This is a genomic window from Verrucomicrobiia bacterium, assembly GCA_035577545.1.
Lineage (GTDB): Bacteria > Verrucomicrobiota > Verrucomicrobiia > Palsa-1439 > Palsa-1439 > Palsa-1439.
Window position 1 is genome coordinate 1 of record DATLVI010000008.1, and the last position, 113,874, is coordinate 113,874.

General features: G+C 58.1%; 113 protein-coding genes and 1 pseudogene (1 of these 114 only partly in view). 74 read left to right on the plus strand and 40 right to left on the minus strand.

Annotated elements, in window-relative coordinates; genetic code table 11:
* A partial coding sequence (locus VNL17_01825; GenBank protein ID HXI82810.1) for a hypothetical protein occupies positions 1–214 on the minus strand: 214 nt, incomplete at its 3' end.
* A gap of 960 nt (positions 215–1,174) precedes the next feature.
* Here VNL17_01825 and VNL17_01830 point away from each other — a divergent pair.
* From VNL17_01830 to mazG, 5 genes are all read left to right on the plus strand, one after another.
* Positions 1,175–1,615, plus strand: a complete 441-nt coding sequence (locus tag VNL17_01830; GenBank protein HXI82811.1) for a PDZ domain-containing protein — start codon at positions 1,175–1,177, stop codon at positions 1,613–1,615.
* Between the two features lie 142 nt (positions 1,616–1,757).
* A complete protein-coding gene (locus VNL17_01835) occupies positions 1,758–2,225 on the plus strand; it encodes a phage regulatory CII family protein (GenBank protein ID HXI82812.1) in 468 nt (155 codons plus the stop codon).
* 1 nt (position 2,226) lies between these two features.
* Positions 2,227–2,730: an 8-oxo-dGTP diphosphatase gene (locus VNL17_01840; protein ID HXI82813.1), complete on the plus strand. Its 504-nt coding sequence runs from the start codon at positions 2,227–2,229 to the stop codon at positions 2,728–2,730.
* Positions 2,731–2,923: 193 nt separating this feature from the next.
* Positions 2,924–3,235, plus strand: coding sequence for a hypothetical protein (locus tag VNL17_01845; protein HXI82814.1), 312 nt, complete (start codon positions 2,924–2,926; stop codon positions 3,233–3,235).
* A gap of 117 nt (positions 3,236–3,352) precedes the next feature.
* A complete protein-coding gene (gene mazG / locus VNL17_01850) occupies positions 3,353–4,240 on the plus strand; it encodes a nucleoside triphosphate pyrophosphohydrolase (protein HXI82815.1) in 888 nt (295 codons plus the stop codon).
* Here the strand turns inward: mazG and alr are convergent.
* On the minus strand, positions 4,216–5,355 hold the full coding sequence (alr, locus tag VNL17_01855; protein ID HXI82816.1) for an alanine racemase: 1,140 nt from the start codon (positions 5,353–5,355) through the stop codon (positions 4,216–4,218). The two genes, mazG and alr, sit on opposite strands and share 25 nt — an antisense overlap.
* 63 nt (positions 5,356–5,418) lie before the next feature.
* Positions 5,419–6,009 carry a malonic semialdehyde reductase gene (locus tag VNL17_01860; protein ID HXI82817.1) on the minus strand — a complete coding sequence of 197 codons (591 nt, stop codon included), beginning with the start codon at positions 6,007–6,009 and terminating at the stop codon, positions 5,419–5,421.
* A 202-nt stretch (positions 6,010–6,211) separates the two neighbouring features.
* Between VNL17_01860 and VNL17_01865 the strand changes: the two genes are divergently transcribed.
* From VNL17_01865 to VNL17_01890, 6 genes are all read left to right on the plus strand, one after another.
* Positions 6,212–6,652: a cupin domain-containing protein gene (locus VNL17_01865; protein ID HXI82818.1), complete on the plus strand. Its 441-nt coding sequence runs from the start codon at positions 6,212–6,214 to the stop codon at positions 6,650–6,652.
* A gap of 135 nt (positions 6,653–6,787) precedes the next feature.
* Positions 6,788–7,102 (plus strand): DUF3303 family protein, encoded by a 315-nt coding sequence (locus VNL17_01870; protein ID HXI82819.1) that lies wholly within the window; start codon positions 6,788–6,790, stop codon positions 7,100–7,102.
* A 116-nt stretch (positions 7,103–7,218) separates the two neighbouring features.
* Positions 7,219–7,812 (plus strand): methyltransferase domain-containing protein, encoded by a 594-nt coding sequence (locus VNL17_01875; protein HXI82820.1) that lies wholly within the window; start codon positions 7,219–7,221, stop codon positions 7,810–7,812.
* A gap of 173 nt (positions 7,813–7,985) precedes the next feature.
* On the plus strand, positions 7,986–8,516 hold the full coding sequence (locus tag VNL17_01880; GenBank protein ID HXI82821.1) for a hypothetical protein: 531 nt from the start codon (positions 7,986–7,988) through the stop codon (positions 8,514–8,516).
* A 267-nt stretch (positions 8,517–8,783) separates the two neighbouring features.
* Complete coding sequence (locus tag VNL17_01885; protein HXI82822.1) at positions 8,784–10,277, plus strand: cytochrome P450; 1,494 nt, start codon at positions 8,784–8,786, stop codon at positions 10,275–10,277.
* Between the two features lie 21 nt (positions 10,278–10,298).
* A complete protein-coding gene (locus VNL17_01890; protein HXI82823.1) occupies positions 10,299–10,910 on the plus strand; it encodes a phosphatase PAP2 family protein in 612 nt (203 codons plus the stop codon).
* 39 nt (positions 10,911–10,949) lie between these two features.
* Here the strand turns inward: VNL17_01890 and VNL17_01895 are convergent, their stop codons facing one another.
* Positions 10,950–11,432 carry a hypothetical protein gene (locus tag VNL17_01895; protein HXI82824.1) on the minus strand — a complete coding sequence of 161 codons (483 nt, stop codon included), beginning with the start codon at positions 11,430–11,432 and terminating at the stop codon, positions 10,950–10,952.
* Positions 11,433–11,503: 71 nt separating this feature from the next.
* A complete protein-coding gene (locus VNL17_01900) occupies positions 11,504–12,805 on the minus strand; it encodes a C45 family peptidase (GenBank protein ID HXI82825.1) in 1,302 nt (433 codons plus the stop codon).
* Positions 12,806–13,500: 695 nt separating this feature from the next.
* Here VNL17_01900 and VNL17_01905 point away from each other — a divergent pair.
* Positions 13,501–16,032: an extracellular solute-binding protein gene (locus VNL17_01905; GenBank protein ID HXI82826.1), complete on the plus strand. Its 2,532-nt coding sequence runs from the start codon at positions 13,501–13,503 to the stop codon at positions 16,030–16,032.
* Entirely contained in the window at positions 16,029–17,708 is a 1,680-nt protein-coding gene (locus VNL17_01910; protein HXI82827.1) for an ABC transporter permease subunit, read from the plus strand. Before VNL17_01905 ends, VNL17_01910 begins: the two co-directional genes overlap by 4 nt.
* 29 nt (positions 17,709–17,737) lie before the next feature.
* Here VNL17_01910 and VNL17_01915 read toward each other — a convergent pair whose 3' ends face one another.
* Genes VNL17_01915 through VNL17_01935 form a run of 5 tightly spaced genes read right to left on the minus strand, consistent with a single transcriptional unit; the run spans position 17,738 to position 22,157 of the window.
* Positions 17,738–19,153, minus strand: coding sequence for a TonB-dependent receptor (locus tag VNL17_01915; protein HXI82828.1), 1,416 nt, complete (start codon positions 19,151–19,153; stop codon positions 17,738–17,740).
* Between the two features lie 41 nt (positions 19,154–19,194).
* A complete protein-coding gene (gene tsaB / locus VNL17_01920) occupies positions 19,195–19,866 on the minus strand; it encodes a tRNA (adenosine(37)-N6)-threonylcarbamoyltransferase complex dimerization subunit type 1 TsaB (protein ID HXI82829.1) in 672 nt (223 codons plus the stop codon).
* Positions 19,863–20,285 (minus strand): tRNA (adenosine(37)-N6)-threonylcarbamoyltransferase complex ATPase subunit type 1 TsaE, encoded by a 423-nt coding sequence (gene tsaE, locus VNL17_01925; protein HXI82830.1) that lies wholly within the window; start codon positions 20,283–20,285, stop codon positions 19,863–19,865. Before tsaE ends, tsaB begins: the two co-directional genes overlap by 4 nt.
* Positions 20,263–21,222 carry a thiamine-phosphate kinase gene (thiL, locus tag VNL17_01930; protein ID HXI82831.1) on the minus strand — a complete coding sequence of 320 codons (960 nt, stop codon included), beginning with the start codon at positions 21,220–21,222 and terminating at the stop codon, positions 20,263–20,265. The genes tsaE and thiL overlap by 23 nt, the downstream gene beginning before the upstream one ends.
* On the minus strand, positions 21,219–22,157 hold the full coding sequence (locus tag VNL17_01935; GenBank protein ID HXI82832.1) for a type II CAAX endopeptidase family protein: 939 nt from the start codon (positions 22,155–22,157) through the stop codon (positions 21,219–21,221). Before VNL17_01935 ends, thiL begins: the two co-directional genes overlap by 4 nt.
* Before the next feature lie 162 nt (positions 22,158–22,319).
* Between VNL17_01935 and VNL17_01940 the strand changes: the two genes are divergently transcribed.
* Genes VNL17_01940 through VNL17_01960 form a run of 5 tightly spaced genes read left to right on the plus strand, consistent with a single transcriptional unit; the run spans position 22,320 to position 25,324 of the window.
* A complete protein-coding gene (locus tag VNL17_01940) occupies positions 22,320–23,375 on the plus strand; it encodes a DUF1573 domain-containing protein (protein HXI82833.1) in 1,056 nt (351 codons plus the stop codon).
* 10 nt (positions 23,376–23,385) lie between these two features.
* Positions 23,386–23,850 carry a rhodanese-like domain-containing protein gene (locus tag VNL17_01945; protein ID HXI82834.1) on the plus strand — a complete coding sequence of 155 codons (465 nt, stop codon included), beginning with the start codon at positions 23,386–23,388 and terminating at the stop codon, positions 23,848–23,850.
* A complete protein-coding gene (locus VNL17_01950; GenBank protein HXI82835.1) occupies positions 23,847–24,329 on the plus strand; it encodes a MauE/DoxX family redox-associated membrane protein in 483 nt (160 codons plus the stop codon). The genes VNL17_01945 and VNL17_01950 overlap by 4 nt, the downstream gene beginning before the upstream one ends.
* Positions 24,326–24,706, plus strand: coding sequence for a RidA family protein (locus tag VNL17_01955; protein HXI82836.1), 381 nt, complete (start codon positions 24,326–24,328; stop codon positions 24,704–24,706). Before VNL17_01950 ends, VNL17_01955 begins: the two co-directional genes overlap by 4 nt.
* Before the next feature lie 21 nt (positions 24,707–24,727).
* A complete protein-coding gene (locus tag VNL17_01960; protein ID HXI82837.1) occupies positions 24,728–25,324 on the plus strand; it encodes a GNAT family N-acetyltransferase in 597 nt (198 codons plus the stop codon).
* Between the two features lie 18 nt (positions 25,325–25,342).
* Here the strand turns inward: VNL17_01960 and VNL17_01965 are convergent, their stop codons facing one another.
* Positions 25,343–25,504: a hypothetical protein gene (locus tag VNL17_01965; GenBank protein HXI82838.1), complete on the minus strand. Its 162-nt coding sequence runs from the start codon at positions 25,502–25,504 to the stop codon at positions 25,343–25,345.
* 248 nt (positions 25,505–25,752) lie between these two features.
* On the opposite strand from VNL17_01965, the gene lptD reads away from it, so the two are divergent.
* The 5 genes from lptD to VNL17_01990 are packed head-to-tail and all read left to right on the plus strand — an operon-like array spanning position 25,753 to position 32,549.
* Complete coding sequence (lptD, locus tag VNL17_01970) at positions 25,753–27,975, plus strand: LPS assembly protein LptD (GenBank protein ID HXI82839.1); 2,223 nt, start codon at positions 25,753–25,755, stop codon at positions 27,973–27,975.
* Between the two features lie 23 nt (positions 27,976–27,998).
* Positions 27,999–29,291, plus strand: coding sequence for a UDP-glucose/GDP-mannose dehydrogenase family protein (locus tag VNL17_01975; protein HXI82840.1), 1,293 nt, complete (start codon positions 27,999–28,001; stop codon positions 29,289–29,291).
* 1 nt (position 29,292) lies between these two features.
* Entirely contained in the window at positions 29,293–30,729 is a 1,437-nt protein-coding gene (locus VNL17_01980) for a PIG-L family deacetylase (GenBank protein ID HXI82841.1), read from the plus strand.
* A gap of 23 nt (positions 30,730–30,752) precedes the next feature.
* Positions 30,753–31,700, plus strand: coding sequence for an SDR family oxidoreductase (locus VNL17_01985; protein HXI82842.1), 948 nt, complete (start codon positions 30,753–30,755; stop codon positions 31,698–31,700).
* A gap of 3 nt (positions 31,701–31,703) precedes the next feature.
* Positions 31,704–32,549 (plus strand): hypothetical protein, encoded by an 846-nt coding sequence (locus VNL17_01990; GenBank protein HXI82843.1) that lies wholly within the window; start codon positions 31,704–31,706, stop codon positions 32,547–32,549.
* Between the two features lie 790 nt (positions 32,550–33,339).
* Here the strand turns inward: VNL17_01990 and VNL17_01995 are convergent.
* Positions 33,340–33,525 carry a hypothetical protein gene (locus tag VNL17_01995; GenBank protein ID HXI82844.1) on the minus strand — a complete coding sequence of 62 codons (186 nt, stop codon included), beginning with the start codon at positions 33,523–33,525 and terminating at the stop codon, positions 33,340–33,342.
* Positions 33,526–33,756: 231 nt separating this feature from the next.
* Here VNL17_01995 and VNL17_02000 point away from each other — a divergent pair, with 231 nt between their 5' ends.
* The 5 genes from VNL17_02000 to clpX all read left to right on the plus strand — a co-directional run bounded on the left by VNL17_02000 (position 33,757) and on the right by clpX (position 40,546).
* Positions 33,757–35,514: an ABC transporter permease subunit gene (locus VNL17_02000; protein HXI82845.1), complete on the plus strand. Its 1,758-nt coding sequence runs from the start codon at positions 33,757–33,759 to the stop codon at positions 35,512–35,514.
* A gap of 13 nt (positions 35,515–35,527) precedes the next feature.
* Positions 35,528–36,898 carry a nitrate/sulfonate/bicarbonate ABC transporter ATP-binding protein gene (locus VNL17_02005; GenBank protein ID HXI82846.1) on the plus strand — a complete coding sequence of 457 codons (1,371 nt, stop codon included), beginning with the start codon at positions 35,528–35,530 and terminating at the stop codon, positions 36,896–36,898.
* Between the two features lie 333 nt (positions 36,899–37,231).
* Positions 37,232–38,542, plus strand: coding sequence for a trigger factor (gene tig, locus VNL17_02010; protein HXI82847.1), 1,311 nt, complete (start codon positions 37,232–37,234; stop codon positions 38,540–38,542).
* A 76-nt stretch (positions 38,543–38,618) separates the two neighbouring features.
* Positions 38,619–39,245, plus strand: coding sequence for an ATP-dependent Clp endopeptidase proteolytic subunit ClpP (clpP, locus tag VNL17_02015; GenBank protein ID HXI82848.1), 627 nt, complete (start codon positions 38,619–38,621; stop codon positions 39,243–39,245).
* 8 nt (positions 39,246–39,253) lie between these two features.
* Complete coding sequence (clpX, locus tag VNL17_02020; protein HXI82849.1) at positions 39,254–40,546, plus strand: ATP-dependent Clp protease ATP-binding subunit ClpX; 1,293 nt, start codon at positions 39,254–39,256, stop codon at positions 40,544–40,546.
* Here the strand turns inward: clpX and VNL17_02025 are convergent.
* The 6 genes from VNL17_02025 to VNL17_02050 form a co-directional block, all read right to left on the minus strand.
* Positions 40,543–40,710 carry a hypothetical protein gene (locus VNL17_02025; protein ID HXI82850.1) on the minus strand — a complete coding sequence of 56 codons (168 nt, stop codon included), beginning with the start codon at positions 40,708–40,710 and terminating at the stop codon, positions 40,543–40,545. The two genes, clpX and VNL17_02025, sit on opposite strands and share 4 nt — an antisense overlap.
* Positions 40,707–41,168, minus strand: a complete 462-nt coding sequence (locus tag VNL17_02030) for a prepilin-type N-terminal cleavage/methylation domain-containing protein (GenBank protein ID HXI82851.1) — start codon at positions 41,166–41,168, stop codon at positions 40,707–40,709. Before VNL17_02030 ends, VNL17_02025 begins: the two co-directional genes overlap by 4 nt.
* Complete coding sequence (locus tag VNL17_02035) at positions 41,165–41,530, minus strand: hypothetical protein (protein ID HXI82852.1); 366 nt, start codon at positions 41,528–41,530, stop codon at positions 41,165–41,167. Before VNL17_02035 ends, VNL17_02030 begins: the two co-directional genes overlap by 4 nt.
* Positions 41,527–42,570, minus strand: a complete 1,044-nt coding sequence (locus tag VNL17_02040) for a type II secretion system F family protein (protein ID HXI82853.1) — start codon at positions 42,568–42,570, stop codon at positions 41,527–41,529. The genes VNL17_02035 and VNL17_02040 overlap by 4 nt, the downstream gene beginning before the upstream one ends.
* Positions 42,571–42,745: 175 nt before the next feature.
* Positions 42,746–43,768, minus strand: coding sequence for a type II secretion system F family protein (locus VNL17_02045; protein ID HXI82854.1), 1,023 nt, complete (start codon positions 43,766–43,768; stop codon positions 42,746–42,748).
* A complete protein-coding gene (locus tag VNL17_02050; GenBank protein ID HXI82855.1) occupies positions 43,765–44,829 on the minus strand; it encodes a GspE/PulE family protein in 1,065 nt (354 codons plus the stop codon). Before VNL17_02050 ends, VNL17_02045 begins: the two co-directional genes overlap by 4 nt.
* 165 nt (positions 44,830–44,994) lie before the next feature.
* Here VNL17_02050 and VNL17_02055 point away from each other — a divergent pair, with 165 nt between their 5' ends.
* The 3 genes from VNL17_02055 to hisA are packed head-to-tail and all read left to right on the plus strand — an operon-like array spanning position 44,995 to position 47,747.
* A complete protein-coding gene (locus VNL17_02055; protein ID HXI82856.1) occupies positions 44,995–46,350 on the plus strand; it encodes an MFS transporter in 1,356 nt (451 codons plus the stop codon).
* Between the two features lie 48 nt (positions 46,351–46,398).
* Complete coding sequence (gene hisH / locus VNL17_02060; GenBank protein ID HXI82857.1) at positions 46,399–47,019, plus strand: imidazole glycerol phosphate synthase subunit HisH; 621 nt, start codon at positions 46,399–46,401, stop codon at positions 47,017–47,019.
* A complete protein-coding gene (gene hisA, locus VNL17_02065; protein HXI82858.1) occupies positions 47,016–47,747 on the plus strand; it encodes a 1-(5-phosphoribosyl)-5-[(5-phosphoribosylamino)methylideneamino]imidazole-4-carboxamide isomerase in 732 nt (243 codons plus the stop codon). The genes hisH and hisA overlap by 4 nt, the downstream gene beginning before the upstream one ends.
* A 69-nt stretch (positions 47,748–47,816) precedes the next feature.
* Here the strand turns inward: hisA and VNL17_02070 are convergent, their stop codons facing one another.
* Complete coding sequence (locus VNL17_02070) at positions 47,817–48,857, minus strand: hypothetical protein (protein HXI82859.1); 1,041 nt, start codon at positions 48,855–48,857, stop codon at positions 47,817–47,819.
* Between the two features lie 157 nt (positions 48,858–49,014).
* Here VNL17_02070 and VNL17_02075 point away from each other — a divergent pair, with 157 nt between their 5' ends.
* From VNL17_02075 to VNL17_02185, 23 genes are all read left to right on the plus strand, one after another.
* The gene (locus VNL17_02075; GenBank protein HXI82860.1) at positions 49,015–49,329 is read left to right on the plus strand and encodes a TMEM14 family protein; all 315 of its coding nucleotides are present in this window, start codon (positions 49,015–49,017) and stop codon (positions 49,327–49,329) included.
* 3 nt (positions 49,330–49,332) lie between these two features.
* Complete coding sequence (locus VNL17_02080; protein ID HXI82861.1) at positions 49,333–51,348, plus strand: ATP-dependent helicase; 2,016 nt, start codon at positions 49,333–49,335, stop codon at positions 51,346–51,348.
* A 225-nt stretch (positions 51,349–51,573) separates the two neighbouring features.
* The gene (locus VNL17_02085) at positions 51,574–51,792 is read left to right on the plus strand and encodes a DUF2007 domain-containing protein (GenBank protein ID HXI82862.1); all 219 of its coding nucleotides are present in this window, start codon (positions 51,574–51,576) and stop codon (positions 51,790–51,792) included.
* A gap of 24 nt (positions 51,793–51,816) precedes the next feature.
* On the plus strand, positions 51,817–52,275 hold the full coding sequence (locus tag VNL17_02090) for a hypothetical protein (GenBank protein ID HXI82863.1): 459 nt from the start codon (positions 51,817–51,819) through the stop codon (positions 52,273–52,275).
* 94 nt (positions 52,276–52,369) lie between these two features.
* Positions 52,370–53,182: a GNAT family N-acetyltransferase gene (locus VNL17_02095; protein HXI82864.1), complete on the plus strand. Its 813-nt coding sequence runs from the start codon at positions 52,370–52,372 to the stop codon at positions 53,180–53,182.
* A 559-nt stretch (positions 53,183–53,741) separates the two neighbouring features.
* Entirely contained in the window at positions 53,742–55,466 is a 1,725-nt protein-coding gene (locus VNL17_02100; GenBank protein HXI82865.1) for a GspE/PulE family protein, read from the plus strand.
* A 90-nt stretch (positions 55,467–55,556) separates the two neighbouring features.
* Complete coding sequence (locus tag VNL17_02105) at positions 55,557–56,774, plus strand: type II secretion system F family protein (GenBank protein ID HXI82866.1); 1,218 nt, start codon at positions 55,557–55,559, stop codon at positions 56,772–56,774.
* Between the two features lie 15 nt (positions 56,775–56,789).
* Positions 56,790–57,221, plus strand: coding sequence for a type II secretion system major pseudopilin GspG (gene gspG / locus VNL17_02110; GenBank protein HXI82867.1), 432 nt, complete (start codon positions 56,790–56,792; stop codon positions 57,219–57,221).
* Positions 57,193–57,726: a GspH/FimT family pseudopilin gene (locus VNL17_02115; protein HXI82868.1), complete on the plus strand. Its 534-nt coding sequence runs from the start codon at positions 57,193–57,195 to the stop codon at positions 57,724–57,726. Before gspG ends, VNL17_02115 begins: the two co-directional genes overlap by 29 nt.
* On the plus strand, positions 57,723–58,130 hold the full coding sequence (locus tag VNL17_02120) for a hypothetical protein (GenBank protein ID HXI82869.1): 408 nt from the start codon (positions 57,723–57,725) through the stop codon (positions 58,128–58,130). Before VNL17_02115 ends, VNL17_02120 begins: the two co-directional genes overlap by 4 nt.
* 2 nt (positions 58,131–58,132) lie before the next feature.
* Complete coding sequence (locus VNL17_02125) at positions 58,133–58,927, plus strand: prepilin-type N-terminal cleavage/methylation domain-containing protein (GenBank protein ID HXI82870.1); 795 nt, start codon at positions 58,133–58,135, stop codon at positions 58,925–58,927.
* Entirely contained in the window at positions 58,927–59,946 is a 1,020-nt protein-coding gene (gene gspK / locus VNL17_02130) for a type II secretion system minor pseudopilin GspK (GenBank protein ID HXI82871.1), read from the plus strand. Before VNL17_02125 ends, gspK begins: the two co-directional genes overlap by 1 nt.
* Positions 59,943–61,370 (plus strand): pilus assembly protein PilM, encoded by a 1,428-nt coding sequence (gene pilM, locus VNL17_02135; protein HXI82872.1) that lies wholly within the window; start codon positions 59,943–59,945, stop codon positions 61,368–61,370. The genes gspK and pilM overlap by 4 nt, the downstream gene beginning before the upstream one ends.
* On the plus strand, positions 61,367–61,906 hold the full coding sequence (gene gspM, locus VNL17_02140; protein HXI82873.1) for a type II secretion system protein GspM: 540 nt from the start codon (positions 61,367–61,369) through the stop codon (positions 61,904–61,906). The genes pilM and gspM overlap by 4 nt, the downstream gene beginning before the upstream one ends.
* A complete protein-coding gene (locus VNL17_02145) occupies positions 61,903–62,424 on the plus strand; it encodes a hypothetical protein (GenBank protein HXI82874.1) in 522 nt (173 codons plus the stop codon). The genes gspM and VNL17_02145 overlap by 4 nt, the downstream gene beginning before the upstream one ends.
* A 9-nt stretch (positions 62,425–62,433) precedes the next feature.
* Positions 62,434–64,992: a type II secretion system secretin GspD gene (gspD, locus tag VNL17_02150; protein ID HXI82875.1), complete on the plus strand. Its 2,559-nt coding sequence runs from the start codon at positions 62,434–62,436 to the stop codon at positions 64,990–64,992.
* Between the two features lie 43 nt (positions 64,993–65,035).
* Entirely contained in the window at positions 65,036–65,374 is a 339-nt protein-coding gene (locus tag VNL17_02155) for a hypothetical protein (GenBank protein ID HXI82876.1), read from the plus strand.
* Complete coding sequence (locus tag VNL17_02160) at positions 65,375–66,289, plus strand: CPBP family intramembrane glutamic endopeptidase (protein HXI82877.1); 915 nt, start codon at positions 65,375–65,377, stop codon at positions 66,287–66,289. It begins immediately after the preceding gene.
* Positions 66,217–66,981 (plus strand): ComF family protein, encoded by a 765-nt coding sequence (locus VNL17_02165; GenBank protein ID HXI82878.1) that lies wholly within the window; start codon positions 66,217–66,219, stop codon positions 66,979–66,981. Before VNL17_02160 ends, VNL17_02165 begins: the two co-directional genes overlap by 73 nt.
* A gap of 18 nt (positions 66,982–66,999) precedes the next feature.
* Positions 67,000–67,866, plus strand: coding sequence for a CPBP family intramembrane glutamic endopeptidase (locus VNL17_02170; GenBank protein HXI82879.1), 867 nt, complete (start codon positions 67,000–67,002; stop codon positions 67,864–67,866).
* Between the two features lie 147 nt (positions 67,867–68,013).
* Positions 68,014–68,892 (plus strand): acetyl-CoA carboxylase, carboxyltransferase subunit beta, encoded by an 879-nt coding sequence (gene accD / locus VNL17_02175; protein ID HXI82880.1) that lies wholly within the window; start codon positions 68,014–68,016, stop codon positions 68,890–68,892.
* Between the two features lie 55 nt (positions 68,893–68,947).
* Positions 68,948–70,276, plus strand: a complete 1,329-nt coding sequence (locus VNL17_02180; protein ID HXI82881.1) for a folylpolyglutamate synthase/dihydrofolate synthase family protein — start codon at positions 68,948–68,950, stop codon at positions 70,274–70,276.
* 11 nt (positions 70,277–70,287) lie between these two features.
* On the plus strand, positions 70,288–70,935 hold the full coding sequence (locus tag VNL17_02185) for an HAD-IA family hydrolase (GenBank protein HXI82882.1): 648 nt from the start codon (positions 70,288–70,290) through the stop codon (positions 70,933–70,935).
* A gap of 9 nt (positions 70,936–70,944) precedes the next feature.
* Here VNL17_02185 and VNL17_02190 read toward each other — a convergent pair whose 3' ends face one another.
* Together VNL17_02190 and VNL17_02195 are read right to left on the minus strand one after the other, a co-directional pair.
* Positions 70,945–71,601 carry a carboxypeptidase regulatory-like domain-containing protein gene (locus tag VNL17_02190; GenBank protein HXI82883.1) on the minus strand — a complete coding sequence of 219 codons (657 nt, stop codon included), beginning with the start codon at positions 71,599–71,601 and terminating at the stop codon, positions 70,945–70,947.
* Between the two features lie 382 nt (positions 71,602–71,983).
* Complete coding sequence (locus VNL17_02195; protein ID HXI82884.1) at positions 71,984–73,387, minus strand: tetratricopeptide repeat protein; 1,404 nt, start codon at positions 73,385–73,387, stop codon at positions 71,984–71,986.
* Between the two features lie 203 nt (positions 73,388–73,590).
* Between VNL17_02195 and VNL17_02200 the strand changes: the two genes are divergently transcribed.
* Genes VNL17_02200 through uppP form a run of 3 tightly spaced genes read left to right on the plus strand, consistent with a single transcriptional unit; the run spans position 73,591 to position 77,232 of the window.
* Complete coding sequence (locus VNL17_02200) at positions 73,591–75,438, plus strand: 2-oxoacid:acceptor oxidoreductase subunit alpha (protein ID HXI82885.1); 1,848 nt, start codon at positions 73,591–73,593, stop codon at positions 75,436–75,438.
* A 17-nt stretch (positions 75,439–75,455) separates the two neighbouring features.
* Positions 75,456–76,376, plus strand: a complete 921-nt coding sequence (locus tag VNL17_02205; GenBank protein HXI82886.1) for a thiamine pyrophosphate-dependent enzyme — start codon at positions 75,456–75,458, stop codon at positions 76,374–76,376.
* Positions 76,377–76,380: 4 nt separating this feature from the next.
* Positions 76,381–77,232 (plus strand): undecaprenyl-diphosphatase UppP, encoded by an 852-nt coding sequence (gene uppP / locus VNL17_02210; GenBank protein ID HXI82887.1) that lies wholly within the window; start codon positions 76,381–76,383, stop codon positions 77,230–77,232.
* Here uppP and VNL17_02215 read toward each other — a convergent pair.
* Positions 77,200–77,955 carry a class I SAM-dependent methyltransferase gene (locus VNL17_02215; GenBank protein HXI82888.1) on the minus strand — a complete coding sequence of 252 codons (756 nt, stop codon included), beginning with the start codon at positions 77,953–77,955 and terminating at the stop codon, positions 77,200–77,202. The two genes, uppP and VNL17_02215, sit on opposite strands and share 33 nt — an antisense overlap.
* Positions 77,956–78,037: 82 nt before the next feature.
* Here VNL17_02215 and VNL17_02220 point away from each other — a divergent pair, with 82 nt between their 5' ends.
* The 7 genes from VNL17_02220 (at position 78,038) to VNL17_02250 (ending at position 85,935) form a co-directional block, all read left to right on the plus strand.
* The gene (locus VNL17_02220) at positions 78,038–79,441 is read left to right on the plus strand and encodes a phosphoglucomutase/phosphomannomutase family protein (protein HXI82889.1); all 1,404 of its coding nucleotides are present in this window, start codon (positions 78,038–78,040) and stop codon (positions 79,439–79,441) included.
* A gap of 14 nt (positions 79,442–79,455) precedes the next feature.
* Positions 79,456–80,154, plus strand: a complete 699-nt coding sequence (locus VNL17_02225; GenBank protein ID HXI82890.1) for a hypothetical protein — start codon at positions 79,456–79,458, stop codon at positions 80,152–80,154.
* Positions 80,155–80,275: 121 nt separating this feature from the next.
* On the plus strand, positions 80,276–81,607 hold the full coding sequence (locus VNL17_02230) for a S41 family peptidase (GenBank protein HXI82891.1): 1,332 nt from the start codon (positions 80,276–80,278) through the stop codon (positions 81,605–81,607).
* Between the two features lie 21 nt (positions 81,608–81,628).
* Positions 81,629–82,639, plus strand: coding sequence for a tRNA (adenosine(37)-N6)-threonylcarbamoyltransferase complex transferase subunit TsaD (gene tsaD / locus VNL17_02235; GenBank protein HXI82892.1), 1,011 nt, complete (start codon positions 81,629–81,631; stop codon positions 82,637–82,639).
* Positions 82,636–83,751, plus strand: a complete 1,116-nt coding sequence (locus tag VNL17_02240) for a Xaa-Pro peptidase family protein (protein ID HXI82893.1) — start codon at positions 82,636–82,638, stop codon at positions 83,749–83,751. The genes tsaD and VNL17_02240 overlap by 4 nt, the downstream gene beginning before the upstream one ends.
* A gap of 42 nt (positions 83,752–83,793) precedes the next feature.
* A complete protein-coding gene (locus tag VNL17_02245) occupies positions 83,794–84,462 on the plus strand; it encodes a zinc metallopeptidase (GenBank protein HXI82894.1) in 669 nt (222 codons plus the stop codon).
* 96 nt (positions 84,463–84,558) lie between these two features.
* A complete protein-coding gene (locus VNL17_02250; GenBank protein HXI82895.1) occupies positions 84,559–85,935 on the plus strand; it encodes an MFS transporter in 1,377 nt (458 codons plus the stop codon).
* A 3-nt stretch (positions 85,936–85,938) separates the two neighbouring features.
* Here VNL17_02250 and VNL17_02255 read toward each other — a convergent pair whose 3' ends face one another.
* From VNL17_02255 to VNL17_02270, 4 genes are all read right to left on the minus strand, one after another.
* Complete coding sequence (locus VNL17_02255; protein ID HXI82896.1) at positions 85,939–86,712, minus strand: succinate dehydrogenase/fumarate reductase iron-sulfur subunit; 774 nt, start codon at positions 86,710–86,712, stop codon at positions 85,939–85,941.
* Positions 86,712–88,628 (minus strand): fumarate reductase/succinate dehydrogenase flavoprotein subunit, encoded by a 1,917-nt coding sequence (locus VNL17_02260; GenBank protein ID HXI82897.1) that lies wholly within the window; start codon positions 88,626–88,628, stop codon positions 86,712–86,714. Before VNL17_02260 ends, VNL17_02255 begins: the two co-directional genes overlap by 1 nt.
* A 1-nt stretch (position 88,629) precedes the next feature.
* Entirely contained in the window at positions 88,630–89,307 is a 678-nt protein-coding gene (locus VNL17_02265) for a succinate dehydrogenase cytochrome b subunit (GenBank protein ID HXI82898.1), read from the minus strand.
* An 86-nt stretch (positions 89,308–89,393) separates the two neighbouring features.
* Positions 89,394–90,104: a hypothetical protein gene (locus VNL17_02270; GenBank protein ID HXI82899.1), complete on the minus strand. Its 711-nt coding sequence runs from the start codon at positions 90,102–90,104 to the stop codon at positions 89,394–89,396.
* A gap of 101 nt (positions 90,105–90,205) precedes the next feature.
* On the opposite strand from VNL17_02270, the gene VNL17_02275 reads away from it, so the two are divergent.
* The 3 genes from VNL17_02275 (at position 90,206) to VNL17_02285 (ending at position 92,385) form a co-directional block, all read left to right on the plus strand.
* Complete coding sequence (locus VNL17_02275; protein HXI82900.1) at positions 90,206–90,541, plus strand: glutaredoxin; 336 nt, start codon at positions 90,206–90,208, stop codon at positions 90,539–90,541.
* A gap of 137 nt (positions 90,542–90,678) precedes the next feature.
* A complete protein-coding gene (nagZ, locus tag VNL17_02280) occupies positions 90,679–91,686 on the plus strand; it encodes a beta-N-acetylhexosaminidase (protein HXI82901.1) in 1,008 nt (335 codons plus the stop codon).
* A gap of 6 nt (positions 91,687–91,692) precedes the next feature.
* Entirely contained in the window at positions 91,693–92,385 is a 693-nt protein-coding gene (locus VNL17_02285; GenBank protein ID HXI82902.1) for a uracil-DNA glycosylase, read from the plus strand.
* On the opposite strand, the gene VNL17_02290 is transcribed toward VNL17_02285, so the two are convergent.
* The 8 genes and pseudogenes from VNL17_02290 to VNL17_02325 all read right to left on the minus strand — a co-directional run bounded on the left by VNL17_02290 (position 92,382) and on the right by VNL17_02325 (position 98,507).
* Positions 92,382–92,771: an ACT domain-containing protein gene (locus VNL17_02290; GenBank protein ID HXI82903.1), complete on the minus strand. Its 390-nt coding sequence runs from the start codon at positions 92,769–92,771 to the stop codon at positions 92,382–92,384. The genes VNL17_02285 and VNL17_02290 overlap by 4 nt on opposite strands.
* Positions 92,772–92,789: 18 nt before the next feature.
* Positions 92,790–93,158: a CoA-binding protein gene (locus VNL17_02295; GenBank protein ID HXI82904.1), complete on the minus strand. Its 369-nt coding sequence runs from the start codon at positions 93,156–93,158 to the stop codon at positions 92,790–92,792.
* A gap of 5 nt (positions 93,159–93,163) precedes the next feature.
* Positions 93,164–93,868, minus strand: a complete 705-nt coding sequence (locus tag VNL17_02300; GenBank protein HXI82905.1) for an ABC transporter ATP-binding protein — start codon at positions 93,866–93,868, stop codon at positions 93,164–93,166.
* 5 nt (positions 93,869–93,873) lie between these two features.
* Positions 93,874–94,632 carry an ABC transporter ATP-binding protein gene (locus VNL17_02305; protein HXI82906.1) on the minus strand — a complete coding sequence of 253 codons (759 nt, stop codon included), beginning with the start codon at positions 94,630–94,632 and terminating at the stop codon, positions 93,874–93,876.
* A gap of 66 nt (positions 94,633–94,698) precedes the next feature.
* Positions 94,699–94,902: pseudogene (locus tag VNL17_02310) on the minus strand (ATP-binding cassette domain-containing protein).
* Positions 94,899–95,954: a branched-chain amino acid ABC transporter permease gene (locus VNL17_02315; GenBank protein ID HXI82907.1), complete on the minus strand. Its 1,056-nt coding sequence runs from the start codon at positions 95,952–95,954 to the stop codon at positions 94,899–94,901. The pseudogene VNL17_02310 and the gene VNL17_02315 overlap by 4 nt, the downstream one beginning before the upstream one ends.
* Positions 95,954–96,916, minus strand: a complete 963-nt coding sequence (locus VNL17_02320) for a branched-chain amino acid ABC transporter permease (protein HXI82908.1) — start codon at positions 96,914–96,916, stop codon at positions 95,954–95,956. The genes VNL17_02315 and VNL17_02320 overlap by 1 nt, the downstream gene beginning before the upstream one ends.
* A 394-nt stretch (positions 96,917–97,310) precedes the next feature.
* A complete protein-coding gene (locus tag VNL17_02325; protein HXI82909.1) occupies positions 97,311–98,507 on the minus strand; it encodes a branched-chain amino acid ABC transporter substrate-binding protein in 1,197 nt (398 codons plus the stop codon).
* A 95-nt stretch (positions 98,508–98,602) separates the two neighbouring features.
* Between VNL17_02325 and VNL17_02330 the strand changes: the two genes are divergently transcribed.
* The gene (locus VNL17_02330; GenBank protein HXI82910.1) at positions 98,603–99,928 is read left to right on the plus strand and encodes a bifunctional UDP-3-O-[3-hydroxymyristoyl] N-acetylglucosamine deacetylase/3-hydroxyacyl-ACP dehydratase; all 1,326 of its coding nucleotides are present in this window, start codon (positions 98,603–98,605) and stop codon (positions 99,926–99,928) included.
* A 46-nt stretch (positions 99,929–99,974) separates the two neighbouring features.
* Here VNL17_02330 and VNL17_02335 read toward each other — a convergent pair whose 3' ends face one another.
* Positions 99,975–102,467, minus strand: a complete 2,493-nt coding sequence (locus VNL17_02335) for a hypothetical protein (protein ID HXI82911.1) — start codon at positions 102,465–102,467, stop codon at positions 99,975–99,977.
* 184 nt (positions 102,468–102,651) lie between these two features.
* Between VNL17_02335 and VNL17_02340 the strand changes: the two genes are divergently transcribed.
* Entirely contained in the window at positions 102,652–103,047 is a 396-nt protein-coding gene (locus tag VNL17_02340) for a hypothetical protein (protein ID HXI82912.1), read from the plus strand.
* Between the two features lie 115 nt (positions 103,048–103,162).
* The gene (locus VNL17_02345) at positions 103,163–104,767 is read left to right on the plus strand and encodes a PKD domain-containing protein (protein ID HXI82913.1); all 1,605 of its coding nucleotides are present in this window, start codon (positions 103,163–103,165) and stop codon (positions 104,765–104,767) included.
* A gap of 60 nt (positions 104,768–104,827) precedes the next feature.
* On the opposite strand, the gene VNL17_02350 is transcribed toward VNL17_02345, so the two are convergent.
* The gene (locus tag VNL17_02350) at positions 104,828–105,586 is read right to left on the minus strand and encodes a hypothetical protein (protein ID HXI82914.1); all 759 of its coding nucleotides are present in this window, start codon (positions 105,584–105,586) and stop codon (positions 104,828–104,830) included.
* 213 nt (positions 105,587–105,799) lie between these two features.
* A complete protein-coding gene (locus tag VNL17_02355; protein HXI82915.1) occupies positions 105,800–106,210 on the minus strand; it encodes a hypothetical protein in 411 nt (136 codons plus the stop codon).
* Positions 106,211–106,555: 345 nt separating this feature from the next.
* Here VNL17_02355 and VNL17_02360 point away from each other — a divergent pair, with 345 nt between their 5' ends.
* Positions 106,556–107,068, plus strand: coding sequence for a GNAT family N-acetyltransferase (locus VNL17_02360; protein HXI82916.1), 513 nt, complete (start codon positions 106,556–106,558; stop codon positions 107,066–107,068).
* A gap of 115 nt (positions 107,069–107,183) precedes the next feature.
* A complete protein-coding gene (locus VNL17_02365; GenBank protein HXI82917.1) occupies positions 107,184–108,071 on the plus strand; it encodes an MBL fold metallo-hydrolase in 888 nt (295 codons plus the stop codon).
* Between the two features lie 12 nt (positions 108,072–108,083).
* Here VNL17_02365 and VNL17_02370 read toward each other — a convergent pair whose 3' ends face one another.
* The 3 genes from VNL17_02370 to VNL17_02380 form a co-directional block, all read right to left on the minus strand.
* Positions 108,084–109,538 (minus strand): choice-of-anchor tandem repeat GloVer-containing protein, encoded by a 1,455-nt coding sequence (locus VNL17_02370; protein HXI82918.1) that lies wholly within the window; start codon positions 109,536–109,538, stop codon positions 108,084–108,086.
* Between the two features lie 346 nt (positions 109,539–109,884).
* Positions 109,885–110,307 (minus strand): hypothetical protein, encoded by a 423-nt coding sequence (locus tag VNL17_02375; protein HXI82919.1) that lies wholly within the window; start codon positions 110,305–110,307, stop codon positions 109,885–109,887.
* Positions 110,308–110,502: 195 nt separating this feature from the next.
* Positions 110,503–111,537, minus strand: coding sequence for an aldo/keto reductase (locus VNL17_02380; GenBank protein HXI82920.1), 1,035 nt, complete (start codon positions 111,535–111,537; stop codon positions 110,503–110,505).
* A gap of 882 nt (positions 111,538–112,419) precedes the next feature.
* Between VNL17_02380 and lpxA the strand changes: the two genes are divergently transcribed.
* Complete coding sequence (lpxA, locus tag VNL17_02385; GenBank protein HXI82921.1) at positions 112,420–113,196, plus strand: acyl-ACP--UDP-N-acetylglucosamine O-acyltransferase; 777 nt, start codon at positions 112,420–112,422, stop codon at positions 113,194–113,196.
* Between the two features lie 21 nt (positions 113,197–113,217).
* A protein-coding gene (glpX, locus tag VNL17_02390) for a class II fructose-bisphosphatase (protein HXI82922.1) crosses the window boundary here: on the plus strand, positions 113,218–113,874 show its 5' portion. It continues 411 nt past the right edge of the window; only the first 657 of its 1,068 coding nucleotides appear in the window; its start codon is at positions 113,218–113,220; the stop codon falls past the right edge of the window.

A 113,874-nucleotide genomic window follows, 5' to 3' on the forward strand; every position in this document is an offset into this window, starting at 1 on the left:
ACGGTCTGCCGAAATCGCACGGGAACCAGGTCGTAAAATTGCCGGTGCCCCAGATTCGCCAGCTGCCACCGAAGAATGAGGGTTTTTTCGCCTCGATGCTGGCGATGTCGGAGAAGGGGACGCGTCGGTCTTGACCGAACGGGAAATAGTAGTGATGGAAGACGAGTTCTTCGTCGGTGACGTTGATGAAAGGGTCTTGGTAGATGGTTGTCATAGCGATCCACCGTCGCCTGGCTGCGGCGGACTGGCGAATTAAATCAAGGACGGGCGGCGGGGTCATCTACAAAGGAGGGAAATGTTTGTAATGGGAGGGAAGGGGCGGGAAGGGTGTGTTAATAGTGAGTATTCGCCTCACTAAGAGTGTAGCAAGTCGTTGGGTTTGTGTGCAAGCGCGGTGGTGATTGTCGGGACCGACGTCCCGTCAGGATGGGCGCGGCTGCAGCCGAAGCCGAATAAGACCCGAAACGACAGAGATCCTTCGACAAGCTCAGGATGACAAACACTAGTAGCATGGCCTGTGTTCTTATATCGCAAATCGATAAATGTTCTGGACACGGGCGGGGGAGAAGGGGTATGCTGAGCACATAAACTTTCAACATCCAACGTTTATCGCGCATTCGGAATTATGGAAATACCCCTCACCCTAACCGTTGCCGTATACGACGACGGCGTGTCGTCCGGCTCCGCTGTCCCCCAAGGGGAGAGGGGAACTGGAGATTGCCGCAAACGACAGCGGCGTGTCGTCAGACTCCGCTTTCGGTCGATGGCAAGTGCGCGGTCGGGAGACCGGCGCACAACCAAGCGGCGAGGACGGAAAGACGCAGAGGAACCGCGGTCAGCGCCCGCGGCTACAGGGAACAAAAGACCCCCCCCCTATATGTTTCTGCGAAACGAACCCATTTCAATTTCTATCAATTATCGATGGAAGGATTGTATTGGCAGGGACTTGTGGGTTTTGCAGAGGCGTTTGCAAATGGGTTCGTTCTGGAAAACGAAGCCGTTTCCGGCCTGTTTTGGAGGGGTGGGAAGCGCGGAATAGGACGAATGGGACGCTAACGCTATGGAGAGAATGCCAGTGGGATCACAGGGGACGCCGGCTTGCTTGAAAGGTTCCTGGTGTATTGGGAGATCCTTCGACAAGCTCAGGATGACAGAATAGAAAACGGAGGATTCGATGAAGATACAGTTGATTGTGGTGGTTGTTTTGGCGGTGACGAATCTTGGTGTTTTGGCGGAGTCGAATTCGGTTCCGGCGAGCCCGGGCGTTGTCATCAGCGGGAAGGAGATTACGGGGCAGGAGAAGGATGACATCCTGTCGAACCTGGGCGGGGTGGGGATTGCGATTAAGCCGGTTGCGGACGGAGTTGAGGTTAGGAAGGTGTTTCCGGAGACACCGGCCTGTGCGGCGGGGATGAAGGCGGGGGATATTGTGACGCAGATTGATTCGACACCCACCAAAGGACTGAAGTTGCAGGAGGTGGTGGATCGGATGCGTGGGGCGGTGGGGTCGGAGGTGGAGTTGGTTGTGTCGCGGCCGGGCCAGGCGGCGCCGATGACGTTGAAGTTGGTGCGGCGGACGCTTTCGGTTCCCAAGGCCGGCGCGAGTTGTGAATGAGTGGGAGGGAATGATGAGGGAAGCGAACACGCCGCGTGGGGGCACGCGGCCTACAACGGGGAGTCGGCGCGCCTCATAGAGGCGCGGCTACACCAAAGCGCCGTTTACAATGGCTTGGATTGTGAGTAATGATTAACCACTTATGAAATCACATGAGCTTTTGCGGGAGGTTTTTCAGACGCATAATCCGAAGGAGATCGCGGAGGCGATGGGGTTGTCGGTCTCGATGGTGTACAAGTGGGCGGAGGCGCCGGAGCAGGGGAGTGGGGCGACGAATCCGTTGGACCGGATGGCGGGGTTGGTGGAGTCGACGGGGGATGTGCGGATCGTGGAGTGGATCTGTACGCGGGTGGATGGGTTTTTCATCAAGAATCCGAAGGTGGGGCGGATGAAGTCGTATGCGGTGGTGCCGGCGACGAACCGGGTGGTGCAGGAGTTCGCGGAGATGCTGTCGGTGATCGCAAATGCGGCGGTGGATAACGATATTTCGCGGGATGAGGCGGAGCGGATTCGGTCGCGGTGGGAGGATTTGAAGTCGGTGACGGAGGGGTTTGTGCGGGGTTGTGAAGAGGGGAATTTCCAGGCGATTCATAACCATGGGAAGGCATGAGATGAGTGATCTTTTAGGGGAATTGCATGTGGATCGGATCGATTGGGCGGCGTGGAAGCCGACGGAGTATGCGAACCTGTGTTTCGTGATGCGGGATGGGCAGATTTTGTTGATTCGGAAGAAGCGGGGGTTGGGGGCGGGGAAGATTAATGGGCCGGGGGGGCGGTTGGAGAAGGGGGAGACGGCGCTTGATTCGGCGATCCGCGAGACGCAGGAGGAGGTGGGGGTGACGCCGACTGGGCTGGAACAGATCGGGGAGTTATTTTTTCAGTTTCTTGATGGCTATAAACTGCATGTCGCAGTTTTCGCTGCTAGTGGTTGCGAAGGCAGGCTTTGTGAGACTTCCGAGGCGACGCCGATTTGGACGGATGTGGGGAAGATTCCATATAATGAGATGTGGGAGGACGACGCGCACTGGTTACCGTTGTTGCTGAGGCGGAAGAAGTTTCGCGGGCATTTTGTGTTTGATGGCGAGAAATTATTGAATCATCGACTGACGGGCTAGATAGCATTGTGGCGTGGTAACCGATATGGCTACATGGGTTACCGCAGAGTTGAGACTGTATAACATGCTGATTATGTGTATGTTGCATGGATTGATATCGATAAACGCCATAAAATAGCTTGTTTTCAATTGAACAACTGCTATAAACGCGGTGTCTGAAGCACTAAATAAAATGAAAACCCGTCAAAAGACCATGAAAAAAACACGTCGGTCGTCTCCGTTGCGCCGTTTGGTGCGGGTGGCACGCCCCGTTAAGGAGCCTACGTTGCTGGAGAAAATCGCGCAAGTGACTGATGAACTGCAGATTCTGCGAAGCCGTCTTGCCAACGCTGGGGATGATTTCCCGACGGTTGGCACGCATCGTATTTCGGCCTTGGAGGCGGAATTGGAGCGCCTTTGGGATCTGCGACGAAAGGAACAGGCCGCCCCTCTTCGCGAAACTGCATTGACGGAAGAAGAGGAGAAGGTGTTGGCGTTCCCGAGCGGCAGCCGTTCGCGCGCTTAGAAGTCTGCAAACGTTTTCGATGAATTCGGACAAGCCGGGTGAGTACTCGCCCGGCTTGCCGCATTTTTAAACCGCAAGGGAGTCTCCGATGGACATAGTGTCCGAATTCTCTTTGCCATGACTGCCGCCCGTCCGTATCCTGAACCCTTCGTCATGGCGACCAAAACCAAAAACATCGCGCGACTTCTCCAGATCATGGCGCGCCTTCGCAGCCCTGGCGGCTGCCCGTGGGACCGCGAGCAGACGCACCAGTCGATCCGCCACAACCTGATTGAGGAATGCTACGAAGCACTCGATGCTTTGGATGCGGGGAATACCGACGCCTTTAAAGATGAACTTGGCGATCTCCTCTTACAGGTCGTCTTCCACGCGCAGATGGCCAGCGAAGATGGCAAGTTCGATTTTGATGCGGTGGCAAAATCCATCAACGATAAACTCGTGCGCCGCCATCCGCATGTCTTCGGCACCACGAAGGCGCGCAACAGCGCAGAGGTCCTCCAACAGTGGGAGACGATCAAGAAATCGGAGAAAAGCGCGACGAGCATCGTACACCTTGAAGACCTACCGAAACATCTGCCCGCTCTCTTGAAAGCCGACAAGGTGCAGCGCAAAGTCGCGCGCGTCGGTTTCGACTGGAAACACGTCAAGGACGTCATTGCCAAGGTTGAAGAGGAATTGCACGAAGTAAAGAACGCCCGCGCGTCAAAGAATCGTAAACACTTCGAAGAAGAAATCGGCGACTTGTTGTTTGCGGTCGTCAATCTCGCTCGTTTTGAGAATCTGCAAGCCGAGGAACTGTTGAACCGCAGCACCGCGAAATTCGTGAAGCGATTTCAGGCAATTGAAAAGGCCGTCCACGCCAGTGGCCGGCGACTGGAAGATTGTACTCTCATGGAACTCGACGCGCTTTGGGAATCGGCGAAAGACAAACGGCGTTCAAGGAAGTCGCGGCGTCCGATTCTTGCACCACGCAAACGTGTTCATGCCGCAGCCGTCCCACGGTAAACACGCGGGACGCGCGCGGTCTTCGTGATGCCGCAGAGCACTTCCCAAGGAATCGTATCTTCCCAGCCGGCCACTTCGCTGGCCGTAATACCCGCGCCGTTTTGCTCGCCGATGAAGACCACTTCATCACCGCACTGCACCTCCGACGTTTGCGTCACGTCCACCATGATCTGGTCCATCGTGACGCGCCCAATCACAGGACAACGCCTTCCGCCCACGAGCACTTCCCCCTTGTTCGATAAATGCCGGCTGAATCCATCCGCATATCCGGCAGTGACCGTGGCGATGCGCATCGATTTCTCAGCGGTGAACGTCTGCCCGTAGCTGATTGTGCGGCCGGCCGCCACGTCTTTCACATATGCAACCCGCGCCTTGAAGGAGAGGAGGGGACGGAATTCGCCCGCGTGCAGTTCCTTCGCGCAAATCCCGTAGAGCAAAAGCCCGGGTCGCACCATGGCCAGCCGGGTTTCGGGAAGCTCCAACGTCGCCGCGGTGTTCGCGGCGTGGAGCAGGGGAATCTCCAGCCCCTGCTTATTCAATTCCTCGACGACCCGGAGAAAAACAACGAGTTGGCGACGCGTTTCGTCCGGGTTCTCATCCGCCGACGGGAAATGCGTGTACAGCGCCTCGATGCGCAGTTGGCGTAGCGCGGCCACCTGCAAGATCTGCTTCGCGGCGTCTTCATGCCAGAAACCGACACGACCCATGCCCGTATCGATTTCGACGTGGACACCAACGTTCCCGCCCTGACGCTTCGCTTCCTCATCAAACAACCGCGCTTCCTCAACCGTCGAAATCGTCGGCGTGATGTCCCGCTCGACCATCGTCGCGACTTCAAATGGCAATGCCGACCCGAAGAACAGGATCGGCCATCCGTTCCCACCGATTTGTCGCAGCACCAACGCTTCGGAAAGATTGGCGACGCCAAACGCGTCCACGCCACATTGCATCAGCGTGCTGCCGATCTGGGCGAGACCATGACCATAGGCGTCGGCCTTGACCACCGCCATCAGTTTCACCTTCGGCCCGATACGCCGGCGGATCGCGGCGACGTTGTGACGCAACGCATCGAGGTCAACCTCCACCCAACACCGATAATACGATTGCGGAATCATTCGCAGCGAGTTTAGCAAAACCGGCTGCCGATGGTCAGCATCCGAATCGACGGACCTTTTAAATCACTCGATCTGACAGGCTTCTTCAAAGCTGAGACGCGGATTGCGCGGATGGAGCTTGCTCGCGTCGCCGTGACCGAGGTTGCAGAGGAAATTCGATTTGACCGTCGTCCCTGCGAAAAACGCCGCGTCCACCTTCGCGTTATCGAAACCGGACATCGGCCCGCAGTCCAGGCCGAGTGAACGTGCTGCCAGCATGAAGTAGGCGCCTTGCAGCGATCCATTGCGTAGCGCGGTGACCTCGAGAACGTTTTCCGGCAAGTCCTTGAACCACGCCTTGGCGTCCACATGCAGGTACAGTTCGGGCAGTTTCTCAAAGAAGTGGACGTCCATGGCGATGATGGCCGTGGCGGGCGCGGCCATGGTCTTGTCCACATTGGCTGGGGCCAGGGCCGGTTTCAACTTCTCCTTCGCCGCCTTCGACTTGACGAAGACCAGCCGCATCGGGCACATGTTGGCGGACGTCGGCCCCATCTTGGCCAGGTCATAGACCTGCGCCAGCAGCGCGTCATCAACCGGTTCGTCCAACCAGTTGCTGTGGGTCCTTGCATTACGGAAGATCAGGTTCAGGCCTTCGTCGTTTAATTTCAACATGTCGAATCTCCTTTGGATAGTTAACACAACCTCGTCACATGACAACACCTTTGATGCACCTCATCAGCCGAATGTTTCTCGCTTTGTCGATTGCGGTCAATCCCCGTCACCCCCACACGATCCGGCGGCGACAACAATTGATTTTGCCGTTGCCGAAATGTGGTATCATCTGGGCCCAAGCCGAAAGCTATAAAGCACTCTCATGATGAAAAGTGAAATTATTCGCATCGGGCAGATAGAAATCAATTTCCTGTTGGAGGCAGCCGATACGAACGGTTCCCTGGCCATGTTTGAATTTACGGTGCCGGTCGGCGCGAGGGTTCCGCTGCCGCATTCGCACACGCATTACGACGAAACCATTTACGGACTTGAAGGCGTGCTCACGTTTACCGTGGATGGAAAACAAATCCCCATTGGCCCGGGTGAATCGTATTTCATCCCACGCGGTGCCGTGCATGGCTTTAATAACCTGAAACAAACCGCTGCCAAAGCGTTGGCGGTAGTCACTCCCGCACTTCTCGGCCCGGAGTTCTTTCGGGAAACTGCGGCAATCGTGAATGCCGGCGGCCCTCCCGATATGGAGAAGCTAAAAGCGGTTATGTCAAAGCACGGGCTCGTTCCCGCTCTACCACCGAGGACGTAGCCTTGGCGGCCTGTCAGTTCATTGCAGGTATGCGCGTCAATCAGCCGTCTTTTTCCTCGCATGTTTTCGCAATGACGTGGCACATTGCCGCCCGTCAGCCGTTCCGATCACATCAACTCAACGAAGGAGACTCCCATGAAATACATGATCTGCTGGAACGAACGTCCCCAAGGCACGCCCATCGAATACGAGAACGCCCAGAAACGCATCCTCGAGGTTTTCCAGCAATGGAAGGCGCCCGCCAATTTCAAGATCGAGTTCTTCGTCGTGCGCGTCGGCGACTGGGGTGGCTACATGTTGGTGGACTGCGATGACCCGTTGACCGTTCACAAGTTCTGCTCAACCCTCCCGTCGTTTGTATTCGAAGCCCGCCCCGTGGTTCCCGTCATGGACGCCGTCCGGGTGGAACTCGAAGCGATCGCCTTCCGCGATGGCCTCAAAGGCAAGTGACCGTTGTAGCCGCGGGCGCTGACCGCGGGCCGTTGTAGGCCGCGTGCCCCCACGCGGCGGGGTCCCGCCTTAAATGTGGCGTGTCCGCCGCAGCCTTGGCGAAGGAGGAAGCGTTAATGTGTTCCATGACCGATTGGGATGAAAAATACCGGAAAGGCGAAGTGTACTGGGACAAGGGCGCGCCGTCGCCCGCAATGAAGCAGTACCTGGAGCGCCATCCGGTGCGGGGGCGGGCGCTGGTGCCGGGCTGCGGCCGCGGACACGAGGTGGCGCTGGCGGCGGAGCACGGGTTGGATGCGACGGGGCTGGACATCGCGCCGACCGCCGTGGCGGAAGCGCAGGAAAAATATCCGCAACTGGCGGAGCGCTTCGTGATGGGGAGTTTATTTGATCCGCCACAGGAAATGCGCGGCGCATTTGATGTGGTGCTGGAACATACCTGCATGAGCGCACTGCCTCCGACAATGCGGGCCGACTACCGACGCGGCATCGATCTGACGCTCCGGCCCGGGGGATTACTGATCGGCGTGTGGTACATCAATCCCGACCTCGATCCCGGTGAGGAAGGCCCTCCGTACCCCTTCAGCGTGCCCGACCTGACCACCCTCTTTGCCGACGGCTACGAAATCGTGGATGATTACGTGCCCGATGTGGCCTTCGCCGGGCGCGAAGGCCGTGAGCGCGTGCGCGTCCTGCGGCGTGTGGGGTGATGAGGCAGAGGGGGACGAATGTCAAAAGTCTGTGACTGACCCCTTCCACGGATGCCGGGAAAAGTGCGGAGAGTCATTGCGCCAGCAAGGAAAGTCATCCCTATGGTTCGGCGGCTGGTTGACAATGACCTCCGTGGTGATACGTTGCGCGAATGAATGACACCGCAGCATAGATGACGGTCGCCATGAATCCCGAACCGATGCACGCCGACCTTATGCCATCGTCTATCCTGTGGGGAGCAGCGAATGACTACTGCAAGACCGCGCGGCTTCTGTACGAGAACCGCGTCACCGCCTATTCCGGCGTGCTGTTCAACCTCATCTGCCAGTCTATCGAATCGGCGCTGAAAGGATTCCTTCGCGCCAAAGGGCGTCGTGTGGAGGATATGAAGCAGAATCTCGGTCACAATCTTGTGAAGGCACTGAAGGTGGCACGCGACGAAGGCATCGAGGACTTCGTCAAGATCGACGCCAATTTCGAGTACCACTTGACGCTCGCCAACGAGTACAACAGGGACAAGGAATTCGAGTATTACGTTGCTGGATTGAAGCCCGATATGCCGAGGGAGATCGTCTTGCTGGAAGGGACGGAACAGTTGGTCAACGGGATAAAAAAGTTCTGCATCAGCAACGTGAATTTGCACCACCACAAGCCGACTGCCTTCAACCCGTATTTGAAGCAGAAGCCAGCCGCTCGCAGTTAATCGGAACGCGCCGACAGGATCACCGGTCGCGCGGAACCGTTTAAGGGGTCAGTCGTTGACTTTTGACATTCAATACCGTGGCAAGCGCGCCGATGTAGTTTTTTGTGCAACTGATACGTCATGATGTGGTTGTCACGGCAACCGAGTTGGACGGAGCCGAGTCTGACGATCAGCCCTCGTTTTTGTTCGCATGTTCTCGCAACGGCGTGGCAGAATCCAGCCCATCAGACCGAAGTCTAACTTGGCGAGAACGAAGGAGGGCAGTTGATGTCCTCCCAAACATGGGCATCGCATTTCCTGCAACAGGTCAGAGGAGTGAACCCATTTGACGGCGACTGCCTGCCAACGCGGGTTTCCCTATTTGGGTTCGGACGACCGACGTTGCCATTTCCCCATCTGTGGAATTACAAGGATCCGATCAAGATTTTTCAGACGTTCTACTGGGACGCCGAGAAGGAAACTGGCTCTGGAAAACATAACCGTTACCTCTACGTAGCAGGCTTGCCGCCGGTATTGTTGACCCGCGAGCCGGCCGTTATCAAAGCCGTGCTCTCCGCCACCGGCGATAAGCCCGGCCAGTTCGACCGGGATACCAGCCCTACCGCGGGAATCGCTCGCGCGACCGGTGAGGATTCGCTGCTGTATTCAAATGGCGCCATCTGGCGGAGGCAGAAAAGGATGTCCGCCGAGCCATTCAGTCGCGCCAATCTGTTTCAACCGGAAAAGTTCCATGGCTTTGAGCAAACCTTCCGCAAGACGGTCGCGAAAAGACTCGAAGCCCTTCGTGCCCACCAGCAGGCCAGTGGCCAGAAAGTGGTCCGCATTGCGCTTGAACCCGAAATCAAGGTCGTGATGCTCGAGATGCTGGTGAACAACTTCTTCGGCAGCCATGTTTCCGACGAGGAGTTGCGCGATCGTTATGTTCCGGCCATCGTCCTCCTGATCGACCACATGATCAGCGACACGGTCGCTCCAACATCTCTGGCGCTCTATGACATGTTCACGGGTCGCAACGCGGTCCTCAAGCAGAAGAGAGCTGACTTCGAAGTCCTGACCGACATCGCGCTTTCCGGGCGCGCTCAAGGTCTCGGCTTATGGAACCAATTCAAGTCCGACGCCACGGATGACGCGCTCCGCAGCAACATCCGCGTATTCCTTGCCGGCGCCATGGAAGCCACGACCTCGTTCGCGGCTTGGACGCTATCGCATTTGGCGCACGCACCTGAGTTCCAAGAGCAGATCTATCAGGAAGTGAAAGACATGAACGTTTACGACCCCGATAATCTGGCCAGCGCCGCGACCCTCAACCGCGTGCTGGAGGAAACGCTGCGCCTGACCCCGGCACTCTATTTTCTCCCGCGCCGGGCCACGGTGGATACCTGGATCGAGACCGCTGACCACCGCAAGATGTTTATGCCAAAAGGAACCCAGCTCCGCCTCGATGTGTGGCATGCAAACCGGTGCGAGGAGTTTTGGGGAAAAACGGTGACTGGATATCCTGCTGAAACATTTGCCCCCGAGCGATGGGAGTTTCTTGCCAGGAAAGGAATCACCTCAAAGGAGATGCTTCACTTTGGATTCGGGCATGGACCGCGTTTCTGTCCGGGAAGATACCTGGGACTACTGGAGGTCGGGCTTGTCGTCGGTGCTGTTGTGAAGACGTTCAAATTCACGGCGGTTGGTGAACGAACGCAGGCGAAATCGGGTGTATCAACGAAACCTGCCGACGGTGTGTTAGTCGACTTGGAACTCAGGACGTGAAGGCTCCCGCCGCAAGTTATCGTGAGCAAGCCATCAAAAGTTTATGCGGCCACGACTTCAGCTGCATTGTCACTGCTATTCATGGTCGTCTATGGTGGTTGCAGTTGGATTACCGCCCACCGCTCTGACGTTGGAACTTGGTATTACTCATGGGAGAGCTTCATCCCGTTTGTGCCGCTGATGATTATTCCCTATATGTCCATTTTCTTTTTCTTTGTCGGCGGGCCGTTCTTGTGCCAAAGCCCGAACGAATTAGGCGTGTTGGCTCAGCGAATTACATTGGCAATCCTTGTTGCAGGCGCGTGCTTCTTGCTAATACCCCTGCGGTTATCGGCTGCGCGTCCACAACCCAGCGAATGGACCGGTGCAATTTTTAGATTTCTACACATCTTCGACCAGCCGTATAATTTGTTTCCTTCGCTGCACATTGCTTTTCGCACCATTCTCGCTGATCTCTACGCAAAACACACAAAAGGTGTCATCCGTTTGGCATCTCACGTGTGGTTTAGTTTGATCGGTTTTTCAACGTTGCTGACCTACCAACATCATTTCGTTGATATAGTCGGCGGATTTGTACTCGCCGCGATTTGTTTTTATTTCTTCCGTGAAGAAAACAGAGGGGTCAGGGTTTGACTCTTGACCCTTTTGCCGTACTTCGTGGAATTCGTGACGCTACTTCCACTCGGTCTTCGTCCCAGAGGATCCGAGTGGGGGAGCCGTGTTCCAATTCTGTGATGGCGGGGACTGCCACGGATCGGACGAAGCTTTCACGGCCGGAGTGAGGGCATTCGTGGTTGCTTCCCACGCGGAGGCGGGCGTCGCGTTTGACTTGTCCCAAGATGAAGATTGGACCGAGCTGATGGGCAAGGGCTGGTTGAGATTGGGCGTTTGGACAGTATTGGTTTCGACCGGCGCGGGCTGCGAGACACCGGGCTTGCTCGGCTGAGGCGTTGACAGTTCCCGCGGCGACACGGCAATCGCGTTCTGCGATGGGGTCTGCACGGTGGACGGTTCGACGACCGTCAGCGTAGGGGAGACAGCCGGCTTTTGCGGTGCCGGCGGGACAACCTTCCGCGGATCACCCTGTTGGGCAAACGTCGGGGATGCGAAGCCCAAGCTCGCAGCGGTGATGGCTAGTGTAACAATACGTTTCATTCGACACGTAGAACGGGCGTCCCGCCCTTTTTCCGATACCAAATGAACGGGCGAGACGCCCGTTCTACTTTTCAATTCGCGCTGGCGGTTTTCGGTGCCGCGTTCGTTGCCGCAAACGCCGCCGCTTTGCTCCATCCATCGGCCAGCGAGAACTCGACGTACGGGCGATCGGACGCACGCACATTTTCTTTGCGGTTCGCCACCCAAATCCTGTCGGCAGTCAGATCGTAAATCACGGTTTGCAGGTTGGACTTCATCGCAATCTGCTTGGCCAGCTCCTGAATACCGCTGACGTCAATCTTCCCCTGCATCTCACCGACGAGCTTCTCCTGTTTGTCCTGATAGTGCCCGCCGTACACGATGTCGTGGAACTGCGGCATGGTCTGGCCATCGACCTGCAACTCCTCGTGTTCGTTGGCGTGATTGACAAGACACCGCTGGGCCGAGGTCACCAAGCCAATCGGGTCGTTGTGCTTGTCGCCGAGGAAATACACATAAGAATTGGTCCGTCGCGTCGCGCGAATGATCGCGGCGCCATCTTCGGCCGTGTCCGCATAGCGCAGCACGTTTTTCAACATGAACGGCATCGGCGTGCCCGCGAGCGTTTCTCCCGGCGGATTGCCAAAACCCATCTCACTCAGCGCGACACCCTTCGCGTTCACGCCGGAAACCGCGCCGACGAAACCGATCCAGCCGATCGTGGCGTACGCGTTCGCGTTTTCGGTTGTCGGTTGATAGACCGTGATCAACGGGCGGCGCTGGAGATTGAAATTCGCGCCGTAATCGAGGATGCGCAGTTGATAAACGTGCCCGTCCTGCGTGGCGCCGCCTTTGGCCACGAGCCCGCTGCAACTCGTCTCGCCGACATCGGGAAGCGCGTGCATTCGATGGATGACGTCGATGGGAATGCCGCTTCCTGCCGCGAGCCCTTCCATCTCTTCGAGGTCTTCCTTCGGCGCATAACGCGCCATCATCTTCCAGGCGCGGTCGAGAAATTCATTAACAATCTGGTCCTTATCGCGCGGTGAGATTGCCTTCGAATTGCGCAGTATCTTCGGCAGCAATTTGCCCGCACCCACCTGCACGTCCTTGATCGTTTCACGGACCTGCGCGCCGAGCAGCAAGCCGTGTTCGTACCCCATCTCGTACGGCGTACCTGTGACGTACAACACCGTAATGCGGTTGTCGTCGTCCCCGACGTATTCAAGATGCCCCGTGTGGGTGACAGTGCGATCTACCGGCGGATCGGAGAGGATCTTTTCGACCTTGGGATTCTTCATCACCAGGGTCTTGGCAACCGACGCGCAGCCCAGCGCGAACAAGGCACACGCGCCCGTTGCCACCCAACAGCGAATCTTCCTTAGGTCGGACATTCTCTTAACCCGTCTAGACACAATTTACCCCATTTTTGCTGAATCGCCAGTGGACTTGGACGTTTGAGCTACCAGTGATAGTCAACACCGCCCAGAGACGGGGCGCTTCTTTGCCAGATATTTGACTGGTCGGCCGGCGAGTTCGTTGAGGATGAGATCGCAACGTCGGGGGTTGCCGCATTCGTGAGCGAAGCCCGTGACGGTGGAGGCGCGATAGAAGCCAGTCTCTCTTGCGGACCCGCAGGTCCAGACTGCATCGATCTTAAGAGCAAACCGTGCGTGGTTGGAGGTAACGTTGGCTGCGGACGCCAAGCCGGGGCCACCGGCCCGGATTGAACGTCGGTTGCCGACGGGATATTAATCTGGGCGGGTTTGGGAACCGTCACTTCCGGAAGAGCCGGCTCCGGCACCACCGTTGCCGTGGCCGCTGTTGGCGCATTTGTCAGCGCCGATGCCTCCCGAATTGTAAGGGGCGGGGAGGGGAAAGTGGGATCAGTCTCGTCCTGTCCTCCAAAAACAGAACCGGCGAAGTTGGCGACGAGCCAAGCTCCCGCAAGTAGTCGTGTCGGCGTCACTGGTTCTTGGCAACCTACTGGAGAAGACTGTTTTTGTCTAGTTTTGGGGCTACACTGGCTGCGCCGCTTGACTTGTGAAAGCGTTTCGATAAGAATCCGCATTGCGAACCCGACACCATAATGAGCATCTGGAAAGTCGCTCTTTTATCCGCACTGATCCTCACCGCCTTGTGGCTGCTGGCGCCATCCCGTTCCGCAAGGGCCCCCGAGCCAGGCGTCGTAGAAATCAGTTTTTCGGCCCGGGGCGGCGGTCCTGTCGCCGATGCGCTCGATGATGCCATCCGCGTGTTCGAGGAGGAAAGCGACCAGGCCCACGCGAAAGACCCTTCCAAGCCCCGTTACCGTCTCGTCAGCGGCCAGGGCGCTTCGCGGCCGCAGACCGAAGACCCGACTCGCTTCCTCGTGAGCGTCGCGGGTGGTATGCCGCCCGACGTGATCGTCTTCGACCGCTACGCCGTCACGGAATGGGCCGCGCGCGGCGCCTTTTACCCGTTGGATGAATTCGTGGCGAAAGACGCCGCCAGCGGACGGCCCGACGCGATTCGTGCCGAGGATTTTTACGACTCGTGCTGGGACGAAGTGGTCTACCACGACCCGCTCACGGGCCAGCGGGGTTTGTACGGTATTCCTGAGAAGGTGGACAACCGCACGCTGTTCTACAACAAGGACCTGCTCAAGCGAGCGGGTTACGTTGACGCGAAAGGGGAGGGACGTCCACCAAAAACGTGGGAAGAGCTTGAGCAAATGGCCATCAAGCTCACCGAACACGACGCGCAAGGCCACATCACGCGCCTGGGCTTTGCGCCAAACTACGGTAACTCCTGGCTTTACATCTACGCCTGGATGAACGGCGGGCGATTCATGAGTCCCGACGGCAAGCGGTGCACGTTGAACGATCCGAAGATCGTCGAGGCGCTCACCTGGATGAGCAGGCTCGACGATGACCTGGGCGGCGCGGAAAAAGTGAACGCCTTTCAATCGACGTTCCAAGCAGGCGACCTCGATCCATTCATCACCGGCAAGGTCGCCATGAAAATCGACGGCTTCTGGCAGATCACCGACAACGTCGCCCAGTTCGGGCGCAACTTGAATTACGGCATGGCGCGTCCGCCAATCCCCGCCAGTCAACTCGCCGCCGGCAGCAAAGTGTGTTCATGGGTCAGCGGCTGGTGCTATTCGATCCCTTCGACCGCAAAGAACAAAGAAGGCGCTTGGGAACTCATTCGTTTCCTCGTGAGCCAGCGAGCCCAGGAAATCATGGCCGAAAGCCAGCGGCTATCAATGGTCAGCCAGGGCCGCGTCTTCGTCCCGACCCAAAACGCGAACAGGAAGATCAACGCCTGGCTCTTCGACAAGTACGTCGTCAATGAGCGCGGGATGGACCCCAAAGTCGGGGCGGCGGTGCAGGTCTTTAACGATTTGCTGGAAGGCCAGCCATATCGACCGGTGACGCCCGTGGGCCAGTTGCTGTGGAACCAACAACGAGACCGCACCGAGGACGCGCTATACCATAAACTGACGCCGCAAGCGGCGTTGGACTACGGCACGCGCGTCGTGCAGCACGAACTTGACCGCGTCCTCAGCCCGCCACGCGGCGTCCTCATCAATTGGAATGTGTTTTTTATTTTGTACGGCGCGCTTCTAATCGGAGCGGCCGTCGGCATCTATTGCTGGGATACCAAGGCGGACTTTCGCCGGCGGATCGGGAACACCTTGCGGGTGGTGGGTGGAGGCGCACTGGCAAAGCGCAGCGGCGACGTCGAAGGCGTGCAAAGCGCTTATTTTCGTTCGCAGTGGAAGGGCGGGTGGCTCTGCGCCTTGCCGTGGATTGTTGGCTTCATCGTCTTCACCGGCGGGCCGATTCTGTTTTCGATTGTTATCAGCTTTTGTGATTACGACATTTTGCACCCGGCCCGGATGATCGGCTTCAATAATTACGGCTGGCTGCTCACGAAAGACCCGTTGTTTTGGAAGGCGATAGGGAACACTCTCTACATGTTCATCGGGATTCCGCTGGGCATGGCGTTGGGCTTGGGGATCGCCTTGTTGCTCAACCTGAAAGTGCGCGGGGTGGCCGTGTGGCGAACGTTCTTCTACCTGCCTTCGATTGTGCCGATTGTGGCGTCGAGCATTTTGTGGATTTGGATTTTCACGCCGAACGGTGGCTTGCTCAACAACGTGCTGTCCTCCGTCGGCATCCATGGCCCAAACTGGCTGCAGGACGAGAGTACCAGCAAGCCCGCGCTGATTTTGATGGGTTTGTGGGGCGCGGGCGGCGGCATGATCATCTGGCTTGCGGGACTGAAAAGCATTAGCGAGAGCTACTATGAAGCCGCATCGCTCGATGGAGCGAGTGTCTGGCAACAGTTTCTTCACATCACGCTGCCGCTGATGTCGCCGTACATTTTCTTCAATCTCATCATGGGCATGATTGGCACCATCCAGATTTTTGTGCAGGCCTACATCATGACCCAGGGCGGACCTGTGAACTCGACATTGTACTATACCTACCAGTTGTTCAATTGCGCATTTCGCTACCTGCAAATGGGCTACGCCGCTGCGATGGCCTGGGTGCTGTTCATCCTCGTGTTCGGGTTGACGCTCCTTCAGCTAAAGCTCCAGGACCGCTGGGTTTATTACGAGGAAGGATGAACGAGACCGTCGCGCAAACACGCAGTTCGGGTTACTACCGCTTCGTCGAGTTCTGCCGACGCGTTTGGGTCTACGTGCTGCTGGTCGTCGGAACGATCATTTTTGCGTGGCCGTTTCTTTGGATGGCCACCACCTCGGTCAAAGTGGATCGGGAGATGTTTGTTGAGCAAATGCACGTGTGGCCGCAACGACCGATCCCGCAGATCAAATCGCCTTACATTGACACGCGGTATTATGAGGATTTGGCAGGGAAGCACCTGGAAGAGTTGTTGCCCGTGCTGGAAACGCACCTGCAGAAGACGGACTACCCCTGGCCGCCAGAGATCGATCGCGCCGTGGCCATCAAGCAGGTGGCGCGCGGTGCATTCCAGAAGTTGCAGACCACGATGCCCGTGACGATCTGGGATTCTAACGCACTCGTCGCCGAGGCAACCCAGCGCGTCGATGCTGCCATGGTGACCGATGTTCTGGGGCAGATTCGCCGCGCGCTGCTGATCGGCCAGTTGCGCGCACGCTCATACGATCTGCAGGAGGACCAGCTCATCGCCCCTGACAAAGTTTCCGCCGGGTGGCAGGTCGGTGGGACCGGTGAAGCGAAGCTCGTGCAGGTAGAGGACAAGAACGAGCCGCATGCCGAACTCCGCTACGACTTCACACACGGCGACAAGGTGACGCTGTCGCAAACGTTCCAGACGAGTTACCCCATCGCCCGTCTTTATCGCCTGCAGTTGTACCTCCGCAACGACGACACTTGGCATCCCCTCACGGTGTACATCGAGAAGCTCGGGAAGAGATATCAGGCCGAACAGACCTACGACCTGGCCGATTTTACCAGTTGGAGCGTCGGCACGTGGCAGGAACCGGGCCCGGATGACAAGACGAACAAAATTCGCACGTGGAAGTTATTGCGAGAAATCGGCCCGAGCCCGGTGACCGGCCCAAACGAGATCAAGGTGACGATTGAAATTGACCGGAATACGCAAGCCGGTGCCTGGGGTTCGAAGATGCTCCGCAACTACAAGCTGGCCCTTCAGCATATGCCGTTCTGGCGCTACATGGCGACGAGCCTGTTCATTGTGATCCTCAATGTCTGCGGCACGCTGCTGAGTTCTTCGCTTGTGGCCTACAGTTTCGCGCGGTTGCAATGGCCGGGCCGCAACTTCTGTTTCGCGCTGATGCTGGGGACGATGATGGTGCCGATGCAGGTGACGATGATTCCTCTGTTCCTCATCGTCCGCGCTCTCGGTTGGTACAATACCCTGTATCCACTGTGGATCATCAGTTTTTTCGGCGGCGCGTTCAACGTCTTTTTGCTCCGTCAATTCCTGAGGGGCATCCCGCGCGACCTGGAAGATGCGTCCAAAATCGACGGCTGCGGCTTCTGGCGTGTGTACTGGCACATCATGCTGCCGCTGGTCAAGCCGACGCTCGCGGCGATTTCGATTTTCACGTTCATGGCCAGTTGGAACGAGTTTATGGCCCCGCTGATTTACCTCCAGGACCAGCGCCTCTATCCGCTCGCGTTGGGCCTATTCGCTTTCAACGTGGAAGCGGGCATAACCACCAGCATGCTCATGGCCGCTTCGCTCCTCATGATCCTCCCCGTCATCATCATCTTCTTCTTCGCCCAAAAATACTTCATCCAGGGTGTTACGCTTACCGGCATGAAAGGGTGAGCCGGCTCCGCGACCTCGTTGCGCCGGCGCTATTCCTCGTTTCCCCCGCCGTAACCGAAGAGTTTGCCGGATTTGATGAGTTGGGCGACTGAGGGAGGGACCATGGTTTCCCACGATGGGTCGCCGCTGCGGATGTTTTTCAACAAATCGCTGTAATGGATCTTCAGATAGTCCTTGTTGACGCCCTGCAGATCCTCGATGAGATGGTTGACCAATAAATAATCGTGCAGAGGCGCCAGGTCGGCGGGGACGGGCATGTTAGCGACCGTTATGAGTTTGCCGTTTTCCTCTTTCGGATACACGTAAAGCTTTACAGGTCCATTGTAAAGCCGGCCCAGGGCGGATAGGACCCCACCCGGCAGAGTCGCGTAATAGCGCGGGTCGATTAATTCCTGCACGGTCGGCATGCCGACGGCGATACCAATGGAGCTGCTCGTGGTGCGGCGCAGGTAATCGACCAAATGATAAAACTCCTGGTGGCTGGTGACCAGGACGGTGTGTCCGATGGTGCCCATGGCATCGACACGCGCCAGAAAGTCGATCGGCTGCACCTTCACGTTTTGCAGCAGGTTGCGCATCGTGATCTCCATCAGCACGACCGCGTTCTTGTTTTCGGGCGAATCGGCCATGAACTGGCGGCGGGAACATTCGAGCAGGTCAACGTGCAGGTTGTTCACCGGCCGGAACGTGCCGCGCTCGACCAGCACGGGCTTCTTGTAAAGTACTTCCGACGCCTGGACCACCTCGCCGTCGGTGGTGAACATCACCGCCTCCGTCAGTCCCTGCTCCACCAATTGCAGGCTCATGAGCCGATTGTCCACATTGGCGAAACCGGGTCCCGAAAACTTGATCATGTCAACATCGATACGACTCTTGCTGAGCTGGTCGAAGAGGGAAGTAATGAGCAGGCGGGGATTCTCATGCTGGAACAGCGCACCATAAATCAGGTTGACCCCGATAATGCCGAGCGCTTCCTGCTCGCGCACATTTTCCTCGTCGAGCAAACGGACGTGGATCAGGACTTCCGACGGCTCGGCGCGTGGCGCGGCCTGGAATTTGATGCCGAGCCAGCCGTTAGAATCATCGCGGTGCGTGAAGCTGCGGGCTGCGACCGTATCGGCGAACACGAAGAAATTGGTCTTGTCGCCACGGTCGGCGTTGAGACGCTCCAACAGCAGATTGTACTCATAATCGAGCATTTGCTGGAGTCGTTTCCGGCTGACGTAACGCTCGGCGGGACCGTAGATGGCGTCGCTGACCGTTTTGTCATAGGCGGAGATTGTCTTGGCGACCGTTCCCGCTGCGCCCCCGACACGAAAAAACCAGCGGCCCACCTCCTGGCCCGCGCCGATCTCGGCGAACGTGCCGTATTTCGTGGCGTCCAGATTGATATGGAGGGCCTTTTGGCCGGTTTCTTTTATTTCGTACTCGTCCATTCTCGGCATAAGCGTTTCTCGATAATTCGATTAAATCTTAACACAATTTCTCAAACTGTTTTATATTCTGTCGCGCGCAGGTAAATGGGTTCCAACTCTTCGTCGCCGCGATCTCCCTGGTCGTGAAACTGGTGGTACGCCAGCCACCCCACCGCCGCTGCGCTGGGGAAAACAGGCGTTTCGCAAATCGTCGCGAATCCGCCGAAGAGCGTCGTGATATCGTCCTTGTATCGCTCAATCTCGGAGCTGACAAACCAAATCGGATGGTGGATTTCATCGGCGACAGCCACGAGCGTGGCAATCTGGCATTGTTTCGCGCAACGACCCTGCTGATCGTACAACGCAAAATAGATCTCGTCCCGCCGCGCATCGCCCAGGACACAGAGTTGGGGACAATCCCGTGGCAGCTGCGGCAACGCGGTCAACGCCAGCGCGTCAAAACTGTTCGTGCCCTGGATCGGTAGTTTGCGAGGAAGGGCGAGCCCCTTGGTGGCAGCGATGCCGACCCGGATTCCGGTGAACGATCCAGGACCAAGTCCCACGGCGAGCAGGCCAATATCATCAACATTGAGTTGGTTCCCCGCCAGAAGTCGCCCGGCCGCGTCGAAAAGATTCTGGCCCGGCTGGGTGCGGTCAAAGGTTGCCTCTGCGAGCGGTGTGTCATCACGCAAGAGTGCGACCGCACCGCGCGGCGTCGAAGTATCAATAGCCAGGGTGATCATGCGACTTCAATGCGGCGCGTGGTTTCACCCAGCGATTCCATATGGATTCGGATTGTGTGCGGCGGCAACAACGGCGCAATCCTCTCCGCCCATTCGACCACCGTGACACCCGGGCCACCCAGGTAATCTTCAATGCCGACTGCCAGCGCCTGCAGGACGCTGTCGAGGCGATAGAGATCGATGTGAAATAGCGGCAACCGACCGTCGTTGTATTCATGGATCAGCGTGAACGTGGGGCTGGTTACGTCCACGGTGATGCCGAGCCCGCGCGCGATGCCTTTGACGAGCGCGGTCTTGCCGGCGCCGAGTTCACCGGACAAGGCGATGACGTCGCCTTGCTGAAGTTCCCGGGCCAGTCGCCCGCCAAACTCCAGGGTTTCTTCAAGGCTGCGCGTTTCAACTCGTTGCGAAGTGATCATAACCAACCGATTTCAAGGGTCTGCGAGATCCATCCATTGCAATCAATGTAACTGGCTGACGCGAGCGAACCACGCGGCCAATTTCCATCAACTCAAGGTCAAACTTGCGCGGCCATTTTTGGCGGAGCGTCGTAACCTGGCGCGGGTCGATGGTAAAGAGCAACTCGAAATCCTCGCCGTCATGGAGCGCCGCCGCCAGGCTTCCGCGGGCGGCACGAGCGATGGGGATTTCCGCCGCATGGATTTCAAATCCAATACCGGGCCGGCTCGCTTCGACCAGCCGTTGTAGGTCGCTGGACAGGCCATCGCTGAGATCGATCATGGCATGCACCGGGAAGTTGCCGACCAGCCAGCGCGCCTCGTTGATGCGCGGCGTAAATGTGAGGTGCTTACCGCGTCGCGAGCCGCCGAGCGCGCCGGTCACGAATATCGAATCGCCGACCTTGGCCCCGCTCCGCGGCGTCATTCGCGAGCGTTCGACTTCTCCGATGAGCGCTACCACCACGAACTGCTCGTGCTTCACGTGCGTTGTGTCGCCGCCGACGATTTGACAGCCGAACTTCCGGGCTGCGGCTTGCAGTCCCGCATACAACTCTTTCACCCAGTGCGCGCGCATATTCCGCCGCAAGCCGATGCTGACTACAGCCCAAACCGGGACTCCGCCCATCGCGGCGATGTCGCTGAGGTTGCGAGCCATAGCCTTCCAGCCGACCCGGCAGGGCGGATCGGTTCGTTGATAATGGACGCCTTCCACGACCGGGTCGCAGGTGTAGAGCAGATACTTGTCGGAGTGGCCACCCCGCAGCACCGCGCAGTCATCGCCAATCCCGACTACCACGGAACCTCGCGCCGGACCGATAACGCCTCGCAATTCGTGAATCAAACCGAATTCGCCGAGGTCATGAACGCGGGTTTTTTCTTTCGGTGTGGGCTTCATGAGTGAGAGCGAACGTACAAGAGCATTCCCACATTGGTGGCGTTGAACAGCGCGTGCATGGTGATCGGGGCCAGCAGGGAACCGGTGAATTCGTAAGACAACCCCAGCCCGACCGCCAGGGCAAAGAGCGGTCCCAACGACGGTACATGAAGATGAATCGCCGCGAACACAGCCGACACCAGCGTGAGGGCCCTCCAGGCTCCCCAACGTTGTTTGAGGGCGGGGTAGGCGAAGCCGCGAAAGATAAACTCCTCAAACACCGGTGCGATGGTGATGGCAAAGGCGACGATGACGGCGACCACGAGGGTGGAGTCGGAAGTGGCCAGCAGGTCGGCAACGTCCTGCGGCGTATCCTTGATGCCGAAGACGTGACAAAGCTTCGCACAAACTGGAAAGACGACGGCAAGTGGAGGGAGCACCGCCAGGAAGAAAATGGCACCAGAACCGATGGCGTGCAATGCCGGCTTGCGCCGCAGGCCGATGGCTTGCTGCCAATCCACGCCGCGCCGGCGAAAGAACGCGACGAAGCCAAACAAGAAGACCACACGCAATAACATGTCAAGTATCAGGAGCCACGGGATGGCATCCTCCTGGTCCATATGCGCGAGCTTGAATACCCCCAAAGCCGTCCCTTCCGCCGCGACCCACGCGATAACCAGCGCACCGGCGGCGAATAACAAGTCATGCACACCCCAGGGTTTTGGTTCGATTTTGAGGAACGTTTCGTCCCCAGCCGGCTCGCGAATGGCCAAGGATCGCGTGAGGCGAAACAACAAGTAGAGGTCGCAAATCAGCCCCAGGGAAAGCAGGACTGCGCCCGCGGTGACGACCACCGGATTGCTCCCGAGTATTTCCTTGTCCGGGAGGTCACCCAGGCCCACGGCAGTCGCGAGGATGCCCATGGATTGCGGGAAAAGATTGAGTAAAAAGGACATGTTCGCTGTCAATATGCGTGGAAATCTTCAACCGGAGGCTGGTCAAATGCAACTTCTTTTAAGGTAGGGAACACGCAGAGTAACGCTTGTCAGAAGGGGCGTGCTCGCGTAAGATGACCGCCGTACCTTGGTTCAACGAACAACGGAGAGATTGAAATCACCATGAAACGAGAATTCCTGGCAGCAGTGTTATGGGCAGTGGCGATGATCGGCGGCGCCCGCGCGGAAGGGACGAACGCCCCGGGGACCAATACCCCGTCAGCCGCCGCGACGGCGCCCGCGCCGAAACTTCAGTTCGAAAAAACTGTCTATGACTTCGGAACGACCTCCCTGGTCGACTCCATCACAGGAACCTTTACGTTCCAGAATACGGGCGCGGGAGACCTGAAGATTGAGAAGCCACAGCCATCCTGCGGCTGCACGGTTGCCAGCGTGAAGCCGGATTCCCTCAAGCCGGGGGAGAAGGGCGAGCTGGTCTTCACCGTCCGCGTCAGTGGCCAGCGGGGTGCGCTCGAGAAACACATTACCGTCCCCTCCAACGACCCACAGGCGCCGAAAACGAGTTTGTCGATCAAGGTCGAAATGAAACAGATTCTCGATATTACGCCCCAGAGTGTCCAACTGGGTAACCTTCGGCAGGGGACGATCACGAACGTGACCGTGCGGGTCCGTCGCACGGACGGCAAGAAGCTCGTCATCAGCAAAGCCGAGCCGAGCAATAAACTCTTGCGTGCCCGTATTGAGCCCGACTCAGGCACAAATGATCAGTCTGCGAATGTCATCATCGAAGTCGAGAACGAAGGGACTCCGCGGCAATTTAACGAGAACGTAAAGTTGTCCCTGGAGGGCATCCCCCTGCCAGCGGCGGTGATCGCCGTTAACGGGCGGCTCCTCGGTGACGTGCTCGTGGATCCGGCAATGTTGTATTGGCCAATCACAGACGCTTCCTCGACGAATTCCGAGGCGTTGCCGTCGCGGGAGATCAAGGTCTCGGGAGCCCGGCCCGATCAACCGCTGGAAATCAAGAATCTGTCGACCAACGTGAAGGACTTGAATCTCGAACTGGTTACGAAAGATGCGGGCAAGACGTACGCGGTCGTTGCCAAGTTCACGCAGATGCCGAAGCAGTCCATGCAGGGTGTCATCAACTTCGAGACAAACACATCGAGCCAACCGAAGGTGGCGGTACCCGTAACGGTCACCGTTCTGAAGAGGTAAGCGGGCAGGCATGCGGCGCACTTTCCAGCGGGCGCTGGCGATGGTGATCGCGGGCGCCGCGCTGGGTCTGGCCGCCAACGCAGTTTCCCCGCGTCGCATTCCGTTGCTCACGCCGCCGCCGGAGCCACCGAAGGCCCAGGACACAGTGTCGCTTAAGGAGGCCGAAGGTTTGTGGAAGAGTGGGGCGGGTTACTTTCTCGACGCCCGCTCCCCGGCCGACTACGGTGCCGGTCACATTGCCGGTGCCATCAGCCTGCCTGTGGAGGATTTTGACGATCACTTCCCGCAAATCGCGCCGATGCTGACGCCAGATGCGCAAATCATCACCTATTGTGACGGTGAAGAGTGCGAATTGAGCAACCGATTGATGGTCCGGCTTCGGGAACTCGGTTATCACAATGTGCGCCATCTCGTTAACGGCTGGACCGTCTGGCACACCGCGGGGCAACTCACGCACACAGGAGGCCAGCCATGAAGTGGATCAATTTGGTCCTGCGGCTCATCCTGGGCGGAATCTTCCTGGCTTCGGCCGTCGCGAAGATCTGGAATGTCCAGGTTAACCACTTCCAGGTAACCCAGTTTTCACACGTTCCGGACCTGAAGCAGTTCGCCGAGGATGTGACCAACTACCATGTGCCACCGCGGGCATTGGCCAATACCGTGGCCATTACGTTGCCATGGATCGAATTGGTTGCTGGCGGGATGCTGATCTGTGGGATCTGGAAACGCGCGAGCGCCCTTGTGATTGCGGCGCTGATGATTGTCTTTCTGGCTGCGATCGGCTGGGCGCTGGCCCACGGCTATGACATTCGTTGCGGCTGCTTCGGCACCGTTGACGCGAGGAAAGTAGGGACCACGGCATTGGCCGAGGACGCCGTGCTCCTCGCAATCGCGCTCTGGTTGGCGTGGCGCTTGGAAGATAAACCGCAACCAGCACCGGAGATTAATCCATGAAGCGACAAATCGTGGCGACAGACGCAGCGCCGAAAGCGGTCGGACCCTATTCCCAAGCTGTCTGGGCGGGAGACTTGCTCTTCTGCGCGGGCCAAATCCCGTTGGAGCCGTCGACTGGTAATATCGTCCCCGGCGGGATTGCCGAGCAAGCGACCCGCGTTCTCGAGAACATCCGTGGTCTCCTGCAATCGCAAGGTTTGGATTTCCGGAACGTGGTGAAGTCGACGGTCTTCCTCAGCGACATGAACAATTTCGCGGCCATGAATGAAGTATATGCCACGTTCTTCACAAAGGAACCACCCGCCCGCTCCACCGTTCAAGTTGCCCGCTTGCCGAAGGACGCCTTGGTGGAGATTGAAGTTGTCGCCGCGAGGTGAGCGATCGGCGACGCGAACGAGATGCCTCTGGTTGGCCCGCGGGTGGTGTTGCGGCAGTGGGTCGATACGGACCTGGCGAACTTCACCGAGATGAACGCCGATGATCGCGTGATGGAATTCTTCCCCAGAAAGTTGACTCCGGAGGAATCGCGGGCGTTTTTTGCCGGATCAAGGAATGCGATTGCGAAGCGCGGTTGGGACTTCTGGGCGGTCGAGATTGGCGGTGAGTTTGCCGGTTTTACCGGTTTGGCCAATCCGCGATTTGAATCCCACTTCACACCGTGTACGGAGATCGGCTGGCGGTTTCGGTCGGAGTTTTGGGGGAAGGGTTACGCGACCGAGGCGGCGCGGCTGGCGTTGTTGTACGCCTTCTCGACGTTGCGGCTCGAGGAGGTCGTTTCGTTCACGGCGGAAGCGAATGTGCGTTCCGCCCGGGTGATGCAGCGGCTGAAAATGACCCACGACCCGAAAGATGACTTTGATCATCCGAGACTTCCCAACGGTCATCGATTGCAGCGCCACGTACTCTACCGGCTCAAAAACGCGCGGGAAACAACCGCCAGGCTGGAACGAGAATTGGGAAGTTTGGGCAGCGAACAGGCGGATCAGTTCGGGTGAGGCCTGAAATTATTCGGCCTACACCCCGGGGCAATGGGCGGTGTAGATTTTGCCGAGCTGGTATTCGAAGAAGGCTTTACGTTTGTTGTGGGTGGCCTGAAACGTGGGATTGCTCACGAGAAGCCAGCAGAACTCAACCCATTCGCCCAATCTTGCAGGAGGAATTTTCAGTTTCTTCATTCGAGTCACCGTTCGTCTCTTGAACAAGGAGTGGTAAATAGCAGGGTTCGTGCACGATGCTGGAAGACATCGAAATCGGGGGTGTTTGGGCCTCTTTTGTGTGGCGGACTGATCGGGGCGAATGGGGCGCGGGCAACTTTGCGACTTTCAATCGCAGAGATGCAAAAGGTGTGGCTTCCATAAGCGGCGGCGAGAAGCCTTTCGCCTTGCTGGCGCATCGGGCGGTGTGTTAGCTTTCGCCCGCTTTTATGAGGAGAGGGGGGAAACCGCTGTTGTTGGTCGTGGCGCTGCTGTCGCTGGCGGCAGGCGGGTATGCCGACGAGCCGGCGACCAACGCGCCCGCCGAAGACCTGGGTCCACCCTCGACCGTTGACGCCGAGAACATGCAGTTCGACCAGGCGTCAAAAACCTATATCGCCGACGGTCATGTCGTGATCCACGACAAAGATGCCGTCCTCCAGGCCGATCACGTGAAGTATAACGCGGTGACGAAAGAAGCCTGGGCGGAGGGGCATGTGCGACTCAACCGCGCGGCCCAGGAATGGGTTTCTCCGTCACTTTATTATAACTTCGATACGCGCGCCCTGAAGACCCAGCAAGCCGAGGGCTTTGTCGACCCAGTCTACGTGCATACGGAGAACCTCGAGCAGACAAATGCCGACCACTATGTTTTCACCCGCGGTTTCGCCACGACCTGTGATTACGACAAGCCGGATTACCGATTCCAAGCCACGCACGGCGAGATTTGGCCCGGCGATCGCGTCGTGCTCTACAATGCCACCCTGCGTCTCGGCGACACTCCTGTTGGCTGGTTCCCCATGATCGTCTTTTCGTTGAAGGGCGACATGCCGCCAATCATGGTTTCGGTGGGTGACGACTCACGATGGGGGGCTTTCCTCCTGTCTGCGTACACTTGGAAACCGACCAAAAACGTGGAAGTCACCGTCCACGCGGACGAGCGGACAGAGCGTGGTTTTGGCACCGGCGCGGATGTGCAATACCGCATGGGACCGGATGGGCACGGGTTGTTGACGGGTTATTATCTGAACGACGCAAAACCGTTTGCCGGCGGTGATCGCTTCGAAGAAAGCGACATCACCCACAATCGGTACCGTGGCGAGTGGCAGCACAAGCAGTACCTGACCAATGACGTCACTGTTACAGTTGATCTCAACAAACTTAGCGATTCCGCCGTGATGCAGGATTTTTTCCGGAAAGAATTCAACCACGACCGTGATCCCGGCTCCGTCGCTGACATTACCAAGCGGGGTTCCGATTACACGCTGTCGCTTCTCACCACTCCGGAATTTAACGATTTCTTCGCCGGGGTGGAGCGCTTGCCCGAAGGGAAGCTGGCAGTGGATCGGACGCGGCTGGGCGGCACGCCGTTCTTTTATGAGGGAGAGAGCAGCGTTGGGCAGTACCATAATGTGCCTGGCAACACGAATGTGCTGGGAAGCACGGCGGACACGAATTTTGTCGGGAACGCTGTCCGTGCCGACACGTTTCACCAAATCGTCATGCCGGAAATGTTGGGAGGGTGGCTTTCGGTGATTCCACGAGCAGGGGTACGCGGGGATTATTACTCGCGAGCGCCCGCAGATGCTCCGGACCAGGAGGACGTAACGCGGGTGGTCTATGATCTTGGCACACAAGCCTCCTTCAAGATTTCCCGGGAGTGGGATGATGTGCACAGCGACTGGCTCCACATTGACGGACTGCGGCATATTTTGCAGCCTTTTGCGGATTACCAGTGGATTCCGACTCCCAATGTCGCCACGAACAATCTTTTCCAATTTGATTCCGTGCGCGACGTGACCCTCCGCGGCGGTGACCTCCTCTCCGTGACGCGGTATTCACCGCTGGAGTCCCCGGCGTATAACACGATCGACTCGATTGACGGGCAAAACCTGGTGCGATTCGGTTTGCGACAGGCATTGCAGACGCGGCGTGACGGCGAGGCGTGGAACCTCGTCGACGTGACGGGTTGGACGGATTGGCATATTGAAAAGGATACAGGAGAGACCGATTTTGCGGACTTTTTCGGGACGATGGAATTGCGGCCGTACCGGTGGTTGTCGTTGGACGCGTTTTCACGTTATGATATGGAGGCGGGGTTGCTGCGCGAGTTCAACACTGAGATGCGCGTGATCAACGCCGACCATTGGATTTTTGGAATAGGAACGCGCTACTTGCGTGATGACAGCAATCTCATTACGGGTGATTTCACGTATCAGTTGACGCGCCATTGGAGCGCGCATGTGTACGAACGCTTTGACATGGAAGACGGCACGTGGGAAGAGCAATCGTATTCGTTGCGGCAGGAAACGCATGACTGGCTTATTGATTATGGTTTCCGCGACCTTGGCCGGCACAAGGAGGTTGGCGTATCCACGACCAAGGCGGAAATGGCGGTGTTTGTCAGCGTAACGCTAAAGGCATTTCCCACCAGTACTTTGAAGTTCAACTGAGTCGGCTGCGGAGTGAGTAATTTATGGTGAAGATCAGCATTGTCGGGACTGGATACGTCGGCCTTGTGACGGGTGCCTGCTTCGCGGAAGTGGGGCATCAGGTCATTTGCGTAGATAACGACCCGAAGAAAGTGGAGACGCTGCAAGCCGGCGGCATCCCAATTTACGAACCGGGCCTCGAGGAGATGGTGAAACGGAACGTCGCCAACGGGCGGCTGCGCTTCACGGGACAGATTGCCGATGGCGTGAACAACTCCGAGGTGATTTTCATCGCCGTGCCCACCCCACCCAAGACCAATGGCGACGTGGACATGAGCTTTGTTGAGCGGGTGGCGCGCGAGATCGCGGCCACCATGACGGAATACAAGATCGTCGTGGACAAATCCACCGTGCCGGTCAAGACCGGTGAAAAAGTCGCGGAGACGATCAAGCGTTACAACAAACACAAGGTCGACTTCGATGTCATCAGCAACCCGGAGTTCCTGCGCGAGGGTTGCGCTGTGCAGGACCTGATGCAGCCGGACCGGGTCGTGATTGGCGTTGGCAACTCGCGTCCTGTGGCCAAGATGAAAGAGGTTTACACGCCGTTCAGCGCCCCGATCATCGTGACCGACATCAACAGCGCGGAATTGATCAAGCACGCGTGCAATTCCTTCCTCGCCCTGAAGATCTCCTATGCCAACGCGCTGTCCGTCATCTGCGAAGCCAGCGGCGCGAACATCTCGGACGTCGTTCATGGCATGGGCCTGGACAAGCGGATCGGCCGCGAGTTTCTCAATGCCGGCCTCGGCTACGGGGGATCCTGTTTCCCGAAGGACCTCAGCGCGTTCGTCCATATCGCCGAGGCGCTGGGCTACGACTTTCGCCTGCTCAAGGAGGTCCAGCAGATCAATTCCGACCAGATCGAACGTTTTCTCAAGAAGATCCATGACACGCTCTGGATCGTGAAAGACAAGACCATCGGTGTGCTCGGGCTCGCGTTCAAGCCGAACACGGACGACATGCGGCTCGCGCCGTCGCTGGAAATCATCCGACCGCTCCAGAAGGAGGGTGCGAAAATCCGCGCGTACGACCCGAAGGCAATGGAAAAGGCGCGCGAGATTTTGCCCGGAGTCGAATTCTGCGACAGTGCGTATGCCGTCGCCACGGGGGCGGATGCGCTCATCATTTGCACGGAATGGGATGAATTCCGCCAACTCGACCTTGAAAAGCTGCGCTCGGTAATGACCCAGCCGATTGTGCTGGATGGTCGCAATTTGTTCAACCCGCAGAAGATGACCGAACTGGGCTTTGTCTACAAGAGTATCGGCAGGTGACATGCGCCGCGGCGCGGTCATTCTGTTCCTGATTGTCGCCGCGTGCGCCCCGGCTCTGGCGCAGAAGCCTTTTCCGCCCATCACGGCCAACGATCGGATCGTTGTGGTCGCGCCGCACCCCGACGACGAGATTCTCGGCGCAGGTGGTCTGATCCAGCAGGCGTGCGCCGTCGGTGCGGAGGTGCATATAATTTATCTCACCAGCGGCGACCACAACCAGATCGCGTTTAAGCTCTATAAGCTCCGCCTGCACTTTAGTCCCCGCCAATACATTGCGTTCGGCGAACTGCGTCATCGCGAGGCGACCGCCGCCACGGCGCTGTTCGGCATGACGCGCGACCAACTGAATTTCCTCGGCTACCCGGACTATGGGACGTTGCAAATTTGGCGCGACTACTGGGGCGAGACCCGGCCGTTTCGCAGCGACGCGACGCGTACCAACGCGGTGCCGTACACGGACGCGTTTGGGCCAGGGCATTTGTACAAACCTGAGAACGTCGTCGCGGACTTTGTGGAATTGTTCCGACGGATTCGTCCGACGAAGGTGTTCGTCACGCATCCCGCGGATACGAATCCGGACCACCGGGCGGCGGCGAATTTCGTACGTCTCGCCGTGCTCGAGCTTCCGGCGGAACAGGCGCCACCGCAGCTTTACTATTATCTCGTTCACTTCGGGCGGTGGCCGGCTCCCTATCATTACCATCCGGAACTGGGACTTGAGCCACCGCAGCAGCTGCTGGATGACGGCGATTGGCTGTCACTGCCACTGACGCCGGAGCAAGCGCAGAAAAAATACGAAGCCATCCTCCAGAACCGCACACAATTAACGACGCGGCACTATTTCCTGGTATCGTTCGCGCGCGCGGATGAAATCTTTGCCACGATCGATGTGTTGCCGGTGCCAACCGTGCCAGCCGATGCGGTCATCAACTGGAGGAAGGCTGTCCACAGCAAAGCCATTGGACTCAACCCCGGCGAGATGTCCCCCAAAACCAGCGCCGAGCAGGCGTTGGTCGAGGAACTCGCCGCCATGCAATTGGAGGAGACCTCGTATGTGCGCCAGGGAGACGACCTGATTGCGCAGGTCACGGTCCACAACCGGCTCGGAAAGCGGGCGAATGTGCATTTGTTGCTTTACGGTTATAAACGGGGTTCCGATTTTGCCACCCTGCCCAAACTGCACATCAACATTACGCCCCTCGGCGGTGTGCATGTGTTTGACGATCGCAAACGCGTGAAGGAAGAGGACGTCAAGGTCATTAGCGTTGAGAACCACCTCATTGTCCGCGTGCCGCTACGGCTGTTGGGCGATGAGGTGCCGGACCTGTTGTTCACCGCGACACGGGCGAACCTCGGCGAGGTCGCGGCGGACGATACCGCGTGGCATCTCTTTTCGCTGTCCAACGACTCGGGAAGCGGGCATACAATCGGGCGTTAGTCCGCAACGAATAGAAAGAACAAATGGATTACTTGATCACAGGAGGAGCCGGGTTTATTGGCTCGAACATCGCCGAGCACCTGGTCGGTCAGGGGCGAAGCGTCCGTGTTTTTGACAATTTTTCCACCGGTAAACGCGCGAATGTGGAATCCTTCGCTGCGAAGGCGGAAATTCTCGAAGGCGACCTGCGCGACGCGAAGTCCATCCAGCAAGCGATCAAGGATGTGCGCTATGTGCTGCATCTTGGAGCGATACCCAGCGTTCCCCGTTCCGTCGAAGACCCGTTGGCGACCAACGAAGCCAACATTACCGGCACGGTTAACCTGCTGGTCGCGGCGCGCGATGCGGGGGTGAAACGGGTGGTATTCACATCGTCGTCGAGCGTGTATGGCGACACGCCCACACTGCCCAAGCGCGAAGACATGCCGCCATCGCCGCTCTCACCGTACGCGGTCCACAAAATCACGGGCGAGTATTACGCGGCCATTTTCTGGCGATTGTACGGGCTCGAAACGATCGCGCTCCGGTACTTCAACGTCTTCGGCCCACGTCAGAACCCGCAGTCACAGTACGCCGCCGTCATCCCGCGTTTCATCACGGCCATTTTGCGCGACGAATCGCCGACCATTTTTGGTGACGGCAGCCAGACGCGCGATTTCTCCCACGTCGAGAACGTCATCCATGCGAACGTCCTCGCCTGTGAAGCGCCGAAAGAAGCACTCGGCCAGTCATTCAACATCGCCTGTGGCGGTCGCATCTCGCTCTTGGATCTCGTCGAGACCGTGAACAAGATTCTCGGCAAGAACGTGAAACCGAAGTTCGACCCGCCGCGCCCCGGCGACATTCTCCACAGCCAAGCCGACATCGCGAAGGCGGAAAAACTTCTCGGCTGGCAGCCCCGGGTAAATTTTCCCGAAGGCATCGCCAAGACCATCGCGTGGTATCAGCGGCAACTCCCAGCGAAAGGATGAACCATGAATGCCGAATACATAAAATCTAAACCAATTCGATTACGCGAGGCTGGGAAGGATGAGAAGTGGCTTCAGGACCTAATTTGCCAAGACCCTTCGATTCTCGGACTTGGCGAAGTATCAGTTCTGCATCGAGAGAAGGCACAGCCCAGCGGCGGCCGGATAGACTTGATTCTCGCTGACCCCGACGAGACGACTTGGTACGAAACCGAGATTATGTTGGGAACCGTAAACGAAAGCCACATCATCCGAACAATCGAGTATTGGGATGTTGAGCGACGGCGTTATCCTAAACTCAAACATCACGCGGTTATCATTGCTGAAGAGATCACCAACCGCTTCTTTAATGTCATCAGCCTGCTTAACAAAGCGGTGCCAATAATTGCCATTCAGTTGAATGGTCTTATGGTCAACAAGAAGTTGGCTGTTAGCTTTGTTAAAGTTTTGGATTTGACCAAAGAGGAGGATGAACCGGGTGAAGAAGTTAATCGGCAATACTGGGATGCCAAAGCAAGCGCGAAATCGCTGGCCATTATGGATCAAATAATCGGACTCGTTCCCAAGCAGGCCGGTGAGGTTCGAGTGAAATATAATCGTGGCCACGTGGCTATGGGGACGTCGGGCAGCAATTTTTGCTGGTTTCATCCTCGTAAGGGACCTTACGTTCATTTGAATGCTTGGGTGGGTCCAGACAAACGAAAGGCCTTCGCCAAGAAACTCGAAAGCGAAGGCATTGAATGCGCCGGAAACAGTTCGATAAGGATTAGTTTGACCGAGCAAAAGCTCACTGCAAACAAGCGGCTCATTCAGGAGATCATCTCTGCGGCGGAACAAGAGTCGCACGAATGAGCATATTCCTATGTCGAAGAAACGGCGCCGACGGAACTGGAAGAGCTCGTTCACGTTGAACCGCATACGGCGAGATGCTGACAAGCTCCGATCCCAGATAGCAACTTTACCCCGATGTCTCTCGGCACGCCGATTGGCAAATTTCTTGTGTGTTTCTAGGACACCTGTTCTTCAATGGATACGTCGCGGAAACCTTCGCACCTTGAAACGCGGCAAGCGTTTGGTTGTGGAGAGGGGACAAATCGAGATTCTAATTGCTGCCGCTTGTAATGCAGCACCCTATTGCCCGCCGATACGACCGCGATACCTGAAACTACGACGACAACGGCGCAAGAAACTATCACAGTCAAAATACACGGTGAAACAACTCGCCGATCATTTCCAATGCCGTCCATCCACAATCAGAAGAGCTATCCGTGACGGACAGTTTAGGGCTAGCCGCAAGAAGAAGTCTGGACGGTGGCACCTCAAGGTGGAAGACATCCGTTGGAGTCGATTATTCTCACGTAGATGGAAAGAAAATTGGGATAATTTTGACTGGGACGAAAAAATCTGTTGACACGTTTAAAGTTCATTTCTTCTTGAAGACGGGTTTAAAGTGGCTTTAAACGGCTTTTTTAGTCTTGGAGAGTTATGCCAATTAGTTTGCAAATATCACTCAGTAAGGAAGGTATGAAAACGCGCGAATCAGCATTACCACTTAAGCTAAACTGGCGGCGACATGAAAGCGAAAGTGGGATCTGGCAAGGCGCCAAGACAGTTGGAGCACGATGGGTGCTCCCGCCTTTGCTTAACTAAGAAGCTTGTAGAGGTGGCCAAGATTGAGACCCTTCATCGCCATCAACTTGAACGCCGAGCTCTGCGAGCCGCTATCGAGATGAAACGTCTGGCCTTTGTTGAAGCCCGTATTGGACAGTGCTTCGCTTTGATTATTGGTCTCGTTGGTACTGCGGCGGCGGCATATTGCGGGACACACAGTGCGCAAGCTACCAGTCTCGCCATTGGCGGCGGCACGGTTGTGGGGTCGATGACCATCTTCATTTGCGGGCGCAGGAACAATCGGCTCGGAAAATCACCACATCATGGCATCGGCGGGCGTCCCGAGAGGCGTCGTTGACATTGGGCACGGCGCCCTATAGGCGAAGGGGCGAAATTTGGCCGTGCAAAATTTCCGGAGGCGGGGTAAGAAGGCGGCGCTGCTTTTGTCATGAGCTTGATTCGACCCAACATCAAATTGCCGCGCGCGTTCAGTTTGGTGGACGTCGTCGTGCTGGCGGCGTTAGGGGCGACGGTGTACGGGCTGGTGTCCATCGGCTCGGAGTGGTCGGGAGTGCTGCGTCCCACCGTCGAGATCAACTTGAGTCCATGGGCGTTGCCGCAGTACACGCTATTCAGCCTCTTTCGCGGGTTTGCGGCGTATGTGTTGTCACTAATCTTCACGCTGATTTACGGGCGGGTGGCAGCCTACAACGCTCGCGCTGAAAAGGTGATGGTGCCGCTGCTCGACATTCTGCAGAGTATTCCCGTCCTCGGCTTCCTGCCGGGGCTGGTGCTGGCGCTGGTGGCGGCGTTTCCAACCAGCAATTTCGGGTTGGAACTATCGTGTGTGATCATGATTTTCACGGGACAGGCGTGGAACATGACCTTTAGCTTTTATCATTCCCTGCGGTCGATCCCCGCGGAGCTGGGGGATGCTGCGCGGGTGTACCGCCTGACCTCCTGGCAGCGATTTTTGCAATTGGAACTGCCGTACTCGGCAGTGGGGTTGGTGTGGAATTCAATGATGAGCATGGCGGGCGGATGGTTTTTTCTGACGGTATGCGAGGCATTCGTGCTGCGGGGAAAAGATTTTCGCTTGCCGGGCATCGGGTCGTACATGAGCGTCGCCATTGAGAAGGACAACATGCCCGCCATGATTTACGGGGTGGTGGCGATGGTGGTGATGATCGTGGCCGTGGACCAGTTGTTCTGGCGGCCGATCGTCGCGTGGTCACAGAAGTTCAAGTTTGAGGAGACAGAGGCCTCGGAGCAGGCCGGGTCGGTCGTGCTGGATCTTCTCCAGAAATCGCGGTTGCTCCGCTGGGTGGATACGCGCGTGTGGACGCCGCTCGTGGCCATGGCGACCCCGCCCGTAGCTCTGGCGACGGCGGGTGGCGGTGCGATGGTGGATGCGTTGGATAGCGATGGGCGCCCGGCGTTTGAGTTCGGGAAATTTCTCCGCAAGATAGGAGGTTGGCTGGTTGGCATCGCGGCGCTGGTCGCAGTGGGGTGGGGTGCCGTGAACGTGGTGCGGTTGCTCATGCAATTGCATCAGAGCGACTGGATGCATGTGGGAGGCGTGACTGTGCTGACATTCCTGCGGGTGACGGCAGCGGTGATTCTCGGGACAATTTGGACGGTACCGGTTGGTGTGGCGGTGGGATTGAATCCGCGACTATCGCGGGCGCTGCAGCCGATCATCCAGATCATGGCCTCGTTTCCCGCGCCGATGGTTTATCCGCTGGCGCTGCTCGCACTGCACTGGGCAGGCGTAACCATCAACTGGGGATCCATCGCGCTCATGTTGCTCGGCACGCAGTGGTATATACTGTTTAATGTGATTGCGGGGGCGATGGCGATCCCGAATGATTTGAGGGAAGCGGCGGTAGTATATCGGATGGGCCAATGGGAACGCTGGCGGCGATTGATTATGCCGGCTATTTTCCCGTATCTCGTAACGGGCTGGGTAACGGCGGCGGGCGGCGCCTGGAACGCGAGTATCGTGGCGGAGGCCGTCCAATCCGGCAAGGAGACGCTCACGGCGGACGGCCTGGGGGCGACGATTAGCCTGGCAACCAACCAGGGAGAATTTGCCATGCTGGCGGCGTGCGTGCTGGCGATGTGTATCGCGGTGGTGGGTGTGAATCGGATATTGTGGCAGCCGTTGTACCGGGTGGCGGAGGAAAAGTACTCGCTGACGAAGTGACCTAGTCCTGCGTATGGAAAATAAAAAAGAAATCATTTGCGAGATGCGGAACGTCAGCAAGACGTTTCATCTGCCCGGCGACAAAGAGCTGAAGGTGCTGGATAATATCAGCCTCGACGTGCGCCGCCATGACATCACCGCGCTGCTCGGTCCCAGCGGTTGCGGCAAGTCAACGATCGTTCGCATCCTCGCCGGTTTGATCGATCCCACGACCGGCGAGGTGTTGGTGCATGGGCAACCGCTGCATGGGTTGAATCCTTCAATTTCGATGGTCTTCCAAAGCTTCGCTCTCTATCCGTGGTTGACGGTCGCAGAGAATGTGTCGATGGGCCTGAACGGGCGCGTCGGCGAGCCGCAGCAGCAGAAGGACCTGGTCACGCGCGCCATCGACCGGGTGGGTTTGGAAGGTTTTGAGGAGGCGTATCCCAAGGAGTTGTCGGGTGGTATGAAGCAGCGCGTTGGGATCGCGCGGGCCCTGGTGGCACAGCCAGAACTTTTGTGCATGGATGAGCCGTTCAGCGGGCTGGACGTGCTGACGGCCGAAAACCTGCGGGTGGAGTTGGTGAACCTCTGGCAGGACGCGAAGGCCGACCCGAACAGCGTGCTGATGGTCACCCACAATATCAACGAAGCCGTCTTTGTCGCTTCCCGTATCGTGGTGCTGGGCGCGCATCCGGGACAAATTCGGAAGATACTGGACAATCCGCTGCCTTACCCGCGCGATTATCACGACGCGGCGTTTATGGCCATGGCGGAACGCATCCATGACATCCTAACAACGGCCCTCATGCCCGACGAGCCGGTGGCGCCACCAACGCCAACACCCGCGGCCCCTGCCGCCCCCAAGCCCGCGCGCATCATGCCGCTGCCGAATGTGAACGTTGGGGAAATGATCGGTTTGCTGGAACGCGTCGACAACGCGGACGGTACCGCGGATATTTTCGACCTGTCGGTGGAGGTCGGGAAAGAATTCGGCAAAATACTGGAGTTGGTCAAGGCGGCGGAGCTTTTGGATTTCGTCGACACCCCGAAGCACATGGTCACGCTGCTGCCGCTGGGTCGGCAGTTGCTCGCGGAGAATGTCAACGGGCGCAAGCGGCTCGTCAATCAACAACTCCGCCAACTGCAACTGGTCGAACACGTGATTGAAATGCTGCAAAGCCAGGAGGACAAGAAAGTCGACGAAGATCTGGTGTTGGAAGAGCTGGCCGTGTGGTTACCCACCGAAAAGCCGCACATCATGTTCAAATCGATCGTGCGTTGGGGCCGGTATGCCGAATTGCTGGGCTACAGCGCCGACGAGCACAAGCTCTATCTGGATCTTGAAAGCACCTCGGCGCCAGCGCAACCAACCCTGCCGCTGGAGCAGCCGAAGACTGACTGATGTGGCGGGAGAGTTTCCCCCTAAAAGAGGCGAAGCCGAGGTTAGGGGCCTCGGCTTCCTTATGTCGGTTGGCGTTGGAGAAGCGCCTTCGACGAGGTATGGTATAGGGTGACTGTGTAAATAGCAGTGTCGGTGCCAAGCGTGCCAAAGGAGGTTTTTTGGGGATATTTTGCCGGAATCGACCCCAAAACACGCAAAATCGCCGTCACCTCGACCAAACACCTCTCAAATCTGTGCTTGTAGGGTATCGGGAACCCCTCAACTTTGCGAGTTGCACGCTTCGACGCTTTTCTATACCGTTGGCGCCTCAAAGACTGGGAGATGACATTAGCGATGGCTGTTACAATTGAAAACACTGCGCCGTGCCGCAAGAAACTCCGTGTTGAAGTAGATGCCGAGCGGGTCGCCGGGACACGCGCTGAGATTTTGCAGGAATTCCGCAAGTTCGCCGCGATCCCCGGCTTTCGTCCCGGCAAAGCGCCCGAACCGATGGTCGAGAAGCGCTACGCTGGCCAGATCGACGAGGAGCTACGCAAGCGGCTTATCCCGGAAAGTTACCGCGAAACCCTGAGCGAGCAGAAGTTGAGGGTCGTGGGTTATCCGCAGATCGAATCGGTTGACTACCAGCCCGGTCGCCCGCTGGTGTATACCGCGGCCGTTGATACCGCGCCCGAATTCGCACTTCCGGATTACAAGGGTATTCCCGTGAAGAAGAAGGCCGTCGCGGTAAAGGAAGAAGAAATCAATACGACCATCGAGACGTTACGCGAGCAACAGGCCGACTTCGTCGCCGTCGAAGGCCGCCCGCTACAGACCGGCGACTTCGCTGTCATCAACTACACCGCTGTGGCCGATGGCAAACCAATCAGCGAACTAGTGCCCGACGCCAAGGAATTGGGAGAAAAGAAGGATTTTTGGCTGCTCGTTTCAGCAGATTCGTTTCTGCCGGGCTTTTGCGAGCAACTCATCGGAGCCAATGCTGGCGAGAAACGACAGGTTCTCATCGATTTTCCGTCTGACTTTCCCCAAAAGGCGTTGGCGGGAAAGAAGGCCACTTTTTTCGTGGATGTAACCGCACTGAAGGAGAAAAAGCTGCCCGAACTCAATGACGAGTTTGCCAAGAAGGTCGGTCTCGAAAGTGTGGAAAAACTGAAGGATGCGGTCCGCAAAAGTCTCGTTGCTGAGGCCGAGAGCCAACAGGATGCGGAGGTGCGCCGTCAAATTGCTGACCACCTGTTGGGCAAGGTGGAATTTGAACTGCCCGAGTCACTTGTGCAACAGGAGACGCGCAGCATCATTTATGATGTAGTTCGCGAAAACAGCATGCGCGGGGCAACGAAAGAGCAGCTCGAAGAAAAGAAAAACGAGATCTACGGTTTTGCTGCCCAGAATGCCAAGGGGCGCCTCCGCACGTCGTTTATCCTGGAGGCCATCGCCGAGGCCGAGCAGATCAAGGTAGAGGAGGCGGAAGTCGAGCAACGGATTGCGCAGCTCGCCCAGCGCGCCCGGATTACACCCGAAAAGCTGAAGGCGCAATTGGCCGAAAAGAACGGATTTGGGGAGATTGAGGAACAAATTCTGGTTGGCAAGACCCTGGATTTCCTCGTGGCCAACGCCAAAATCGAGACGGACACCGAAAGTTAGCTGGGAGTGGGGGACAGCGCCGGCATTGGTTGCAGTCGGCAAAAGAAATGCTAGTATGAAGCCAAAAGGAAGGCAAATGGACAAAGCTCAGTTACTGGTACCGATGGTGGTGGAGCAGACGGGCCGCGGCGAACGCGGCTACGACATCTTTTCCCGCTTGCTGAAAGACCGCATTGTGTTCATTGGCACGCCGATCGACGATAACGTCGCCAATCTCATCATTGCGCAGATGTTGTACCTGCAGTCCGAGGACCCCGCCAAGGACATCAATCTCTACATCAATTCGCCCGGTGGTTCCGTCACTTCGGGGCTGGCGATCTACGACACGATTCAATTTGTGAAGTGCGACGTGACCACCTACTGCGTGGGCCAGGCCGCGAGCATGGGTGCCGTGCTGCTCGCAGCAGGGACCAAGGGCAAACGCTTCGCCCTGCCCAACGCGCGGATTATGATTCACCAGCCTTGGGGAGGAGTCCAGGGACAGGCGGCTGACATCAGCATTCAAGCGAAAGAGATTTTGCGGATGCGGGACCGCCTCAACGAAATCCTCGCCCTGGCTACGGGAAGACCCATCGAGTCGATTGCGAAGGACACCGACCGCGATTTCTTCATGTCCGCCGCTGAGTCGCGGGACTACGGTCTGGTCGACGAGGTCGTGAAATCGCGCCGTGACCCCGACAAGAAGACGGAGAAATCCAGCTAACGAGACGCATGGCACGCCCGACCAATTTGACGATGTGCAGCTTCTGTGGGAAGACCCACGGCGAGGTGCGCAAGCTCATCGCCGGTCCGGGCGTTTACATCTGCGACAACTGCATCACGGTCTGCAAGAGCATCCTCGACAAGGAACTTGGCCAGCATAAGACCAAGTCGGCTGCCGGTTTTCGCCTCAACGTCCCGAAGCCGGCGGAGATCCGGCGGCAACTCGACCAGTATGTGGTCGGGCAGGAACAGGCCAAGAAGACCATCGCGGTGGCGGTACACAACCATTACAAGCGCATCCAGCAGGACAACACTAATCCCGACAAGGCGGCCAACGGCGCGGTCAAACTGGACGAACATCGCGACGTTGAAATTGAGAAGAGCAACATTCTTCTGATTGGGCCAACGGGTTCGGGAAAGACGATGCTCGCGCGCACGCTCGCGCGGATTCTTGACGTACCATTCTGCATTGCTGACGCCACGACGCTGACCGAGGCCGGTTATGTCGGCGAGGACGTCGAGAACATTATTTTGCGACTGTTGCAGGGAGCCGACTATGATGTCAAACGGGCCGAACTCGGCATCGTTTACATCGACGAGATCGACAAGATTGGGCGCAAGAGCGATTCGGCCAGCATTACCCGTGACGTTTCAGGCGAAGGTGTGCAGCAGGCCCTGCTAAAAATCCTGGAAGGAACGGTATGCAATGTCCCGCCACAGGGCGGTCGCAAGCACCCGCATCAGGAATACATCCAGATCAACACCGAGCACATTCTCTTCATTTGTGGTGGCGCGTTCATTGGCCTGGACAAGATTGTCCAGCGACGCATCGGTGGACACGCGCTGGGGTTTGCCAAGGCCGATGAGACGGTCAAACTGGCCCAGCGCGCCAGCATTACGGAGCACGTTGAGCCAGAGGACCTCTTGAAGTTCGGATTGATCCCGGAGTTCGTTGGGCGACTGCCCGTTGTCTCGGTCCTTAATGAATTGATCGAGTCCGAACTGATCGCGATTCTCACCGAGACCAAGAACGCGATGATCAAGCAGTACAGCAAGCTCTTCGCGATGGAAGGTGTAAACCTTAATCTCACCAAGGACGCGCTGCAGGCGTTGGCGGAAGCTGCCCTCAAGAAAGGCACCGGCGCGCGCGCCCTGCGGTCGTTGTTGGAAAAACTGATGCTCGACCTGATGTACGAAATCCCCTCGCGCGACGACATCGCCGAAGTCACTATTAACCGCGGCGTCGTTGAAGGCAAACGTGAACCCCTCATTCGCAAGAAGCAGTCGAAAGATGCAGCCTAGTTTTTCGGTGTGGCAGGCGTGAACTTCTTCTGCTGTTCGCCGTCGATGCGTTTTAACTCCTGCCTGAGTTGACTCAGCACAAAACTGTTGGTGACAATCAGTGTCGTGATCAGGATCGTGAGGGTCAACACAACAATCATCGCGCTTCCACGTTCATCTTTCATGACGATCTCCTGGCAACGGCGGTGAAGGTGAATAGTGGACGCACGAGGACGACCTTCTGGGGGCTAGCCAGTTCTACTTCCCACCGCCACGCGTTGACGCGCTGACGCGAGTCACTCGAGATTGTGGAAGCCTTCACTTGTTTGAGCACAACCGTCCGCGTTGCACCCGTCTGCCGCCAGACAGCGCCGTTCGTGAAGAGATAAGTGACTTCGCCAGAGTGCTGCGGAATCACCAGGCCATTCTCAATCGTGTGTGGCGGTGCAATGGCGGCGCGGACGTCCTCGCGCCAATGTTCGCCGCCACGCAGGGCGCGGGTGATGTCGTCGGCATTGCGGCGAAGGTTGCGCGTGTGCTGATCGTAACGGTAATAGGCCACGAAGGAGAGATTCAGAACGACCGCGAACACGGCAATATAGACGAGGCATTCGACCAGCGAATACCCGCGTTCCGACTTCATTGTCCCACCGCCTCTCGTACGAGGGGCGCTCCAAAGCGGGACTTTTCAGGCCGCCACTCCAACCGCAAATGTGGACCGTGCACGGTCAGGGTGAATTTGCCCGACGGCAGATGTTTTGCCGATTCGGCATGGACGGTATACGCTGTCGTGCCTTCCGCAAAAGACCGCCATTCGCCGGCGGCGAGGACTTCCATTTCTCCGTCGATCGCTTCCATGGCCACGGCGCGCCAGTAATAAACGCGACACACATGCTGTTCGTCCACAAACGAGAGGCCTAGCGGCAGGAGAATCGTGACGAGAATGGCCAGGGCCGTCATCATCTCGATCATCATCGAACCGCGCTCGTGTCGACACCGGTTCACCAGAGGGCCTCACGTTGGATTAAGGCGATAATTGGTTGAAAGATGGCCAGGACAACGATGCTGACCAGGACGCCATTGAGAATTATCAACACCGTCGAAAGCACTTGCGAAGCAGCTTGTTCCTGCTGGTAGGCTTTGGCATCCAAAGTATCGTGCCAACCTTGGAGTGAACGTAAGAAGCCACCAGGGCCGTGCGCGGCGTTGGCGAGGCGCCACTGAAACTCTCCGGAGTCGTCGACAGCTCGAATAGCCCCGGTGAGTTTTTCACCCCCTTGCAAGTGTTCAATTACCCGTTGGGAGCGAGTCACGAAAACATAATTGGCCGTGCTCCGTGCCGCGAGTCTTACAGCTTCCGACTCGGGTACCCCGGTATCGAGAAGAATGGCCAGGATGGCGGAAAAGTCGCGTTGCATTCGCTTGCGGCGCCACGGCAGACGGAAGAGCCATTGATCGCAGAGAGCTTTGATTGTGCGCGAATAAGCGGAGGGCCATCGCCGGCGCGCCCGACCCAGAAGGAGTACCAGGAAACCCAGTACTGCGGCAAATACGCTGAACCCCAAGAGCGCCTTAGCATAGGTGATAACCATCAGGGTAGCGATGGGCAGGGGTCCTGTTTCCAGCAGGTCATGAAAAATTCCCTGGAATTTTGGAATGATGACGATGCAAAGGAAGAGCACGACCGCCAGCAATGGCAACAACGGAGAAAAAACCGGAAGGTAATTGAACGCTCCCATCGCGCGCGAAGGACCGGCACTCAGTGTGTCGCGACAGGCAGGCAATACTTTACGGATGTCGCCCAGGCGCTCGCCGGCCTGCAACATTGCCGCCACCGGTTCCGGAAGGAACATCGGCGTCGACTCCAGGGCGTGCCCCAATGAAGCTCCATCCCGAATGCGCCGGGCAATCTGATGGAACTCTTCTCCAATAATTTTGTCTCCCGTCGCGGCAACTTCAACGACCGTGTTTTCTGGGCTACGCCCTTGCGCCAATCCCATTTCCAGCAGATCGAGAAACGTGTGTGCCGCTTCGCGTCGGCGCATGGGGGCCACGATGAAACACTTTGCTGCCAGCAGCAGGACAATTCCGGGTACCACCCACAGGGCGGATTGGACTGCAAACCCGATCAAGAAGGCAGATAAATTCACAAGCCAACTCCCAGTAGCGTGAGAGGAATCACTGAGCGCATAGATTGTGGCGACCGTGTGAATCAGTCCGTTATCCCCCGAGCGCTCCGATTACGCTCATCAGCGGCATGAACCCGGCGAGGACAAACAGGAATACCTGTAGGCAAATCGCCAGGCCCATGATTATGACCGATGCCGGCAGCACCGCGTAGAGAAACGCTTCCATCCGGTAGGCGGTTCGCTGCCGATAAATCTCTGCGGCTTGCCGGAAGCCTTCCGCCAACTCCTCGCGCGCGTTGCCGACGATCCAGAGGAACAAGGGAGGAAATACATGGCTTCCTGCCGTAACATCTCGAAACTGGGCGTGTCCATCACCGAGGCGCTGCTGCCAGCGTCCCAGTTCGGCCCCGGCTGGCGAGCCTTCTTCCAGGTCGCGAAGGAGCGTGATGGATTGATTCAACGTGCAGCCGCCCTGTAGCATGATTTGCATTGCCGAGGCACATTGCCAGAGGCTCGCCTCCCGAAAGGTTGGCAGCAGCCAGCGCCATTTCTGGCGCATCGATGGAAGAGAGACCGTCACTGCCGCAGCAATGAATGCCGCGGCGAAGACGAAAACAGGCGTCCAGAATATGGCAATACCGTGTTCCATGTAAAACTGCGTAAGCCCGGGTAACGACTTGCCCTCGAGCAGATCGCGGTTGATGTCCTCGAACCCGCTGCGCATCACCCCCAACACAATCGCCATCACAATCGAGGCGCAGAGCAAACCGGCGAGCAAGATGACCGGGTAAACCATCAACCCCTTCAGACGGGTCCAAATCAGATTGCCAGACCGGTAATAGTCGGCCACCAGCGTCAGTACGCCAGGCAGGTCGTTGCTCTGGATGCCGACCCGAATCATCTGGACGTAGAAGGGTGGTAATTTGCGCGCGGCGAGCGCTTGGTTGACGGGGACGCCATTGGCGAGGTCGGCGCGGAGTTTCTCGAGTTCCTCCCGCAGATCGCCATGGCGCATGGAAGAGCAGAGCTGGCCGAGGGCGCTTTCGAGCGGGATGCCATCGCGCAACATCGCGGACAACTGCTGGTTGAAGAAGGCGAATTCGTCCAGGTTCATGTGCCCAGTACCCTTCGGAGTTCTGCGTCATTAGTGATACCGCGTTCCACCAAACCGCGGCCGGCGGCTTCGAGCGAGCCTGACGGCGTGATCGCCGCCAGGTCGTGAGTGCGCAGCCGCTCGCGCATCGGCTCGTCCATCTTCACGCATTCGACCAACGGTGCGCGGCCCTTGTAGCCGGTGCGCAGACACGACTCGCAGCCGTCGCCGCGACAAGTCGGGCAGAGTCGGCGTATTAAGCGTTGATTGAGAACCAGCCCAACCACAGAGGCGATAGCGAAATGGTCCGGGCACATCACCAGCAGGCGTTCGAACACGCCGCGGCATGAGCCGGCGTGCAAGGTGGAGATCACGAGATGCCCGGTGAGCGCAGCCCGTACGGCGATGTTGGCGGTCTCTTCATCGCGAATTTCCCCGATGACCAGGACTTGCGGGTCCTGCCGCAACAAATGGCGCGCCGCTTTCGAAAACGTCAGGCCGCGCGCGTCGTTGATTTCCGTCTGCATCACACCAGATACGATCTGCTCGACGGGATCTTCGACAGTGATGATGTGCCGCCCGCCGAGGTCCAGCAACTGCCGCAGACAGGCGTAAATGGTTGTTGTCTTGCCGGTGCCCGCCGGACCCGTCAACAACAGCAGGCCTGCGGTTTGCCGGAGAAACGTCTCCAGTTCCGTGCAAACCGTTTCGGGAAAATCCAGCTCGTGCAGGGTGGGCGCTGTGAAGTCGCTGAATAATCGCAAGACGATTTTCTCGCCGGTGACCGTAGGGTAGGTCGCCACGCGGATGTCATGGTGGCCACCGACATCGCTCTTGTCGATACGCCCGTCCTGCGGCAGCGAATCCTGATACGTCTTGAGACGCGCGAGGAACTTGATGCGGCCAAAAACGTGGTCGGCCAGGTCGGTGGGAATGTCCGAGACGGCTGTGACGATGCCATCCAGACGAAAAGCGACCTGGGTTGCGTCGGCGCGCTTCTGCAGATGAATGTCGCTGGCATTCGCACGCTCGGCCTGTTGGATCAGGCTCTCCAACACCTTCGGTGCCGAGTGGTCAGCCACGATTCCATCCAGGCAGAAAGCCCGCCGATTCGCCTCTAATGAATTGAGCCATCGTCACGACGCGTCTCCCTTTCGTAAGAATTTGACAAGCCCAACGAACAATCGTCACGCGCAAACGGGTAATTTCATTGACCGCGTCGGCAAAGTTCTCCATCACTTAACGGTGTGACGGTCGAGAACCCAACAAAGATGCCCGCCGGGGTGGGGAATGCGTATTTGTTCCAGGTGTTCAATACGGTGTCGTTTACCATCGTGTTGGCCACGCCGATGATCCTCTATTTCAAGAGGCTCGGCGCATCGGCCACGGTGCTGGGAATCGTGCTGGCGTTGCCGCAACTGATGAATATCCTGCAGATTCCCGCCGCGCGGTTCGTAGAGAGCATGGGTTATCGGGCGTTTGTGCTGCGCGGCTGGACGTTGCGGGCGGCGTTTATTTTAGCGATGGCGGGCGTGGCGCTGTTGCCGGAAAAGTTCAATTCCCTCACACGCATTGCACTGATGTTGTTTCTGTTGTTCGCCTACAACGCGTCACGGGGCATTTCGTTGTGCGGCTTTCTGCCGTGGATCACGCAATGGATACCCGAGGAAGTGCGGGGGCGTTATGTTTCGCGCGACCAAATGTCCAGTGCGCTGGCGACTCTGGGTACGATGATCCTTGCCGCGTTCTATTTGCGTCCACCAGAAACCAATTATGCGTACGGGCTGTTATTCTTTGCCAGTTTCGTCACTGCGATCATCAGTCTCTGGTTTTTGCGTCGCATTCCCGACGTCCCTGTGCCGCCGTCCTCCGAGAACCACGAAAGGGTGCCCTACAAGGAAATGCTCCTTCACCCACCGTTCTTCAGATTGCTCGTGTACAATGCCGTCTTCCTGGTCGCCCAAGCGGGTAGCGGCGTGTTTTGGATCCCGTTTCTTCGCGATTCCTTCGCGGCAACCGACTCACTAATTTTGGGCATGATGGTGTTGTCGAGCGCGGTGTCCGTCATTTGCTTGTGGGCATTTGGTCATCTTGTGGATCGGGTAGGGAGCCGTCCGCTCCTGGGTCTGTCGACGCTGATTTTCGTCCTGCACCTGAGTTGCTGGTGTTCGGTGGCTGCGCGGATCCTGCCATTTACATTCCCGACGATTTTCGTGATCCAGTTCACCGCCGCAATCAGCATCTCGCTTTTCAACCTCGCGAATACACGGCTGGTCATGGCCACCGTGCCGCCGATGGGACGCAGCCATTTCTTCGCCTTGTACACCGTGGTGACAAGTCTTGTGCTCGGGGTGTTCCCAGTCCTTTGGGGCATCCTGTTGGATACGCTGGCGGGTTGGGAAGCCTCGTGGTCGCAATGGCAGTGGAACCAGTACAGCGTGTCGTACGCCGCCGCGGCTATTATTACGGTTGTGGCGTTGGTGTTTCGCAACCGGCTGTCCGAGCCGCGCGCCATGACGACGGACGCGTTTCTTCGGGAACTATTCATCGAAACCCCCAGCCGCGCTGTCAGCCGCCTTCTGGCGCGCCGTCCGCCTTCATGAGCCGGGGCTTGCCCGACGCAGCAAATCTCCGATATTGTCCTCGGCTGGATGATCGCACTCGTTGATTACGGGATGGGCAACCTGCGCAGCGTCGAGAAGGCGCTGGCGCGGGTGGGGGCTGACGTTCGCATCGTGAGCGACCGCAAGTCGGTGCTGGCGGCCGACGCGCTGGTGCTTCCCGGTGTCGGAGCGTTCGGCGATTGCATGGCCAACCTGAATAAGATCGGGTTGGTCGAGGCCATCAGCGAATTCATCGCGACGAAACGCCCGTTCCTCGGCATCTGCCTCGGATTCCAGGCGCTCTTCGAATCCAGCGAGGAAGCGCCGGGCGTCAAAGGGTTCGCACTTTTTCCGGGCACCGTACCGCGCTTTGCGGTGAATGGGCTTAAAGTTCCGCACATGGGTTGGAACCAACTTCGCGTTCGGCAGGGCGATTGTCCTCTATTGAAAGATGTGGCGGATGGCAGCTATGTGTACTTCGTCCACAGCTATTATTGTAAGCCGAACAATGCGTCGGCTGTCTGCGGTACGACTGACTACGGCATCGAGTTTTGCTCCATGCTTTGGGCCGGGAATGTGTTCGCGACGCAGTTTCACCCGGAAAAATCGCAGGCGGTAGGTTTGAAGATGCTGGAGAATTTTGTGCGATTGGGGAAGGGCCAGTCTTGAGCCGACCTTTTCTCATTTATCCGGCCATCGACCTGAAGGGTGGCAAGGTGGTGCGCCTGCAGCAGGGGCGCGCCGATGCGGTGACCGTTTACAGTGATGACCCGGCGGCGGTTGCCCGGCGCTGGGAAAACGAAGGGGCGCGCTACCTGCATGTCGTCGATCTTGACGGGGCCTTCGAAGGCGAACCGCGGAACTGGGACTGTGTACGAACGATCCTCAAAACCATTCAGATTCCCGTTCAACTCGGCGGCGGGATGCGCACGCAAGCGCAAATTGAGGAAGCCATGAAGATGGGCGTCACGCGCGTGGTCATTGGCACCAAGGCGTGCGAGTCGCCTGAATTCGTGCGGACGCTCGCGATGGATTTCGGTGCGCGTGTAGCCGTGGGTATCGATGCGCGGGACGGGTTTGTGGCTGTCAAGGGCTGGGTGGAACGCACGGAGCTGTCAGCGGTGGATTTTGCCCGGCAGATTGACCAACTCGGAGTGAAACACATCATTTGCACGGATATCGCCACCGATGGAACGCTGATGGGGCCGAATTACAGTGCAATCCGGGGCGTGTGCGCTGCCGTGAAGTGCTTCGTGATTGCCAGCGGCGGCGTGAGTACGACCGACGACGTTCGCCAACTCCAGAGCATGACAGAGGAATGCCGCAATCTTACCGGGGTAATTATCGGCAAAGCCCTCTACGACGGGCGCATCGACCTGAAGCAGATCGAGGCCTAAACGACAAACGCGCCGCCAGAGAGTGGCAGCGCGTTTGCGAGAGCCGAACCAATGGATGGTTTTTGCCCGTTAGGGCATATCGCCCTGCAAGTGGACATTGTCAAATGCATCCCGGATCTGAACAATGTGTCCGGAGAGATCACCGACATCGCGGGCTTGTACCGGCACTGGATCGCCGGTTTTCGGCAGCGGATCGCCGAATTGAGTGTCGCGAACAAACGTGGCGGTTGAACCGAGGTTCTTCTGGGTCATGTTGTCCACCGGGAGCATGACGGTCATGTTGTGGTTGGTCGTGTTGGCAATGAAGAGGGTGTATTGCTGGCCAGGAGTCAGGTTTGACGCACGGATCTTTAGTTCCGAACGGCCGCTGTTCCCGTTAAAGCTGATGTTCATCATGCCCACAGCATTCGGACTGGCATCGCCAATAGCGACCAAGCTGCCGTGTCGATGATAGCTCCGCGCGCCTAGATCTGTGGTCAAGGAGTAGAGCGGCGCCCAAAGTGTCGAGAAAACGAGCCCGGTCTGACCAGGGTTCGGGATCACGATGCCGTCGAGGATGTTCGTTACATCGCCAACGATATTCGTCACCCCCATGACAATGTTCGTTGTGCCGGCGATAATGTTTGTAAAGATGGTTGTGACACTGGGGATGTCTGGTTGCGAAACGTCAACTGACGTATTGTCTAGCTGTGTCAAGTCTCCGACGAAAGGAAGAAAATCCGGAGGGGCCTCGCCCAAACCGACCAGCCTGCGCGACCAAGTGCCCTTCTTGATACCTGTGCGAGCCAAGGGAGGCAAGTCCGCGCCCCCGACACCGTTGGTCGTAAAACTGGGCTCGTCACGAATAAAGAGGGTGAAATTATCCTGTCCCAATTTGGTGACATTGACTAGAAATGTCTCCTTCCCATTCGAGTCGATCATCGTCACTACGGAACCGACCGCACTGCGTGGTGACAGGTCAGCGGTTCGCCGCAATTGGCTGCGGGCAATCAGGGTTCCGCCGGCGGCGCGAGCCGAACGGGTGGAAAAGATGAATAGGGACACGCCTACGGCGACCAGGCTGCCCGTGAGAATAATCGACCAAGTCTTCAGCGTTCTGTTCTTAAGCATCACTGCATCTCCTTGTTTACGAGGCCGGCGGTTGCAACACATTCTCAACGGCGAGACTGTATGATAATCGCGGCCAACACTGCAAGTACAGAAAGATTTGTGCCAATTGCGGGGGTTCGCTGGACAAATAATGGGTGCATCGGGTAGGGTGGCGACCATGCAAAACACCGCGATTGAGATTTGGGTTTATGGCGTGATCATGATTCTCGGGGGCATCATGGGATTCGTCAAAGTGGGGAGCAAAGCATCGCTAATATCGGGGGTGGGCATGGGGTTGGCTTTGCTGGCCAGCGGTTTTGGCGTTTGGCGTGGTTCGGGCGATAGTCTCGCGGTGGCGCTGGTCATTGCGGCGTTGCTCGTGGTGATTTTCGCGATTCGTTACGCAAAGACACGGCGGTTCATGCCCGGCGGGATGTTGGCGGTCTTGAGCCTGGCAGCCGTCGTGGTCTTCGGGTTGGCGTGGAAGAAGTAGCCGATGACGCAAGAGTATATCCTGAAACCCGCGACAGGCGCGCGGGACCTCCATATTGATTACCGGGCGGAACTGAACGACCAACAGTTCGAGGCCGTGACGGCCACGGGCGCTGACGGCAGCGTCAATTCCGGCCCGATGCTGGTCATCGCCGGCGCGGGGAGCGGCAAGACGCGGACACTCACGTACCGCGTGGCGTGGCTCGTGGAGCACGGCGTGCCGCCGGGGCGGATCTTGTTGCTGACATTCACCAACAAGGCCGCCAAGGAAATGCTGCGGCGCGTCGAGAACCTGTTGCCAACCGATATCTCCGCGATCTGGGGCGGGACGTTCCATCATATCGGCAATCGCATCCTGCGCCGCCATGCCAAGCTGCTGGGGTTCGGCAATGATTTCACGATCCTTGATCGAGAAGACTCGAAGGATATGCTCGACGCGTGTGTTGCCGAGGCCGGCATCGACACGAAGCAGGAGCGGTTCCCGAAAGGCGACGTGCTGGCGGACATCTATTCGCTGGCGGTGAACACTGACCGTTCTGTTGAAAAAGTGCTGGTCGACCAATACGATTACTTTTCACATCTCGCGGGGCCGATCAATACGTTGCGCAACGTTTATCGCGAACGCAAGCTCAAGGCCAACGCGATGGATTACGATGACCTGCTCGTGAACACGCTGCGGCTGTTCCAGGAGCACGGCGAGGTCGCCGAACGCTATCGCGAACAGTTCCTGCATGTTCTGGTGGACGAATACCAGGACACGAACAAGATCCAGGCGGAGTTGATCGACGCCGTCGCGATGCAGCATCGCAACTTGATGGTCGTGGGCGATGATGCGCAATCGATCTATTCCTGGCGCGGCGCCAACTACCGCAACATCCTCGGATTCCCGACGCGCTACCCGAGCGCGCGCACGTTCAAGATCGAGGTCAATTACCGCAGCGTGCCGAGCATCCTCAAGCTGGCTAACGAAGCGATCAAGGCCAACGTCCACCAGTTCGCCAAGGTCCTCACCGCGGTGCGCGACGGTGGCGCGAAGCCGTGGTTGATCCCCTGTCCCGACAGCAACCAGCAATCACTATTCGTCGCCCAACGCATTCTTGAATTGCGCGACGAAGGCGTGGCGCTCAACGAGATCGCGGTGCTGTACCGCGCGCATTACCATGCGATGGAATTGCAGATGGAACTGACGCGCCGCAACATCCCATACGTCATCACCAGCGGCCTGCGGTTCTTCGAGCAGGCGCACGTGAAGGATGTGAGCAGCTTCCTCAAGGTGGCGATCAATCCTCACGACGAGATGGCCTTCAAGCGGATCATCAAATTGCTTGCGGGCGTCGGCGCGAGGACCGCGGACAAACTCTGGGAGAAGTTTCATCCGCTGCTCGCCGAGGGCAAACCGTTGCTGCACACGAGCGAGTCGATCCCCAAGAAGGCGGTCGAGGACTGGAAGAAAGCCGCGCAGGCGTTAAATGAGATTCGCAAACTGGAGCCGAAACGCGCCGCGGAGATGATCGAGAAGGTCGTGGACACCTTCTACGCAAGCTATCTCAAGGTGAAATATCCGAATGCCCGGACGCGCGAGGAAGATTTGCATCAACTCGCCTCGTTCGGGATGCAATTTGAGAGCCTCGATGATTTCCTGAGCCAGTTGGCGCTGTTGACGAACATCGAGGCCGACGACGCTTCGCTTTTAAAAAGCAACGACCAGGAGTACGTTCGCCTCAGTACCGTGCACCAGGCGAAAGGGCAGGAGTGGAAAGCGGTATTCGTCGTCGGCCTGTGCGACGGAATGTTCCCGCTTGCTCGCTCGATTGACAATCTTGAGGGCCTCGAAGAAGAGCGGCGATTGTTCTACGTGGCCGTCACGCGCGCCAAGGATGAATTGTATCTCACATTTCCACTGTTCCGTATGACCGGCGGCGACACCGGCGGCTTCCAACGTCCCTCCCGCTTCATCGCCGAACTGCCGAAGACGCACTACCAGGAATTCTCCATTCGGCATCAGCATGGGGAGTGGTAGCCGGATGGCTGTAGGTCATGATTGCGATAGAACATGCGCCCAGGTGGTGTCTTAATTTGCCGCATCGCCCACCGTCTGTGTTTTGTAGCCGAAGCGTAAGCTTCGGTGGTATCTATGCGGATTCCCGAAGCTTACGCTTCGGCTACAGTCTGCGGATGCAGATAAAAAACACTACCTGCACTCTTGGGCATTGCGATTAACGTCATGTTATAGTATGTGGTCATTATGATAACAGTGGCCAGATACGGAGACGTAAACGAAGCTCTTCAACTGAAGATGGCGTTGGAGGCCAGCGGCATTAAAGCATTCGTACCCGACGAACTCACGGCAACCAACGCTCCGTATCGTTTCCTGACCGATCCGAGTGGTGTCCGGGTTCAAGTGGCGGACGAAGACGCAGAAACCGCGCGGCAGATGATCAGCGATCAGGTGAAGGCCGGCTGAAGCCGGAGTGTGCGAAGAAAAGCCATGGAGAAGATTCTGAAAGGGATTGTGCGGCTGCTGGGCCTAGCCAGCGGTCTTCTTGGATTGCTTTGCTTAATCTCCTGCGCGGCCATGCTGGTTATCCTTCTTCACGATTCAAAGGATGCTGTTGTTGTCCTACTCGGTATTGTCGGCATTATCAGCTCTGGGTTATTTGGCGCGTACTTCCTGTGTGTCGCATTTGTGGTTTGGAGGCAATTCTCTCCAGCGGCGGTTCACCATATTTCCGCAGTCGTTGCGCTAGTCCTATTCGGTGTGCTGATAAACCGATTGGCTGATCCGCGGCCTATCCTGCCGCCATCGTTCGAGGGTAGTTTGGGAGATTTCGCCCTTTTCGGTTCATGCATTGCCGTTTCGTTTTTGGTTTTTAGACTATTCCGCTTCATGTTGAACCGTGGACTATTCCCGACACAGCAAGTTGAAACACACCTTCACGTGAACTGATGCTCCCGTTGTTGGCCAGGGATCGGGCTATTGACGCCCGCAACCCTACGATGTTTTCTAGACGAAATCGCCGAGCGTTTCCGCGGACTAAGTGATGGAACACTTCCACTTAACCACAGACCTTATTTCGAAGGTGGATGAAGTCGAATTCCGCTACACGCAAGACCGGATGAATGTGATTCGGGACTTTAGAAAAGAACCCGGATGCGTGCGATATATCGAGAGGGAGAACCTGAGAGGGGTCATGTTCCCGGGTGTGCCGAATCCCTTTTTTAATCGTATTCTTCTTTCCGGCATTGTTTCTCCACGTGTTCTCGGAGAGGCACTCGATGCTTATCGAGCAATGGGAGCGCCTCTGGATATTGAAATCAGCCCCGGAGCGGTCAATGAGGGAATGGCAAAGCTTCTTCAGACGCGTGGCTTCGTCCATACCAAGTTTCTTCCGGTGTTTCTGAAACCCGTGCGTGAACTAACGACGCGACAATCCGACAGCCTGGTGGTAAAGCAGGTATCGTCCCTGGATGAGCTAAAATATTTCCAAGAACTGTATGTGAGCGGCCACAAGATCGATCCCGGCTTTGCCTCGACTCTAAAAATCTATATTGCGGGTTGGAATAAGCTTTCTGACTGGCGGCTCTACATTGCTTATTTGGGAGAGCAACCCATCGGCTGCGCAGTCCTTTATACGAAAAACTCGGTCGCCTATCTTGCGGATGCAACAACACCGGAAGGATTTCGCGGAAAAGGCGCGCAGACGGCGCTTCTGCTTGCACGATTCAAGGAAGCCAAAACGCTGGGCGCGGATCTCATGTTCTCGAGGGCAGACTTTGGTTCGATCAGCCAGAGGAACATGGAGAAACAGGATCTTCGCGTCTCTTACATGAGAGCGTTTTGGATGAAGCTATGAGCCATCGCTGAGGCCCAGGCGCGGGAGACAGAGTAAGCCTACATATCGCAAATCGATATTTTGTACTGGACGCGGTGGGGTGAGGTGCGGTAGAGTCGGGGAAACAGATGAACGCGCAACTTCCAACATTCAACGCCCAACTTTCATCCGCCTTCGCCAAGGCTTTGGCGCACGAGGAGGACCTCGAAACACGCTTTCTGCGAAACGAACCCAAATGTAATGTTGAGCAAATCGCCTTTATATGGCTTATGGAGAATGAGTTGGATGGATTGCAGAGAAATGACAATTGGGTTCGTTTTTCCGGTCGGAAAGAAAGGCCCACGAAGTGCGCTGACGGGCGCTGCAGCCGGACCGCGGTTAACAACCGCGGCTACAGTACGGACCCGCGATCAGCGCCCGCGGGTACAACGGACGGACGATGGCACGCGGAGCGAGTGCCCTACAATTGGCGAGTTTGCGCGTGGCAAGTGGCTGGCGGGGAGTATTTTTTGACGAATTGTAGATTTCCTGTGCCATTGACAAGGATTGTGGTGTCTCATATCGTAGCACTGACATGACGATGGCCACCGTTGACACGATACCCGCTGATTTGCGCCAGTTGTTGCAGCAGACGGGACTCTTCACGGATGTGCAGATTTCCGAGATCCTGACCAACCAACAGACGGCGGCGCAACCATTGATTATCTCGCTGGTGAAGTCGCGGGCCGCCACCGAGGAGAAACTGCTCCAGGCGCTGGCGACAGCGTTGCACCTTCCGTTCACGCGCATCACGGACAAAGAGATTGATGCGGCGGCGCGCCAGCGAGTCCCGACGAAGGTCGTGTTCCAGCACAACGTCATGCCGATGCGACAGGAGAATGGCACGCTGATCGTCGCGGCGAATGATCCCTTCAACCTTACGATGTTGGAAGCGGTGCGGTTGGTTACGAAGAGCCGGGTCCAACTCGCGTTGTGCACGGAGGCGGACATTGCGAAGGCGCTGAAGCGTTACTATGGCGTTGGCGCGGAGACACTCGACGAGTTGTTGCAGAAAAACGTGCTGGATATCGACGAGATCACCGAAGTGACCAAGGACGACCTGGAGAGCGGGGACCAGGAGGCGAGCGTCGTCAAGTTCGTGAACCAGATTATTGGGGAAGCGTACAAGGAGCGCGCGACGGACATCCACATGGAACCGATGGAGAACGACCTGCGCATTCGCTATCGCGTGGACGGCGCGCTGCACCAGACGCCGGTGCCGGCGTATTTGAAGCGGTTCCAGGCGGCGATCATTTCACGCATTAAGGTCATGGCGAATATGGACATCGCGGAGCGCCGGCTGCCGCAGGACGGCCGTATCAACGTCCGCAGCAGCGGCGCAGAGATCGATGTGCGTGTTTCGACCATCCCGACAGCTTACGGCGAGAGCGTCAGCTTGCGCTTGCTTACGCGCAGCAACATTTTCCTCGGGCTCGAGAGCCTGGGACTGAACAAGGAAAACGAGAAGATCGTTCGCAAACTGATCGACCTGCCGCACGGCATCATCCTCGTCACGGGACCCACTGGCTCAGGCAAGTCCACTTCGCTGTATGCGTTCCTCAGCACGATCAACTCGATTGACCAGCGCATCATCACGATCGAGGAACCGGTGGAATATGAGCTTCCCGGTGTGAACCAGATTTCGGTGAAATCGGAAATCGGCCTGACATTTGCCAGCGGACTGCGCCACATTTTGCGGCAAGACCCCGACGTCATCATGGTCGGCGAAGTGCGCGATTTGGAAACGGCGGAGATCGCCATCCGCGCGGCGCTCACGGGGCATTTGGTGTTCTCCACGCTGCATACGAACGACGCGCCGGGGGCGATCACGCGGTTGATTGACATGGGTATAGAACCTTTCCTGGTGAGTTCTTCTGTCGAGGCGTTGATGGCCCAGCGCCTGATCCGCACGCTCTGCAAGTCGTGCAAGGAAGAGTACAAGCCTGACATGGAGCTTCTCCGAGAAGTGGGTTTCCCGATGGAGGACATCGGCAGGGTCAAGTTCTACCATGGGCGGGGCTGTGAGGATTGCCGTTTCACCGGTTTCAAGGGCCGCTCGGCCATTTATGAAATCCTCGTCATGAGCGAGGCGTTGCGTCCATTAATTATCGAACGGGCGTCGTCCGCAGCCATCAAGCATCTGGCCATCACGCACGGGATGCGGACCCTCCGCGATGACGGTTGGGAGAAAGTCAAGCAGGGCATCACGACCGTCGAGGAAGTGGCGCGCGTCACCCAGGAAGACGAAGAACTCACCGGTACCTGACCGAAGGGGACGGAGCTGCCGCGCTTTTTTGAATTGAGCGCCACCCGGAACAAAGTATGCTGCCCGGTGTCCCAGTAACGACGAGATCGCATGCCAACATTTCAATACAAGGCCAAAACACGCGCGGGCGAACTGGTCAATGGCTCGCTGGCGGCAGGTGACCGCCGGGCCGCGTTGGCCGAGTTGGGCAAACTGGGTTTCTTTCCGTTGGCCGTGGAGTCCACCGAGACGGAGCGGGATGGCAAGCCAGGGGCCACGGGCTTTCGGAACCGCGTCAAACCGCGCGACGTGCTGATGTTCACCCAACAACTTTCCAGCCTGCTGCGTTCGGGGATGTCGTTGAGCAAGGCGCTCGACACCCTGGAGCGACGCACGCAGAAGAAGGCGCTCGCGGCGGTGCTCGGCGATTTACGAAGTGGCATCGAGCAGGGCGAAAGCTTGTCCGACTCGCTGGCTAAACATCCCCTGATTTTTTCGCGTTTCTTCGTCAACCTGATCAAGGCGGGCGAGGCCAGCGGCGCTTTGGACGACGTGCTCCTGCGTCTCGGAAAGCATCAACAACAGATGGCGGAAGTGCGCGAGAAAGTGGTCGGCGCGTTGCTGTATCCTCTGGTCATCGTGTGCGTCGGGATTTGCGTCATCATCTTCTTTATGCTGGTGATGGTGCCGCGGTTTGCCATGATGTTCAAGGAGATGGGCCGGACGATGCCGTTGCCGACGCGAATCCTGATTGGTGTCAGTGATGCATTCGTCGGATACTGGTGGGTGGGCGTCCTCTTGATCGCCGGGGCGGTGATGGCCTATCGCGTGCGCGTCCGCACGCCCGAGGGACGGCTCGCGCTCGATGCGTGGAAGCTACGGTTGCCCGTGTTTGGCGGCATCATCATGGCCAACGCCTTCGCACAGTTCGCCCGCACGCTGGCCACGCTCCTTGAGAACGGGGTGCCGGTGCTTGGCGCGCTGCAGATTGTCGAAGACACGATGACGAACCGGGTGATCGCCAACGAACTCCGCGAGGCGCGCACGCGGGTGACCGACGGCACGAGCCTTTCCCAGCCGCTGGCGAAGGGAAAGATTTTCCCGCCCCTGCTGATCGACATGCTGGCAGTCGGGGAGGAAAGCGGCGAAGTGGTGCCGGCGCTGGCGAACATTGCCGACACCTACGAGTCGGAGTTGTCGCGAACACTGAAGGTATTCACGACCCTGCTGGAACCCGCCATAATCATCTTTATGGCAATGGTCGTGGGCGCGATTGTTCTGAGCGTGCTCATGGCTGTTTTCGATATCACGTCAGGCATTGGAAAATGAGCGGAGAACAGGTTTATGAAACCAAACAAGTTTAGTTCACGAAGCGGCTTTACGCTGTTGGAAATCATGCTGGTGGTCGTCATCATTGGCATGTTGATCACCGTGGCGGTCGTCAAGTTGTCCGGTTCATCGGAGAAGGCGAGGCTGATAGCGACGCGAAACCAAATTGATTCCTATAAGAACGCCCTCGGTGTCTACGAACTCGACAACGGCATGTTTCCAACGACCGAGCAGGGATTGCAAGCGTTGATCACGCAGCCGAGCGGAGTTACTCTCCCGAACTGGAAAGGCCCGTACCTCGACCCGCCCGTGCTTCGCAAGGACCAATGGGGCCGCGACTACATCTACCGGTACCCGGGCCAGAAGATTCCCAACGGCTACGACCTGTTCTCCGTTGGCCCCAACGGCAATGAAGGTGATGATGACGACATCGGCAACTGGCAGTAGACGCTCACGACGCGCCGGTTTCACGCTGATCGAGTTGAGCATCGTGGCGTTCATCGTTGCCATCATCCTGGCGATGGCGGTCCCCAACTTCATCCGCTCGTATAACGCGGCCGCCCTCAACGCGACCGGGCGAACGGTGATCACCACTTGCCAGTTTGCGAAGCTAAACGCCGTGCTACGCCAGCAAAAGGTTGCCCTGTACGTCAACATGGATAAACGCAAGATCTCGCTCACGCAATTCGTCGGGACCAATGCCCCTGACGACGCCGAATCATCAACCGTGGTTTTGAAGGAGATTGAACTCTCGCCGCGAGTCGGGGTGGCCTCCGTCCAAATTGGCGACCAGCCGGCGGAACAGAAAGGGCTGGTGGAGGCGACTTTTTACCCGAACGGGACTTGCGATGCGTTCACGATTACGCTTCGCGGCGTGGAGAAGGGAAGCGGTCTGGCGATCATGGTCGACCCCGTGACGTGTCGCGGCATGCCGTGGGTCGTGAAGCTATGAACGTTCGCTGCCAACGAAATCCTGACGCGCCGCAGCGCCGCGACGGTGGATTCCTGATGTTGGAAGTGATCCTGGCCATGGCGCTGCTGGCGATCAGCACGGTTGCGATCGTCGAGTCCCTGGGCCGTTGCCTGGCGGCGGCGCGCGCGGTCCAGAGTTATTCCACGTCCGAGATTCTCCTTGCGAACAAGAGTTTCGAGTTCCGCACCGAGCGTCCCACAGATCTCCTGGACCAGGAAGGCGAGTTTGACGATTACCCCGGCTTTTCCTGGTCGCGCAAGCTCGAGGAGACGGATACGGAAGGGCTCTGGAAGCAAACGATTACCGTTTACTGGTACGAGCGCGGCCAGCTCTCCAGTGACTCCGTGGTCGAATACCGGTATTTGCCGCTAAAACAACGGTGAGCATGCTGTCCCATTGTCCCAACAGCAAGCGCGGGGGTTTCACGCTGGTCGAAGTCCTGGCGGCGGTGGCGATTCTCAGCCTCGTTCTTACCGGGGTATACGGCCTTTGGAGCGGCTCTTTGAGGGCGTGGCGGCGCGGCGGTGAAGCCACCGAGGTATTTCAGCGGCAACGGGTCGTCATGGAAACGCTGGCGGAGTTGGCACAATCGGCCGTTTACTTTGCCGCGTCTCCCGACTTGTACGAAGTGATTGGCGTCAGACATCCGGGCCTGGGCGACAGCGTGAGTTTTGTCACAGCTTCGGATGCGTTCCTGCCGCCCAGCGAAGCCAGTGACGTTGGCATGCGACGAGTGACCATCTCCATGGAGCAGGATGATTACCGGCGCACCTACCTTGCCATCGTGAACCAGCCCGCTCTGAGCGTGACCGATGATACCAAGCAAGAGCTCCAGGCGCACGTGATATCGATGGACGTGAGCGGCTTCTTCATCCGCTACCTCGACCCGCGCGATGGGGCCTGGTACGACAAGTGGGAAGACGCCAACGCCATTCCAGCCGCAATGGAGTTCACCGTTGTCTTCGGCCAGCCCGGCGACCAAATCCCGCCCGTGACCGTTACACGGGCGATCGATCTTCCGGTCGCCGATTTCATCGCCCGCGGGACCAACCCAATGCTGGCCCCCCTGTCGAGCACCAACGAGGTCCAACGCCGCGACGTTGATTCTCTGGGAACGCTGAACACCAATGTGGGACAACAGCGAGGGCAGCAAGGGTCCCCACTCCCGAGGGGAATGTGATGAAAAGCGGCGCCTCTCCTACCAACCGCTTTCCCGACAACCGCGGCATCGCCATCGTCATCGTGTTGTGGGTCGTGCTGGTTTTGTCCTTGCTGATTAGTGGGTTTGCTTTCACAATGCACGTCGAAACGCAGGTGGCATCGTACGCCCGCAAGGAGTTGAAGGCCGAAATGTTAGCGCGTTCGGGCGTCGAGGTGGCGCGAATGGAGTTGATCGTCGGCGCACTGTCTCCAACCAATTCCGGGATTGACGCGCTCAACCAGGAATGGGCCACCAACGCGTTGATGTACGTGGACCATGAATTGGGTGACGGAATTTACAATGTGAAGGTGACTGACGAGGAATCAAAGATCCCGATCAACCGCGCGACCGACCTGCAACTCAAGCGCCTGTTCGGGTTGCTCGGCGCTGACCCGGCGGATGGCGACGTCATCACGGATTCGATCCTGGATTGGATTGACGCAGACGATTTGACCCGCCTGAACGGCGCGGAGAGTGACTATTACCAGAGCCTTTCGCCGCCTTATCGCGCGAAAAACGCCCCGCTGGATCGGGTTGAAGAACTGTTGTTGATTCGCGGGGTGACACCCGAGTTGTACAAAGGGACGCCGGCGACGGATACAGATCCGGCGCGGCCGGGTCTGCAAGATGTTTTTACCACGATGACCTCGGGCTTTATCAATGTGAACACCGCGTCGGCGATTGTTTTGGGGACGCTGGGTCTCGACGACGCCCAGGTACAGGCTGTCCTGGCCCGCCGTGATGGCGCCGACGGCATCCCGGGTACGGACGATGACCTGCCGTTCCACAGTGCCGAAGAGTTCTTCGCGGCGATCGGCAATCTCGATCCAGAAGCCAAACAGTCAGCGCAGCCTCTCGTTGCAGTTACCTCGTCGTTTTTCACCGTGAAGTCTACTGGAGAGGTTGGTGGCGTGAAGCGCACCATCCTGGCGACGCTGTATCGCAACGCGGGCAAGGTCCAGACTGTCATGTGGCGTGAAGTGCGGGAGGGGACGTGAAGACCAATCTCAATCCGCGCAAACTGAGCGGTCTGGGTCATGCCCGTGGTTGGGCGGCTGTTGCGTTCGGGCCCTCCAGCCTTGAACTTACCACCACACGCACGGAAGGCTCTGAGGTCAGCGTGCTGCAACAGTCCTCCGCCAGCGCCGTACCACCCGCCGAGGCACCGGACGCGCCGCCGCAATGGCAGAATGCAGCGCAGTCGCTGCGCCAACAATTCGATCCCCGCGAGCATCGCGTTGTCACTTCCGTGAGTTGCGAAGACGTGCTCTGCCAGATCCTGCGTCTGCCCGCGACCGAGCCGACCGAATTAAAGCAGATGCTTGATTTGCAGATCGACAACATCACGCCCCTGCCGCTGGAGGAAGTCGTCTACAGCTTCGAACCATTGGCCGTCGCTGATGGACAAACACAGGTACTCGTGGCCATCGCGAGCAAGGCCAAGGTCAATGAGCGCGTAGAAGCGCTGGAATCAGCCGGATTACAACCGGAAATGGTCTCGGTTGACGCTTTGGCCATGTTCCATGCGCTGGCCCGGCGCAACCTGTTGGCGACGGACGACCGCCTGAATGTGCTGGTGATCCTTGGGTTGGTCTCCGCAGATGTGATTGTGTACTCACAAGTCGTGCCCCTCGCGGTCCGTTCCCTCGTGCTGGGAGCGGAAGGCGAATCCGTGTTACGCGAAGAACTTCAGCGCACGTTTGTCGCGACCGAGGCTGGACAGCCGGAACGGGCGATGGGTGGCGTCATCTTTCTCGCACCCGGCGAAGAATTGAAAGCGTTCGCGGAGAAAGTCGCAAACGGCCTGACCGCGCAGTCGTCGCTGCTCAGCAACGGCACCGTGCCCACCGCGGGCCTGAGCCTGTGCCTGCAGTACGCGACCGGTGAGGCGGCCCATTTGAACCTCCTGCCGGAGGAGTGGCGGCAAAAGCGCCAAATCAAAGCCTTCCGGAGGCGGCTCATTCGTGGAGCGATTGCGCTGGGCGTCATTTACGTCCTGGCGCTCGCGGTGTTCCTGACCCTGCTGGCTTTGAAGAACGCACAATTCAATCGGGTTGTGAAGGAAATCAAGAACCAGCAGAAGAACTACGACGCTGCGCGGCAGTTGGAGGGTGAGTTGATTGCGATGCGCAATCAACTCGATACGAAATCGTCCGCGCTGGAGGTCTTGCGCGAGATCACGTCGCGCATGCCGAAAGACATGCAATTGACTTCGTTTGTGTTCAAGAAGGACCTGACGTTGTCACTCAAGGGACAGGCGCCGTCGGGGGCCGTCGCGCTCGATTTTCAAACCCGACTTCAGCAGTGCGATCTGTTTTCGAAAGTGTCGGGCCGCAGCGACACGGTGGGCGGCTTGACGAAGTTTGACCTGACTTGTACTCTCAAAACCGCTGCGGGGCCGGTAACGGCTGGGAGACGATGAAAATCACCAAACGAGAACGCGGGATATTGGTTGTTGCCGTCACGGCGGCCGTGTTGATCAGTAACTACTTTCTGGTCATTCCTCTTCTGCGTAATTGGCGGGAAACCGGTATCCAACTCAAGAGCAAGCAACGCGTACTCGACGGTATGCGGACGACGATTCAGCACAAGGAAGAGTGGCGCAAGGAGTATGACGAACTCAAGAAAGGGCTTGGACAACAAGCCGAACGTTTCCAGTATACCTCCGATGTTGCGAAGAAGATCCAGGAGGTCGCCAGCAGTTCCGGTGTTCAAATCAACGCAACACGCCAGATGACTGAGGAAGACAAAGGCGTGTATCGCGTGTTGCCGGTGCAGTGTACCGTTGAGGCGACAACCGAGTCGCTCGTGAAGTTTCTCTTCGCGTTGCAAACGGGCGCCGGTTTCATGAGTGTCGAGCAGCTGACGCTCTCGCCGCGCCCTGAGAATCCCGGCATCCTGCGCTGTGAAATCCAGGTCCGCGCCCTGTCCGGTAAAATGGGGAGTACCAACTCGTGAGCCAGCATTCTGTGAGGAGCATTGCGGTTGTATGCGCCTTGACGGCGACGCTGGTTGGATCGGCCATGGGCGCCACGGATACGCTGCACGACTTCTCGCGTTACCAGGTCATTATCGACCGCCTGCCCTTTGGCGCGATGAGCGGCGGGGCCGATGTTCCACAGCCCTCTTTTTCCGCGCACTACACTTTCGTGGGGTTGCTCAAGGAGGATGATACGAAACCGCTCCTGGCAGTCATCTTTGACAAGGAAGGCAGCCAGACCTATTTCAAAGCGGAGGGCGACACGATGGGGGAGACGACCGTTGTGAAAATTGAGAAGTCGGACAAGGGCCAGGTAAAGCTTGTCTTGAAACAAGGTTTGGAGGTCGCCACACTGTCATTGGAGACCAAAACCGGGGTCGGCGCGGCCCCACCAGTCCCGGGCGCACAGCCGCAACCAGGTGTTCCGGGGGTATCGCCCGCGCCGGTGCCACTGCAACCGGGAGTTCGCCGCATTCCGTTTCGACGGGGAGGATGAGTGAGACAATTGAGAATACGACTTTTGACGGTTGGACTTTCAGCATCGCTGTTCTTTCTGGCGGTCGCGGGATCGGATGAGGTTGCCAGCGCCCAGGAGGCGACCAACGCTGTGGTGACAACGAACGCCCCGGCGGAGCAGGCAGCGCCGCCGCTGCCTTTTCCCGTAGTGCAGCCCAATCAGGTCCCAACAAACAGCGAGAATGCGGCTGGTAAGAACCCCACGCAAGACGTCGTGGAAGTTCCACCGCCACAAGCCGGTGCGACAACACCTTCTTCACCGTTGCCGCAACCCCAGACGAACGCGCCGGTTGCCGTCAAAGCCCCCGTTCCATCGCCTTCACCGCCAGCGCCAACGCAACCCCCCCCCGAGGCAGAGACGATCGACTTTCAGTTCCAGGGCGCCCCGGTCACCGCCATCCTCGAATGGTACGCGCGCCTGACGGGCAAGTCGATCATTGCGGCGCCGACCCTGGCGGGGGTAATCAATTTCCGGAGCCAGTCAAAATTGACCAAGAGTGACGCGCTCCAGGCGCTCGACAGCGTACTCGCAATCAACGGCATCGCTGCCATCCCTCTGGGCGAGAAGTTCCTCAAAGTCGTCCAGATTACCACGGCCAAACAAGAGGGCCTCCCCGTTGGCAAGGTAACCGCACCAGCCGATACGCTGGGGACACAGATCATCCCGTTGAAATATGCTGACGCGACGGAGGTCGTCACCGTGCTGCAACCGTACCTGCACCCCTATGGCCAGTTGGTGCCCTTGCAGAAATCCAACAGCATCCTGATCTCGGAAACCGCCGCCAATCTCAAACAGATGATGGAAATTGTGGCGTACGTCGACCAACCGTCGATGTTGCGCATGGAAATGCATTCCTACGTGCTCGCCCACGCCAAGGCCGCTGACGTCATGGCGCGCTTGCAGTCGATCATTCAGGGCGCCGAGCAGGCCGGTGGACATGCCTCGGTAGCCGGTCAGCCGGGGCAACCTCCCCAAGCGCCGGGGCAGATCCGCCGCCCGGGCGTACCGGGACAACCAGGCGGCGCGCCCGGTGAGGAATCCGCCGTTGAAGGCAAGGTCATTATGGCCGCCGACGAGCGCACCAACAAGATTTTCATCCTGACGCGACCAAGCAATTTCGGTTTTTTCGACAAGCTGATTGCCGAGTTGGACGCGAAAGTTGAGCCGGACGTGGTAATGAAGGTCATTGAACTCAACTACGCCACCGCCGAGGACATCGCTTCGCTTTTAAACTCGCTCATTACGGGCTCAACGCCTGCAGCGCCGGCGCGACGCACGACAGGCACTCCGGGCAGTACGACTACGGGAGCCCGACCGCCGTCCATCCCGCCGCCACCGGCCGGGGGCTCCGCCGGAAGCGGCGTGGATACCGGTTTCCTGCAATACGCCGAGGGCGTGCGCATTCTACCCGATCCGCGGACAAACTCGCTTTTGGTGATGGCGACCAAGGAAGATCTGGTGCGCATTGAGCAATTGGTCAGGAGCATGGACACGTCGGTGGCCCAGGTGCAGATCGAAGTGGTGATCGCCGAATTGACGCTCAACAACGAACTCGATGTCGGGGTCGACCTCTTTAGCCGGTTGTGGAAGGCCGGCGAGGCATCCGGCACCGGCGGTAACAGCACGGATGGCAATACGCCCGTTCAGTTGTCGCCGCTCAGCGCGATCAGCAGTAACCTGCCGACTGCGGCAGCCCTGGCGGGGGGCGCGGGCGGACTGACTTATTTCACCACGTTTCGGAATCTTAACCTCGACACGGTTGTCCACGCGCTCGCCAGCACCGCGAACAGCAAGGTCCTTTCGACACCCGTCATCCAGACGATGGACAATCAGGAGGCGGATATCACTGTTGGCGAATCGGTCCCTGTCCCCACCTCGCAAACGTCCTCCCTCGTTAGCGGCACGGGTACGTTGGCCACCTCCGGCGTGACCTCCAGTATCCAGTATCAGGACGTCGCCATTGAATTGAAGGTAACTCCGCGGATCAATCCCGATGGATACGTCCGGATGGACGTCGAACAGAAAGTGAACGATCTCGGCGCCAACGTTAACATTGGCGGGACGATCGTGCCGACCATCCTGAAAAGGGAGGCAAAATCATCACTGGCTGTTCAAGACAAGAGCACGATTGTTTTGGGCGGTTTGATCCAGCAATCAAAGTCGTTGACGACAACGAAAACGCCGTTCTTTGGGGATATTCCGATTATCGGACAGATTTTTAAGAGCCAGGCGAACAACAAAAAGCGCACCGAGCTGATTATCTTCATCCGGCCCACGGTTCTGCGCACCGATACGGCGGCCGTGGGTGAGGCCAGGCGGCGCTTGAAGATGTTGGGTGTGAGCGAAGAATTGGAGCAGCACTATTTCCCGGATGCCAATACGGTGACCAATCGAGTCATCCCGAGCGGTACCAGTAGTCGCGCGCCGGTTCCGGCAAATCGACCGGTCGTCGCGGAGCCGCAACCCGCGGTTGAGGACCCGACGGATCGCCAGTCGACGAAGGTCAAGGCCTTGAAGTTGGAGGACGGCGATATCATCACGCAGTAGTCACCGTGAGCATCGAATGGCTCGTTCACCTTAGAGGAACCTCATGGACACCACCGGACTACTCAACCAGCGGATCATGATCGTGTTGCGGCGGTTTCATATCCAAACACCGCGCGAAGTCATCCGCGGGATTGTCACCGATGTGGACGAAACCGGGCTGCGCGTCAGCGGGCGCCGTTTTCAAGAGCAAGCCGACCTGGAGTCTCGTTTGCCCCACGAGCGACCTGTCGAGACCGACACAAAGGTGTACTGGATCCCGCACACCTCGATTCGCTACAGTGAAATCATCGATCCTGGGTCTCCCTCGGAGAAACAGGATAATGAAATCCAGCGGCGCAAGCCGTTCACGCCGCAGGAACTCCACCGCCCGACCCAATCGTAATTGAGAACATCCAAGGCCATCGGCCTTTATGCGGTCGCCGTCGTCTTGCTGGGCGCGCTGTTGGCGCCGTGGCTGTTTTGGACATTGCAAGCGCTCGCCGCGCACATTCCGGCCCTCGGCTGGCTGGCCCGGCAGCCATTCCGTCGCATTTTCGACCGCGCCCTCTTGATTGTCGCATTTGCGGGGTTGTGGCCGCTGCTGCGCAACGTCGGGTTTCGTTCCTGGAGAGACCTCGGCTACGTGAAGGCTCGTGGCGGGTGGTGGCACGTTCTCGTCGGGTTTGCGATCGGCTTGGGATCGTTCGCACTGTTGATCATCATCGAGATCGCAATGAGAAGCCGGTCCGTTAATCTCGACAAGTCGGGGGCGCAGGTGGCGGGCGCAGTTCTGCGTTATTGTGTCACGGGCATCCTCGTCGCGCTGGTCGAGGAAACGTTCTTTCGCGGGGCGCTCCAGGGCGCGTTGGAACGGGGGATGAGCGCCGTGACCGCCGTGGTTCTGGCGAGCGTGATCTATTCTGCGTTGCATTTTGTAAAGCCGACGCACGTGGTCATCCCGGCGGACCAGGTCACGTGGAGCAGTGGATGGACATGCCTCATGGGCAGTGTCACGCGGTCGGTTGGTGAACGGGATGTCTTCGTGGGATTCGTGACGTTGTTTCTGGCCGGCTGCATTTTGGGATTGGCTTATGCGCGGACGAGGGCATTATACCTCTCCATCGGATTGCACGCGGGGTGGGTCCTGGCCAATGAATTTGCCCGCTGGCTTGGGGCCTACCAGATTATTGAGGACAAAGCTGCGTGGCTTGTGCTCACGGTGCTGCTCGCGTTGGTTGCATGGCTATGCCAGAACAAACTCAAACCTCTGCGCGCCCCGGGGCCGTCCAACTCTGGTGGCGACGCGCCTGCGACATAGTCTGGCCGCGGAACTGTCCTTTCTGCAGTTGTTCGCTCTCGGAAATCGAGCCGGGCATCGTCTGTCCCGATTGCCTGGCTTCCGCGAAACCCATTGAGCCCCCGTTTTGTCGACAATGCGCGTCACCGTTCACCGGCTCGGTCACGGGTGACACGCTCGTGTGCGGGTATTGCCAGGACTTGCGCTTTTATTTCTCACGTGCCATCGCGGCTTGCCGGGCCGAAGGCGTCGTGCGCGACTGCATCTTGAGATTCAAGTATCAACGTGAGATGTATTTTGGCCCGCATCTGGCGGATTGGTTGCAAATCGCCGCCCGCCGCTGGATCGACTGGCGGGAAGTGGACGCCATCGTCCCTGTGCCGTTGCATCCGCGCAAACAACGGCAGCGCGAGTTCAATCAGGCTGAATACCTCGCGGATGCGCTGGGGAAAGCACTGAACACCCCGGTTGTGAAGCGACGTCTGCGTCGGGTGAAAGACACCTCGACACAAACGAAGCTGAGCGCGGAGGCACGGGCGAGAAACATGCGTGGCGCGTTCGCCGTACGCGATAACACCGCTTTCACAGGCAAACGCCTTGTGCTATTGGATGACGTGTTTACCACGGGCGCAACGCTCGATAGTTGTGCCAAGGCGCTGCGGTCGGCGGGAGCCAGGGAAGTCGTGGCGCTGGCTGTCGCGCGAGGCGTGTAACTGCGCCACACCAGACTTATGAAGAAGCGGGCTGCAGCCATCATCGAGGTCCTGTTGGCTTTCGCCTTCGTGCACGTAACGTATCGATCCCTGAAGCAGTTTACCGCGCTTGGAAGATGGGAAGGGAGTGCGGGACTGAATTTCACACCGGGGTTGGTGATGATTCTGTTCACGGTTTCCGTGTTGTCATTGTGCCGGAGGAGCTTTGAGGTCTATGGGCTGACCCTGAGGCGATCGCGATACAATTTGAACGTCGGGTTGTTGTGGAGTGTGTTGATGGTATCGCTGGCAGGGTTGGGACTGGTGTTGACCCATGTGCATTTTGATCCAGCGCACCCGCATAATGACATGGCAGGCCGGTTGGCGGGGGCTATCTTTGGCCTCATTTTGTCGGTCCTCCTGATCTGGACATTGAAGCGACACAGAACCCTTCTGGACCGCGTCCCTCTGGTCTTTGGACTGTCACTCATGATTGCGCTGCTGTCGGTTCCCGTGGTAGTGGCCGTGTATTCGCATCGACCTCTTCTGACGGTCTTATTGACCGTGGGTTGGTTATTCCTGGGAGCCGGCTTTGGTGAGGAGACATTTTTTCGAGGGTATATTCAGACACGCGTTGACGAGGCCTTCGGGCAGCCCTTTCGGTTTCTGGGATTTGATTTCGGACCGGGACTCTGTGTGTCATCCCTCCTGTTCGGATTTCTCCATGCCCTGAACACGGTCGATTATTTCCACGGGCATCTGGATTTTGCATGGTGGTACGGCGTCCAAAGTTGTTTTACAGGTCTGTTTTACGGGTGCCTCCGGCAGAAGACGGGTAGTATCGTCGCCGGAGGTGGTACCCACGGCCTGACGGATGTATTGGCGAGTGTTCCCTATCGATTCTAAGAAGAGTAAACCCATTGGGGCAAGGGGGTCAGGTGTTGCGGGAGGGTATTTTTACGACTGGTGCAATGCTGGACAGTTGTGCTAAAGTTTTAGCGTCGGCGGTGGCAAAAGAGGTGTTAGTCCTGCCGACACGCGAGGAGGCTTGTCATGGCGGTATTCGAAGAAAAAGAAAAGCCGAAGATTTCCGAGACCAAGACGAAGAAGCACGAGATCCCCAGCGGATTGTGGGTGAAGTGCAAGACGTGCGGTGAGATCATCTTCAGCAAGGAACTCGCGGCCAACGCGAAAGTCTGCAGCAAGTGCGATTACCACTTTACGATGACCGCCCCCGAGCGCATTGCGATGCTCGCCGATGAGGGCACCTTCCGCGAGCTCGATGCCGACATGGCGAGCGTGGACATGCTGAAATTTACGGGGGTGGCCGCCTATTCGGAGCGGTTGCGCACGTACCAGCGCCAGACGGGCATGAACGACGCCGTGATGATCGGCCTTTGCAAACTCGACGGTCACGATACGTCACTTGCGGTCATGGACTTCAACTTCCTCGGCGCCAGCATGGGCTCGGTTGTCGGGGAAAAAATCACACGGGCGATCGAGAAGGCCACCGAGCTGAAGATCCCGGCAGTCATTGTCTCCGCTTCCGGTGGCGCGCGGATGTACGAGGGCATTCTCAGCCTCATGCAACTGGCCAAGACAAGCGGTGCGCTCGCGCTGCACGCCAGGGCCGGACTGCCCTACATCTCGATCCTCACCCATCCGACTACGGCCGGGGTGATGGCCAGCTATGCGTCGCTCGGTGACGTGATCATCGCCGAACCGAAGGCGCTCATCGGTTTTGCTGGACCGCGCGTGATCAAGGAAACCACACAACAAGAGCTTCCCGAAGGCTTCCAGACCAGCGAGTTTCTCCGGGACCGTGGCCTGGTCGATCTCATTGTGCATCGGAAGCAACTCAAGCAAACAGTTGTGCAGTTGTTGAATTATTTTTCAGGACGCGGCGGCCGGAAATTCAAAGCGGCGGATTAGCATTGTGCCCAGAGCGGCGGTAGGGCAAACCTTCCACGAAGCCCAAGAAGTACTTATGACCTACCCGGAAACCATCGACTATCTCTACGGCATCCGTCTCTTTGGCCAGAAACTGGGCCTGGAGACGATGCGGTATTTACTGCGCTTAATGGGCGACCCCCAGAGTCGGCTGCGTTTCATTCACATCGCCGGCACGAACGGCAAGGGGAGTGTCGCCGCGATGCTCCACGCGGTCTTATCCAAGGCCGGCTACAAGACCGGGCTCTACACGTCGCCGCACCTCGTGTCGTTCTGTGAGCGGTTTCAGATCAACGGCCAGCCGATTGCCGAGGCTGACGTAGTGCGGCTGGTGGAGCAGATCAAACCACTTCTGGAAAGGGTCGCCGCGCATCCCGAGTTTCGCGCGCCCACATTCTTCGAGGTGGTCACCGCCGTGGCGCTCCAACATTTTCAGCAGCAGAAGATCAACGTGGTTGTTTGGGAAACCGGGTTGGGCGGTCGCTTGGACGCGACGAACGTGGTTACACCCCTTGTTTCCGTGATCACCAACATTGCCTTTGACCACACCCAGTATCTCGGCGAGACGCTCTCCGAGATCGCAACGGAAAAATGCGGAATCATCAAGCGGGGGGTTCCGGTTATCACTGCTTCCGCCGCTGAAGAAGCTCTCCACGTTATTCGGGCGACAGCAACCACCCAGGGCTGCCCGCTTACTGTAGTTGGCCAGGATGTTCATGCCACGCGGCTCAGCGAGGACGAGCAGGGCCAGCGTGTCGAACTGACGGGCGCGCGCCACGATTATGGCCCGATCACGGTCCCGTTACTCGGCGCCCACCAGACGATCAACTGTGCCACAGCCATCGCGGCCCTCGAAGCGTGCGGGCTGCCCGTCACCGTGGCGCAGGTTACCGATGGGCTGTCGCAGACGACCTGGCCCGGGCGGTTTCAAATCGTAAACCACAATCCGACCGTGGTACTCGACGGAGCGCACAACGCTGCCGCGGCTGACCGGCTGGCAGCAACGCTACGGGAGCGTTGTGCCGGCCGGAAACTGACGCTCATCATCGGCGTCTTGCGGGACAAGAACTACGACCAGATGTGCCAGATCCTTGCGCCTCTGGCGGAGCGCATCTTTTGCGTACCTGTGAACAGCGAACGCACGTGCGATCCGGACCAGTTGGCGCGTTGGTGCATGGCTGCAAATCCCCGGTTGAAAATCACCGTCGCAGGCAGCCTGGAGGAAGCGTATGCGCAGGCTCAACGTGAGAATGTCGAAGCCATCGTCATCACCGGTTCGCTGTTCCTCGTCGGTGAAGCGCTGGATCGGCTCGGGTTCGCGCACCCGACCAGGGCGAAAACACGGACGGAGTTGGTATTGCAGTGAGCGGTGTATGCGTGCGAGCCCTGTTCTTCGACGTGGGCGGCACACTGCTGCGTCCGTGGCCATCAGTGGGCGCCATCTATGCCTCGGTGGCCAATCGCCACGGGATGACGACCACGACGGAAGAGATGGAACGGGCATTCCGCGAATCATGGGCCGCGCTGAAACGACCGGGATTGACTGTTTCTCGCAAGGACTGGTGGCGCGAAGTTGTCTTCCGCACCTTGGGGCAGGAGAAGCAGGCGTGTTTTGAGGAACTCTACGAAACCTTCGCCCACGCGGGCGCATGGCAGGTTTTCCCCGACGTCAAAGAGACGCTACGCGAAGCCCGCGCGCGCGGCCTGCATATTGGCGTCATTTCCAATTGGGACGAGCGCCTGCGCCCGTTGCTCGGGGAGATTGGGCTGGCCCGTTACTTCGATTCCATGACCATCTCCTGCGAAGTGGGAGTTGAGAAGCCGGGGGCAAAGATCTTTCAGGCGGCGCTCCGTGAGGCGGATGTTCCGGCGAACGAAGCCGTTCATGTGGGAGATAGCGACGAGGCGGATGTGCGCGGGGCCGAAGCGGCGGGGATGGTGGCCGTTCTTCTGAATCGAAGTGAAGGGCAGGGTGTCGGGATGCGCGATCTGCGCGGCCTCTGGGCCAAAATCGACACGGACTAATTCTCGGTCTCAGTTCTTGCCAAAGGTAAAGCCAACTTCCTTCGTTTCCTGATCCGTCACAGTCACCAACTGCGATTGCACGCCATAAACTTCGTGCCATGCCTCTACAAGAAAGCTGCCTGGCGGCAGGCCTTCGATTCGAAACGAACCATCATCTCCCGTGACGTTAAAAAACGGATGTTCGAGCACGCCGATGTAGGCGTTCATCCACGGATGAACGTCGCATTTGACCGGGATCATGACTTCCGGCTTGTCAAAGGCGCGAACGGTGGACATGCCCTGATTGGGCTGGCCTACATTGAATTCGCGGTTGAGGTGGGGCAATGCGTGGATGTTGTGCAGCGTATTGTCATCGTTCAAGATCTTCAACGGCTGGTGAACCATGATTCCCAGAACGTGCGGTTGGTACAGGCACCCGCGCTGTTCGAGTGTCACGGCAGCTTTGGGCGGTTCAAAGGCCAGACTTTCGAGCCCTTCCTTCACATACACAAAAACGTTGCGGAGTGTCCCGTTCTCATTGACGACAACATTTTCCACAAAAACGGGGTCGGGATGCATCTGCGCACAGTGCGGATCGGCATCGAAGAATATTCTCCTGAGTTTCGGAACCGCCCCCAGCCATTGAATTTTACCGGTGATCGTCGCGCCATTTTGAGAGACCTGCACGACAACCGGAGTAGCGGCGCCGGTTGACCCCTTCGAAGGCGGTGGGGAAACGGGAGGCTCTGTTTGGGTCTCAGGCTTCGCTGGTGGCACGTTAACGGCGCCACCTGCTCGCGGTATGTTACGTGAGGACGTCTGGTTGGCCGGAACAGGAAGAGTGAGGGAAGATCCCCGCGAATTCTGGGGTGGCTGTACCAAATGCTTCGGGAGCCCAGTGGACTCAGAGTCCGACAGCCCCTGGGAAGCCGGCGTGATGGAATTCTGCGATTCTCTTCGGAGAACAACAACGAGCAGGACGACAACGAGGCACAATGTCGCCAAGGAGAGAGCAAAGGTTGCTCTTTGCGTGTTCATCTGCTGACCGACTGACAAGGCCGTCGAACTACTACTGCTTCGGCGGAGGCCTGCGCATGATTTTTTCGCGCACGTCGCGGTAACTGAAATCGACTTTGGCGATCTCCTTGTACGCGGCCAGCGCCTTCTCTTGATCGCCCATGAGCTCGTAGGCGTTGCCCAGATTGTACAGCAAGTCCTTCTTCAATCCGTCCATGACCGGAAGTTCCGTAATGGCCTCATTGTACGTGTCGATGGCCATATCGGGAAGGCCCATCTGCTGGTAGCACTGGCCGAGCTGATTGAGGGAGGCGACTCGCCGCTGCGGCTGGTTGCGAGACTTCTGCAATTGCTCGACCGCGCCTTCGATATTCCCGATCTTGATATACAGTGTGCCCAGTTCGTAACGGTACATGAGGTCGTTCGGGTAGCGTTCGACGAGGCGCTGGGCTTCGCCGAGTTTGAGTTGGTCGAGTTCGGCTTCCAGGGCGGCGATCTCGCTGGTCAGCGCCGGGTCGCCGGGCTTCTGCGCGAGTTCTTTCTTCTGTCCGGTGATTTTGAATTCGAGGCGTTTGATCTTCGTGTCGCCAATTTCCTTCTCAAGTGAGGGATCCTGGCCACCTTCCTTCGCGTACAACCCTTCCAGATAACGGAGGGCTTCGTCGTAGTTGTCCCGCTGCACGTAAAGTTTGCCCAGTTCGCGCTGGATAACAGAGCTCTCGGGTTCCTTGGCGAGTGCCTCGAGTTTCTCCTTGATGAGGTTCTCCAGCATGTCCTCAGCGCGGACCATCCGCGACTGCTGCTCCAGCGCGATGGATTCATCCTTGTCCTTGAGCTTGTCACGGAAGGATGTGGTGCTCTCCTCCCACCCGCCACCGGCCATCGCGCCATCCGCAGTCGAATCCTTGGCGCCTTTCTGCGCCTCAAAATCATTGGGATTAATCTGCAACAGTCGGTCATAGGTTTCGCCCGCTTGCGCATGCTGGCCCGTTTCCTTGTAGGAACGCGCCAGCCAATGCAGCGCCTTGGTATCCTTGGGATTCAGTCGCGTATACGTCTCCAACGTCTGGACGACTGTTTCGGGAAGCTTGGCAACCTCGGCAGCTTCCGCGAGAACCCACAACGCCTGGGAGTTCTTGGGATCTTCCGTCAAGGCCTGTTCGGCGAGGGTCATGGCCTCACTGGGATTCTTCTGAACCGCCATCTTGGCCTTGGTCAGTAGCGGGGTAAGCTTGGCGCCGGTGAACATACGTTTCAAGCCACCAGCCGATTCCGTTTTCTTCATCTGCACAGCCCGCAAATATTCCCGTGCCTTGGTGAAGTTTGGCTCGATATTGAGGGTCTGGATGAGCATCTCGATGGCATAATCGAGGTTGTTGCGTTCCAGGGCCGCAAGCGCCTTCTGGTAGAAGCCGTTGGCGCGCGGATCGATATTGCTACTGGTTTTCTCAGCCATGACGAGTTTTGTGGGTAACCACCCGCAAAATATAGCAACCTTTCCGCACGGTCAATGGCTTTTCCTGCACCCAAGCGGTCTCGTGGTTGACAGCGGTCAGTCCTTTGTTAATATTCCCTGCGTAGTCGTGTGTCTTGTTGTATTGTAGAGACTCGGTCTCGGGTGTGACTTCAGCAGAAGGGTAGTCTTTCAAGGAAACAAAGATGATTGATGAAAAAGTGGCAGATTCCTCCGCAGCGCCGGGTGGCCAGCGGCCTCCAGGTGCGCGAAGAATCCAGGACGCGGTAATTCGGTTTGCCGGCAATTCGCAGGACGGCATTCAGGCGATTGGGGGTTTCCTGGCCCGGTTGGCCGGGCGTACGGACAAGGACGTCATCACTTACATGACGATCCCCGCGACGATTTCGGGCGGTCCCAGTATTTATCAGGTGCGTCTCGGCACAGGCGAAGTGCTCAGCGCGGGGGACGACGTGGACATTCTCGTCACCTTCTACCAGCATTCCTACAACGATCACATCAGCACGTTGCGCGACGGCGGCATCCTCATTTACGACAGCGACAACGTGCAGCCCGATCCCAACGAGAAGCGCTATCGCGCGATCGGTGTGCCCATCACGGGGCAAACAGTCGAAGCCATCGGCGGCACCGCGAAAGACAAGGGCAAGAACATGTTCGTGCTCGGGTTGATTGCGCGCATGTTTGATCTCGACGTGCCCAAGCTCGAAGCGATGTTGCAAGGTTACTACAAGGGCAAGGGCGACGACGTTATTCGCAATGTCATTGGTGCATTCAACGCGGGCTACGGCTATGACATCGGCAAAGTCGCCGACACATTTGAGTTCGTAGCTCCCAGCAACCGCGTTACGCGCAAGCAGGTTGTCATGGACGGCAACCAGGCCATCGCCTACGGCGCATTGGCCGCGGGCATTCGTTTCGGCGCCGGTTATCCGATTACGCCGTGGTCGAGCATCATGGAAATCCTGCGCGCGGAACTGCCGAAGTACGGCGGCATTTTTATGCAGGCCGAGGACGAACTCGCGGCCATCGCAATGGCCTGCGGCGCCTCTTATTCGGGTTACCTTTCGCTCACGGGAACTTCCGGCCCCGGTCTTTCATTGAAGACCGAAGCTCTGGGCTGGGCCGTAATGGCCGAAATGCCCATTGTCATCATCGATGTCCAGCGCGGCGGCCCGAGCACGGGTTTGCCCACCAGCGTCGAGCAAAGCGACCTCAATATCGCCTGTTTCGGTGGCCACGGTGATTCACCGCGTATCGTGCTTGCGCCTTCGTCGGTTGAAGACTGCTTCTACACCACACTGGAGGCAGCGAAATTGGCGCGGGAATATAGCTCTCCTGTGATCATCCTCTCCGATCAGGCGTTGGCCACGCGGTTTGAGGCCTGGGAGATGCCGGACCTTGCAAAGTTGACGCAGGACATCAGCCCGGATTTCTCGGCACGCGGACCCAACTACAAACCTTACGAGAATGCGGCCGACGGCATCGCGCACCACGCGCCGCCGGGCACCCCGATGGTTGATGGCAAATATCCGGTGGTGACCGGCTTGGAACACGACGAGGCCGGGCATCCCGCCAGCCGTCCCGCCAATCATGTGATGATGGTAGCCAAACGCCGCCGCAAGCTACAGGTGCTCGCCGGACGCTTGCCCAAGGCGGAAACCTACGGCCCAGCGGAAGGCAACGTGTTGCTCGTCGGCTGGGGTTCATCGCACGGCCCGATTCGCGAAGCCGTGGACAAGGCGCGCGCGGCGGGTGAGAGCGTCAGCTCATTGAACATTCGCTACATCCAACCGCTTCAGCCCGGTATCGGCGAGATCTTCGACGGCTTCAATCACGTCTTTGTGGTGGAGATCAACGATGAAGGACTCTATGGCTACGGCCAACTGGCCGCGCTTTTGCGGGCGCGGTACTGCACTGACAAGATTCGCGGCATTAACAAGACGGACGGTCTGCCCTTTAAAGTGCGCGAAATTCTGAACGGTATGAACGAAAAATTGAAACACTCTGTCGAGCCCGCGCTCGTTAGCGCCTGATTCTCCCAAGGAAATCCATGATTGCCGAAGCCAAAGATCTTCAAGCTAAAGAAATCAAACTGACCGATCGCGCGAAGTACACCAAAAAGGACCTGGTCGCTGACCACCCGACGTGGTGTCCGGGTTGTGGCGACTTCAGCGTTCTCTCCATCTATTTCAAAATGATGGAAAAACTCCAATTGCCCCACGAGAAGATCACGAGTATCGCTGGCATCGGCTGCTCGTCGCGCTTCCCGTACTTTGTGAACGCGTACGGCGTGCACTTTCTCCACGGACGCGCGGCGCCGTTCGCTACCGGCGTCTCCATGATGCGGCCGGACCTGCATGTCTTCGTGTTCGGCGGCGATGGGGATGCCTTCTCCATCGGTGGCAACCATCTCAACCACGTCGCGCGGAAGAACGTCAAGATGACCTATGTCATCATGGACAACTTCGTGTACGGTTTGACGAAGAAACAAACTTCGCCAACTTCGCCGCTCGGTTTCAAATCGAAGACCGATCCGACCGGCGCGGTGGATCATCCGATTAACCCGATGAAACAACTCATCGCCGCAGGGGCAACGTTCATTGCCCGCACGCATGCGCATCTGCCGAATCACGTCATGGAAATGATGGAGAAAGCGATGGCGCACGATGGTTTCTCGGTCATCGAATGCTTGAGTGAATGCACCGAGTTTTATCCCGGCGCGTTCGACGCCGCCAACCCACGCAAGGGTGGCGCATTCAACCTGGTGCCCGCGGACCATAACGTGACCGACGAAATCGCCGCGTACAAGCTGGCGATGGCGCCGTTCCCCGGCTACTTCGGCGTGTTCTACCAGGAACAGCGCGCCACCAAGAATGCCCAGGAGGCCAAGCTGATCGCCGACTCGAAGGCGCGGGCGGAAAATGCCTCGCCGACCGAACTTCTGCAGAAGACCTTCGCGCGGCTCAGCTAGGCCAATGACGTTGCTCCAGGCAGCCGTGTTCGGCCTCATCCAGGGCTTGACGGAATTCCTGCCGATCAGCAGCGCCGCGCATCTCCGCATTGTCTCGGCCTTCCTGGGATGGACCGATCCCGGTACGGCTTTCACCGCGGTGATCCAGTTGGCCATCGTCGTTACCTTGTTGGCGTATTTCTGGCATGATCTTGTTCGTATCGCGGCGGCGATGCTTCGCGGCGCGCAAACAGGCCGCCTGTTTGACGACCATGACGCACGGCTCGGGTGGATGATCGTGGTGGGAACGCTGCCGATCATGGTGCTGGGGCTGGCCTTCAAAAAGCACGTGGAGACCAGCCTGCGGTCACTGTACGTCATTGCTTTCGCCGAGATCGGCCTGGCGCTGGCGCTGATCGTCGCGGAGTACCTGGAGCGCTTTCGTGTCGCGGCGGGGACAAAACTGGGGGGAATGAAAGACATCACGTGGACAGACGCGATCATCGTGGGTGTGGTGCAATGCCTGGCGCTGATTCCCGGAGCTTCGCGGTCGGGTTCGACCATCACCGGCGGACTGTTCGTCGGTTTCACACGCGAGACGGCCGCGCGGTTCTCGTTCCTGTTGGCGCTGCCGTCCTTTCTGGGCGCGGGTGTCCTGGAATTTGTGCATCACCGTCACGAACTCCTCGCCGTACCGGGCGCGGGACGGAATCTTGTCGTGGCCACCGTCGTGGCCATCGTCGTCGGCTACGGAGCGGTCGCGTTCCTGATGAACTACTTGAAGCGTCACACCACCTGGCTTTTCATTATCTATCGACTCATTCTGGGCGCGGGATTGCTGGCGCTATTGGCCAGCGGGAGACTGCAAGCTTTCTAGCGCAGGCACTTGCTTGTTCCCTGGTACAAGTCGCATCAGGAACAGCAGCGGCCAGCCCAGGTAACGCCGCGCGCGCTCCAGACGGTTCGCCAGCGCCTCATCGACGACATGTTCGCTCAAGTGGTCGAGGATAAACCCGGCTCGAACCGCCGCCATGATGTAGTCACTTAACTGATGCGGGCAGCTGGCTGGGCGAATTTCTCGTCCGCTCGCGGGGTCGTGGAATCGGGCCTGGACTCCCCGCAGCATCATCGCAGGGTGCATGACCGAGACGACGACGAATCCGGAGGGACGACAGATGCGGCGCATCTCCCCAAATAGCCCAACCAAGTCGCTGATGTGATCGATCACCAATCCGCAGACGACGCGATCGAAGGATTGGTCCGTAAAAGGTAGCGGTTCGGCCAAATCATGCGCGAGAAAGGTGATGTTCAACCCTTGCGCCTTTGTTCGCGCCCGCTCCAACATCGCCGCGGAAAAGTCCAGCGCGTGGACAGCCGCTCCCGCCGACGCAAGACGTACGGCGTGCCGTCCCGTCCCGCACCCGATGTCCGCCACGGCCAGCCCACGAACATCGCCGAGCAATCGATCCACCAACGGTTCTTCAATGGCGATCAGGGGATTGCCGTCCTCATCGTAGATCGCGGCCCAAAGATCATAACCGTCCTTTGTGGACAGAAGATCAATCTGGGACGCAGCGGAATTGGCGGATTCCTGTGACATGGCCTGTTACCGTCATCAGGATAGCATCTGCCGCTCGCATTCGTCTAGACGCGCGCGCGGCAATCGCGATAATCTCCGTATCATGTCGGTCATCAAATTTGGCACATCGGGTTGGCGGGGGATCATCAGTGACACATTCACGTTTGGGAATGTTGAGGTTGCCGCGCACGCCATCGCGCAGCAACTGGACGAAAACCCTCCAGCCAAGGCCAGGAAACTGTTGATCGTCGGCCACGACACGCGCTTTCTGTCCCGGACTTTCGCCACCCGCTGTGCCGAGATCGTGGCCGGTTACGGGTTCGAGGTCCTGCTGACTGATCGCGATGCGCCGACACCGGTCATCGCGCATGCGATCCGCGCCCACAAGGCGAGCGGTGGCATTAACATTACGGCCAGCCACAATCCCGCCGAATGGAATGGCTTAAAGTTCAATGAATCGAATGGCGCACCCTGTTCACCCGAAACGGCGAAGGAAATTGAGGCAAGGGCGAATGCACTGACTGGTCAGCGGTTGCCTGCCAGTCGCCAATCGAAGGCCGTAAGAATCTTTGATCCACTACCCGGGTATTTCTCTCAACTTCGCAAACTCATCGATTTTACTACACTCAAGAAGCACCCGAAGAAGGTCGTAGTCGATCTGATGTACGGCACGGGCCGCGGCTATCTCGATGAATTGCTCGCGCGCAATGGCTGGAAAGTCGACGCGCTGCACGGGCATCCGGATCCACTCTTTGGCGGCGGTCATCCCGAACCCATTCGCGAGAACATGGGCGAACTACTGGCGCGCCTGACGAAAACGAAGGCCGTGCTTGGATTGGGGCTCGATCCTGACGCCGACCGCTTCGCCATTGTCGATCGCGACGGCACGTTCATTAACGCGAACCAGGTTCTTGCCCTGGCACTGTACCATTTGGTGAAGAACCGCCACTGGACCGGCGCAGTCGTACGCACGGTGGCGACGAGCCATTTGGTAGATGCGGTGGCGCGGGAGTTCGGGGTCAAGGTGCATGAGACGCCGGTGGGCTTCAAATACATCGGCGCATTGATGGAAAGCGAGCCGATCATCGTCGGGGGCGAGGAGAGCGGAGGCCTGAGTGTGAAAGGACACGTGCCGGAAAAGGATGGGATTCTGGCGTGCTTGTTGATGGCGGAACTGGTCGCTTACGAGGGCAGGGCACTCGGCGCGATTTTATGGGAAATTCAAAAGCGCGCCGGCGGGATCGTCAGCGACCGCATCAATCTGCATGTGACCCAGGAGCGGAAGGAAGAGCTGCTGCAGCGATTCAAGAATGGGCTGAATGAGTTCGCTGGACAGAAGGTCAGGAACGTTGTCGCAACGGATGGATATAAATTCTTGCTTGGTGACGGTTGTTGGGTGATGTTTCGTGCCTCGGGAACGGAGCCTGTATTTCGGTGTTACCTCGAAGGTCGTACAGCCCGCCAGTTGGCCGGCTTTCGCGAGGCGGCACTGGAGCTGGTCAAGTAGTCGAAGACTTCTTCATGCGCTGGCAGAGATCAACATTCGCAGTATTGTGCTTGCTGTGCGGAGCGGCGGCGCTCCCGGCCGCCGAGACTCGTTACGACGACGTTCTCTACCTTGACGAGTGGAAGCAGCCCGTCCTTTACCTAAGGACGCTCTATCGTACCCCCATCACTTTTTCGCGCGACCCGCGCAGCGTCCGAGCCTACCTCGCGCCAGGGGAGGCGGTGGAAGTCGTCGCGCTGGGAGAAACCCGGCATTATGTGGCCGCCCGGATCGCGACGGGTGCCGCGCGAGGCTGGGTAGACGCGCAAGCATTGGAGGCACCGCCCGTGGGGCTGGTGGATAAATTACGGGCACGCCGCGAAAAAGCCCAGGCGCACCGCGAATTGATCGAGCGCCATGAAGTCACCGCCACGATGACACGCGCGGAGGTACGCGCCAGCCTCGGGAAGCCGGACCGCACCACGCGACTACGCACGCGCGAGGGCGAGCAAGAGCGATGGGTTTACACCGTTTACAGGTATCTGCCGCATTATGCGCAATCCCATGATGGTAACGGGCAACTGCAACAAGTGGTGAGCTATCGACGCGAACCGGCCGGGCATAAGGTCATCACTTTCCAAAATGATGAAGTCGTGGAGATTGCCGAAGAGGAAAAGGAAAGCCCTCGCCTGCCTCCCACGGCGGTCGTTCCGCCCGCCGGTGCCATCAATTGAAGGATGCGCTTGATTCGTTCTCCCGGGGGTCGTATGGTAACCGAATCGCCGGCTCGCCGCATGGGTATTTGAGCGAATGTCCTTTCTGCGGTAGAGTAAACGAATATTTGAGAGACATTTTATGAGCATGAAACGTATCACCGTCGTGTTGATTGTGGTGTTGTTGGGAATCAACCTCGCCATCGCTGCGCGGATCTACTCGGAAGCTTCCAGCAAGCAGGAAAAGGACAACCCGTACGCGCAGATGGAACTCATGACCCAGGTCATGGAGTTGGTCCGCAAGGAATACGTGGACGGCAATGCCGTGTCGTACCGGGACCTGACGTACGGCGCCCTCAAGGGGATGGTCAACTCGCTCGACCCTCACAGCCAGTTCATGGAGCCCAAGGCATACGAAGACATGAAGGAGGACACGGAGGGCAAGTTCGGCGGCATCGGTATCGTCATCAGCATGTCCAAGGAAGGTTTTCTGACCGTCGTGGCGCCGATGGAGGATACTCCTGGCGCCAAGGCCGGGCTGCTGCCCGGCGACCGTATTATCAAGATCAACGGCAAGGTCACGGAGAAGATGGGCCTGCAGGACGCGGTGCGGCAGTTGCGTGGCGACCCGGGCACGAAGGTCACGATTACCATGTTCCGTACCAAAGCCAAGGATCCCGGTGAGAAGATCAAGGACTACACCATCGAACGCGCCGAGATCAAAGTGGATAGTGTCAAGGACGCGAAGATTCTCGGAGATGGCATCGGTTACGTGCGGATTACGCAGTTTAACGAGCCGACCGCCGAGGAATTCGAAAAGGCGCTCGCAAAACTCGAAGGGCAGGGGATGGACGCGCTGATCATCGACTTACGCAATAACCCCGGCGGCCTGCTTGAATCCGCGCGGAGGATTGCCAGTGAATTCATCCCGGCGGGGGAATTGATTGTGTCCACGGAAGGGCGCGACCCGGCGCAGAAGGTCGTTTACCGCTCTGAGCGCGGCAAGAAACGACTGGCCTACCCCGTCGTGGTCCTCGTCAACGCCGGCAGCGCCAGCGGCAGCGAGATCGTGGCGGGCGCGCTGCAGGACTTGCGTCGCGCGGTGCTGGTGGGTGAAACCACCTTCGGCAAAGGCTCGGTCCAGAGCATCCTCCAACTCAAGGACGGGTCGGCGGTGCGCTTGACGACGGCCAAATACTACACACCGAGTCACAAGGTCATTCACGAACACGGTGTCACGCCGGACATCATGGTGCCTGTTTCCGAGGAAGACGAGCGCAAGCTGCTGGAACAACGCGCCACCGCCAGTTTGCCGCAGACAGAGAGCACGGAAAAGACAGCGCCCATCGCGGATCTCCAGCTCGACCGGGCTGTCGACGTGATCAAGGGTGTCAAACTGTTCGCCAAACAGGCGAAGGTTGCCAAACAGAATGTGAAGGCGACCGCGACGACCGCCGCCGCGACGGCGGACTAAAGGCGTGCCGGGCGCAACACTGTGAACGTGCTCGGCGTCGAGACCTCCTGCGACGAAACCTCTGCCGCGGTCGTGCGCGACGGCGGAGAGATACTGTCCAACGTTGTCAGCTCGCAAATCTCACTGCACCGCCCCTATGGCGGCGTCGTGCCCGAACTCGCTTCACGCAACCATCTTCGATTGATTAACTCGGTGATCGAGCAAGCGCTGGCGGAAGCGCACACATCCATGGAACAGATCGACGCCATCGGGGCCACGTATGGCCCGGGCCTGGCCTCGTCGTTGTTGATAGGTCTTAACACGGCCAAGGGCGTCGCTTTCGCCACGGGAAAGCCGTTCGTCGGCATCAACCATGTTGAGGCGCATCTTTACTCGCCACTCCTGGCGAATAGCGCGACCGATGCGCTCCCAATGGTTTCGCTCATTGTCTCGGGCGGGCACACCATTCTCGCCCACGCAACGGCGATCGGAGAACACGAAATCCTCGGGCAGACCGTCGATGATGCGGCCGGCGAGGCGTTTGACAAGGTCGCCAAGCTTTTGGGATTGGGTTATCCCGGCGGCCCGGAAATCGAGAAGCTTGCCGGGAAGGGAAACCCCGCTGCCATAGGGTTTCCACGGAGCATGTTGCACGACGCGAGTGACAATTTTAGTTTCAGCGGACTGAAGACCGCCGTCCTTTACTTTCTGCGCAAGAACCCACAACATAGCGTTGAGGATGTCTGCGCAAGCTTTCAAGAGGCGGTGGTGGATGTGCTCGTTGGCAAGACCCTGCGAGCCACCGTCTCACGGCGCGTCAAAACTGTGAGTGTTTCAGGAGGCGTTTCCGTTAACGGTCGTCTCCGCAAAGCGTTGACCGCCGGCTGTGCGGATAACGGCTTGCGGTTGTTGTTCGCGCCGCCAAGGTTGTGCACTGATAATGCCGCAATGATCGCGGCGCTGGCGTACTATAAACTGCAGTCCGGCAAACCGAGCGATTTTTCACTGGAGGTTGCCCCGTCAATGGGTTTGGGAGCAGGAGGTAATCCATGACCGCACGCTTGATGGTGGCCGATAGCGAACGGGACGCGAACATGCTGTATGCCACACGCATGTTCGTGCCTGACCCGTTCATTTGGTTCGAGGTGCGCGGCCGGACGTACGCCGTGATGAGCGACCTGGAAATCGACCGTGCCCGCAAACAAGCGCAGGTGGACCGCGTGCTTTCTTTTGGGGCCTATCAAAGACAACTGAAACTGGCCGGCGTGAAACAGCCGCGTTTTAGCGACATCCTCAACCGCGTCTTGCGTGACTTCAAGATTCGTAACGTGGAAGTGCCGGATTCATTCCCGATTGGCCTCGCAAAACAATTGCGCGGCATTCGCCTCAGCGTGAAACCCAACCCTTTCTTCCCCGAGCGCGAGATCAAGACGCCGACGGAGATCTCCAAGCTGTCCGATGCAATGCGCCTGGCGGAACACGGGGTGCAGTCCGCTGTGAACGTCCTGCGGTTGAGCCGTATCGGTCGAGGAGGATTCCTCTATTGGCGCGGGAAGAAGCTGATGGCCGAGGATGTCCAGGGTGTCATCAACGCGACCATCGCTGGTCTGGGCGGTATCGCGTCGCACACCATCGTCGCCTGCGGTAATCAGGGGTGCGACCCACACGAAAGTGGTCATGGTCCACTCCGCGCGCACGCAACGATCATCCTCGACATTTTTCCACGGGACACGCACACAGGCTACTGCGGTGACATTACACGGACCGTCGTGCGCGGGCGCGCCACCGAGGCGGTGAAGAAAATGTACGCGGTTGTCGGCATGGCCCAACAGCTTGCCTTCCAGAAGCTGCGCGCCGGGGCAAACGGCCGGGATGTTCACGGCGCAATCCAGCAACTATTCATCGATGGGGGCTACAGAACCGGCCGCGTGCATGGACGGATGCGGGGGTTCTTCCACGGTACAGGCCATGGCCTCGGGCTGGACGTGCACGAGCGACCACGAGTCAGCACGGTCTCTGAGGTGTTGCGGGCCGGCCACGTGGTGACCGTGGAGCCGGGCTTGTATTATTGGGGTATTGGCGGCGTACGCCTCGAAGATGTCGCGGTGGTCCAGCGGAATGGCGCGCGCAATCTCGCGCGTTTTCCAAAGGTACTTGAAATCTAGGTGCTGCGGGCTAGATTGTCCGCTGTCGGAGATACTGTGGATATGGGAATCGGACTTTTTCTTTTGTTTTTGATTTTGGTACCAGGCCTGGTGGCTCAGGTCATGGTGCGGTCGGCCATTAACAAATACTCGCGCGTGCCAGCGCAATCCGGTCGCAGCGGCGCGCAAGCCGCAGCAGAATTGATGGCCGACGCTGGAATCCATGACGTCCAGATCACCCGCGCGGATGGTTTTTTGGGTGACCACTACGATCCGAGGACGAAGACGTTGGCGCTGTCACCAGATGTTTATGATGGCCACTCCATTGCGGCCCTCGGTATTGCCGCGCACGAGACGGGTCATGCGATACAGCACCAGCATCTGTACGCGCCGCTACAGGTTCGGTCGGCGATTGTTCCTGCAACGATGTTCGTCTCGCAATTTGTTTGGCCCATCGTTCTGATCGGTTTCCTATTCCGCAGCCCGCTGCTGATCGAGCTTGGCATCATCGGCTACGCAATCCTGTTGGTGTTCCAGCTCGTCACTCTGCCGGTTGAATTCAATGCAAGTTCCCAGGCCAAGATGATCCTGCAAACCAGCGGCCTTATCAACCGCAACGAGATTCAGGGTGTTAACAGTGTCCTGAACGCTGCCGCGTTGACTTATGTAGCTGCCGCGGTCGCCACGGCCGCACAATTGGCTCGTCTCATCCTGGCGAATCGTCGTCGTTAACGGCATAAAACGGTCAAATTTTCTTTGACTTTGTTGAGCCAGTCCGTTTACCGTCTCGGCACGATTTGAGGCAGGGCTTCGCGCAAAAAAGAATTCATGGACCAGACTTCGCCTTCTCCTACCGGTCGCAACAAATATCCCGCTGGCTTTCGTCCCCGCCGTGGCTTGAATTGGGTGAGCTTGGGGCTCATGTACGCCTCGTACTACGTCTGCCGCTATAATTTTCGATTTGCGACGACGGGGATGGTTCATGAATTTGGGTTCAATACGTTCCAGATCACAGGAATTCTGAGCGCGTGGTCGCTGGCCTACGGGATCGGCCAGCTCGTCAACGGCCTGATCACGGATCGTATCGGAGGACGTGCGGCGATGTTGATCGGCGCGGCCGGGACAATCATCATCAACCTGATCTACGGTTTCGCCTCGTTCGCCGGAACGTTTACGACTTTCGCGCTTATCTGGCTGATGAACGGGTATTTCCAATCGTTTGGCGCGCCGGGCATGATCAAGATTAACGCGGCGTGGTTCAATCGCAACGAGCGGGGAACCTTTGCCGGGATCTTTGGTTTCATGATTCAGTTGGGCCAGGTATCGATTGGCGCGTTGGCACCGCTTATTCTGGCGGGCTTCACGATTGGCGCCTGGACCGTGGCCAAGGGTGACTGGCGCTGGCTATTCCGCATCCCACCCATCATCACTGCGGTGTGTGCGGTCATCGTGGCCTTCTGTGCGAAAGAGACTCCCGAAGAAGCCGGGTGGCCGGGCCTCATTCATGACGAAGTAGACTCGAGTAGCGGCGTACGAATCAGCATTCGCAAATGTTTTACGACAGTCTTCACGCACCCACTGGTATGGTTTTATGCTGTCGCCTACGCGTGCACGGGAGCTGTACGCAGCAGTTCCGACCAATTGGCGGTGTTGTATTTCCACGATGTACTGAAGTTGAACCCAGAGGACAAACCGCGCGCCCTGGTCTGGACGCTGGGATTTGCGGTACCCATGGTGGCGGTGGTCGGCTCGTTGCTTTCAGGGATCGTCTCCGACAGGTTCTTCAAGGGACATCGTTCGCCGGTCGCCATGGGACTGTATTTCCTCCAGGCCATTGTAATCGGCCTGGCCGCCGTGGTGATTTACTCCGGAGTAGTAGGTCCCACGCGGGGCGGCGTTTTTCTCGGCTGCCTCTTCCTGATTTTGATTTCGCTGATGGTTAACTCAACGCACTCACTCGTGGGCGCCGCAGCACCCATGGATATTGGGGGCCGAAAAATGGCCGGTTTTGCTTCCGGCGTAATCGATTCCTTCCAGTATTTCGGTATGACAATTTTCCTGCCGGCAACCGGTTGGCTGATTGACAAATTTGGCTGGGGCGTTTGGTACCCCACGATGGCGGGTTTTGGACTCATTGGCGGCACCGCGATGGTGCTCGTCATGAAAAAACAGCGCTCGCTTGGCCACTTCAACAACCCAACGTAGGGTTTACGCCTCGGGGGCAACTACGGGTTTCGGGCCAGCCCTGAAGATGGCCCCGAAGTAATCGCGGTTCATCTTCGCAATGAAGTTCAGGCTGATCCCCTTGGGGCAGACCGCTTCGCAGGAACCGGTGACGGTACATGCGCCAAAACCTTCCTCGTCCATCTGTGTCACCATGGCAAGGACGCGGCGGTCTTTCTCGGGCTTACCTTGCGGCAGGAGATTCAGGTGCGAAACTTTGGCGGCGACAAACAACATCGCGCTGGCGTTCTTGCAGGCTGCCACGCACGCGCCACAGCCGATGCAAGCTGCGGCGTCCATCGCCAGGTCAGCGTCCGGTTTCGGTACGAGGATCGCGTTGCCGTCGGGTGCCGAGCCGGTGGAGACGGAAACGAATCCTCCCGCCTGGATAACGCGGTCGAACGCGGTGCGATCGACCACCAAATCCTTGATCAATGGAAATGCCTTCGCGCGGAATGGTTCGACGGTGATGGTTTCGCCGTCGTGGAAACTTCGCATATAGGTCTGGCAGGTGGCGACCTTGTACTCCGGGCCGTGCGGTTCACCGTTGATGACACAAGAGCACATGCCGCAAATGCCTTCGCGGCAATCGTGGTCGAACGCGATCGGCTCTTCGCCGCGTTTGGTCAGATCTTCGTTGATCACGTCGAGCATTTCGAGGAACGACATGTTGGGATTGATATCCTTCGCCTCGTAGGCAACGAAACCGCCGGCGCTTTCCGGGTCCTTCTGCCGCCACACTCGCAGTTTGACGTTCATTACTTGTAACTCCTCTGCGCGAGGTGCACTTCCTCGTAAACGAGCGGTTCCTTGTTCAAGGTGGGCGTTTTGCAGGCGCCTGTGAACTCCCACGCCGCGACGTAGGCATACTGCGCGTCATTCCGGTCGCACTCACCGTCGTTCGTCTGGTGTTCCTCGCGGAAATGGCAGCCACACGATTCGTCGCGCATCAGCGCGTCATAGACGAGCAACTCTGCCAACTCGAGGTAATCCGCCACGCGGCCGGCGCGCTCCAGGGACTGGTTGAGGTCCTCGCCACTGCCGGGGACGTTCACGTTTTTCCAGAACTCTTCGCGGAGCGCGGGAATCCGGGTCAGGGCTTCCTTCAGGCTCTTTTCGTTGCGCGCCATGCCGCAGTGACTCCACAAAATCCTGCCCAGCTCCTTGTGAAAATCCGTCACTGTTTTCGTGCCGCGAACCGCCAGCAGCTTCTTGATGCGATCGGTCGTCTCGTACTCGGTCAGCTTAAACTCGTCGGCGTCCGTTTTCGGGCGCGAACCGGGTTTTTGCGAGGCCAGGTAGTCGCCGATGGTGTAGGGGAGCACGAAATAGCCGTCCGCCAACCCCTGCATGAGCGCGCTGGCGCCGAGGCGGTTCGCACCGTGGTCGGAAAAGTTCGCCTCCCCGATCACGAAAAGTCCCGGCAAATTGCTCATCAAATTGTAGTCCACCCACAAGCCGCCCATCGTATAGTGAATCGCCGGGAAGATGCGCATGGGCGTGTGGTAAGCGTCTTCGTGCGTGATCTCGTGGTACATGTCGAAGAGATTGCCGTAGCGCTCCCGAATCTTGTCGATGCCGAGCCGCTGGATCGCATCGGCAAAATCAAGATAGACCCCGAGGCCGCTCTCGCCAACCCCGCGGCCTTCGTCGCAGACCTGTTTTGCCGCGCGCGAAGAAATATCACGGGGCGCGAGGTTGCCGTAACTGGGGTATTTGCGCTCCAGATAATAGTCACGTTCGCCTTCGGGAACCTCACCCGGGGAACGCTTGTCGCCCTTCTGTTTTGGCACCCAGACACGGCCGTCGTTACGCAGCGACTCGCTCATCAGGGTCAGCTTCGACTGATAATCGCCGGTTACCGGGATGCAGGTCGGATGGATTTGAGTGAAGCAGGGGTTGGCGAAAGTAGCGCCCTTCTTGTACGCGCGCCAGATCGCCGTGGCGTTAGAGCCGCGACCATAGGTTGAAAGATAATAGACGTTGCCGTAGCCGCCGGTGGCCAGCACGACCGCATCGGCGGAGTGCGAGGAAATCTTGCCGGTGACCATATCGCGTACCACGATGCCCTTGGCGTGACCGTTGACGACCACCAACTCGAGCATCTCGGTTCGAGGGAAGAGCTTGACCTGCCCGAGACCGACCTGCCGCATCAGCGCCTGGTACGCGCCGAGAAGGAGTTGTTGGCCGGTTTGGCCACGCGCGTAAAATGTCCGCGAGACCTGCGCGCCGCCAAATGAGCGATTCGCCAAAGCGCCACCATACTCACGCGCGAACGGCACGCCTTGCGCGACGCACTGGTCGATGATATTGACGCTGACCTCCGCGAGGCGGTGGACATTGGCCTCGCGCGAGCGGAAGTCGCCGCCCTTGATCGTATCGTAAAAGAGGCGAAAGACGCTGTCGCCGTCGTTCTGGTAATTCTTCGCCGCGTTGATACCGCCTTGCGCGGCGACGCTGTGCGCGCGGCGCGGGCTGTCCTGAATGCAAAACGATTTGACGCCGTAGCCAAGCTCCGCGAGGGAGGCCGCCGCCGAAGCCCCGGCCAACCCCGTCCCGACGACAATGATCTCATATTTCCGTTTGTTGGACGGATTGACGAGCTTGATGCTGGCTTTGTGCTTGTCCCACTTCTGCGGGAGCGGTCCGGAAGGAATTCGGGCGTCGAGTTTCATGTTATTTCACCACCCCGGCCAACACCGCGACCGGGATTGAGATGTAACCGAGAAAAATCAGGACCGCCATGACCTTCGCCAGGCGGTCGATCACGCATTCGTAGGCCGCGTTTTTCAGTCCGAGCGACTGGAACATCGCGCTGGTGCCGTGACTGAGATGGATGCAGAGCAGGCCGATACCCAGGACATAGAACCCAGAAACCCAGCAGCTCGAGAAGCCGAAGACCATCATCTGATAAATGTCATGCCGACCCTGGGTATCCATCAGGTCGCGATACTCCGGGTGAACGACCAGCAAGGTGTAATGCGCGAGGTGAAAACACACGAAGGCGAAGATAATCAGTCCGCTCCAGATCATGGTTCGGGAAGCGGTGCTGGCTGCCACCAGTTCCTTTACTTCATAACCCGTGGCGCGCGCCGCGCGATTCTCGATGGTCAGCGAGATGGAGGCCCAGATGTGGATAATCACGAACGCCAGCAATCCGATACGAGCCGGCCAGAGGATCTCGGGCGTCGTTTGGAGGAAGTGACCGTAGCGGTTGATCGATTCCGGGCCGAGAAAGATCTGCAAGTTTCCAACCAAATGGCCGATCACAAACAGCAAAAGCCCGGCGCCAGTGATGGCCATCAGGAACTTCTTTCCGAGCGTGGAGGTAAAAAGCCGCAGCAAAATATTCATGGATGCAGCTACGGTGGTAATAAAATGCGCCGCAGAATGCCAGAAGTTTCTTCCGAAACCTGCCGCAGGGATGGCGCAGTCAGACCCTAGTGAGCACAGACAACCGCGACCCGGTCGCGTTTCTGGCCATAGGAAAACTTGCGGAAGCGGCGGATCTCCGTCGTGCGGCGGGTGCGCGAGAGGCCGTCGAGATGGCGCACGTAGCGTCGCGCCAGCCGATTCGTCTCATGATAGCGTTCCGCCAACAACGGCTCTTCAAAAGCCAGGCGTTCTCGATCGAAGACGCAGGCCCTCAACCAGCGCCGGTCCGCATCCGTCAGCCGTTGCGGCTTGTTAAAAAACGCGCAATACTTCTGGAGAATCAGGTAGGTATCAACCTTCGCTTGCAGTTCGAGATCGCGCACAAAGGCTTCGCTATGGATGTTCCGCGCGCCTTCGCGAAACTTTAGCGCGGCGTGAACGGCATGGTCGAGTTCCTCGAGAAATACCATGAACGGCAGGATGTTCTCGTCATTCAACCCACAGGCTGGATTGTTCTTCTCCAGCGCTTCCACCACGCTGGAATCGTAGTGGATTCCCAGGCACAGCTTGCCATCCACAATTCGTAGGAAAACACGCCCCAAATCTGAAATCTGCGCGGCGCTGGGACCGGCCATCTCCGATAATGCATGGCTGCGCTTTTCGCTAAGAAGGAAATCCTCGAAATTCACACCCGTGTGTCCGTAGGTGCGTTCCAGTAGGATTTGGATCTCGCCGAGCAGCGTCATCATCCACGTATTAAGCAGCTTAGGTGCCACTCGCAATAATGGTGGAGGGCAGATAAATCAAGCGACGCGCGGTGGCCTCTTGCATTCGGTTGGTTCTTCGTGCATAGAATAGGTGTCGGTATGAGGATTTTATGAGCAAACCAAAGATCACTGCGTGGTTGAAACCGAGTTGCGGATGGAGCAACGGCGTGCGCGCCGTGCTGCGGAAGTACGATCTTCCCTTTGACGACCGCGATGTCATTAACAATGCCGAGTACTACCAGGAGATGGTGACCCGGAGCGGCCAGCCTCTACAACCGACGCTGGAGATTGACGGGAAGATTCTCGCCGACGTAAGCGGTGAGGAAGTGGAAAGCTGGCTTATCCAAAACGGCTACGTTAAACCCAGCGACACCGCGACCGACGTTCCGACCAATGCGGCCTGCCAGGACCATCCCGAGCCGACAATCAAGTTCGGTCGCGGATAGACCGCTGACGAACCGCTACAGGTTTTTCTCCGCGCGTCCGTATTACGCAGATGCACGGATCGCTGAGCCTTGCAGGGCGTTTGACCATCGGTCACTCCAAATGCTACAAGTGAACTGCGCCTGAATCAGAAATTCACATGGCATCCCTGCAGCACACACATGTTGGGCAGCACCTGTTCATCGGGTTTGCTGGCGCTCAGCTGACGGCTGATACGCGCCGTCTGCTGAATACGCTGCAGCCCGGCGGTATCATACTGTTTGCCCGCAATGTCGACACCGCCACCGAACTGCGCTCTCTCGGACAGGCGCTACGCACGGAGTTTTCCTATCGTCCACTCCTGGCCATCGACCAGGAACACAATCGCGTCAACCGCCTGCGCAACATCATCGGGGAAGCACCGACGATCGCGGACCTGAAGAAGCACGGCAATGTCGAGCAGGCGGAGGACTTTGGACGCGTCACCGGACGCTGGTTGCATCAGTTCTGCATCGATATTGATTTCGCGCCCGTTTTCGATCTTGAACTGTTCGACGAGAAGACAGACAACGCGTTGCGGGAACGTTGCTGGGGCCGGACTGCCGACGAAGTGATTCGCTGGGCCGGCGCGTTTTTGGAAGGACTGGAGCGCGAAGGTGTGGCCGCGTGTCCCAAGCATTTCCCGGGTCTGGGCGGTGCGCTGCTGGATTCCCACGAGAAGTTGCCAACCATCTTGCGCACACGCGAAGCCATGCTGGCCGAGGACATTGTGCCGTATGCCCGGTTGATGAGGCGGCTCACTGCCATCATGGTCGGGCACGGGTATTATCCCGCCTTTGATGGGGAGAAGCCGCGGCCGGCGTCGCTTTCCCGGACAATCATCACGGACTTGTTGCGGAAACAGTTCGGTTTCACCGGGATTGTCCTTACGGATGATATGGAGATGGGCGCGATCTCCGAAGTGGGTTTGTTCGGGGAGGCTGTGGTCGAGGCGTTTCGCGCCGGGGCGGACATGTTGCTCGTCTGCCACACCGCCGAAAAAGCGGTAGCGGCCCACGAGGCATTGACGAAGGCCATTGAGTCGGGCCGCATCAGCCTTGGGCGGCTTTTTGAATCGCAGCAACGCATCCAGCAGTTCCGCGATGAATGGATCGCGCACCAGGCCTGAATCCTCGTGGACTGGCACGACAAATTGAACCAACGGATCGTTCGGTGCCAGCTTTGTCCGCGCCTCGTGCCGTACCGCAAGCGGATCGGCCGCGAAAAGAAACGCGAGTTCCGCGACTGGGATTATTGGGCGAAGCCCTTGCCAAGCCTTGGCGACCCGCGCGCGCGCCTGTTGATCATTGGTTTGGCCCCTGCGGCGCACGGGGCCAACCGCACCGGGCGCATGTTTACCGGCGACTCTTCCGGGCGGTGGTTGTTCCGCGCGCTTCACAAGGCTGGATTCGCCAGCCAACCTAGCTGGCAACGTCGCGATGATGGACAGAAGCTGATTGGCTCTTACATCACTGCGGTTTGCCACTGCGCGCCGCCGGACAACAAACCGTTGCCCAAGGAGATTGAGAACTGCAGTGTTTACCTCGATGAGGAATTGAACGGTCTCAAGAATGCGCGGGTGGTGATCGTGTTGGGAAAAATTGCGTTCGACAATTACCTGAAGGGATTGCGGCGGCAGGGCGTGGTGTTGCCGAAACCGCTACCGAAGTTTGCCCACAACGTAGTCTATCAACTCGGCGACAGTCGGCCGACGCTCATCGCTTCCTATCATCCGAGCCGCCAAAACACGAACACCGGCAAGCTGACCGAACCGATGTTTGGCGCCGTGTTTACCCGTGCGAGGCGATTGCTCGACACAGTCGACTAACGCAAGGCCTTGATGGCTTTGCGGGCGTCGGAAACGTGCGCAATGATCAGGGCGTCCGACTGCGGGCAACCCGCCGTGGCATAGAGGTAGTCAATATTCACTTTCGCGCCGCCGAGCGCGTCGGCGATATGTGCCAGCGCGCCGGGTTTATCCTGGGCCGGTATGCAGAGAACCTTTGTCTCACCCACGTCGAGACCTTTACGGCGCAGAACGGCACGCGCTTTGGGCGCTTTATCCGGCACGATGCGGACGATGTTGTACTCGAAGCCGCCCGACGCGTCGATGGCGAGCACATTCACTTTTGCCCGGGCCAGCGCGTTGGTGACTTCGCCGAGGGTGCCCGGACGGTTTGGCAGGACGATGGAAAGTTCAGTTCGTATGGTCATGGTGATCTCCGTGATCGGTTAGGTGTGATGTGCCAGTGCATCGGTGAAGGAGCAGGCAACGATGGGGTTGAGGCCGAGCACCTGCGCTTTTTGGATGAGCTCGGGGCTGTCGGCGCCGGGGTTCACCCAAAACTCCTGACAGCCTTTTGCGGCAATGTTGTCGAGAACCTTCAGGCCAACGGCGGGAGGTAGGTACAGGCTGATGCGGTCGAGGGTCACGGGAATGTCGACGATCGACTTGTAGCATTTCAGGCCCTCGATCGTCTCCTCCTTCGGATTGACAGGATAAACGTCGTACCCCGCCCGCAAATGAGCGTGAATGGATTTATTGCTGAATTTGTTTTGGTCGGCCGACGCGCCAACAATCGCCACGGTTGGTTTGCCCATTTCCCTCAGCCTCCCAGATATGATTTCTTCACTTGTTCATTCTTTATCAGATGTTCCGCCGTATCTTCCAACACTATTTTTCCAGTCTCCAACACGTAACCGCGTTGTGCCACATGCAGGGCCATGTTCGCGTTCTGCTCGACCAGCAGAATCGTCGTTCCCTGGCGATTGATCTCGCGGATGATGTCGAAGATTTTTGTGACGATCATGGGCGCGAGGCCGAGGGACGGTTCGTCCAACAGCAGCAGTTTCGGCCGCGCCATCAATGCGCGCGAGATCGCGAGCATTTGCTGTTCACCGCCGCTGAGTGTGCCGCCGAGTTGTGTTTGCCGTTCTTTTAAAATTGGGAATGCCGCGAACACTTGCTCCACGTCCGCGCGCAAGGCCTCGTCATTGACACGCTGAAACGCACCCATCTCCAGGTTCTCCCGCACCGTCAGCCGCGGGAAGATGCGCCGCCCTTCCGGGGCCTGTGAAATTCCGCGGTGGACAATCTCGTGTGCCGGCCGGTTCTGAATCGGCACTCCATTGAACAGGATGCGGCCCTGGCGGCATGGGTTGATACCGCTGATCGTCATGAGCGTCGTGGATTTGCCCGCGCCATTGGCACCGAGCACCGCCACAATCTCACCTTCGCCAACAGTTAGACTGATTCCCTTCAGCACCTCGATGAGACCGTATCCGGAACGAACACCCTCAAGTTGTAGCAGGGTCTTCATGACTCTTTCCCGAGATACGCTTCGATGACCTTTGGATTACTGCGGACCGCTTCGGGGTTGCCTTCGGCTATTTTTTCGCCGTGGTCGAGGACGGCGATGTGGTCGGAAATTCCCATCACAACCTGCATATGGTGCTCAATCAGCAACACCGTGATGCCGCGATCGCGAATGTCATGGATCAGTTTCATCAACTCCTGCGCCTCGGCGGGGTTCATACCCGCTGCCGGTTCGTCGAGCAGCAGGAGGCGCGGTTGCATCGCCAATGCACGGGCGATTTCGAGGCGGCGTTGGTGGCCGTAGGAAAGATTCTCCGCCAATTGATTAGCGTCTCGATCCAGATCGACAAAGCGCAGGATGTCCATCGCCCGTTGCACGGCTTCGTCCCGCTCGCGCCAGTATAACGGCAGGCGCAAGGCTGCGTGCCAAACGCTGGTGCGTAATTGGCTGTCCATGCCCAGCAACACGTTGTCGAGAGCAGTCATTTGATTAAAGAGCCGGATATTCTGGAACGTCCGCGCGATGCCGGCGCGCGCGGCGACTTCGGGGGCGCGACGGGTGCGGTGCCAGATTGCGAGGGCGCCCGCCAGTCCGACCAGGCCGCCGATTAGAAAAGGCACCACGAAACGTTGAATGGGCAATTCGCCAAAGTAATTGGACGCGGCACTGACGGCATTCGACCACAGGAATGTTTGCTGGTACGTGTAATTCGAGGTGATGGCCGTGTCCCAAAGCGGCTCGACGTTGACGATCAGCACCAGACTCAGGCCCGCAATCAAGCCGACGAGCGCCAGCGTGAGTGCGGTTGTCCAACGGAACGGGCGGCGGGCTTCCTCGCCGTTGAAGCAAATACGGCCATTGGTGGGATCATAGATGCCCGTGATTGCGTTGAAGAGCGTGGTCTTGCCCGCGCCGTTGGGACCGATGACTGAAACGATTTCTTTCGCGGGAATATCCAACGATACGGAATTGACGGCAGTCAGGCCGCCGAAGCGCACGGTAAGGTCGGAGATTTCGAGAATGTTCATGAGGTTGGCGGAGAGTGGGGTTCGTTTGGATGAACCTCGGCCTTGAACTGTCGGGATGGCAGAAGGCCTTCGGGTCGGAAGCGCATCATCAGGATGAGGGCCAGTCCGTAGAGCATGTATTTCCAGTTGCCCGGCGCGGTGAACACGTTCGAACTGCTGATAAGCTGATGCGCCTTCAGGAAGTTCGTCACGGTTTCCAACACGATGGAATTGAAGCCCATGATCACCAGTGCGCCGAGGAGCACGCCGCCGACGTTACCCATGCCGCCGACGATCACGATACACAACGCGATGATCGAAACCTGGAAATCATAATTGCCCGGCTCGCCGCTGGAGCCGAGATAGCTGGCCCACAATGCGCCCGCGAGGCTGCATTGCGCCGCGCCGAGCGCGAAGGCCAGCAGTTTCATCTTCATCGGGTTGACGCCCATGCATGAGGAAGCGAGTTCATCTTCGCGGATGGAAATCCAGGCGCGACCGACACGTGAGCGCTGGAGGTTGCGGTTCAGAAGCACGAGCACCGCCAGAAAGCCGAGAAAGAGGTAGTACCAAGGTTGGTAGGTCTCGGCGTGGAAGTGGTAGCCGAACCAGGATGGTCCTGGCAGGGGATTAATGCCTTGCGTGCCCTTGGTGATGGAATCGAGATTCTTCAGGACGTCCTCGACGATTTCTCCGAAGCCGAGGGTGACGATGGCGAGATAGTCACCTCGCAGACGGATCGTTGGCAGGCCGAGAAACAAGCCGACGGTTAATCCCACGAGAACCGTTAGCGCTGTCGCCGACCAGAAACCTAGGCGGAAGGGATAGATATCGCATGTTAGAATCGCGTAGCTGTACGCGCCGACGGCCATGAAGGCGGCGACGCCGAGGTTGAGTTGACCGGTGAAACCGGTGAGAATGTTCAAGCCGAGCCCGAGCATCGCCATGATAAAAATCGGACGGAGAAGGTCGCCGATACGCGGATGACCCGGTAATACCAACTCAATGAGCGGAATCAGCGCCGCTACGATGAGGAACGACCAGTGAAAAAGGATTCGGCGCGGAGCGGGCATTAGACCTTCTCCTTGGCGCGGGCGCCGAGCAGGCCTTGTGGACGAAACACGAGCACCAGAATCAGGACGGTGAAGACCAGCACGTTCGTCCAGCGCGTTTCCAGATACTGATCGCACAAGGCCCGAGCCAGGCCGATTACCAAGCCGCCCAGCACTGCACCGGGCAGGCTGCCGATGCCGCCGAGGACGGCGGCGGTGAAGGCGTCCATGCCGGCGCGATAGCCCATCTGAAAGTAGATCGTGTTGTTGTAGACGGAAGACACGACGCTGGCGACGCCTGCGAGCGCGCCACCGATGAGGAAGGTCTGGCCGATGACGCGGTCCACCGGAATGCCCATTAGGCGCGCCGCCAGCCGGTCCTGTGCCACCGCTCGCATGGCCTTGCCCGACCGCGTGCCTTTCACGAACCACGTCAGCAAGACCATCAGCGGCAGCGTCACCACGAACACCATGAGATCTTTCTCGGTGAATTCGACGGCACTTTGGCCAAGCAGGTTGACGTTCGAGACGAGAGCGGGAAAATCCTTGGGTGAGGCGGCGGAATGTCCCAACCCGAAGACGTTCATTGGCACGCCGCCCCAGAGCAGGCCGATGTTCATAAACACGAACGAGAGGCCGATTGCTGAGACGAGCGGAGCGAGTTTGGTGGATTCGCGGAGATGGCGGTAGGCGAAACGGTCCGCGAGCCAGTTCAGCCCGCCGCAGAATAGCGGCACAACAAGCAGCATCACGAACAGACCGCCCCACATGCCCGGTGCGCCGGCGGTGAGCTGGTCGAGTCCGAGCAGGCCCACGACGGTGAGCGCGGCGAAACTGCCGAGCATGAAGAGGTCGCCGTGGGCGAAATTGATGAGTTCGATGATGCCGTAGACCATCGTGTAGCCCAGGGCGATGAGGGCGACGATCATCCCGTTGGACAATCCGATGATCAGTTGTTGCAGGAAAATCTCACTGCCCGACATATCGGCGAGACTCTAGCGATGCGAGGGCGCGCGGTCAATCACGGTGCGCGGTTGCGAGACCTAACTACAACAACGGTAAGTTTGCAGTACGGGTCAGCACATTGCTCGTCGAAATGGGACCGGATGGCGAACTGGTTCCCAGAAATACTCAACTGAATATTCCCCTCGATGGGCTCCTCGGAACGTACAGGGTCGAGATTACACATCACTTTCAGCCGCATACAGACGTGGGGAAAGTCTGGCGTGTGTTCAAGCTCTTGAAACATTGGCAATGGATGCGACTGCCTGAGGATCACTTGAGATCTGTCCCCTTTGCACATTGCGAAGAGCAAGAGATTGACGTACCCACCTCATTAGGAACGGCTGAAGACTCTCGTGTTTCATCTGCAGGCATCTACATCCCCACAATCTTCACCGGGGTGAATTTGCCGTCCTTAATTTCCTCGACGGCCATGACTTTCAGGCTGGTGTCGCCGTTTTGGTCGAAGGACCATTTGCCCAAGACACCGTCGAAGTCGCGGAGGTTGGTGATGGCTTCGGTGATGGCGGCGCGGTCTTTTTTGCCGGCGCGTTTGATGCCTTCGAGGACGACGCGGGCGGATTCGTAGCCATAGACGGCGTAGGCTTCGGGTTCGGCGTTGTACTTCTTTTTGTAGTTGTCGTAAAACTCGCGTCCGCGGCCTTTCAACTGGCTGGGCGGCAGACCGCCAAAGGTGACGTAGGTGCGGTCGTCGAGGTTGTCTTTGCCGGCAGACTCGATGAGGGCCTGTTCGCGGCAGCCGTCGGGGACCATGAACTTCGCGCGCGCGCCGACGGACACGAGGTCCTTGGCCAACTGGCCGGCGTTTGTTTGCGTCGTGCCGCCGAAGTACACCATGTCGGCGTCGGTGCCTTTGACCTTTGTCACGAGGGAGCGATAGTTCGCGGCCTTCGGGTCGATGCCTTCGTAACCGACGACGGTGATGCCGAGTTTGACGCAGGCGCGCTTGAACACGTCGGCCACGCCTTTGCCGTAGAGTTCGCGGTCATGAAGAATGAAGACTTTCTTGATGCCGAGTTCTTTGGCCCACTGCGCGGCGACTTCGCCCTGGATATCGTCGGCGGGGACGACGCGGAAGTAATTGATTTTGCCGGAGGGACGGTACACCTGCGGCTCATTCGCTTCGCCCATTCCCGGCTTGGTGAGGCCGGGGTAGGTGTTGGCGGGGCTGACCATGACAAGCGAGGCCTGGTTGAGAATCGGCATGGAGATTTTTGCGGCGCCGGAGTTATAGGTGCCGATGTAAGCCATGATGTCAGGATTTTTGACGGCTTTCTGTGCATTCGCGGCCTCGACGGCAGGATCCCACTGACCGCGTTCGGGAGAGGCGTCATCCCAGTCTTCGTAAGCGAGCGTGAAATCGCCGATTTTTCCGCTGACCTCGTCGATGGCCATGCGAATGCCGTTGACCATCGTTTGCGACTGCGCGTTGGCGCTGCCCGTCCGCGGCAGGCTGGAGACGATCTTGATGACCTGCGAATCGGCGGCGAGCGCGACTGAAGAGGTTATCACTAACACGCCGAGACAAAGCGAAAAGAACAATCGTTTCATGCAGGGGTTTTGGCACAAACAGCGTAGACAGGCAATCTCAAAGGCCGAGACAGGCTTGCTTCCTGAATTGAGGCTATGCTACAAGGGCGGCACACATGCTGAAGCAGCAGCAGACGATCAAACATCCCGTGTCATTCTCGGGCATTGGCATTCACACGGGTTCGCAGGTCAACATGACCTGGAAACCCGCGCCGCTGGACCATGGCATCAAGTTCGTGCGCGTCGATCTTGAGGGGAAGCCGGAGATTGATCCGCATATCCGCAACATCGGGGACACGACGCGCTGGACGACGATTGGGACAAACGGGACGGTGATTCATACTGTCGAGCACGTGCTGGCGACGCTGAATGGTTACGGGATCGATAATTTGATCATCGAACTGGATGGGAACGAGCCGCCCGTTGGCGACGGCAGCGCAGCGCCGTACGTCAAATTAGTCAAGGACGCGGGCATCCAGCCACAGGAAGGCAAGCGCGAGATTTTTCAGCCGCGGGAGATAGTGCACGTCGAGGTGGGGGACTCACTGGCGGTGGTCGTGCCGAGTGATCAGTTGCGCATCAGTTGCACGATTCATTACGGCAAACCCGGACTCGACGCGCAGTTCCTGAGTTTGGCCATCGAGCCGGAGACGTTTGAGACGCAGATTTCGCCGGCGCGGACGTTTGCGCTTTACGAAGAGATCCAGCATCTCATCGATCACGGATTGATCAAGGGCGGCAGCCTCGAGAACGCGGTGTTGATCCGCAATGAAAGCATTTTAGCCACCGAGCCGCTGCGATTTCGCGATGAGTTCGTGCGGCACAAGATTCTCGACGTGCTCGGCGACATCGTGTTGCTGGGGCGGCCGCTGGCGGCGCACATCATCACGATTCGACCGGGACATTCCTGCAATGCGGCGCTGACGAAGGCGCTGGCGAAGGTGATGGAGAAAGAGCAGCCCGCGCCGGTTTCGTTTGCGCCGCCGATGGCAGCGGGCACGCCGATGGAGCAGGCGATGGATACCATGCAGTTGTTGAACGTCCTGCCGCATCGGTATCCGTTTATGCTGGTTGACCGCATCATCAAGATCGAGGGCGAAGAGAAAATCATCGGACTCAAGAACGTGACGATCAACGAGCCGTTTTTCCAGGGGCATTTCCCCGGTCATCCCATCATGCCCGGCGTTCTGCAATTGGAGGCGATCGCGCAGGTGGCAGGTGTCTTGATGCTGCGTGCGGGCGAGAACGCCGGCAAGGTCGCATACTTCATGAGCGCCAACAACGTGAAGTGGCGTAAACCGGTTCGTCCCGGCGATCAGCTCATTATCGAAGTCGAAATGGGCCGTGCCCGCGGCAAGATCGCCAAGGCCAAAGGCGTTTGTAAGGTGGCCGGCGAAGTCGTCAGCGAAGCGGAAGTGATGTTTAGCGTCGTGGAGGGGTAGTTCACCGCGAAACATACCAAGCAGACGCGAATACGGCGGAGTCGGCTTATTGCGGCGTGATTCGAACGCGATAGTAACGGGCGGAACCCTGCAGCGCTCCGTTTTGATCCAGATAGTTGGTTGTCGTGCTCCCCAGAATCGGCATGTAGATGGCCGGACTGATATCCGCGAAGCTTCCAGACAGTTTGTTTGTGGAAGCCTGCAGATAGCACGTCCTGCCGGCGACGGTTGTCCATGAGACACGGATATTCTTGCCTTCGACGGCGATGCCACGCACCGCCTCCGGTAACGGCTCGAGGCAGACATTCCACGAACCACTGTTGTCACCGTAGCCGCTGTCATTGAAATAGAGGGTCAACGGTCCCGAAGCCGGGGCGGAGAACTGGCCGCTGGCGCCGAGTTGGATGCATTGTCCATTGACCTTGCCGACCAAGGAGAAAGCCTTGAGTCCGGGGCAGGTAAAACTGTCGTCAGCGATGGCCGGGGCGCACGCACCGGCCACGATGTTGCCGTCAGGATCAGACTGGCAACCATCGAGATTGAAGCCGGCCTTGCCCGACGCTTGATAGCCATAGGGTTGACCCGCAACGACGTTTCCAAAAGGAACACCGCCGGAGGCACTGGCGGGGAGATTCGCACAAGCTTGTTGAACCGGCGTGATGCAGACGCTCCAAGAGCCACTATTGTCGCCGTAGTTACTGTCATTGAAATAAAGGGTCAACGGTCCCGAAGCCGGGGCGGAGAACTGGCCGCTGGTGCCGAGTTGGATACATTGTCCATTGACCTTGCCGACCAGGGAGAAAGCCTTGAGACCGGGGCAGGTGAAGCTGCCGTCGCCAACGGCCGGGGCGCACGCACCGGCCACGATATTGCCGTCAGGGTCGGACTGGCAGCCGTCGAGATTGTAGCCGATGACGCCATACGCATGATAGCTGTAGGTCTGTCCGGCAATGACACTGCCGTAAGCGGCACCACCGGTTGCACTGCCGGGGACATTCGGACAAGCCTGTTGGACCGGTTTGATGCACACGCTGAAGGAGCCGCCGTTATCGCCGTAGCCACTGTCGTTGTAGACCAGGGTCAATGTACCCGAGGCTGGGGCGAGGAAAGTTCCGCTGGTGCCGAGTTGGAGGCACTGACCGTTGATTTTGCCGACGAGTGAGAACGCTTTCAGACCGGGGCAGGTAAAGCTATTATCCGCAGTGGCTGGCTGGCAGGCACCGGCCACGATGTTGCCGTCGGGATCGGACTGACAACCGTCGAGATTGAACCCGACAGTGCCCGAAGCCTGATAGCTGTAGGTTTGGCCGGCCACAATGCTGCCAAAGGAGGCACCGGCGGCGCTGTTGCCAGGAACCGTTGGACAGGATTGCTGCACAGGCGTGATACAGACGTTCCACGAACCGCTATTGTCGCCGTAGATGCTGTCGTTAAAGTAGAGGATCAGCGGGCCGGAGGACGGCGCGACGAATGTGCCGCCGCTACCCAGCTGGAGGCACTGACCGTTGACCTTGGCGACGAGTGAAAAGGCCTTGAGTCCGGGGCAGGTGAAACTGCCATCGGCAGTGGCCGGGCTGCAAGCTCCGGCGACGATGTTCCCGTCAGGGTCGGCCTGGCAGCCGTCGGAATTGTAGCCGATGACGCCCAAGGCCTGATAGCTGTAGGTCTGACCGGCCACAACATTGCCATAGGATAGGCCACCTGATGTCGTGCCCAAAACAGTCGCACAAGTCTGCGAAACCGGTGTGATGCACACGCTAAAGGAGCCACTGTTGTCGCCGTACCCGCTGTCATTGTAATACAGGGTCAATGTGCCCGAGGACGAAGCGACGAATGCGCCGCTGCTGCCCAACTGGAGGCATTGTCCGTTGATTTTGCCGACGAGAGAAAACGCCTTGAGTCCGGGACACTTGAAACTGTTATCGCCAGTGGCTGGACCGCAGGCGCCGGCGACGATGTTGCCGTCGGGATCAGACTGGCAGCCATCAAAGTTGTACCCGACGGCACCAGACGCCTGGTAGCTGTACGTTTGGCCGGCGACGACACTGCCAAACGAAACGCCGGCGGCCGCAGCGCCAGAAACGCTCGTGCAGTTCTGCTGGATTTGTGTCGAGGTAACGCAGGCACTGAAACCGCCACTGTTGTCACCATAGCCGCTGTCATTGTAGTACAACGTTAATGGGCCCGAGGACGGGGCGACGAAGGTTCCACCGCTGCCCAACTGGATACACTGGCCGTTGACTTTGCCGACGAGGGAAAAGGCCTTGAGTCCGGGGCAATTGAAACCGTTGTCGCCAATGGCCGGGCCACAGGCGCCGGCCACGATGTTGCCGTCAGGATCGGACTGGCAACCGTCGAAATTGTACCCTGCGGCTCCGGAAGCCTGGTAGGTGTATGTTTGGCCGGCGGCAACACTGCCAAAGGAGACGCCGTTGGCGGCTGTGGCGGGCACGCTGGCACAAATGCTTTGGGCGTTTACTTCCCGTGTGTTATAGACTGCCGCGAGCGATATCGCCAGTAATGCCAGATTGTTTCTCACATTCCACCTTTCCGTTCGAATCACCGTAGCATCGCATCGCGCAGACGGGGCGCGTGGAACCGAGAGCCGATCCCACGAATGAGATATTATCAAGTTTCTACGCCTTTAAGTTCGAAGCGTCAAGATGTTTCGGGTATGTGGTTTACCCTTGTTGCGCGTTCGCTTGCCCTGTAAAGTTTTCCTCATGAGATTTCCGCTTTCCTTCTGCCTGGCGGCGATCCTCGCGGTGGCCGGCCCAGCCGCACACGCAGAGCGCATGGATGGCACGAAGTGGAAAGTCACAGTCACACCTGACGAGGAATCTGCTAAGAAGGGAGCGAAGGGGTTCGAGGACGAATTGATCTTCACTGAAGGCCGGTTCACCTCCACGGCGATGCTGGCGCATGGGTTCAAGGCGGGTCCGTATCGGTACGAGACCGAAGATGCCGACGTCGAATGGGCGGCCGACAAGCAGAATGACGCCAAGGACCTAGCGGGGTGGGGCGGCCGGGTCGACGGCAAGACCACGAGCGGCAATTTCCATTGGCAGAAGAAGGACGGCACTTCGCTTTTCTTCAAGTTCACCGGCACAAAAGAATGACGGAACCCGTTGTCGGTACGGTACCTGGAGGCCATTCCGGATCGCATTGTCGCCATTTTTACCTTCCCTTTTGAGACGCTGTGAAGTATCCTCCCGTCCACGCTCAGATCAAATCATGAATAAGCCCACGCGTCTGAACCCCTGTCGGTTCCTCGCCTTCGTCGGTATCGCCGCACTGGCATTACCGTCGCGCGCGCCGGCTCAAACCGTCATCACCAACACGTTCGCCGAGGTGTCGCAGATGGCTTCCTTGTGGGAAGTGGATCCGATTCAGATTTCGAGCCTGGCCAACGCGCAGTATTCATCGGTCGGTGGCGGTACCAGCACGTGGCAGTTCATTTTTCCCGGTTTCTCGATCAACTCCGATGGCGACATTCATGTCAATATGGCGATCGCCGCCAACGGCACGGGATCCACCAGTGGCAACCAGAGTGAATCGCCGATTGTCCCCGAAGTGATTAACGCCACGAGCGCCCAGCTTACGACCATTGATTCGCTGAGCAGCTCGCAAGCCGTCGTGCGGGGGATTTTCCGCTGGTATTCCGAGCATCAGGGCGAACGAAAATATGAAATCCATCCCGCGACCGAACTGCTCAAGTGGAATGGGAGCGCGTTCGTGCTGACCAACGACTACCGGCCAAACATCAAGTTCGACAACGGCAACACTACGCAGTCCACCCAGCACATGGTCACCACGTTTGATGGATCCGACGTGATGACCGCCGCGGTGATGGTGGCGGACAGCACCAAGGTCGTGTTCACGTACCCGAGCCCGCGGTTTAACTATTGCATTTACGACGGCGTCACCCTGTCCGCCTTGACGAACGATTTCGTTAGCAAGTATTTCCTGTTAAAGCCCAATCTGGTACCGACTGCGGTCATCCGCTGCCGGATCGTGACCAATACCATCGCGGCATCTGTCGCGGCCGGATTGGTGTCCAACCAGACCCTCACCGTCAATGCTCTGACGCGCTGCGACTTGCTCGGGGTCTCGAACAAGATCGCCGGATTGACGGCGGGCCAGACCAACGTTTTCACGTGGCCGGTTGAATTTATCACGTTGAACATCACCAATCTCGGGGTGGTGTCATCGCCGGTGGCAATTTTCAGCGGCAGTCCTACGAACGGTACCGAGCCATTAGCGGTGACCTTCACTGACACATCAACCGGCAGCATCACCAATCGATTCTGGGATTTTGGCGACGGCGTCACGACCAACGTCACGACGACCACCGTGCTTCACACGTATGCCGCCGGCACGAACACCGTGAAGCTGGTGGTCAGTGGTTCCACAGGTGTCAGCACCAATACCAAGCCGAATTACATCACGGTATTGACAGCGTTCCAGGCCTGGCAGGTCCAGTACTTTGGCAGCACGACCAACCCCGCGGCAGCGGCCGATGCCGACGCGGATGGCGATGGGATGTCCAACATGCAGGAGTTCCTCACCGGTACCGATCCTACCAATGGCAGCTCGGCGTTTCGCATCACCAGCGTGGTGCGGACCGGCAGTGATGTTCTGGTCACGTGGATGACGGGACTCGGCCGAACCAATGCGTTGCAGTCCACGACTGGCACGGGCGGTGGCAGTTATAACACGAATGGCTTCACCGCGATCTTCACCGTCACGAATACCACTAGCACGGTCACTAACCGTCTCGATCCCAACGCCGCTACGAATTTCCCCTCACTCTTCTACCGTGTCCGACTTGTGCCCTAATAGAGGAGGGCGACGATACCCGGCTCGGTAACCTGCCGAATTATAATGAACCAAGGCCGCTCAGTGGCTGCGTTCTGCGGCCTTTTGAGGAAAAATCAGAACGCAAGCGACGATTAACACCAGAAGAACGGCCGAGGCGGAGTAGCGGCTCAGGGCGAGGCCGCCATTGGCAACGGGTTTGTCGAGGAGGTCGCCGAAGACAGCGCCGAGGGGCCGGGTGAGAATGAAGGCGGCCCAAAAGAGCACGGTGTGCGATATCTTCGTCCAGTAGTAGGCGACAGCGACGAGGGCCAGGAGTGTGCTGAACAACACAGCACCTCCGCCGTAGCCGAGTCCGGCCGTATCGGCTGCCCAATCGCCCAGGGCAGTGCCCAGGGTCTGGGAAAACATGATCGTTACCCAGTAAAACATTTCGGCTTTTGGAGAAACGATCGTGCTTATTGACACTGAACCGAGAGTGCGATGCCAAACGAACAGGGAACCCATGAGCAGCGCGAAGAGAAGAGTCGAGCCGCCCGCATAACCGATTCCCAGGGAACGGTCGGCGAAATCGGCCAGCGTTGTGCCGACGGTTGTTGTGGCGATGATCGTGGCCCAGTAAAGGAAGGGGTGAAACCGCCTGGCGTAAATTTGGGTAATGACCGCAGCGATGAAAACCACGGCGAAAATCCCCGTGGCGACCAGATAACCGAGGTTCATCGACATCGAAACCGCGTCGCCGCCCGTCTCCCCGAGGGTGGTTGCGGAGATCTTGATGATCCAAAAGAGAAGCGTGACAGCGGGGACCTTGGTCAGAACCTCTTCTTTGGTGACCGTCATTGGTTTCTGACTGTCAATTGTGCCGGTATCATGCATTTGGCATTGTACGGTACGCGTGTCCACGTTACCAAATCATTATCGGAAGTAAACTCGACAACGCTTGCGGGTGGGGCGACGGTGTTGAAAAGGTTTTATTGGTTTGATGTGATGACGTGATTTCGTGCGTGAAGATCGCCGGGGCCAAAGGAGTCTGCAAGGTGGCGGGCGATGTGTTCAGTGAGCCACTGGCGCGGATTGCGGTGGGGTGAGGGGAATGGTTGGGCGTGGTAGCAAGCGGCTGAGAAATTTTGCAAGCGAGTAGCCGAGGCCCGCTCCTGCCAAAGAGCCGAGAGTAAAGCTCGCGAATGGGCCGATGAACATTGCCCGCAAGACCTGATCCATGTCCAAATGAAGGCCAGCAACATGGCAGAATCCTAAGAGAGCGCCCCAGCCGGCGACTGCGGCGCAGAGAGGCATTAGCGACAAGTAGGGCACGATGCGTCTCAACGACTGGACGAAGAACGCCAGAAAAGACAGAAAGACACCCACCACCAATCCGGCGTGCACGGCAAACATCGCAGCCATGCAAGAGAACATGGCGACCGGAACCGCAATACCCCAAGCGTATCCCTGAAAGTGCTCCATGATTCTTCGTCCAAATGACCGGACTCCATTAAACTCCTAACGGAAGAGTAAGTGAAGCACAATGGGAATCCCCCGCAGCATGATCGCCAAAGCGGAAGGCGTCGGCTAGGTGGCGGGCGAAGTGGTCAGCGAAATGTGTCCAGAGTATTGAGTTGACCCCGATGACTATGACCCCGATGACTACCGATAACGGTTGCCAATTCTCGCCTGTTCATGATTAAACGCCTGGTGAGACTGCGAGGAAAGCACAGAAGACTGTCCCCACACCGGATGGTCTGCGAACCTTGCGCTTTGAACTTTCTAATGTGTAGTATCTCCACTCGTTAGCTGGACGCAAAGACTGAGATGGCAAATTCACACGAAATTGTTCTCGAGGCAGCGACATTGGCTGACGCCACGTTGCTATCGAATCTTCTTGAGTTGTACATTCACGACCTCAGTGAGGCATTCCCCAGCATCGAGCTAAAACCAGACGGGCGCTTCGGGTATGGCAAGCTTGCGCTTTATTGGTCAGAGCCCGAGCGCTATTTCCCGTTCCTCATCAAATGCGACGCCCGTGTCGTGGGATTCGCCCTGGCCACACGTGGCTCGCCGGCGACGGATGACCCGAATGTATTCGATGTCGCCGAGTTCTTCGTGATTCGTCGCTACCGGCGCTCGGGCGTGGGCCAGCGCGCCGTCGCCCTTCTTTGGAATCGCCTTCCGGGCCGATGGATCGTTCGAGTTTCCGAGGGAAACCCAAGTGCGCTTGCGTTTTGGATGAGCGCCGTCGCAAAGTTCACGGGTGGCGCAGCGACAGAGTTCAAGCGTCCTGGAAATCCGCATGCATGGCGTGTGTTTTCTTTTGCGACCGGCTAACATCGTGTTGCAGCGGACGTGGCAATAGCATGTTGTCAACCTTGAGAACCACAGGCGCATATCGCCCCGGCAAAAAGACAACCGAGTTTGTCACATAACTAATGTTAGGCAACAAATGAGTGAAACTGCCCTCGGTCAAATCAGCTCTCGCGTTTATTGGATGCCGCCCGCCAAGCCGGATCGCCCATCCTTGTGCGCAGTCGTCGGCACGAATGACATATTGATGCTGGATGCTGGCGCTTCAGACGCTCATGCACGCCTGTTCCTCGACCAACTGACTGCGCAGGGAATCTCGCCGCCCACCTATGTCGCGCTTACACACTGGCACTGGGATCACGTATTCGGCGCGGCCGAAATCGGCGCACCGGTCATTGCCCAGAGCCTGACTGCCAAGAAGCTCGCGGAACTGGCAACTCTGGATTGGAGCGATGCAGGGCTTGAAGAGCAGATCGCGCTTGGCGAACAAACTGCCGCAGGTGCGGAGAACATCAAAGCGGAATTGCCCGCGCCTCGAACCATACGCATCGCCGAACCTGGCATCATCTTTTGCGATTCGCTGGAATTGCGATTGGGCGCCGTGACATGCCAGATTGAGCATGTCGGTGGCGATCACGCGGCGGATTCGTCGGTCATGTTCATCCTGCCGGATCGCGTGCTATTTTTGGGCGACTGCCTGTGTGACGCCGTTGATGGGTCCAAACGCTATTACACTGCCCAGCAATTGCTCCCGCTACTCGACACACTGCAAGCCTTCGATGCCGCCTATTATGTGGGAGGGCACGACTCCACGGTAGCGACGCGGGCGGAGTTCACCAAGCACACCGATAAAATGCGACAGGCTGCGAAGTTGGTCGAGGCGTTCGGCGCGGGTGAGGGGAAGGTCTTTGCAGCGGCTGAAGCGGAGACCGGACAACCCCTGGACGAGGATACCGCCTATTTCTTGCGCGCCCTGATTGCCGGAGCCGAAGGAGTCGGCAAGGTGGCGGGCGGAATGGCTAGATAACGTCCATACTATCTATGGAGTTATGTCAAACCGATAGAACCTTTGTGGTCCGATGGCGCTGCCGGAATTGGTCAAGGTCAGCAGAGCGCCGAGGCTGTTGGTGACGGAAACGCCGGGGACGTTGATCCAATTGGTCGGATTCATGGAATTGCTAAACTGCAATTGGTAGGTCTCGCAGGCTACCGAGGGGATGGAGAAGGCTACGTCAGCGCCGGTAACCTGAACTGCGGAGATCTGATTGGCTGGCGGATTGAGAGGAACCGTCAATTTAAATACCGTGCCACAGCCGCCGGGACAGTTCGTGCTCGCACCGCCGTTCCCGGTCGTCCCGTAGAAAATGCCATCGCTCCCCTGCACCAGTCCGGGGGGAGAGGGAGAAAAGGAGCCGAGTGCCAAGCTGGCGAGGGAACAAAGAACCGTCTCGGTCCCGTTGGGACTGAACCGAAAAACGGTGCCCACGTTGCTCGTCCCCCCGTAGTAGGTCGTTCCGTAAAAATTCCCATCGCTACCCTGCACCGGCACGCCCAGCGGGACCAGGCCATCGTTAGGAGTTCCGCCAAAGGAGTACAGATTGGAATAGCTGCCGGTGAGAGTGATGCAAAACACGGTTCCGTTGCTGTACGTCCCGCCCTGGGCGGTGGTCCCATAGAGCTTGCCGTTGCTACCCCGCACCAAGCCATTTGGGGCGGTACCATCGATGGAGGAGGCGCCAAAGGAGTACAGACTCGTGTACGTGCCGCTGGTAGTAATCCGAAATACACTGCCTTGGCCGTTTGACCCGCCGCGGAAGGTCGTGCCGTAGAGATAGCCGTCGCCGCCCAGTACCAGCGCAGGTTGTGAATACAACCCACTACCGATCCCAGTGTCCAAGATGGAACAGAGAGTGGTGTAAGTGCCGCTGGGAGTAATCTGGAACGCCGTGCCGTGGGTGCCGAAAGTCCCGCCATTGTCGGTTGTCCCGTAGAAATTGCCGTCGCTGGCCTGTATCAGTGGGCTACACGGAGCAGACGCAGGGGTGGGAGAGTGAACCAGAGAATAGAGCATGGTGTAGGTGCCACTCGGGCTGATCCGGAATATTGTGCCCAAGTTGTTCGACCCGCCGACGGGGGTTGTCCCATAGAAATTGCCGTCGCTCGCCTGCATGAGTCCGGCGAATGGCTCCATCCCATCGGAGGAACCGCCAAAAGAGTGGAGATTCGTCTCATTGCCGTCGGGACTGATCCGAAACACTGTGCCGTAGTCGTTCGTTCCGCCCAACCTGGTCGTTCCGTAAAAATTGCCGTCGCTACCCTGGATCAGCGCATTCGGTCTGAACCCATCGTTCGGGGGACCGCTAAAAGAATAGAGAGTGGCCAAGGTTTGTGCGCCGGCGTTGGATGGCGAAGCAGCCAGAACCAGCAAACTTAAGGGAATGATTAAGAGGAATGTTTTCCCCGCAGCCAACCCGACATGAATCGATTTGTTCATAACCGACGCCGCCGATAAAGCATGGATAACATTTGGGCGGTTGCAAGTCGAGTGTTTCCCAAGGTATTTGGGAAGTTTTGAGTTGATGCTGTAAGGCCGTTGAGCCTGGAGGCGAGGCATTGCAGATAACGAAAAGCGGACTGACCCCTTTTCGGACGAGGATGCCGCCTATTTCTTGCGCGCCCTGATTGCCGGGCTTGCCCCTTAAAAGCAAAGGCCTAAACCTCTAATTCAATCGCCGCGAAAGCAAAAATCGGGTTTGCACTCAAATCGGGAGACTTGGTTCCCCGCTTTGGACGGTTTGAGAACCTTGCGGTTTGAGCTTCCGACGGTTACCGCCAAGAAACTACCTGTTATGTAAGATACTCCATTCAAGGATGGCTCGGTCACCTCGTCTAATAGCATATCCCGAAATGAAAGCCACTGGTTGATAGGTGTTTTTGTCGAATGCAATTGACGTGGCGTAAAAGAACCAACCATCCTGTTCGGTTACCGCGTATACAGTGCCCCGATAAATCTTTTGGACTTCAGGGAGCCCTTGTTGTAAGGAAGAAATCGTTGCTTCAGTTTCTCCAACGATCTTGGCAGTTCCTGCCGTCAATTGCTCCATCGTGCTGTTCGCTACCACCGGATACTCCGGATTGGTGACGACAACTGGCGCGCTCCTAGTGAAAGGATTCAACATTGCCGCCACCTGATGATGATCATCAACTTTGCTACTGGGATAACTACTGCACCCAGTGGCAAGCGCCCCAAGCCCTGCAAGCATGGCACAGATGTGTCGCATACGAGTCACTATTCCTTCCTTAGGTGTTAAGTGTAGATACCCGATTAAACCCTTGAGAACACTGCGAGGAAAGCACAAAAAGGACTCCCCACGTAAGACTCGAACCCGCCTCGGCGTGTTCCCGGGGTGGGGATGATCGGGCCCAAGAATTGAAGTGAGTCGTCGATCAGAATGCGCTCAGGCCACGATCCGGTCGCGGAGGCCGCCGTAGGCGAAGGTGCGGGCCAACTCTTTGGCGTACATGCTCTGCGGGAAGCCGAGTTCGATCTGGCTGGACTCGTCGAGGGTCTTTAGTTGGTCAGCGGAGAGAGTCAGGTCGAGGCTGGCGAGGTTGTTCTGCAACTGGGAGAGCTTGCGCGCGCCGATGATGGGGACGACGGGGACGGGGCGGTGGCGGAGCCACGCGAGCGCGACTTGCGCCAGGCTGCGACTGGTCTGATCGGCTACTTTCTTGACGGCGACGACGACGCGGTCGGCGCGTTCTTGCTCTGGCATGAATTGCTTCATCATGTCGGTGTTCATTCGTGCCTGTTCGGACGACCCGTGGCCGTGGTACTTGCCGGTCAACACGCCACCGGCCAGTGGTGACCAAGCGGTCACGCCGATGTTTAACGCCTTAGCTACCGGGATCAACTCGCGTTCGACCGTTCGCTCAATCAGGCTGTATTCGATCTGCATTGCGATGAAGGATGACCAGCCGCGCAGATGGGCGAGGGTGTTCGCTTGCGCGATCCACCACGCGGGGGCGTCCGAGATGCCGACGTAGAGCACCTTGCCGGCGCGAACCAGGTCATCGAGTCCGCGCATGACCTCTTCGACGGGCGTGATCTGGTCCCAGATGTGGACCCAGTAGAGATCGATATAGTCGGTCTGCAGACGTTTGAGGCTCGCGTCCACGGACTGCATCATGCTCTTGCGGTGGTTGCCGGCGGCGTTCGGGTCGGTGCCGGGAGCGGCGTTGGTGTATTTGGTGGCCAGCACCACGCTTTGGCGGTGGCCTTTCATGAACTCGCCGAGGAACGATTCGCTCGTGCCGTTCGTGTACAGGTTGGCGGTGTCGATGAAATTGCCCCCGGCCTCGCGGAAGGCGTCGTACACTTTTCGTGAGACGTCCCTGGCGGCGCCCCAGCCCCAGTCATCGCCGAAGGTCATGGTGCCGAGAGCTGCTTCTGAAACTCGAAGTCCGCTGTTGCCCAAAAGTCTGTATCGCATAGGAATCGCCTTTCTACGTTGTGCGGGGAGGTTCGCCTTTGGCCTTGGGTGCGCCGCCTCCCGGGCTGTTGGAATATTGTTTAGGGTTTCGCGTGAATCAAGCGGGGAAATTGAGATGGCGCTGGCCGACACGACATGCCACACAACGCAACAGCGGTATACCTATACGGCAGGCATCCCGCCCTACAATGGAACATGAACCGCTGTATCGCTAATCGATAATTTTGCTGGACATGAGGTTGGCGGGCGGGTATAGTCGGGGGAACTGATGAACACTTCCTCCTTTGCTGCTGCTACGGCGGACACGCAACGTTCAACCCTTCGTCGCGAGGACGCTTCCGCTTCCGCCTTCGCCAAGGCTATGGCGGATGCGTTCCTGTACGGAACGCGAAAGAAATGTGCCATTCTACCAAACGAACCCACCGATTGTGGGACGGAAAACAGCAGTTATCGGTTTGCGATACAATGGGTTACACGATAAAAATCTACCGGAAAACGGTGGGTTTGTTTTCCAAAACGAACCCACCGTGACGGGGTTTTGAGAGAGTAAACGAGGGGAGTTGGGTGGTTTTTGTGTTCGTTTGGGCACTATGGAGACGTGCTGTCGATTTATGTGCGCGGTCGGGAGACCGGCGCACAATAGGAGGGCGGCACGACAGAGATGCTTCGACAAGCTCAGCATGACAGGCGGGAGGAAACCGAAGCGGCAACCGGGCCGGTTGCCCTACAATTCGGAGGGAAAGGCTGGCATTGACCTAATGAATGAGTTGCGGTACAAGTGCGGCGGGGAGTTCTGATGGCATTGCCCCAAGCGATGAGGTTTTGCCGTGAAGTTACATCGTGTGGCACCTCGCAGACTCGGCTTCCAAAGCTCACTTTAGTATGACGGTAAAGATTCATCTTACTGCGATTGTTGATTCTCATGCCGAGATTGGTGGCGGCTGTGAGATTGGGCCGTATTGCGTCGTGGGGGCGAACGTGAAGCTGGGGGAGGGGTGCCGGCTGCATTCGCATGTGGTGATGGATGGGCTGACGACGATCGGGGCGCGGTGCGAGTTTTTTCCGTTTGCAAGCATCGGGTTGAAGACGCAGGACCTGAAATATTCTGGGGGGAAAACTTACCTGGAAATCGGGTCGGACAACGTCTTTCGGGAGCATGTGACGGTGCATACGGCGACGGGGGACGGACTGTATACGCGGATCGGGTCGCACAACAATTTCTTAGCGTATTCGCATGTGGCGCATGACTGCATTGTTGGTAACCATGTGATCTTCAGCAACAACGGGACTCTGGCGGGACATGTTGTGGTGGAAGACTTTGCGATTGTTGGAGGACTGGCGGCGATTCATCAATTTTGTCGGATTGGCACGATGTCGATCATTGGCGGGTGCGCCAAGGTGGTGCAGGATGTGCCGCCGTATATGATGGCCGATGGCAACCCGGCGGAGACGCGCGGGGTCAATAAAGTGGGGATGGAACGCAACGGGGTACCGGAAGAGGCCCAGCGGTCGCTTCGGGAGGCCTTTAAAATATTGTGTCGAGCGGGGTTGACAGTGAGCAATGCCTTGGATAAGATACAGTCAGAACTTCCGCCCAGCCACGAGCTGGAGCATTTCATCGACTTCTGTCGCAAGTCTGAACGCGGAATAGCCCGATAGGCACTAAAGCAACACTCTTTCATGGCGAAGTTGAGTCGTAAGCCGATTCACGATCTGGAGCGCATTATTGAGTTTGACCTGGTGCGCGCGACGGAAGCTGCTGCGTTGAACGCCTCGCAGTGGATGGGGAAGGGCGACAAGAACGCCGCGGACCAGGCGGCGTGCGATGCGATACGCGGTATGTTCGATTTGATACCGTGTTGCGGCGAAGTGGTCATCGGCGAGGGTATCAAGGATGAGGCGCCGGGGATTTTTCTTGGCGAACACCTTGGGACCTGGGAACCGGGAGTCGTGCCGCTGGACATTGCGGTGGATCCCGTGGACGGCACGACGAACATTTCGAAGGGATTGCCGAATGTGATTTCCGTGCTGGCGGCGGGTAGCGCGTTTGACGGTTTGGGCAAGGCGCTGAAGAATTTGCCGAGCTTTTATTGCGAGAAGCTGGCGTACGGGCCGCGGGTGCGGAATTACATGCTCAAGACGGGAGTCGAGCAGGTGAAGCTGGAAGCGCCGGTCGAGGAGAACGTGCTGCTGGTCGCGAAGATCCTGAATGTGCCGGTGCACGAGTTGACCATTACGATGCTCGACCGACCACGGCATGAGGAGTTGGTCCAGCGGATCCGCAAAGTCGGCGCGCGGTTGCGGATGATTGGCGATGGGGACGTGGCGGGCGCTATC

Excerpts from the sequence above, each read along its gene's own strand:
- VNL17_01830 (HXI82811.1), top strand. The coding sequence starts at position 1,175 with ATGAAGATACAGTTGATTGTGGTGGTTGTTTTGGCGGTGACGAATCTT.
- VNL17_01835 (HXI82812.1), top strand. The coding sequence starts at position 1,758 with ATGAAATCACATGAGCTTTTGCGGGAGGTTTTTCAGACGCATAATCCG.
- VNL17_01840 (HXI82813.1), top strand. The coding sequence starts at position 2,227 with ATGAGTGATCTTTTAGGGGAATTGCATGTGGATCGGATCGATTGGGCG.
- VNL17_01845 (HXI82814.1), top strand. The coding sequence starts at position 2,924 with ATGAAAAAAACACGTCGGTCGTCTCCGTTGCGCCGTTTGGTGCGGGTG.
- mazG (HXI82815.1), top strand. The coding sequence starts at position 3,353 with ATGACTGCCGCCCGTCCGTATCCTGAACCCTTCGTCATGGCGACCAAA.
- alr (HXI82816.1), bottom strand. The coding sequence starts at position 5,355 with ATGATTCCGCAATCGTATTATCGGTGTTGGGTGGAGGTTGACCTCGAT.
- VNL17_01860 (HXI82817.1), bottom strand. The coding sequence starts at position 6,009 with ATGTTGAAATTAAACGACGAAGGCCTGAACCTGATCTTCCGTAATGCA.
- VNL17_01865 (HXI82818.1), top strand. The coding sequence starts at position 6,212 with ATGATGAAAAGTGAAATTATTCGCATCGGGCAGATAGAAATCAATTTC.
- VNL17_01870 (HXI82819.1), top strand. The coding sequence starts at position 6,788 with ATGAAATACATGATCTGCTGGAACGAACGTCCCCAAGGCACGCCCATC.
- VNL17_01875 (HXI82820.1), top strand. The coding sequence starts at position 7,219 with ATGTGTTCCATGACCGATTGGGATGAAAAATACCGGAAAGGCGAAGTG.
- VNL17_01880 (HXI82821.1), top strand. The coding sequence starts at position 7,986 with ATGACGGTCGCCATGAATCCCGAACCGATGCACGCCGACCTTATGCCA.
- VNL17_01885 (HXI82822.1), top strand. The coding sequence starts at position 8,784 with ATGTCCTCCCAAACATGGGCATCGCATTTCCTGCAACAGGTCAGAGGA.
- VNL17_01895 (HXI82824.1), bottom strand. The coding sequence starts at position 11,432 with ATGAAACGTATTGTTACACTAGCCATCACCGCTGCGAGCTTGGGCTTC.
- VNL17_01900 (HXI82825.1), bottom strand. The coding sequence starts at position 12,805 with ATGTCCGACCTAAGGAAGATTCGCTGTTGGGTGGCAACGGGCGCGTGT.
- VNL17_01905 (HXI82826.1), top strand. The coding sequence starts at position 13,501 with ATGAGCATCTGGAAAGTCGCTCTTTTATCCGCACTGATCCTCACCGCC.
- VNL17_01910 (HXI82827.1), top strand. The coding sequence starts at position 16,029 with ATGAACGAGACCGTCGCGCAAACACGCAGTTCGGGTTACTACCGCTTC.
- VNL17_01915 (HXI82828.1), bottom strand. The coding sequence starts at position 19,153 with ATGCCGAGAATGGACGAGTACGAAATAAAAGAAACCGGCCAAAAGGCC.
- tsaB (HXI82829.1), bottom strand. The coding sequence starts at position 19,866 with ATGATCACCCTGGCTATTGATACTTCGACGCCGCGCGGTGCGGTCGCA.
- tsaE (HXI82830.1), bottom strand. The coding sequence starts at position 20,285 with ATGATCACTTCGCAACGAGTTGAAACGCGCAGCCTTGAAGAAACCCTG.
- thiL (HXI82831.1), bottom strand. The coding sequence starts at position 21,222 with ATGAAGCCCACACCGAAAGAAAAAACCCGCGTTCATGACCTCGGCGAA.
- VNL17_01935 (HXI82832.1), bottom strand. The coding sequence starts at position 22,157 with ATGTCCTTTTTACTCAATCTTTTCCCGCAATCCATGGGCATCCTCGCG.
- VNL17_01940 (HXI82833.1), top strand. The coding sequence starts at position 22,320 with ATGAAACGAGAATTCCTGGCAGCAGTGTTATGGGCAGTGGCGATGATC.
- VNL17_01945 (HXI82834.1), top strand. The coding sequence starts at position 23,386 with ATGCGGCGCACTTTCCAGCGGGCGCTGGCGATGGTGATCGCGGGCGCC.
- VNL17_01950 (HXI82835.1), top strand. The coding sequence starts at position 23,847 with ATGAAGTGGATCAATTTGGTCCTGCGGCTCATCCTGGGCGGAATCTTC.
- VNL17_01955 (HXI82836.1), top strand. The coding sequence starts at position 24,326 with ATGAAGCGACAAATCGTGGCGACAGACGCAGCGCCGAAAGCGGTCGGA.
- VNL17_01960 (HXI82837.1), top strand. The coding sequence starts at position 24,728 with ATGCCTCTGGTTGGCCCGCGGGTGGTGTTGCGGCAGTGGGTCGATACG.
- VNL17_01965 (HXI82838.1), bottom strand. The coding sequence starts at position 25,504 with ATGAAGAAACTGAAAATTCCTCCTGCAAGATTGGGCGAATGGGTTGAG.
- lptD (HXI82839.1), top strand. The coding sequence starts at position 25,753 with ATGAGGAGAGGGGGGAAACCGCTGTTGTTGGTCGTGGCGCTGCTGTCG.
- VNL17_01975 (HXI82840.1), top strand. The coding sequence starts at position 27,999 with ATGGTGAAGATCAGCATTGTCGGGACTGGATACGTCGGCCTTGTGACG.
- VNL17_01980 (HXI82841.1), top strand. The coding sequence starts at position 29,293 with ATGCGCCGCGGCGCGGTCATTCTGTTCCTGATTGTCGCCGCGTGCGCC.
- VNL17_01985 (HXI82842.1), top strand. The coding sequence starts at position 30,753 with ATGGATTACTTGATCACAGGAGGAGCCGGGTTTATTGGCTCGAACATC.
- VNL17_01990 (HXI82843.1), top strand. The coding sequence starts at position 31,704 with ATGAATGCCGAATACATAAAATCTAAACCAATTCGATTACGCGAGGCT.
- VNL17_02000 (HXI82845.1), top strand. The coding sequence starts at position 33,757 with ATGAGCTTGATTCGACCCAACATCAAATTGCCGCGCGCGTTCAGTTTG.
- VNL17_02005 (HXI82846.1), top strand. The coding sequence starts at position 35,528 with ATGGAAAATAAAAAAGAAATCATTTGCGAGATGCGGAACGTCAGCAAG.
- tig (HXI82847.1), top strand. The coding sequence starts at position 37,232 with ATGGCTGTTACAATTGAAAACACTGCGCCGTGCCGCAAGAAACTCCGT.
- clpP (HXI82848.1), top strand. The coding sequence starts at position 38,619 with ATGGACAAAGCTCAGTTACTGGTACCGATGGTGGTGGAGCAGACGGGC.
- clpX (HXI82849.1), top strand. The coding sequence starts at position 39,254 with ATGGCACGCCCGACCAATTTGACGATGTGCAGCTTCTGTGGGAAGACC.
- VNL17_02025 (HXI82850.1), bottom strand. The coding sequence starts at position 40,710 with ATGAAAGATGAACGTGGAAGCGCGATGATTGTTGTGTTGACCCTCACG.
- VNL17_02030 (HXI82851.1), bottom strand. The coding sequence starts at position 41,168 with ATGAAGTCGGAACGCGGGTATTCGCTGGTCGAATGCCTCGTCTATATT.
- VNL17_02040 (HXI82853.1), bottom strand. The coding sequence starts at position 42,570 with ATGCGCCGACGCGAAGCGGCACACACGTTTCTCGATCTGCTGGAAATG.
- VNL17_02045 (HXI82854.1), bottom strand. The coding sequence starts at position 43,768 with ATGAACCTGGACGAATTCGCCTTCTTCAACCAGCAGTTGTCCGCGATG.
- hisH (HXI82857.1), top strand. The coding sequence starts at position 46,399 with ATGATCGCACTCGTTGATTACGGGATGGGCAACCTGCGCAGCGTCGAG.
- VNL17_02070 (HXI82859.1), bottom strand. The coding sequence starts at position 48,857 with ATGCTTAAGAACAGAACGCTGAAGACTTGGTCGATTATTCTCACGGGC.
- VNL17_02075 (HXI82860.1), top strand. The coding sequence starts at position 49,015 with ATGCAAAACACCGCGATTGAGATTTGGGTTTATGGCGTGATCATGATT.
- VNL17_02080 (HXI82861.1), top strand. The coding sequence starts at position 49,333 with ATGACGCAAGAGTATATCCTGAAACCCGCGACAGGCGCGCGGGACCTC.
- VNL17_02085 (HXI82862.1), top strand. The coding sequence starts at position 51,574 with ATGATAACAGTGGCCAGATACGGAGACGTAAACGAAGCTCTTCAACTG.
- VNL17_02090 (HXI82863.1), top strand. The coding sequence starts at position 51,817 with ATGGAGAAGATTCTGAAAGGGATTGTGCGGCTGCTGGGCCTAGCCAGC.
- VNL17_02095 (HXI82864.1), top strand. The coding sequence starts at position 52,370 with ATGGAACACTTCCACTTAACCACAGACCTTATTTCGAAGGTGGATGAA.
- VNL17_02100 (HXI82865.1), top strand. The coding sequence starts at position 53,742 with ATGGCCACCGTTGACACGATACCCGCTGATTTGCGCCAGTTGTTGCAG.
- VNL17_02105 (HXI82866.1), top strand. The coding sequence starts at position 55,557 with ATGCCAACATTTCAATACAAGGCCAAAACACGCGCGGGCGAACTGGTC.
- gspG (HXI82867.1), top strand. The coding sequence starts at position 56,790 with ATGAAACCAAACAAGTTTAGTTCACGAAGCGGCTTTACGCTGTTGGAA.
- VNL17_02115 (HXI82868.1), top strand. The coding sequence starts at position 57,193 with ATGATGACGACATCGGCAACTGGCAGTAGACGCTCACGACGCGCCGGT.
- VNL17_02120 (HXI82869.1), top strand. The coding sequence starts at position 57,723 with ATGAACGTTCGCTGCCAACGAAATCCTGACGCGCCGCAGCGCCGCGAC.
- VNL17_02125 (HXI82870.1), top strand. The coding sequence starts at position 58,133 with ATGCTGTCCCATTGTCCCAACAGCAAGCGCGGGGGTTTCACGCTGGTC.
- gspK (HXI82871.1), top strand. The coding sequence starts at position 58,927 with ATGAAAAGCGGCGCCTCTCCTACCAACCGCTTTCCCGACAACCGCGGC.
- gspM (HXI82873.1), top strand. The coding sequence starts at position 61,367 with ATGAAAATCACCAAACGAGAACGCGGGATATTGGTTGTTGCCGTCACG.
- VNL17_02155 (HXI82876.1), top strand. The coding sequence starts at position 65,036 with ATGGACACCACCGGACTACTCAACCAGCGGATCATGATCGTGTTGCGG.
- VNL17_02165 (HXI82878.1), top strand. The coding sequence starts at position 66,217 with ATGCCAGAACAAACTCAAACCTCTGCGCGCCCCGGGGCCGTCCAACTC.
- VNL17_02170 (HXI82879.1), top strand. The coding sequence starts at position 67,000 with ATGAAGAAGCGGGCTGCAGCCATCATCGAGGTCCTGTTGGCTTTCGCC.
- accD (HXI82880.1), top strand. The coding sequence starts at position 68,014 with ATGGCGGTATTCGAAGAAAAAGAAAAGCCGAAGATTTCCGAGACCAAG.
- VNL17_02180 (HXI82881.1), top strand. The coding sequence starts at position 68,948 with ATGACCTACCCGGAAACCATCGACTATCTCTACGGCATCCGTCTCTTT.
- VNL17_02195 (HXI82884.1), bottom strand. The coding sequence starts at position 73,387 with ATGGCTGAGAAAACCAGTAGCAATATCGATCCGCGCGCCAACGGCTTC.
- VNL17_02200 (HXI82885.1), top strand. The coding sequence starts at position 73,591 with ATGATTGATGAAAAAGTGGCAGATTCCTCCGCAGCGCCGGGTGGCCAG.
- VNL17_02205 (HXI82886.1), top strand. The coding sequence starts at position 75,456 with ATGATTGCCGAAGCCAAAGATCTTCAAGCTAAAGAAATCAAACTGACC.
- uppP (HXI82887.1), top strand. The coding sequence starts at position 76,381 with ATGACGTTGCTCCAGGCAGCCGTGTTCGGCCTCATCCAGGGCTTGACG.
- VNL17_02215 (HXI82888.1), bottom strand. The coding sequence starts at position 77,955 with ATGTCACAGGAATCCGCCAATTCCGCTGCGTCCCAGATTGATCTTCTG.
- VNL17_02220 (HXI82889.1), top strand. The coding sequence starts at position 78,038 with ATGTCGGTCATCAAATTTGGCACATCGGGTTGGCGGGGGATCATCAGT.
- VNL17_02225 (HXI82890.1), top strand. The coding sequence starts at position 79,456 with ATGCGCTGGCAGAGATCAACATTCGCAGTATTGTGCTTGCTGTGCGGA.
- VNL17_02230 (HXI82891.1), top strand. The coding sequence starts at position 80,276 with ATGAGCATGAAACGTATCACCGTCGTGTTGATTGTGGTGTTGTTGGGA.
- VNL17_02240 (HXI82893.1), top strand. The coding sequence starts at position 82,636 with ATGACCGCACGCTTGATGGTGGCCGATAGCGAACGGGACGCGAACATG.
- VNL17_02245 (HXI82894.1), top strand. The coding sequence starts at position 83,794 with ATGGGAATCGGACTTTTTCTTTTGTTTTTGATTTTGGTACCAGGCCTG.
- VNL17_02250 (HXI82895.1), top strand. The coding sequence starts at position 84,559 with ATGGACCAGACTTCGCCTTCTCCTACCGGTCGCAACAAATATCCCGCT.
- VNL17_02255 (HXI82896.1), bottom strand. The coding sequence starts at position 86,712 with ATGAACGTCAAACTGCGAGTGTGGCGGCAGAAGGACCCGGAAAGCGCC.
- VNL17_02260 (HXI82897.1), bottom strand. The coding sequence starts at position 88,628 with ATGAAACTCGACGCCCGAATTCCTTCCGGACCGCTCCCGCAGAAGTGG.
- VNL17_02265 (HXI82898.1), bottom strand. The coding sequence starts at position 89,307 with ATGAATATTTTGCTGCGGCTTTTTACCTCCACGCTCGGAAAGAAGTTC.
- VNL17_02275 (HXI82900.1), top strand. The coding sequence starts at position 90,206 with ATGAGCAAACCAAAGATCACTGCGTGGTTGAAACCGAGTTGCGGATGG.
- nagZ (HXI82901.1), top strand. The coding sequence starts at position 90,679 with ATGGCATCCCTGCAGCACACACATGTTGGGCAGCACCTGTTCATCGGG.
- VNL17_02290 (HXI82903.1), bottom strand. The coding sequence starts at position 92,771 with ATGACCATACGAACTGAACTTTCCATCGTCCTGCCAAACCGTCCGGGC.
- VNL17_02295 (HXI82904.1), bottom strand. The coding sequence starts at position 93,158 with ATGGGCAAACCAACCGTGGCGATTGTTGGCGCGTCGGCCGACCAAAAC.
- VNL17_02315 (HXI82907.1), bottom strand. The coding sequence starts at position 95,954 with ATGCCCGCTCCGCGCCGAATCCTTTTTCACTGGTCGTTCCTCATCGTA.
- VNL17_02320 (HXI82908.1), bottom strand. The coding sequence starts at position 96,916 with ATGTCGGGCAGTGAGATTTTCCTGCAACAACTGATCATCGGATTGTCC.
- VNL17_02325 (HXI82909.1), bottom strand. The coding sequence starts at position 98,507 with ATGAAACGATTGTTCTTTTCGCTTTGTCTCGGCGTGTTAGTGATAACC.
- VNL17_02330 (HXI82910.1), top strand. The coding sequence starts at position 98,603 with ATGCTGAAGCAGCAGCAGACGATCAAACATCCCGTGTCATTCTCGGGC.
- VNL17_02340 (HXI82912.1), top strand. The coding sequence starts at position 102,652 with ATGAGATTTCCGCTTTCCTTCTGCCTGGCGGCGATCCTCGCGGTGGCC.
- VNL17_02345 (HXI82913.1), top strand. The coding sequence starts at position 103,163 with ATGAATAAGCCCACGCGTCTGAACCCCTGTCGGTTCCTCGCCTTCGTC.
- VNL17_02350 (HXI82914.1), bottom strand. The coding sequence starts at position 105,586 with ATGACGGTCACCAAAGAAGAGGTTCTGACCAAGGTCCCCGCTGTCACG.
- VNL17_02355 (HXI82915.1), bottom strand. The coding sequence starts at position 106,210 with ATGGAGCACTTTCAGGGATACGCTTGGGGTATTGCGGTTCCGGTCGCC.
- VNL17_02360 (HXI82916.1), top strand. The coding sequence starts at position 106,556 with ATGGCAAATTCACACGAAATTGTTCTCGAGGCAGCGACATTGGCTGAC.
- VNL17_02365 (HXI82917.1), top strand. The coding sequence starts at position 107,184 with ATGAGTGAAACTGCCCTCGGTCAAATCAGCTCTCGCGTTTATTGGATG.
- VNL17_02370 (HXI82918.1), bottom strand. The coding sequence starts at position 109,538 with ATGAACAAATCGATTCATGTCGGGTTGGCTGCGGGGAAAACATTCCTC.
- VNL17_02375 (HXI82919.1), bottom strand. The coding sequence starts at position 110,307 with ATGCTTGCAGGGCTTGGGGCGCTTGCCACTGGGTGCAGTAGTTATCCC.
- VNL17_02380 (HXI82920.1), bottom strand. The coding sequence starts at position 111,537 with ATGCGATACAGACTTTTGGGCAACAGCGGACTTCGAGTTTCAGAAGCA.
- lpxA (HXI82921.1), top strand. The coding sequence starts at position 112,420 with ATGACGGTAAAGATTCATCTTACTGCGATTGTTGATTCTCATGCCGAG.